This window comes from Candidatus Gracilibacteria bacterium (genome assembly GCA_041658685.1).
Classification (GTDB): domain Bacteria; phylum Patescibacteriota; class Gracilibacteria; order UBA1369; family UBA12473; genus JBAZZS01.
Window position 1 is genome coordinate 57672 of record JBAZZS010000001.1, and the last position, 115343, is coordinate 173014.

General features: G+C 45.9%; 89 protein-coding genes, 2 tRNA genes and 2 pseudogenes (2 of these 93 cut by a window edge). 47 read left to right on the top strand and 46 right to left on the bottom strand.

Features of this window, described 5'->3' with window-relative positions:
* A protein-coding gene (locus WC882_00190) for a type II secretion system protein (protein MFA5842089.1) crosses the window boundary here: on the top strand, positions 1-530 show its 3' portion. The gene continues 37 nt to the left of window position 1, outside the view; 530 of the gene's 567 nt are visible here — the last part of the coding sequence; its start codon lies beyond the left edge, outside the window; its stop codon occupies positions 528-530.
* On the opposite strand, the gene WC882_00195 is transcribed toward WC882_00190, so the two are convergent.
* From WC882_00195 to WC882_00210, 4 genes are all read right to left on the bottom strand, one after another.
* The gene (locus tag WC882_00195; protein ID MFA5842090.1) at positions 531-1745 is read right to left on the bottom strand and encodes a type II secretion system F family protein; all 1215 of its coding nucleotides are present in this window, start codon (positions 1743-1745) and stop codon (positions 531-533) included. It abuts the gene before it with no gap.
* A gap of 64 nt (positions 1746-1809) precedes the next feature.
* On the bottom strand, positions 1810-3216 hold the full coding sequence (locus tag WC882_00200; GenBank protein ID MFA5842091.1) for a GspE/PulE family protein: 1407 nt from the start codon (positions 3214-3216) through the stop codon (positions 1810-1812).
* Positions 3217-3218: 2 nt separating this feature from the next.
* On the bottom strand, positions 3219-3794 hold the full coding sequence (locus tag WC882_00205) for a hypothetical protein (GenBank protein MFA5842092.1): 576 nt from the start codon (positions 3792-3794) through the stop codon (positions 3219-3221).
* 9 nt (positions 3795-3803) lie between these two features.
* Positions 3804-5441: a hypothetical protein gene (locus tag WC882_00210; protein ID MFA5842093.1), complete on the bottom strand. Its 1638-nt coding sequence runs from the start codon at positions 5439-5441 to the stop codon at positions 3804-3806.
* 201 nt (positions 5442-5642) lie between these two features.
* Here WC882_00210 and WC882_00215 point away from each other — a divergent pair, with 201 nt between their 5' ends.
* Positions 5643-7184: an AAA family ATPase gene (locus WC882_00215; protein MFA5842094.1), complete on the top strand. Its 1542-nt coding sequence runs from the start codon at positions 5643-5645 to the stop codon at positions 7182-7184.
* 63 nt (positions 7185-7247) lie between these two features.
* Here WC882_00215 and rplL read toward each other — a convergent pair whose 3' ends face one another.
* Positions 7248-7643: a 50S ribosomal protein L7/L12 gene (gene rplL / locus WC882_00220; GenBank protein MFA5842095.1), complete on the bottom strand. Its 396-nt coding sequence runs from the start codon at positions 7641-7643 to the stop codon at positions 7248-7250.
* 88 nt (positions 7644-7731) lie between these two features.
* Positions 7732-8370 carry a 50S ribosomal protein L10 gene (rplJ, locus tag WC882_00225; protein MFA5842096.1) on the bottom strand — a complete coding sequence of 213 codons (639 nt, stop codon included), beginning with the start codon at positions 8368-8370 and terminating at the stop codon, positions 7732-7734.
* A 270-nt stretch (positions 8371-8640) separates the two neighbouring features.
* Here rplJ and WC882_00230 point away from each other — a divergent pair, with 270 nt between their 5' ends.
* Entirely contained in the window at positions 8641-9771 is a 1131-nt protein-coding gene (locus tag WC882_00230; GenBank protein MFA5842097.1) for a DUF4256 domain-containing protein, read from the top strand.
* A 3-nt stretch (positions 9772-9774) separates the two neighbouring features.
* On the opposite strand, the gene WC882_00235 is transcribed toward WC882_00230, so the two are convergent.
* A complete protein-coding gene (locus WC882_00235) occupies positions 9775-10392 on the bottom strand; it encodes a Fic family protein (GenBank protein MFA5842098.1) in 618 nt (205 codons plus the stop codon).
* A gap of 192 nt (positions 10393-10584) precedes the next feature.
* Here WC882_00235 and miaA point away from each other — a divergent pair, with 192 nt between their 5' ends.
* From miaA to recJ, 3 genes are read left to right on the top strand one after another with little or no spacing between them, the layout of a single operon-like run.
* Positions 10585-11529 (top strand): tRNA (adenosine(37)-N6)-dimethylallyltransferase MiaA, encoded by a 945-nt coding sequence (gene miaA / locus WC882_00240; GenBank protein MFA5842099.1) that lies wholly within the window; start codon positions 10585-10587, stop codon positions 11527-11529.
* A 2-nt stretch (positions 11530-11531) separates the two neighbouring features.
* The gene (locus tag WC882_00245) at positions 11532-12164 is read left to right on the top strand and encodes a MazG nucleotide pyrophosphohydrolase domain-containing protein (GenBank protein MFA5842100.1); all 633 of its coding nucleotides are present in this window, start codon (positions 11532-11534) and stop codon (positions 12162-12164) included.
* Positions 12152-13804 (top strand): single-stranded-DNA-specific exonuclease RecJ, encoded by a 1653-nt coding sequence (gene recJ, locus WC882_00250; protein ID MFA5842101.1) that lies wholly within the window; start codon positions 12152-12154, stop codon positions 13802-13804. The genes WC882_00245 and recJ overlap by 13 nt, the downstream gene beginning before the upstream one ends.
* 57 nt (positions 13805-13861) lie before the next feature.
* Here recJ and WC882_00255 read toward each other — a convergent pair whose 3' ends face one another.
* Positions 13862-14404, bottom strand: a complete 543-nt coding sequence (locus tag WC882_00255; protein MFA5842102.1) for an S-layer homology domain-containing protein — start codon at positions 14402-14404, stop codon at positions 13862-13864.
* 387 nt (positions 14405-14791) lie between these two features.
* Between WC882_00255 and WC882_00260 the strand changes: the two genes are divergently transcribed.
* Positions 14792-16075: a bifunctional oligoribonuclease/PAP phosphatase NrnA gene (locus WC882_00260; protein MFA5842103.1), complete on the top strand. Its 1284-nt coding sequence runs from the start codon at positions 14792-14794 to the stop codon at positions 16073-16075.
* Here WC882_00260 and WC882_00265 read toward each other — a convergent pair.
* From WC882_00265 to WC882_00305, 9 genes are all read right to left on the bottom strand, one after another.
* Positions 16072-17781: a hypothetical protein gene (locus tag WC882_00265; GenBank protein MFA5842104.1), complete on the bottom strand. Its 1710-nt coding sequence runs from the start codon at positions 17779-17781 to the stop codon at positions 16072-16074. The genes WC882_00260 and WC882_00265 overlap by 4 nt on opposite strands.
* A gap of 115 nt (positions 17782-17896) precedes the next feature.
* Complete coding sequence (locus WC882_00270; GenBank protein ID MFA5842105.1) at positions 17897-18658, bottom strand: YebC/PmpR family DNA-binding transcriptional regulator; 762 nt, start codon at positions 18656-18658, stop codon at positions 17897-17899.
* A 4-nt stretch (positions 18659-18662) separates the two neighbouring features.
* Entirely contained in the window at positions 18663-19799 is a 1137-nt protein-coding gene (locus WC882_00275) for an NADP-dependent malic enzyme (protein MFA5842106.1), read from the bottom strand.
* 36 nt (positions 19800-19835) lie between these two features.
* A complete protein-coding gene (locus WC882_00280) occupies positions 19836-20030 on the bottom strand; it encodes a hypothetical protein (GenBank protein ID MFA5842107.1) in 195 nt (64 codons plus the stop codon).
* Between the two features lie 23 nt (positions 20031-20053).
* A complete protein-coding gene (locus WC882_00285) occupies positions 20054-21436 on the bottom strand; it encodes an S-layer homology domain-containing protein (GenBank protein ID MFA5842108.1) in 1383 nt (460 codons plus the stop codon).
* On the bottom strand, positions 21415-23868 hold the full coding sequence (gene lgt / locus WC882_00290; protein MFA5842109.1) for a prolipoprotein diacylglyceryl transferase: 2454 nt from the start codon (positions 23866-23868) through the stop codon (positions 21415-21417). Before lgt ends, WC882_00285 begins: the two co-directional genes overlap by 22 nt.
* A 5-nt stretch (positions 23869-23873) precedes the next feature.
* Positions 23874-25199, bottom strand: coding sequence for a histidine--tRNA ligase (hisS, locus tag WC882_00295; GenBank protein ID MFA5842110.1), 1326 nt, complete (start codon positions 25197-25199; stop codon positions 23874-23876).
* 145 nt (positions 25200-25344) lie between these two features.
* A complete protein-coding gene (gene tsaD, locus WC882_00300; GenBank protein MFA5842111.1) occupies positions 25345-26358 on the bottom strand; it encodes a tRNA (adenosine(37)-N6)-threonylcarbamoyltransferase complex transferase subunit TsaD in 1014 nt (337 codons plus the stop codon).
* A gap of 119 nt (positions 26359-26477) precedes the next feature.
* Positions 26478-26675: a hypothetical protein gene (locus WC882_00305; GenBank protein MFA5842112.1), complete on the bottom strand. Its 198-nt coding sequence runs from the start codon at positions 26673-26675 to the stop codon at positions 26478-26480.
* A 210-nt stretch (positions 26676-26885) separates the two neighbouring features.
* Here WC882_00305 and WC882_00310 point away from each other — a divergent pair, with 210 nt between their 5' ends.
* The 5 genes from WC882_00310 (at position 26886) to WC882_00330 (ending at position 33418) form a co-directional block, all read left to right on the top strand.
* Entirely contained in the window at positions 26886-28217 is a 1332-nt protein-coding gene (locus tag WC882_00310; protein ID MFA5842113.1) for a CCA tRNA nucleotidyltransferase, read from the top strand.
* 53 nt (positions 28218-28270) lie between these two features.
* Positions 28271-29215 (top strand): L-lactate dehydrogenase, encoded by a 945-nt coding sequence (locus WC882_00315; GenBank protein ID MFA5842114.1) that lies wholly within the window; start codon positions 28271-28273, stop codon positions 29213-29215.
* A 158-nt stretch (positions 29216-29373) separates the two neighbouring features.
* On the top strand, positions 29374-29994 hold the full coding sequence (locus WC882_00320; protein ID MFA5842115.1) for a M48 family metallopeptidase: 621 nt from the start codon (positions 29374-29376) through the stop codon (positions 29992-29994).
* A 22-nt stretch (positions 29995-30016) separates the two neighbouring features.
* On the top strand, positions 30017-31684 hold the full coding sequence (locus WC882_00325) for a hypothetical protein (GenBank protein MFA5842116.1): 1668 nt from the start codon (positions 30017-30019) through the stop codon (positions 31682-31684).
* A gap of 102 nt (positions 31685-31786) precedes the next feature.
* Entirely contained in the window at positions 31787-33418 is a 1632-nt protein-coding gene (locus WC882_00330) for a hypothetical protein (GenBank protein MFA5842117.1), read from the top strand.
* Here WC882_00330 and WC882_00335 read toward each other — a convergent pair.
* The 3 genes from WC882_00335 to rlmD all read right to left on the bottom strand — a co-directional run bounded on the left by WC882_00335 (position 33401) and on the right by rlmD (position 38414).
* Positions 33401-35311 carry a polysaccharide pyruvyl transferase family protein gene (locus WC882_00335; protein ID MFA5842118.1) on the bottom strand — a complete coding sequence of 637 codons (1911 nt, stop codon included), beginning with the start codon at positions 35309-35311 and terminating at the stop codon, positions 33401-33403. The two genes, WC882_00330 and WC882_00335, sit on opposite strands and share 18 nt — an antisense overlap.
* Positions 35312-35323: 12 nt before the next feature.
* Positions 35324-36514: a polymer-forming cytoskeletal protein gene (locus tag WC882_00340; protein MFA5842119.1), complete on the bottom strand. Its 1191-nt coding sequence runs from the start codon at positions 36512-36514 to the stop codon at positions 35324-35326.
* A gap of 82 nt (positions 36515-36596) precedes the next feature.
* Positions 36597-38414 (bottom strand): 23S rRNA (uracil(1939)-C(5))-methyltransferase RlmD, encoded by a 1818-nt coding sequence (gene rlmD, locus WC882_00345; protein MFA5842120.1) that lies wholly within the window; start codon positions 38412-38414, stop codon positions 36597-36599.
* Between the two features lie 16 nt (positions 38415-38430).
* Here rlmD and WC882_00350 point away from each other — a divergent pair, with 16 nt between their 5' ends.
* The 4 genes and pseudogenes from WC882_00350 (at position 38431) to WC882_00365 (ending at position 41924) form a co-directional block, all read left to right on the top strand.
* Entirely contained in the window at positions 38431-38928 is a 498-nt protein-coding gene (locus WC882_00350) for a 23S rRNA (pseudouridine(1915)-N(3))-methyltransferase RlmH (GenBank protein MFA5842121.1), read from the top strand.
* The gene (locus WC882_00355) at positions 38901-40130 is read left to right on the top strand and encodes a CapA family protein (GenBank protein ID MFA5842122.1); all 1230 of its coding nucleotides are present in this window, start codon (positions 38901-38903) and stop codon (positions 40128-40130) included. Before WC882_00350 ends, WC882_00355 begins: the two co-directional genes overlap by 28 nt.
* Complete coding sequence (locus WC882_00360; GenBank protein MFA5842123.1) at positions 40063-41685, top strand: hypothetical protein; 1623 nt, start codon at positions 40063-40065, stop codon at positions 41683-41685. The genes WC882_00355 and WC882_00360 overlap by 68 nt, the downstream gene beginning before the upstream one ends.
* Before the next feature lie 41 nt (positions 41686-41726).
* A pseudogene (locus tag WC882_00365) lies at positions 41727-41924 on the top strand (hypothetical protein).
* On the opposite strand, the gene WC882_00370 reads toward WC882_00365, so the two are convergent.
* The gene (locus WC882_00370; protein ID MFA5842124.1) at positions 41921-42277 is read right to left on the bottom strand and encodes a hypothetical protein; all 357 of its coding nucleotides are present in this window, start codon (positions 42275-42277) and stop codon (positions 41921-41923) included. The pseudogene WC882_00365 and the gene WC882_00370 overlap by 4 nt on opposite strands.
* A gap of 126 nt (positions 42278-42403) precedes the next feature.
* On the opposite strand from WC882_00370, the gene WC882_00375 reads away from it, so the two are divergent.
* Positions 42404-43804 carry an MBL fold metallo-hydrolase gene (locus WC882_00375; GenBank protein ID MFA5842125.1) on the top strand — a complete coding sequence of 467 codons (1401 nt, stop codon included), beginning with the start codon at positions 42404-42406 and terminating at the stop codon, positions 43802-43804.
* Between the two features lie 1148 nt (positions 43805-44952).
* Here WC882_00375 and WC882_00380 read toward each other — a convergent pair.
* The 3 genes from WC882_00380 to WC882_00390 form a co-directional block, all read right to left on the bottom strand.
* On the bottom strand, positions 44953-45735 hold the full coding sequence (locus WC882_00380; GenBank protein MFA5842126.1) for an LOG family protein: 783 nt from the start codon (positions 45733-45735) through the stop codon (positions 44953-44955).
* Positions 45736-45836: 101 nt separating this feature from the next.
* Positions 45837-46781 (bottom strand): lipocalin family protein, encoded by a 945-nt coding sequence (locus tag WC882_00385; protein ID MFA5842127.1) that lies wholly within the window; start codon positions 46779-46781, stop codon positions 45837-45839.
* The gene (locus WC882_00390; protein ID MFA5842128.1) at positions 46765-48387 is read right to left on the bottom strand and encodes a glucose-6-phosphate isomerase; all 1623 of its coding nucleotides are present in this window, start codon (positions 48385-48387) and stop codon (positions 46765-46767) included. The genes WC882_00385 and WC882_00390 overlap by 17 nt, the downstream gene beginning before the upstream one ends.
* A gap of 111 nt (positions 48388-48498) precedes the next feature.
* On the opposite strand from WC882_00390, the gene WC882_00395 reads away from it, so the two are divergent.
* Both WC882_00395 and WC882_00400 read left to right on the top strand, forming a co-directional pair.
* Positions 48499-49620: a TGS domain-containing protein gene (locus WC882_00395; protein ID MFA5842129.1), complete on the top strand. Its 1122-nt coding sequence runs from the start codon at positions 48499-48501 to the stop codon at positions 49618-49620.
* Complete coding sequence (locus WC882_00400) at positions 49580-50908, top strand: PAS domain-containing protein (GenBank protein ID MFA5842130.1); 1329 nt, start codon at positions 49580-49582, stop codon at positions 50906-50908. Before WC882_00395 ends, WC882_00400 begins: the two co-directional genes overlap by 41 nt.
* 2086 nt (positions 50909-52994) lie before the next feature.
* Here WC882_00400 and WC882_00405 read toward each other — a convergent pair.
* The gene (locus tag WC882_00405) at positions 52995-53618 is read right to left on the bottom strand and encodes a prolyl-tRNA synthetase associated domain-containing protein (protein ID MFA5842131.1); all 624 of its coding nucleotides are present in this window, start codon (positions 53616-53618) and stop codon (positions 52995-52997) included.
* Positions 53619-53628: 10 nt separating this feature from the next.
* Positions 53629-54654: a hypothetical protein gene (locus WC882_00410; protein ID MFA5842132.1), complete on the bottom strand. Its 1026-nt coding sequence runs from the start codon at positions 54652-54654 to the stop codon at positions 53629-53631.
* Between the two features lie 127 nt (positions 54655-54781).
* Here WC882_00410 and argH point away from each other — a divergent pair, with 127 nt between their 5' ends.
* Complete coding sequence (gene argH, locus WC882_00415) at positions 54782-56113, top strand: argininosuccinate lyase (protein MFA5842133.1); 1332 nt, start codon at positions 54782-54784, stop codon at positions 56111-56113.
* A 78-nt stretch (positions 56114-56191) separates the two neighbouring features.
* Entirely contained in the window at positions 56192-57166 is a 975-nt protein-coding gene (locus tag WC882_00420) for an amidohydrolase family protein (protein MFA5842134.1), read from the top strand.
* Between the two features lie 48 nt (positions 57167-57214).
* Here WC882_00420 and WC882_00425 read toward each other — a convergent pair whose 3' ends face one another.
* Positions 57215-57547 (bottom strand): hypothetical protein, encoded by a 333-nt coding sequence (locus WC882_00425; GenBank protein ID MFA5842135.1) that lies wholly within the window; start codon positions 57545-57547, stop codon positions 57215-57217.
* Positions 57548-57726: 179 nt separating this feature from the next.
* Here WC882_00425 and WC882_00430 point away from each other — a divergent pair, with 179 nt between their 5' ends.
* From WC882_00430 to WC882_00440, 3 genes are all read left to right on the top strand, one after another.
* On the top strand, positions 57727-61512 hold the full coding sequence (locus tag WC882_00430; GenBank protein ID MFA5842136.1) for a hypothetical protein: 3786 nt from the start codon (positions 57727-57729) through the stop codon (positions 61510-61512).
* Positions 61513-61842: 330 nt separating this feature from the next.
* Positions 61843-62307: a hypothetical protein gene (locus WC882_00435; protein ID MFA5842137.1), complete on the top strand. Its 465-nt coding sequence runs from the start codon at positions 61843-61845 to the stop codon at positions 62305-62307.
* Positions 62308-62601: 294 nt separating this feature from the next.
* Complete coding sequence (locus WC882_00440) at positions 62602-63810, top strand: hypothetical protein (protein ID MFA5842138.1); 1209 nt, start codon at positions 62602-62604, stop codon at positions 63808-63810.
* Between the two features lie 136 nt (positions 63811-63946).
* On the opposite strand, the gene WC882_00445 is transcribed toward WC882_00440, so the two are convergent.
* Positions 63947-64021 (bottom strand) — tRNA-Gly (locus WC882_00445).
* 58 nt (positions 64022-64079) lie between these two features.
* Positions 64080-64661 carry a hypothetical protein gene (locus WC882_00450; protein MFA5842139.1) on the bottom strand — a complete coding sequence of 194 codons (582 nt, stop codon included), beginning with the start codon at positions 64659-64661 and terminating at the stop codon, positions 64080-64082.
* A 104-nt stretch (positions 64662-64765) separates the two neighbouring features.
* On the opposite strand from WC882_00450, the gene WC882_00455 reads away from it, so the two are divergent.
* From WC882_00455 to WC882_00475, 5 genes are all read left to right on the top strand, one after another.
* Positions 64766-65605, top strand: a complete 840-nt coding sequence (locus WC882_00455) for a thymidylate synthase (protein MFA5842140.1) — start codon at positions 64766-64768, stop codon at positions 65603-65605.
* Positions 65578-66108 (top strand): dihydrofolate reductase, encoded by a 531-nt coding sequence (locus tag WC882_00460; GenBank protein MFA5842141.1) that lies wholly within the window; start codon positions 65578-65580, stop codon positions 66106-66108. The genes WC882_00455 and WC882_00460 overlap by 28 nt, the downstream gene beginning before the upstream one ends.
* Positions 66109-66169: 61 nt before the next feature.
* On the top strand, positions 66170-68413 hold the full coding sequence (locus WC882_00465; protein MFA5842142.1) for an LCP family protein: 2244 nt from the start codon (positions 66170-66172) through the stop codon (positions 68411-68413).
* Between the two features lie 284 nt (positions 68414-68697).
* Positions 68698-68973, top strand: a complete 276-nt coding sequence (locus WC882_00470) for a type II toxin-antitoxin system RelE/ParE family toxin (GenBank protein MFA5842143.1) — start codon at positions 68698-68700, stop codon at positions 68971-68973.
* Between the two features lie 3 nt (positions 68974-68976).
* Complete coding sequence (locus WC882_00475) at positions 68977-69777, top strand: ribonuclease H (GenBank protein ID MFA5842144.1); 801 nt, start codon at positions 68977-68979, stop codon at positions 69775-69777.
* Here WC882_00475 and trxA read toward each other — a convergent pair.
* Positions 69769-70089, bottom strand: a complete 321-nt coding sequence (trxA, locus tag WC882_00480; GenBank protein MFA5842145.1) for a thioredoxin — start codon at positions 70087-70089, stop codon at positions 69769-69771. The two genes, WC882_00475 and trxA, sit on opposite strands and share 9 nt — an antisense overlap.
* A 276-nt stretch (positions 70090-70365) precedes the next feature.
* On the opposite strand from trxA, the gene WC882_00485 reads away from it, so the two are divergent.
* Positions 70366-73764, top strand: coding sequence for an N-acetylmuramoyl-L-alanine amidase (locus tag WC882_00485; GenBank protein ID MFA5842146.1), 3399 nt, complete (start codon positions 70366-70368; stop codon positions 73762-73764).
* Between the two features lie 148 nt (positions 73765-73912).
* On the top strand, positions 73913-74626 hold the full coding sequence (tsaB, locus tag WC882_00490) for a tRNA (adenosine(37)-N6)-threonylcarbamoyltransferase complex dimerization subunit type 1 TsaB (GenBank protein ID MFA5842147.1): 714 nt from the start codon (positions 73913-73915) through the stop codon (positions 74624-74626).
* An 18-nt stretch (positions 74627-74644) separates the two neighbouring features.
* Here tsaB and WC882_00495 read toward each other — a convergent pair whose 3' ends face one another.
* Complete coding sequence (locus WC882_00495) at positions 74645-74938, bottom strand: hypothetical protein (GenBank protein ID MFA5842148.1); 294 nt, start codon at positions 74936-74938, stop codon at positions 74645-74647.
* 1039 nt (positions 74939-75977) lie between these two features.
* Here WC882_00495 and WC882_00500 point away from each other — a divergent pair.
* From WC882_00500 to rsmI, 3 genes are all read left to right on the top strand, one after another.
* Positions 75978-76481: a hypothetical protein gene (locus WC882_00500; protein ID MFA5842149.1), complete on the top strand. Its 504-nt coding sequence runs from the start codon at positions 75978-75980 to the stop codon at positions 76479-76481.
* Positions 76482-76841: 360 nt separating this feature from the next.
* Positions 76842-77867 (top strand): hypothetical protein, encoded by a 1026-nt coding sequence (locus WC882_00505; protein ID MFA5842150.1) that lies wholly within the window; start codon positions 76842-76844, stop codon positions 77865-77867.
* A gap of 133 nt (positions 77868-78000) precedes the next feature.
* On the top strand, positions 78001-78660 hold the full coding sequence (gene rsmI / locus WC882_00510; protein ID MFA5842151.1) for a 16S rRNA (cytidine(1402)-2'-O)-methyltransferase: 660 nt from the start codon (positions 78001-78003) through the stop codon (positions 78658-78660).
* A 4-nt stretch (positions 78661-78664) separates the two neighbouring features.
* On the opposite strand, the gene leuS is transcribed toward rsmI, so the two are convergent.
* Positions 78665-81160: a leucine--tRNA ligase gene (gene leuS / locus WC882_00515; protein MFA5842152.1), complete on the bottom strand. Its 2496-nt coding sequence runs from the start codon at positions 81158-81160 to the stop codon at positions 78665-78667.
* A 162-nt stretch (positions 81161-81322) separates the two neighbouring features.
* Between leuS and WC882_00520 the strand changes: the two genes are divergently transcribed.
* On the top strand, positions 81323-83620 hold the full coding sequence (locus tag WC882_00520) for a hypothetical protein (protein MFA5842153.1): 2298 nt from the start codon (positions 81323-81325) through the stop codon (positions 83618-83620).
* Here WC882_00520 and WC882_00525 read toward each other — a convergent pair.
* Positions 83617-84363 (bottom strand): hypothetical protein, encoded by a 747-nt coding sequence (locus tag WC882_00525; GenBank protein MFA5842154.1) that lies wholly within the window; start codon positions 84361-84363, stop codon positions 83617-83619. The genes WC882_00520 and WC882_00525 overlap by 4 nt on opposite strands.
* A gap of 130 nt (positions 84364-84493) precedes the next feature.
* On the bottom strand, positions 84494-84685 hold the full coding sequence (locus tag WC882_00530) for a hypothetical protein (protein MFA5842155.1): 192 nt from the start codon (positions 84683-84685) through the stop codon (positions 84494-84496).
* A gap of 159 nt (positions 84686-84844) precedes the next feature.
* On the opposite strand from WC882_00530, the gene WC882_00535 reads away from it, so the two are divergent.
* The gene (locus tag WC882_00535) at positions 84845-85276 is read left to right on the top strand and encodes a cyclic nucleotide-binding domain-containing protein (protein MFA5842156.1); all 432 of its coding nucleotides are present in this window, start codon (positions 84845-84847) and stop codon (positions 85274-85276) included.
* A gap of 50 nt (positions 85277-85326) precedes the next feature.
* On the opposite strand, the gene WC882_00540 is transcribed toward WC882_00535, so the two are convergent.
* The gene (locus WC882_00540) at positions 85327-86289 is read right to left on the bottom strand and encodes a hypothetical protein (GenBank protein MFA5842157.1); all 963 of its coding nucleotides are present in this window, start codon (positions 86287-86289) and stop codon (positions 85327-85329) included.
* Between the two features lie 180 nt (positions 86290-86469).
* Here WC882_00540 and rpsO point away from each other — a divergent pair.
* The 3 genes and pseudogenes from rpsO (at position 86470) to WC882_00555 (ending at position 89844) form a co-directional block, all read left to right on the top strand.
* Positions 86470-86727, top strand: a pseudogene (rpsO, locus tag WC882_00545) (30S ribosomal protein S15).
* Positions 86728-87004: 277 nt separating this feature from the next.
* Positions 87005-89224, top strand: a complete 2220-nt coding sequence (locus WC882_00550; GenBank protein ID MFA5842158.1) for a polyribonucleotide nucleotidyltransferase — start codon at positions 87005-87007, stop codon at positions 89222-89224.
* Positions 89225-89430: 206 nt separating this feature from the next.
* Positions 89431-89844 (top strand): hypothetical protein, encoded by a 414-nt coding sequence (locus tag WC882_00555; GenBank protein MFA5842159.1) that lies wholly within the window; start codon positions 89431-89433, stop codon positions 89842-89844.
* 129 nt (positions 89845-89973) lie between these two features.
* Here WC882_00555 and WC882_00560 read toward each other — a convergent pair whose 3' ends face one another.
* Positions 89974-92748, bottom strand: coding sequence for an AAA domain-containing protein (locus WC882_00560; GenBank protein ID MFA5842160.1), 2775 nt, complete (start codon positions 92746-92748; stop codon positions 89974-89976).
* 831 nt (positions 92749-93579) lie between these two features.
* On the opposite strand from WC882_00560, the gene WC882_00565 reads away from it, so the two are divergent.
* Positions 93580-94755 (top strand): ATP-binding protein, encoded by a 1176-nt coding sequence (locus WC882_00565; protein ID MFA5842161.1) that lies wholly within the window; start codon positions 93580-93582, stop codon positions 94753-94755.
* Here WC882_00565 and WC882_00570 read toward each other — a convergent pair.
* Positions 94662-96383, bottom strand: a complete 1722-nt coding sequence (locus tag WC882_00570) for a hypothetical protein (GenBank protein MFA5842162.1) — start codon at positions 96381-96383, stop codon at positions 94662-94664. The genes WC882_00565 and WC882_00570 overlap by 94 nt on opposite strands.
* Positions 96384-96719: 336 nt before the next feature.
* On the opposite strand from WC882_00570, the gene WC882_00575 reads away from it, so the two are divergent.
* Entirely contained in the window at positions 96720-97481 is a 762-nt protein-coding gene (locus WC882_00575) for a helix-turn-helix domain-containing protein (protein ID MFA5842163.1), read from the top strand.
* 7 nt (positions 97482-97488) lie between these two features.
* Here WC882_00575 and WC882_00580 read toward each other — a convergent pair whose 3' ends face one another.
* The 3 genes from WC882_00580 to WC882_00590 all read right to left on the bottom strand — a co-directional run bounded on the left by WC882_00580 (position 97489) and on the right by WC882_00590 (position 99180).
* Positions 97489-97740: a hypothetical protein gene (locus tag WC882_00580; protein MFA5842164.1), complete on the bottom strand. Its 252-nt coding sequence runs from the start codon at positions 97738-97740 to the stop codon at positions 97489-97491.
* 101 nt (positions 97741-97841) lie between these two features.
* Positions 97842-98546 carry a hypothetical protein gene (locus WC882_00585; GenBank protein MFA5842165.1) on the bottom strand — a complete coding sequence of 235 codons (705 nt, stop codon included), beginning with the start codon at positions 98544-98546 and terminating at the stop codon, positions 97842-97844.
* A 10-nt stretch (positions 98547-98556) separates the two neighbouring features.
* Positions 98557-99180: a hypothetical protein gene (locus tag WC882_00590; protein MFA5842166.1), complete on the bottom strand. Its 624-nt coding sequence runs from the start codon at positions 99178-99180 to the stop codon at positions 98557-98559.
* Between the two features lie 229 nt (positions 99181-99409).
* Here WC882_00590 and WC882_00595 point away from each other — a divergent pair, with 229 nt between their 5' ends.
* A complete protein-coding gene (locus WC882_00595; GenBank protein ID MFA5842167.1) occupies positions 99410-100630 on the top strand; it encodes a hypothetical protein in 1221 nt (406 codons plus the stop codon).
* 216 nt (positions 100631-100846) lie between these two features.
* Here the strand turns inward: WC882_00595 and WC882_00600 are convergent.
* A tRNA-Gly gene (locus WC882_00600) sits at positions 100847-100921 on the bottom strand.
* Between the two features lie 68 nt (positions 100922-100989).
* Here WC882_00600 and WC882_00605 point away from each other — a divergent pair.
* Together WC882_00605 and WC882_00610 are read left to right on the top strand one after the other, a co-directional pair.
* A complete protein-coding gene (locus tag WC882_00605) occupies positions 100990-102333 on the top strand; it encodes a M20/M25/M40 family metallo-hydrolase (protein MFA5842168.1) in 1344 nt (447 codons plus the stop codon).
* Positions 102334-102375: 42 nt separating this feature from the next.
* Positions 102376-104427 carry a hypothetical protein gene (locus tag WC882_00610; GenBank protein MFA5842169.1) on the top strand — a complete coding sequence of 684 codons (2052 nt, stop codon included), beginning with the start codon at positions 102376-102378 and terminating at the stop codon, positions 104425-104427.
* Between the two features lie 4 nt (positions 104428-104431).
* Here WC882_00610 and WC882_00615 read toward each other — a convergent pair whose 3' ends face one another.
* Entirely contained in the window at positions 104432-105475 is a 1044-nt protein-coding gene (locus tag WC882_00615) for a hypothetical protein (GenBank protein MFA5842170.1), read from the bottom strand.
* A gap of 157 nt (positions 105476-105632) precedes the next feature.
* On the opposite strand from WC882_00615, the gene WC882_00620 reads away from it, so the two are divergent.
* Positions 105633-107759 (top strand): hypothetical protein, encoded by a 2127-nt coding sequence (locus tag WC882_00620; protein ID MFA5842171.1) that lies wholly within the window; start codon positions 105633-105635, stop codon positions 107757-107759.
* 141 nt (positions 107760-107900) lie between these two features.
* Here the strand turns inward: WC882_00620 and WC882_00625 are convergent, their stop codons facing one another.
* The 3 genes from WC882_00625 to WC882_00635 are packed head-to-tail and all read right to left on the bottom strand — an operon-like array spanning position 107901 to position 111380.
* Positions 107901-109361, bottom strand: coding sequence for an aminoacetone oxidase family FAD-binding enzyme (locus WC882_00625; protein ID MFA5842172.1), 1461 nt, complete (start codon positions 109359-109361; stop codon positions 107901-107903).
* A gap of 15 nt (positions 109362-109376) precedes the next feature.
* Complete coding sequence (locus WC882_00630; GenBank protein ID MFA5842173.1) at positions 109377-110633, bottom strand: hypothetical protein; 1257 nt, start codon at positions 110631-110633, stop codon at positions 109377-109379.
* Positions 110634-110651: 18 nt separating this feature from the next.
* Positions 110652-111380: a DsbA family protein gene (locus WC882_00635; GenBank protein MFA5842174.1), complete on the bottom strand. Its 729-nt coding sequence runs from the start codon at positions 111378-111380 to the stop codon at positions 110652-110654.
* Between the two features lie 65 nt (positions 111381-111445).
* Between WC882_00635 and mutY the strand changes: the two genes are divergently transcribed.
* Complete coding sequence (gene mutY / locus WC882_00640; protein ID MFA5842175.1) at positions 111446-112603, top strand: A/G-specific adenine glycosylase; 1158 nt, start codon at positions 111446-111448, stop codon at positions 112601-112603.
* 161 nt (positions 112604-112764) lie between these two features.
* The gene (locus WC882_00645; protein MFA5842176.1) at positions 112765-115050 is read left to right on the top strand and encodes a helix-turn-helix domain-containing protein; all 2286 of its coding nucleotides are present in this window, start codon (positions 112765-112767) and stop codon (positions 115048-115050) included.
* 1 nt (position 115051) lies between these two features.
* Here WC882_00645 and WC882_00650 read toward each other — a convergent pair whose 3' ends face one another.
* A protein-coding gene (locus WC882_00650; protein MFA5842177.1) for a hypothetical protein crosses the window boundary here: on the bottom strand, positions 115052-115343 show its final stretch. 1367 nt of this gene lie beyond the right edge of the window; only the last 292 of its 1659 coding nucleotides appear in the window; the start codon falls outside the window, past its right edge — the gene reads right to left on this strand; its stop codon occupies positions 115052-115054.

The following is a 115343-nucleotide window of genomic DNA, read 5'->3' on the forward strand; positions in this document are numbered from 1 at the left end:
ATTTTGTTAAATTGAGATCTCAAACCGCCTTCACCCTGATTGAGTTGGTGATCGTGATTTTAATTTTAAGTATTTTTTTCGGCATCGGATATGGCAGTTTAACCCGGGCAAGAACGAATGCGGATTTTAAACAAGCCGTAAATGAGACTGTGGGAATTTTGCAAAATGCACGCAATAAAGCCATGACCAATCCGGAACTGATGACCGCCGGAGGAGAAGTGAGCACTGCGACGGCATTTTATGTTACCATCGACCCCGTCACCAATACCTTATCTTTATATGCGGATTTTGGCGGGGATACCGGAGAGCTTTTAGAGAGCGTGGTTTTAGATGGAGACTTAATTCTTACCATCGAGCCATCGGATATCACTCGAATTTCATACGAGCCCCCCATGGGAGAGTTGACGTTTGTTCTTTCCGGAGAAGGGGCTATTGACGGAGCGATTATCAATTTGAGCATGGCAAACGGTGCCTTCACCGAAAAAATCACCCTCAATCAATTCCGGGGCATGCCCGAGATTGTGGAATAACTATATGTTCCCCACCACATCCATCAAATTGAAGATCGGTTGCATGACCGCAAGAATGAGGCCTCCAACCACAACCCCCATAACCACCATCAACACCGGTTCAAGGAGTTTGGACATGTTGGCTGCCATTTGGTCCACTTCGGAATCATAATAATCCGCGATTTTATTTGTGACCGTGTGAAGTTCGGCGGTTTGTTCTCCCACCGCAATCATGGAAACCACCATTTCCGGAAAAAGAAACGTGCTATCCGTGAGATTTTCCGCTAAAGGAATCCCGCGGGAAACATCTTCGGCCGCAAGATAAAGGCGTCGGCGATAAACCTCATTTCCAATCGCATCCGCATCGATTTCAAGACTTTTTACAATCGGTATTCCACTGGAAAGCAAGCTTGCCAACGTGCGAGTGAATCGAGCCAGCGCCACCTCGCGATTGAGGCGACCCAACACCGGTAAACGAAGCAAAAATGCATGCCACCAATATTTGCCGCTGTCCGTGCGCTTCCAAATATAAAAGAGACCTACGGCAACAAATGCACTCGTGATTAATCCGTAATAATGATTTTCCACAAAGGTGCTCATCGTAATTAAAATTCGGGTGGAAGTCGGGAGCACGGCATTGGCTTGAGTGAAAAGTTCCATGAGCTTGGGCACCACTTTTCCCAAAATAATGAAAACCGAACCCGTCATGATACAAAGGATCACCACGGGATAAATCATGGCGCCTTTTATTTTTGAAGTTAAGGACGCGCTTTTTTCCACTTGAATTGAGATTTGTTTTAAAATGTCGTTGAGTCTTCCCGTGGCTTCTCCTGCGCGAACCATCCCCACCTGAGCATCGGTGAAAATCCCATGAAAATCCTCAAGCGCCGAAGACAGGGTTTTCCCGCCTTCGACTTTGCTCGCCAAAATGGAAAGGATTCGACGAAATCGAATGTTTTTCATCTGTTCCGAAAGTACATACAAGGAGCGCACCAACGGAACTCCGGCCCCCAACATAATGGCCAGCAATTGAAAAAAGGTCACTTTATCTTTGACATTGATGGCGGAAAGGCCTTCCACTTTTTCATTGATACGATGATAGAGCTCAAGCACCTTCCATTGGGACGGTTTTTTTTGTTTCGCATTTTCCGAGGCTTCGATCTTTTCCTCATCAATGGTGAGGATGCTGATCGGTTCAGCCGGAGCGTTATCGAGGGTGTTTTTTTGGGGTTCCATAGAGATGAAAATAGGAATTCGGGGAAGGGGAGAAGATGGGGAGACACTTCGCTACGCTGCGTGTCTATTCCATGGGGCGGGCCACGCGATAGACTTCACTCAAAGTGGTTTCGCCGTGCAGGGCTTTTAAAATCCCGCTTTGTTCCAAGGTGGTCATGCCGTTTTTAATGGCTGCGGTTTCAATTTCAAGAGAGTTCGCCCCTTTCAACAAAAGCAAACGAATCTCATTGTTCATTTCAAGCACTTCGTAGAGACCCAATCGGCCATGATAGCCGATGTGATCGCATTGGTCGCAACCCACGGCTTCGTAAAAAGTGGGTTTGGCCAAGAGGGCGGGGTCTATTTTTTCTTGCGGAGAAAGGCGATCGAGCGCTTTTTTCACCAGCAAAGCCGTGACGTCATCAATGGTCGCGGGTTTTCGGCAATGTTCACACAGTTTTCTCACCAAACGTTGAGCAATGATGATATTGATCGTGGCGGTCATGAGAAAAGGAGGCACTCCCATATTAAGGATACGGGTCAATGTCTCAACTGCATTGTTGGTATGAATGGTGGAAAGCACCAAATGTCCGGTGAGCGAAGATTCGATGGCCACATCAATGGTTTCGCGGTCGCGGATTTCTCCGACCATCATGATGTCCGGGTCCTGGCGAAGTGCGGCGCGAAGTCCGCGCGCGAAATTGTACTCGATGTCCGGATGCATTTGGCTTTGATTCAAACCATCCATTTGGATTTCAACCGGGTCTTCAAACGTGAGGATGTTGACATTGATTTTGTTGAGAATTTGCAACGAGGAATACAACGTGGTCGTTTTTCCGGAACCGGTCGGCCCGGTGGTGAGGATGATCCCGTTGGGGAGTTCGAGGCTTTTTTTAAGCGCTTCAAGTCCTCTTCCAACAAGTCCTAATTTTTCGAGAGGCGGAATTTCTCGCGTTCGTTCTTGGATACGCATCACCACTTTTTCTCCATTGACGGTCGGGAGGGTGGAAACACGAAGGTCCAATTCCTCGCCTTGAGGTGTGGTCACTTGCGCACGTCCGTCTTGAGGGATGCGTTGTTCGTCGATTTTAAGATTCGACATAATCTTAATACGAGAAACCACGGCCGGATGAATATTGGTCGGGTATTCGACAATTTGTCGGAGCACTCCATCGATGCGTAAACGAATGCGCACCGTGTTGCGTTCGGGTTCAATATGAATATCACTGGATCGAAGTCCCACGGCATACGTCATGGCTCCGGTCACCAATTGAGGAATATTCCCGGCAATGATGGCGTTGTGTAATTTTTCGAGTTCCGCGGCGTCCAAGGCTTGGGTTTGAGCGGTGATGGCTTTTGTGGGAGCTCCGGTGGTTGTCGGTGTGGGTGCGGTTCCATTGTTCAAATTCGGGAAAAGCGACACCCCTCCGGCAGAAGCAGGAGCGATTCCGTTTGAAACGGGCGCGGGATTGACGGCAAGCGTCGCGGTCATAATTAAAGATTTTGGAGATAAGCGTAAAGGGAAAGTTGAACACGAAGCGTATCGGTTTCTTCTTCCATTTGAAGCGAAAGAGCATTGATGGACATGAGTTGAACGCCGGTATCAAGGGATCCGGAGGATTCAATGTAATTCAAAAATTTATAAAAATTTTTCTCCGAACATTCGACCGACATGGTGACCGGGAGCACTTGGTAACCGTCTTTGGTTGTCATTTCACCATACGTGAGTTGACTCACAAAAAACGGATTGCTGCTGTAGTGATTTTTAGTGGCAAACGCATCAAACGCACGAGTTAAATCCGTGAGATCTTCTTTGCTCGGGAAAACCGTCTCAATTTTTTCCAATTTAACATTTTCGTTGTCCATGAACGTTTTTTTAGCGTCTTGGTAGACTTGAGTCACGGACTGAGATTCTTGTTCCAAAAGCGCAAGCGCTTGGTCGGTTTGGGTGATATCGGTTTTGGCTTGAGACAGTTGGCCGTAACCGTTAAAGCCATACCATCCCGTGACTCCGAAAAGGATCAGAGCCAAAACGGTTGAAAAAACATGAGATTTTGGAGTGGGTGTCATAGAAAAGGATTAAGAATGACGGGGGACACGAGCTTGAGGCGCTTCTTCGCCGAAAAATCGGTTTATGAGCCCGTCCCAAGCCTTGAGGAAATTGGCGGATAATCCTGAAAGGAAAGAAGTTTCTTCTGCGGCAGGTTTTTCTGCTGAAGGGGTGGCCCCGGAATCAATTTCAGCGTCTGGAGTTAAAGTGTCGGTCGTGGGATCGATGCTCGGTTCCGCGGTTGCGTCCGTCGGAGCGGTGTCGGTCGTTGTATCAGTGACAGGTGTTTCAGTGGAGATGCGTTCCTCTTCTTCCGTAACCGTCACCAAATGAGCGGGATCGTCTCTGTCATCCGAGCCTTGTTGGAGTTCCACTTCGATGGAAAAGGAAGCGTTATATCCTTCGTCTTCTTCTCCGGATTTGGAAAAAGAACGGTTCGAGGCATTGGCGAAAAGAGGGGATTTTTCAAATTCATCCACCAAATCGGAAATCAGAGAGAAATTTTTGGTGTCATCGGTTAAAGTCGTTCCGCGAAGCGAAAGGGTTTGGTCTGCGGCATCGAATGAAATCCCGGAATAAGTGATGTTGCTTTCGAGTGCCGTAGCGTACAACGGATCCACTTCTTTGGTCACGGAAGTGACTTCGGTCAAAAGCTCGGTCCAATTCACACGCGCACTTTTGATGTTTAAAATGATCGCAAATTCATTGGTGCTCACTTGAGTCGCCATGGAAAAAAGAGATTGAATAACGTCGTCCGTGAGCTCGGTTTCAAGGTCAAGCGCTTTTAATTTTTGTTTGAGGTCTTTATTGGAAAAGAGGAGAGAAGCGCCCTCCAAATTGTCGAGTTCGATGGAAAGGGTTTCATCCGCGGCTCCGGTTGCAAACAGCGATTCTTCTTCATTGATGATGCGTTCTTGGAGGAGCGTGGAGTAGAGATCTTCAAGCCCCAGTAAGTCTCCGGCGGAAAGCGCGAGCGCTTTGGGATAAACAGGTTTTAAAAGATTGGTTTTAACGGTGGAAAGGGACGTTTGAATTTGTGTTTTTAGCGCAGCCAATTCCACGGCAAGTTCGGCTTTGGTGTTGGAAGAGGTGTACTCGGAGTTGTATTCCGAGGCTTTGTAGAGATATGTGTCCGCGGTTACGATGAAGTCGTCGAGTGAAAATTTGGCCACCAAAAGAGTGTAGAGATTGATGGTGGTTTGTTCTTCTTGAACCGAGGTGGTGAGATCGGCCAGTCGGGTCACGGGATTTTTTCCCAACACACCAAACAGATTAAATCCGGGAGTCAATTGGGAATAAAAGAAAACAAAGGTGAAAATACCGATCAATAAGGAAAGTTTTACTAAAAATCCACCCAGGTTAAAGCTTTTTCCCTCGAGAGGAATGCCCGCGGTATTGGTTTTGGGTTTGGGGCCCAGGATTTTTTCTTTGGAATCTTGCTTGGAAACCACGGCATTCACCATCTCGGATTCGCCCGCAGCGGTTTTGCTGGAAACGGATGGCTCCCCAAACAGATCCGGGAGGGTGGCGGAAGCCGAGGGATTCGATCCCGAGGATTCGATAGACACAGGGAGTTCGGGAGGCATGGCAGGGCTGAGCATTGTTTCAGTCGGGGAGGTTTGTTCTGCATTTGTTTTAAGATCCGGGAACAGAAGAGAAGTCGCCATACGGTGTGTGTTTATTTTTAAGTATTCAAATTATTATACCGGAAATGAGGGGGAATTGCAACCACTCACGAAGCGATAGCGAAGGGAGCTCCCCCTCCTGTATTGCTTTGGCGCCAACGAAGTGCGCTCCCGCGAATTTTCATATTTCCCTTCTCTCTTTTTTTAATTTTGAATTCGCGTAAAAAAAGCTAAACTCATTTTATGAAAATCGACCTGAATCCCGAGTTCCAACACGCCCTCGATCTCATGGAATCCGGGAAAAATGTTTTTGTGACGGGCCGGGCCGGGACCGGCAAGTCTACGCTTTTGAGTTATTTTCGCACACAAACCAAGCGAAAAACGATCGTGCTCGCTCCCACCGGCGTTGCCGCGATCAATGTCCAGGGCCAAACCATTCATTCTTTTTTTGGATTTAAGCCGGACATCACGCCCCATTCGGTGTTGAAAAAATTGAAAAAAAACAAGAAAAATATTTATAAAAAAATCGAAACCCTTGTCATTGATGAAATTTCCATGGTGCGCGCCGATCTTTTGGATTGTGTGGACCTTTTTTTACAATTGCACGGCCCGCGGAAAGGGCATCCGTTCGGCGGAGTGCAGATGATTTTTATCGGGGATTTATATCAACTTCCGCCCGTGGTTTCATCGCGAGAAAGATCGATTTTCACCACGCATTACGAAAGCCCGTATTTTTTCAGTGCCAAGGGATTTGCGGATTTTAAGCCCGAATTCATCGAACTCGAAAAAGTTTATCGTCAAAAAGACGACGAATTCATTCGCCTGCTCAACACGGTTCGCAATCGCACCGCGACATCGGAAGATCTTGGGAAATTCAACACGCGCCACGATCCGGATTTTCAAGCGCCGATCAAGGATTTCTACATTTACTTGACCAGCACCAACGCGTTGGCGGACACCATCAATCAAGAGCGATTGGCCCGGCTCCCGGGTAAATTGAGGACGGTTTACGGAGAAAAAGAAGGGGATTTTGGGCGGGAATATTTTCCCACGGCCGAGGCATTGCAATTCAAGGTTGGGGCGCAAATCATGATGCTCAACAATGAGGCCACCGGGCGGTGGGTTAATGGGACCATTGGGAAAATCACACGCATCAAAAAATCCGAGGACGACGAAGCCGTGATTGAGGCGGAGTTGCAAAACGGAAAAACCGTTGAAATCACGCCTCACACCTGGGAAATTTTTAATTTTTCATTGAATGGAGAGAATCAGCTGGATTCAAAAATTGTCGGAACTTTCACTCAATATCCGTTTCGGTTGGCGTTTGCAATTACGATTCACAAAGCGCAGGGAAAAACCTTTGAAAAAGTCATTGTGGACGTGGGTTCGGGAACGTTTGCGCACGGCCAAATGTATGTGGCCCTTTCCCGTTGCACGTCTTTGGAGGGACTGGTGCTTAAAAAAGCGATCAAACCCAATGACATTCAAATGGATTACCAAGTCGTGAAATTTTTAACCCGTTATCAATATTCGATCGCAAGCGAAAAATGCACGCCAAAAGATCGAATGACTCTCATTCAGCGCGCCATTCGCGACAAGAAAAACCTCAAGATGACGTACCTCAAAGCCAAAGACGAAAAATCAACGCGAACCGTGAAACCGCTGGCCGTGGGGGAGAGGGAATACAAAGGAATTTCATTCATCGGCATGGAGGCTTATTGTTTGTTGCGAAAAGGACATCGCGTTTTTAATGTGGATCGAATTTTGGAGATGGAGGTGGAATAAAACAAAAAGGCCGATAGAATTTCTATCAGCCTTTTTAAGAGTGTGAGAAATGCGGGGAAAGAACTATTTCAATTCAACCGTGGCTCCGGCAGCTTCCAATTTCTTTTTGATATCGTCGGCTTCGTCTTTCTTGACGTTTTCTTTCACCATTTTGGGGGCGGCATCCACGAGGTCTTTGGCTTCTTTCAAACCAAGGGCCGTGATTTCACGCACCACTTTGATGACAGCAATTTTTTGAGCACCGGCATCTTTTAATTCAACATTGAAAGAAGTCTTTTCTTCCGCAGCAGCGGCACCGGCTACAGGGGCGGCAGCCACAGCCACAGGGGCGGCGGCACTGACTCCGAATTTTTCTTCCATAGCCTTCACGAGGTTGGCGAGGTCGAGGACGGAGAGTTTTTCAACCATTTCAAGGACTTTTTCAGCATCCTTGCTAAGGGCGATAGATTCGTCTGACATAAGATAAGGGGTTAAAAGAATAAAGAGATAGAGAAATGCGGGGGATAGGACACTCACTTCGTTCGTGTCTGAATGAACCATTTAAAAACTAGGCAACAGCCGGAACAGCGGAGGGAGCCTCGGCAGGAACCTCGGCAACAGGGGCCGGTGTTTCTTCCGCAGCAGCCACAGGTTCAGCCGCTTTTTCAACAGGTGCCGGAGCGCTTGAAGCTTGTTGGTCAGCATAGGCTTTGACCACACGAGCGAATGCAGAAACCACACCATGAAGCGTGCCCACAAATCCGGTGACCGGAGAGAGAGCTGAGCCCATGAATTTGGCCAACAAAACTTCACGAGAAGGAATGCTGGAAAGTCGTTTCACCATGGAGGCATCGATGGTTTTTCCTTCCATCACACCGCCCATGATTTTGAGGGCTTCAATTTTCTTGGCGAACTCGTGCATTTTGCGAGCCGCGACAATTTCATCATCGTATCCAAACGCCGCAGCGATCGGACCGTCCATGATGGTGTCGGGGAGTTCGTATCCCGCGTCTTTGGCCGCGATTCGGAAGAGAGTCTTTTTGGCAACCTTGTATCCGACATTGGACTGACGGAGTCCTTTGCGAATATCTTGGATGGTCGCCACCGGAATCCCTCGATACTGGGCAAAAACAATCCCTTTTGCTCCTTGGAATTGCTTCTTGAGCCCTTCCAGGATGTCGGCTTTTTGAGCTTTGGTAACAGCCATGAGGAGAAGTTAAAGAATAAAAAATAAAAAAACTCGAGCGATGAAGACTCGAGGCTTAGCCCGCCAAAGGCGGGCGTTTCCTTCAAAAATTGAAGGAAAAGAGAGTGAGTTTGTAGCCTCGGTAGGTCTTAATCCAACCTGTTAAGGGTGAGATGCCTACGGTCTTCAGCGGGACGTATTCTAGCGGGAAAAAATAAAATGTCAAAGAAAAAGCTTGTGTAATTCAAGAAAAATGATATAATAAATAACGCAATTTACTTACCTTAAATTATGTCCCCATCAAGCCATGAAACCCCAGACCCTAAGGATTTAGTAGTCGTCCCTACGGCAGCCCCAATTTCCGTAGAGCCGCCCGATTCCTTAGAAATAAGATTCCAAACAGGGAGACAATTCCTAGGATGGATAAGAGCCGAAGTCGAACAAAGTAGAAATGATCCTATTCCTGTGGTTCTATATGGGCGCACAGAAGCGAGTTTATTCGAGCATCTGTCGCGAGAGATACGCTTGCTGCCTGACGGTGTAAGTGTTTTTAGCGCAAAAAGAGGGCCAGATTGGGAAGGAATAGAAAGTAGACTTAGGGAGACTAGTCCAATAGTAGGCGAGAGAGTAGAGCTTCTAGCTCAAACCATACTTGCCATGAGGGAAAGATCCTGAGCCCTCACATGCGGAGATGAGGGCGTTGCTGCTACGGAGCGACCGAGTTCTCCCAGCCCAGGGCAAGCATTGAAGGGGAGTTTCCTAGCGATAAATCACTTACCCCCAACTCCCGAGAATATAATAAATATCCTTAAATTTAATTTTCATGAAGACAAGAAGAGAACTCACTCAGATATTCATTGGCAAGAAGTAGAAGAGGCACTTTATGCCGTTGATGGCAAAGTATTATTGGACTTAGCCCAAATGGAAAGAACGGGACATTCTCCGGATGTTTTTATGCAAGATGATGATTTTTTTTACTTTGGAACATGCAGCAAGAGATGCCCAGGATTGAGTTTCTTTGAAATGAGGCCAGGATACAACGTGGGGCAAGAAGGACTTCTAATGGGATCCCTAGCATACAACGTAGAGACAGAAAACGCGTGGAACACAAGTGTAAAGGTTGTAAATGGGGACGAGCAGCCTGCTTGCGGGAATATTGTAGATATAGCAGGGATTATGGGAATGAGCATCATGACAATGGATCAATTTAGAAAATTGCTAAAAGCAGGGGTAGAGGTTGAAGGGCGCTGCTTTTTAGACCCACCGAGAAATCTCAACGTTGGGGGAAAACCAAAACAAATAGTAGATCAGTGGATTGTTCAGGATGGGGAAAAAAATAAAGTAACGCAATTTCTTGAATATCCCTGTAGAGATTGGGAATATTTTCGTGGCGTAATAAAAGTCCCAAAAGTTAAATCTTAATTTTTAAGATTTAAAACGAGTGATTTTCCTTTTCTTTAGCAGTTTCAAGAAAAGACTTTCCAAAGGTTGATATTCTTGAAGCATGCCTTTTCTGCAAGCCTCAATATAATCGGATTCAGACACTTCAGTGAAATTAAGAAGTTCATAGCCAACGCTAACGGCCATGAGATCTAAAAATAAACGAATCGTGCGGCCATTCCCTTCACGAAAAGGATGAATGACATTGAGCTCGGCATGAATAAACGCCAATTTTTTCGCCAAATCTTTTTTCGAGTCTTTCACTTTGGGTTTATGTTTCTTGAAATCCAACTCGAATTGTTTAAGGGCATTAGAAATTTGTTTTGCAGGGGCAAAAAAAGCATTATTTTTCGAAATATTCACATGACGTATTTTCCCGGCCCAAGGATAAAGAGTTCCCAAAAAATAGGCATGAATTTCGAAAAGTAATTCCAGGTTAAGTTTTAGCTTTCCCTGTTCTAAAAGTTTTAAAAAATAATCGTACGAATCTGTTAAAAGTACCGTCTCGGCATCTTCTAGCTCTTTCGGATTCGTTATCCCAAGTTTATTTTTTAAAATATCAGCCTCATCCCCACCGACATTATAACGAGAAACCACGCCCATATTTTTTTAATTTAGAGATGACTGTTTTATTGTTTCGCGCACGAGAAAAACTCAATCGTTCAAGTTTCGAAGATCCACTCACGGCCCTATGGATCGAACTTTTCCCTATCAAATTTTTAGATGTATTCATGGCCTAATTTTACCTGTTTAAGATAAAAATCACAAACAAAAAACTTGTGGTAGAATGCGCCCATGCCTTACATTGAACAAGTCCGTCGATTCCTTCTCGAAGTGGCCAAGAATAAAAAAAAGCCGCTCGTTGTGATTTTGGGCCCTACCGCTTCGGGCAAAACCGCGTTCAGTCTCAAACTCGCGCTTGAAATGGATGGCGAAATCATTTCTACGGATTCTCGTCAGATTTATCGAACCATGGATCTTGGTACGGACAAGATTTCACTTGCCATTCGCTCCAAAATACCTCATCACATGATCGACATTCGAGACCCGGATCAGCCGTACAGTCTTGCGGATTTTCAGTGGGATGCCATGCGCATCATCGAGGAGATTCATCATCGAAATAAAGTCCCGCTGTTGGTGGGAGGAACCGGCTTGTACATCAGTTCGATTGTGCAAAACTACGAGCTTCCTGAAGTCCCGCCAGACCCCAATCTTCGCAAAGAGCTCGAAAAAGAATTGGAAAAAAACGGGGGCCAAGCCTTGCATGACATGCTCGCGGAATTGGATCCTTTGTCTGCGAGTAAAATTCATCCGAACAATCACCGTTATTTGATCCGTGCCCTGGAAATCAATCTCGCCAGTAAACGCAGTGCCGGAGAGCAAAAGAAAAAACGCCCGTGTCCGTTTGAAGTGCTTCAAATCGGGATCGAATGGCCCAACGAAGTTTTGTTCGAGCGCATTGATCACCGCGTGGATGAACAAATTCAAACCGGATTGATTGAAGAAACGCACGGCTTATTGGATCGCTACGATCGACATTTGCCTTCCATGAGCGGGCTCGGGTATAAGCAAATCATTCAGTATTTGGAAGGTGAAATTTCGTTGGAAGACGCGGTCGCATTGATCAAAAAAGAAACCCGAGACTACGCCCGCCGCCAAAAAACTTGGTTCAAACGCGATTCCACCATTTATTGGGTCAGCGGCGAAGCATTGGCCAAAGAACTCACTAAAACAGGTTAAATATGGCAAAAAGTAAACAGGAGAAAAATGAGGGAAAGAAATTCGGGGGAGCTCACTCCGCTTCGCTCCGTGAGTTATTAAGCATTGCCAAAAAATTACGCAGCCCTACCGGTTGTCCGTGGGATCGCAAAAAGACGATCGAAAATTTATTGCCCGACTTATTGGGCGAAGTCAAAGAAGTTGAAGAGGCGATTCAAAAAGGCGATATGAAAAATTTGAGGGAAGAATTGGGGGACGTGTTGTTCAATATGGTTTTATTGTGCGTGATCGCGGAAGAAGAGGGCAAGTTCACGATGGACGAAGTGTTGAAAGAAATTGCGGAAAAAATTGTGAGCCGTCACACCTGGGTTTTTGGCAAGGACAAGGCCTCCACCCCGGAAGAAGCCTTGGCGTTGTGGGGGAAAAATAAGATCAAGGAAAGAAAATTACAAAAATGAATTAAGGCCGAGCAAGAAAATTCTTGGCCACCGCGGTTCGTTCGCTCCTGCGGCGAACGCCCGCTATGCCTCGCGCCAATCGTTTCGCTTCGCGAAAACCAAGCCGATTGGCGCTCCGGAATTGGCCAAAAATTTCCCTACTCGGCCTGATCTAGTTTAAATCTAAAATTTTCAATTCCTTCTCTATGTCTTTCTTAGGCAAAAAATGGCATCTCAAAAAAAACGACCTTCAAGGGTTTCTTTCCGAAAATCTCGACAACGAAACCGTGACGTTTCACGATCCTTTTTTAATGAAAGGCATGGCAATGGCCGTGAAACGCATTGAGCAAGCCATCGAGACCGGCGAGCGCATTTTAATTTTTGGGGATTATGACGTGGATGGTGTGAGCGGAACCGCGATTCTGGTGCATGTGTTGCGAGAGTTGGGTGCGCAAGTTTCCTACCGGCTTCCGGATCGCCAATCCGGTTACGGCCTCAATGCCGAATGGGTGAAAACTTTTCAGGCGCTGGATGTCTCTCTTCTCATCACCGTCGATTGTGGCATCTCAAGTCGTGTTGAAATCGAAGCCCTGGTTGACCAAGGCATAGACGTGATTGTCACGGATCATCACGCGATCCCGGCGCAAATTCCGGAAAAAGCGTTGGCCATTCTTCATCCTCAAATCGATGAGGGGCATTATCCGTTTCCGTATTTATCCGGGTCCGGTGTGGCATTCAAATTTGCGGTGGCATTGATTCGTACGTTAAAAGGAAAAAAAGAAGCGGAAATCGCGCAAGAAAAATTTGTGGATTTGGCGGCCTTGGGCACGGTGGCGGATTGCGTGCCATTGATGGGAGAAAATCGTTGGATTGTAAAACAAGGGCTTGTTCAAATGCAAAAAACCGCATGGGTCGGATTGAGAAAATTGTTGGAAAATGCGGGAGTCGACGCCAATCAAGCTAAAAGTTATGATGCGGATCTCATCGGATTTCGTATCGGGCCGCGCCTCAATGCCGCAGGTCGAATGGACACGCCGTATTTCGCGTTGCAACTTTTATTGAATGAAAACGATCGCGCCAGTGAATTTGTGCAAAAGCTCGAAGAAATGAATCGAGACCGCCAAGATCAACTTTTGGAAATCGAAAAGCAAGCCGAGCAAAAAATGAGCGAAAACGGAGAAGAAAAAGAGAAAATTCTTATCTTAGGCGACCCGGGCTGGCCTGCCGGAATCATTGGGCTGATCGCTGCACGTTTGGGCGAAAAACACCATCGTCCCACCATTATTTTGGAGCATCGCGGGGACGAGTGCGTGGCGTCGTGTCGGAGTCCCGAGTATTTTGATATCGGAAAAGCCTTGCAAAGCATGGGGCATCATTTCAAGACCTATGGAGGCCATGCCGGAGCCGCAGGATTCACGATTGCCAAGGATCGGTTGGAGGCTTTTACGGAGGATATGCGAGTCTATGCTGAAAAAACCATTCAAGAAGATTCGCTCGAATCCGTGTTGCCCATTGATTTTGAAGTCGGGGTGGGGGATGTGACGTTCGATTTGGTGGAGCAATTGTTAAAGCGCGCGCCGTTTGGCCAGGGTAATGAAAAACCGTTGTTCGTGGTGCGCGGAGTCACTCCGCATAATATGTCTCCGGTCGGCCGAGAGAAAAAACATCTCAAGTTTTATGTGCGTGCCCCGAAAAATTCTTTATCCGCCATTGCCTTTAAATTTGGAGAGCATTACCCAAAAATCAGCACTTTGCTCGACCAAAAATCTACCATTGACCTCGTGTTCGAGCTCGACCGCAGCATTTGGAATGGCGAGGAACGGTTGGAGTTAAAGGTAATAGATATCGCTGAAGCGTAAACAAAAAACCACCGAGGATGAGTCGGTGGCTTTTATTTTGACGATGGGAAATTAATCTTAGATGCGACTAAGCCAAAATTTAGCCTGCCACATTTTTAAAGCGTCGCTCGGATAAAAATTCGAAATACCACTCAACAAAACACCATAAGAAACGAGACTTTCAATATATTCATAATACCAAGTCCCCGGAGCCACATCCGTATAAGTCGGGGTAGCGGGGACACTGTAAGGGACAGAATAAGCCACATAAATCGCTTTAACGGCTTCAGCTTTATTCACTAAATCACTGGCACGAAATTCTCCATCCGAGATAAACCCTTTTTCGCAAGCGGTGACAGCATAAGGATAGTACCATTCCGCTCCGGTCATATCCGTGAACACGCAAGAAGTGGGAGTAGATCCATCCCAAATCGTATATCCGGCGTCCACAAGCACCATTTTGACGAGTTCGGCGCGGTTGACGTAATCACTCATTGTAGATGGGGGGTCCATCATAATGGGGCTTCCCATAACAGGATGCATCACAAACGCCTGAGCCGCGGGAGCAAGAACCATCACTCCCACCATGGCACTGAGCAAGAACGAGAGAAGCTTTCTCATAGAGAAAAGGGATAAAAAATAATAAAGGATATATTTATACAATATAAATTTATAAAAGTCAATAGCAATGTGACAATTGAGGCGATTTACTACGGACAATATTAAATAACAGAATCCCTACAAAGATATTACGAAAAGGTTTTAATTTATGTTGTAATTTTGCAGATAGGGGAGGCTTCCTAGGAAGCCTCATTCAGATCAAAAGTTGAATAACTGGATGATTTTTTAAAGAAAATCGTCAAGAGCTATTGCCAAAAATATAATTTACTAGTATAGTAATAGCTTTCATGTTTTCGAAAAGCGCCCAATCGGGCTTTCTCAACAAGAAAGGCGCTAGGATTGACTTGTTGTGAAAAATATTCTAAAATAACAGGATACCCAAAAATTATGAACTCACCCATCGAAGACCAAATCATTCACCAATTTCTCAAGAGCTCCAACGTGCTCTTGCTCCCGTCGTCCCCTGCGGACGGCGATTCGTTGGGCAGTGCGCTCGCCTTATATTTGGTGTTCCAGAAATTGGGGAAAAAGGCCACCGTCATCTCGGCCGAACCGGTTCCAAAAGATCTTCAGTTCCTTCCCATGATGGAAAAAATCAATGGCGAATTCAAGAGCGATAACGATTTTGTCATCACTGTGAACGCGGATGTAAAAGAGGTGCGCCACGAGATCACGCCCGGGAAAGTGAACATCATTTTAACGCAAGACCAAGAGAAAAAAATCACGCCCGACGATGTCTCCTTCAGCCAAGGACTCGATCAATACGACCTCGTCGTGGTCGTGGATACCGCGGATCTTCAGCAACTGGGGAAATTTTACGAAAAGCATCCGGATATTTTTTACAAACTCCCGGTTATCAACATCGATCATCATGCCAGCAATTTTGAATTCGGAACGCTCAATCATGTACAAATCACGGCTTCCGCGACCACGGAAATTATTTTTGCTTTGCTCAAAACCTTGGAGGAAAAGGTCAATCAACCGCTCATTGATGCGGATGTGGCGACCTTGCTTCTCGCCGGAATCATCACCGACACCGGCAGTTTCCAGCATTCCAACACCACGCCTCAGGCGTTTATCGCCACCGCGGAATTGTTGAAACGCGGCGCGCGCCAACAGGAAATCATCAAGCACGTGTATAAAACCAAGAGCCTTTCGACTCTGCGATTGTGGGGCCAAGTGTTGTCAAAAATTCAATTCGCCAAGGATTATCATTTTGTGTGGTCCACGGTTTCGTTGAAGGATATTGAGGAAACCGGGGCGGAAATGGAAGAGTGCGGCGGCATCATCGATGAGTTGCTCAACAACGCGCCGGGAGCGGAGATTGTGGCTTTATTAAAAGAAAAACAGCCCGGCCTATTATCCGCGAGTTTGCGTAGCACCACGGCAGCTGTAGACGCGAATGAAGTCGCGGCGTTGTTCGGCGGCGGAGGGCACAAACAAGCGGCCGGCTTCCGAATCAAAGGCAAACCGTTTGAGGTCGCGGCAAAAGAAGTACTGCTCGGAATTTTGGCGTATCAGGCCGCGAAACATGGCTTGCCCATGCCTCAGTTGCAAGGCGAAAAACGCATTGAAAACGACTCCAACCCTGGCAATAGCACCGGCATCAAAATCCTAAACAACGACACGCAAAAAGAAGGGGAAGGGTTTTATCGGTTTGAAAATAATTAATAAACCGTTTTTAAATAGCATCCCTCGCAGTACACAATTTCCGGGCGGTCCGGAGAAAAGGTGGTGCGGATTTGTTTATGGCAATGCGCACATTCGCGTGTCCAAAATTGTCGAGGATTGCGCTGATGAAAACGGTCGAGGTGCCGTTGGTCCGGTGAGCGACGGGGGAGCGGAATTTTTTGCTCACGGTAAAATTTTAATTCTTGCGGTGTGATTTTAAATCGTTTTTTCGTGACTTCACATTCGAGGGTCGCCTTGAGCGCGGTGTCCGGAATATCTTCGATATTATCAGGAATTTTTCCCGCCGGAATCGTGCCTGCCACAGTGGGTTGAGGCGGTTCGTAATCGTCCCATTTATAACCTTTGGCCAAGGCTTGATCGCGGGTTAGGGGATAGTACATGTGCGCCGTGGTCTTGTTGTAGCCAAACAGTGAAATCGCGATCGGAAAATACTCGCCCCATTCAGAGGCTTGCCCCGCATGCGGGGTTTTTTGCATGTGCTCCGCAATGCGAGCCGCTAAGCGATGGTATTCTTCGGGCGTGTATTGTTTGTTTAAAATGCAGTGCTGTTTGTGATGAACCCCCACGCATCCAAAACAATTTTTTGAATTTTCAATATACCAACAATAAAATAAATCCGTACAGCTGATCGTGCCTTCATTGGAGAACAAAACATGATACGCATTTCCGCCCGTGATGATGCATTCGTAGGATTGTTGAACATTGGTGCCGTACTGGTATAGGTCGTAAACATTCTTTGCCCCCAGCACGAGTTGGTAGCAAAATTTTCCATCTTCCACATCCTCGCAATCAAAACTGTATTGTGTGTTTTTACAATGGATCAAATAATCGCCGAATGAATTTTCGGTATTGTATCCGTGAAATTCCTTAAACGGGTGAGTGCGTTCAAGTTCTGTCAATCGTTTTTTACAAAATTGATACGTTTTGTACGAGCCGGTGTCGATGTGCGTCATGCGTTTTTCATAGTCTTCTTTTGAGAGCGGTTTGTTTTCAAAATAATATTCTTTGTTGCGCAGACCCACGCAGAGAAAACAATGTTTGCACCCCACACAATCACGCAAAAAGGACGACGAAGAGCACCCGATGCAATCCTGGCAGGCTTTGAGCCCGTAGCATTTATGCACATCCACGCAGTCGTAGCAGAGTTCGCAATGCAGGTTGTAAAATCCATCCACACAACTTGTGTTTTTCTTGAAGCCGTAGCCATAATAACAATCTTCACAAAAGTCCGCGTGAAAGATTAAATAACAGTTTTTGGAAGACCCGGCATAGTGCATGTACTCGCAATTTGTTGTAGTGCCGTCGATGCTCAAGGCTTGGGCCGGGGAGCGACGTTTCAATTCATACACTTGCTCGAAAAACGGACGAGAAAAATCAAAATCCTGCCCATACGTGCACGGATCCCATTGGTCGCTGTGCCAACATTCGCGGCAATAGATGGGTTGTTTTAGATGAGGAGGAAATTGGGTGAGCGTAAATTTGTGGCACAAACCGCATTCGCCGTGATACAGATGGCGTTCGTTGCACGATGCGAGCCGGCGTTGTTGTCTACAATCCGGGCAATGCGTGGGAGGCGGGACAAGGTATTTTTTGCCATTAAAAACAGGGGAAATTTGTTCGTAAAATTTAAGGTCATCGTCTGTGACTTCAAAAAGGGTTGAGCAGTTGATGCAAGGTTTTTCCATGGAACGATTTAAAGGCTTATGTCATGGTGAGGAGCCCCAACGGGGCGTCTCGAACCATACATTCAAGATAGAGTTTTGTTAGGGCACCCTTCGAGAGCCTCAGGGTGACAAATTTTTAATCTTCGTCTCCAAGCTTCGCCATCACCTCTTCTGCAATCTCAAAGTTGCTCGACACCTCGGACACGTCTTCATCTTCATCGAGCGCATCCATAAATTTGAGGAGTTTTGACGCCATTTCAAGATCATTGATCGGAACCGTGGTGGAAGGAATATTTTCGAGTTTTGCGCTTTCCACCGGAATTTTTTTGGATTCCAAGGATTTTTTAGTGCTTATCAATTGATCGTATGCCGTGGTCACCACCAGGGTTTCGCTTTCTTGCTTCATATCTTCTGCCCCGGAATCGATGACCGCCATTTCAACATCCTCCATTTTTAAGCCGGCCAAAGGAATGTGAATCACGCCTTTTTTTACAAACATCCAACCCACGCATCCGGCAGCGCCCATGTTCCCGCCGTATTTGGTGAAAATCTGACGCACATTGCCGAGGGTTCGATTTTTATTATCCGTGATGGTGTGCACCAAAAGCGCCACACCTCCCGGGCCATAGCCTTCGTACGTGACTTCGGAAATCGTCATACCGTCTTTGAGTTCGCCCGTGCCCTTTTTAATGGCGCGATCGATGTTGATATTGGGGACATTGTCGGCCTTAGCCAGATCAACAGCCACGCGAAGGCTCGGGTTCATTAAAAGATCGCCGCCGCCTTGTTGCGCCGCAAGTGCAATCATTTTGGCGTGTTGCGTGAAAATCTTGCCGCGCTTGGCATCGGTCACGCCCTTCTTCCGTTTGATGGTGCTCCATTTAGAGTGTCCTGACATGAGCCTATTTTATCGCTTTTGCCACGGCTTGAGCAAGGCCGGGTTCAGAAAGGCCGGGAATGATTTTATCGGGGGTGGGGTAGGGGACGAGGGCGGCAAGGATGTGCGCAGCAGAAAGCATCATTTTTTGGGTGATGTCTCGGGCGCGGCCATCGAGGGCGCCGCGGAAAATCCCGGGAAAAGCCAAGACATTGTTGATTTGATTCGGGAAGTCGCTGCGGCCTGTGGCCACGATGGCCGCGCCTCCCTTTTTCGCTTCTTTGGGTAGAATTTCGGGGGTGGGATTGGCCATGGCAAAAATAATCGAGTCCGGGGCCATGGTCGACACCATGTTCGCAGTTAAAATAGCGGGAGCGGAAACGCCAATAAAAATATCGGCATCTTGTAGCGAGTCTTTTAGTTTTCCTGAAATTCGTCTGGGATTGGTGCGCTTTGCAATATCTTTCTTAAAAGAATTCATATCGTCGCGTTTGGGGTGAAGGATGCCTTTGGAATCGCACACCACAATATCTCGAGCCCCTTCGGCAAGGAGAAGTTCGGTGATGGCAATTCCCGCGGCGCCGGCGCCGGAAATAACGATGCGTACAGCATTTAATTTTTTATGAACAACTTTCAGTGCATTAAGCAATCCGGCCAGCACCACAATCGCGGTCCCGTGTTGGTCATCGTGAAAAACGGGAATATCGAGCGCCTTTTTTAACCGTCGTTCCACCTCAAAACACGCCGGCGCCGCAATGTCTTCCAAATTGATTCCTCCAAATCCCGGTGCAATTCGAATCACAGTTTCCACAATTTCATCTACATTTTGCGTGTCTAAACAGATAGGAATCGCATCCACTCCACCGAAAGTTTTGAACAACAAGCATTTCCCTTCCATCACTGGCAACCCGGCCAATGCACCGATATTTCCCAATCCCAAAACCGCGCTTCCATCGGTGACGACAGCTACGGTATTGGATTTCATGGTGTAGCGATACGCAGCCTCTGGATTGTGCGCAATGGCACGGCACGGCTCCGCCACGCCCGGAGTATACGCCACACTCAAATCCGTTTTGGTTTTGAGTGGCACTTTTGAACATACCGCCAATTTTCCATGATGTCGTTCATGTAATTTTAATGATTTTTTAAAATAATCAACCATGGTGGGGTAGGTCTACTAATTTCAAATTTTCAACTCCTACTCTTGCGGCAATTCCACATCCGGCCCTTCCACCGAAGGCATCCCCGTGGGAGGCGTCACATTCGGTTCTGCAAAATTCACGTCTTCCGTCGTTGTTCCCTCAGAAGTTCCTTCTTCTGTCCCGTTATCTTTTTGGCATCCCATGGCCATTAAAAATCCAACAATCATGAACGTGGTTAATATTTTTTTCATAAATGAAAAAGATTAAAAAATAATTAAAAATTTGTTGTATTTCCCTCAGCTACATCCAAAATCACATCAAAGGACCGTTCGTATTTTAACGTGACATTGGCCCATGCGGAATAGTAATAATCGACCGGCCCGGTTCCCACGCCGATGGAGTCGGTTTCAATGAGTTCTCGATCTGAAAAAAGGTCAAGAATAATTTGTCCTTGCCCATCCACTTGAATCGCGGAACGGGCCTGTTCTACCGCCTCACTCGGTTCAATCGCGGTTTCTCCTGAATCGTTCGGCGTATACGTCAATCCGCCAAAAATCGCAGAGATAAAATCCCCCCATTGTTCATTCAAAGCCCCATTCCCATACGTGCTTTGAATCGTCAAAAATCCATCCGGCATTTCCACATAAAAATCTTTGAAAGTTTCATAATTCCCCGAGTATTCCACGCCCCATACGTCAAATCCCATCGTCTCGGTTGTGTTTGAATTTAAATTGGAGTACCCCGCCATTCCGTTCATGATTTGTGTAAAATAATTGTCCCCGGACAAGCCCTCTGTATTGGAATCGACTCGAATCACCACCCGTGCGGAATTGGGAGTGGTCCGATCAAAAGAAACTTGCCCATTCGCCTCGTCCTGTGCCCATAAAATCATTTCGCCATTTATGCCATCAATGATTTGCCACCCTGTTGGCACCGGAAAAGTAATGTCATACGCAGTATTCACGGTTGCGGGCCAATTTAAGCCCACCGGGAATTCCTCAAGGAAATTTTCCGTGATATACGACAACCGATAAATGATCTCAGCAAGATCTCCGCGCGTCATGGCTTTTCCCGGATAAATTTTCCCTTCGCCATCCGCCACTATCAAATATTTTGCTTTGGCCGATGCTACATAACCGGCATACCAATCCCCAAAAGGAACATCGACATAAGGATTTTCCGTAGGCGTTTCAGTGGTCAAGGCATTGGTTTGCATAATGATTTTCAGCGCTTCCGCCAAATTGACCGTCTGGTTCGGCTTGAAAGTTTGGTCGTCATAACCTTTTACAATTTCCATGTCTGTGGCTTTCACCACATATTTGGTGAACCAATCCGTGAGCGAAATATCGGAATAATAAGTTTCATCAAACCCAATCACCTCCGGTACTTCAATTCCACTTCCCAATAAAACGATTTTCAAGGCTTCGGCCCGGGTCACTTCTTGATCCGGTTTAAAAGTCCCATCCTCATATCCTTGAATCACACTGCGCCCTTCCAACCATAAAATTGCGGCATAATGTTCGCTGGTTTGCGGAACATCGGTAAAAGAAGCCAAGGCAGGGGACACTTTCATGAAAAGTCCTCCAAAAGTTCCACTTACCAACATTAAAAAGATTAAAAAAACATTAAAAATCTTTAAAAAAGATGAATTTTTCATGAACGTTTTCTTAAATAAAATTTTGGAAAAAGGAAAAAGAATCCTGCAATCAAAAACATGGCAATACTTAGATGTTGTGAAATTGTGAGCCCCCAAAATCGCGGGTCCGAAAGCCCGGGCAAATCATTCGCACGGAAGAAGTCGAGAAAAAAGCGGCTGAATCCTTCCCAAATAAAGAATAAAAAAGCCAATCGCCCCGGCGTCTGTATTTTTTTACGCAACGACCAAATCACAAAAAATAAAAATAACCCGTTTAAAGAAAGGTACAACGCGGGTTCATGGCGCAACCGATCGTCTCCCGGGACCACCGATCCCCAAAAGAAAGGATGTTGCATTACGGCACCAATGTGATCTCCAATAAGATAACATCCGATGCGCCCCACAAAAATTCCGATGGCAAGTCCGGGTGCAAACAAGTCCATGATTTTCCAGAACGATATTTTTTTCATCATCACAATCGTCCAAGTGGCCAAAAGCGCGGCAAACACCCCGCCCAAAAACACCATTCCTCCTTTCCAGACTTCAAGGATTTGGATCGGATCCCTGGCAAAATCCTCCCAAAACAAAGCTACAAAGAACAATCGTCCTCCCACCATAGAGCTCACCAACATCCAGAAAAAAAGATCAAGAATGAGTTCATGATTCACGTTTTTGCGATCCGCCTCTCGGAATGAAATCCACAGCGCCACCAACATGGCGACCGCAATCATCAAACCCCAGACCTGAATTGAAATCGGGCCAATCGGAATCTCTGTGATTTTGGTGAAGGGGAGGGGGAACATGCGAGAATTGTAGAACAAATCCGTTCAAATCACAAAAAATCAGTACACCGCCTTTAAATAACAGTTTTCACAAAAAATAATCTCCGGTCGCTCGGGAGAAAAAGAGCTCGTCATTTCGGCATGGCATTGGGCACAGGGTCGTTGCCACAGTTGGCGAGGATTGCGATTTTTTAGGCGATGAGAGTGTCGACAATTAGGACATGCCTGAGGCAACGGCAAATGGTGATGTTCATAAAATTTTAATTCTTGTGTAATGATTTTGTAATGTTTTTCACACGTACTGCACGTTTTAATATTTTTTTCATTTTCATCGGTTTTCGTTTCGTTTTTTACGAGATCCCTTTCTTGAGGAGACGGGAAATAATCTTGCGCCACAGTCTCATGATAAGCAAAAGGGCTCAGTGCCATCGGGAAAAACTGCCCCCACTCCTTGGCTTTTTGCATGGATTCAATGATTTTTGGAACAAGCGATTCATATTCTTTTTGAGTGTATTGCCGATTTAAAATGCAATATTTTTTGTGCCTCAACCCAATACAACCCAAGAGATGTTGTGAATAATCGCATTCATTGCAATAAAAAGAGTTATGCACACCCCAACACCGTGCACATCCGATGTTCCGGGATGAATCGATCGCCGTGTTGATGCATTCATAATTCAACTCGCTGTTCATGCCGCACGTGTCCACATCTCCATTGTCTTTGGAATCGCGCCACAGATTGTAGCCATAGCGGCAATCCCACGCCTCAGACGCACAAAAACAGTGATAACAATTTTTGGAATGAGAAAGATAGTCGCCAGTGCAATCCTCGGATGCATAAATTTCAGCGTATTTATGAATGTGCGTTTTTTCCCAATCGCTAAACATTTTTTGTGTTTTTTTGAGCCAAGTCGGTTCATTTTTTTTAAACGATTCAAGCATTTTAAAATAATCCTGCGATGAATATTGTTTATTGAAAATACAAAATTCTTTTTGCTTGAGATTGATGCAATAAAAACAGTTTTTGCATCCGATGCAATTTTTCAAAAACCACGAGTCGTAACAGGTCTGACAGTTTTGTAGAAAACAAGTGTTGTAACATTTTTGACAATGATCGCATTCGTAACAAAGTTCGCATTCGGTGCAATAAGAACAATCCGTGCAATTTTTGGATTTTTGAATCCAATACGAATAAAAACAATCTTCATTTGTACTGCTTTCCACCAGTAAATAGCCATTTTTATTGTCTTCGCAAATATGGGTGTATTCGGAGTGCGTACTGTTGCGGTTGAGAATTGCGGGGCGAGGCACGTTGTGTAAAAGTCCTTCGAATTGTTTAAAAAAAGAACGTGAAAAATCAAAAGAAAATCCATGCGCTAGCGGATCCCATCCATCGCTCCACCAACAACTTTGGCAGTAAATCGGAGCCTTTGCCATGGGGTGATACACGGAAATATTTTTTTTATGACACGCATCACACGTCCGTTCATAAAGATTTCTTTCATTGCGAAACGCCAAACGTCGTTGTTGTCGACAATCCGGGCATAAAACAGGCTCGGGAAGTGTAAATATCAGCCCCGCTATTTTGACGGAAAATTTTTCAAGAAAGTACACGTCCTCCTTGAGAACGGAAAAAGAGTTTTTACAGTGGGGGCATTTTTTTATAGCCATATCCTTTAATACACGAAATCACTCGGGGAATACGTGTCGAGGTTTTTTACGCCAAGGACCTTGATGACCTCCTCGACCACATTGGCAAACGGGACGGTTCGTTGTTGTCCCTTTGTCATGTCGCGAATGATGATCGTGCCATCATGCACCTCGGTGATGCCCAAAATAAGCGTGTACGGTACCTTGAATTTGTCCGCCAATTTGAGCTGAGCTTTCATACTGCCTTTGCCCAAAGCTCCCACGGTTTTAATGCCGTGGTCGCGCAAATCCCAGATCAAATTGAGACATTTTTTCTTGGATTCATCCCCGAGTTGCGCTACAAAAATTTGAAGGTCGTCTTTTTGCGGGACTTGGATTTGTTCGCGTTTCATATTCGAAATGATGCGTTCAATTCCGAAAGCTATGCCCACGGCCGGAGTCGGTTGTCCTCCCAAGAGTTCAACCAGTCCGTCGTAACGTCCTCCGCCTCCGATTGCATTTTGCGCGCCTTCGCTTGTGTCCCAAAATTCAAACACGGACTTGGTGTAATAATCGAGCCCGCGCACCAATTTGTCATTTTCTTTATATTTAAGCCCCATTTCCGTAAGGTATTCGAGGAATTTTTTATGAAAATCCGCACATTCCGCACAAAGATACGTTTTTAATTTCGGGGCCAATTCCGCTAAAATTTGGCAGTCTTCTTCTTTGCAATCAAGCAAGCGCAAGGGTTTTTTGCCCAAACGATGCACACACGTTTCGCACAACGAGCGTTCTTTTCCGATGTAATAATTTTGCAAATCCGTGATGTATTTTTCACGACACATCGGACACCCGATGCTGTTCACTTGAATGGTGAAAAGATGGGCAATCCCAAGATCTTCGATGATTTTATTGGAAAGTTGAACCACCTGGGCATCCAGCGCCGGGTCCGATTCTCCAATGATTTCAATTCCCAGTTGCCAAAATTGACGAAAACGTCCTTTTTGAGGACGATCGTAACGAAAATGCGGTTCAATATAATAAAGTTCCACCGGCTGAGGCCATTCCTTCATCCCGTTTTGAATGTAAGAACGCACCACACCGGCCGTGCCTTCGGGCTTGAGCGTGAGAGAACGATCTTTTTTATCCATGAACGTGTACATCTCTTTTTGCACCACATCCGTGTTGTCGCCAATGGCGCGTTGGAACACATCTGTAAACTCAAAAATCGGCGTGGAGATGCGACGAAAACCGCTTTGACGACAACGATGACGAATCACTTTTTTGACATAGGTGTAGTACAAATGTTCGTCCGGCAAAATGTCGAAAACTCCAATGGGAAGATGACATTTTTTATTTTTAGCGTCGTCCATAGCGGGAATTTATTAAAAATTAATGAAATAAAAAGAATACACGATACCCTTCACTATACTGAAATTTAAGTTGTACGCAAGTTGAAATTCAAACGTTTTAATACATTAAAACAGCGAGAAAGGATCTCTCGATTTCATTTGAATTTTAGAACCCAACCTCGGTAGAGGCTAGGACCGAATGCTCTGGCGCATATCGTTTCGGATCAAGTTGATCGCGGAAATACCCGGCTCCGGCGATCATGGCCGCATTGTCGGTGCAGTAAATGAGTTTTACGGGAAATCGAAGGGTTACATTCGGAAGTTTTTTAATCAATCGTTCATGAACGCGAGTACGAAGTCGGGTATTCGCGGAAACCCCTCCGGCAAGATGTACTTCGCGAGCGCCATATTTTTGCGCCGCAACAATTACTTTTGTACTCAAAATATCGCACACCGCTTCTTCAAATGATGCGGCAAGATCGGCTTTATTCAATGCAACTCCTTCTCGCTGCACCAAGCGCGAAACCGCCGATTTCAATCCGGAAAAGCTGAAGTCATACCCTTCCTTTAATAAGGCGCGAGGCAATGGATAGCAAGATTCATTACCCGTAGCGGCAAGGCGGGAAATTTCCGGGCCACCGGGATAAGGAAGATCGAGAAGTCTCGCCACTTTATCAAAGGCTTCACCCGCGGCATCATCAAGGGTGGATCCTAAGGAAACGATGTTTCCATGTCCTTTCATTAAAAAAAGCTCATTGTGCCCCCCGGAAATCGTGAGTCCCACAATCGGAAACTGAATTTCGTCCGCATTTCGATCTAAAAAATTGGCATAAATGTGGCCTTCGATATGATTGATGGGAACGAGTTTTTTCCCACCCAAACGGGCCAACGTGCTCGCCGTATTGGTTCCGGTCAGCAAGGATGCGATCAGCCCGGGCCGGGCCGTGACCGCAATGGCGTCGATTTGTTCAAACGAGATTTTTGCCTCTTCAAGCGCTTTTTCAATGACCGGTAAAATATGAACCGTGTGTTCGCGCGCCGCCACTTCCGGCACAACGCCCCCTGTTTGCCGATGCAGATCCACCTGCGATGCAATCACATTCGACAAAACAACGCATCCGTCTCGCACCACAGCGGCCGCGGTTTCATCACATGACGTTTCAATCCCAAGAAAAATCATAAAAAATCATAAAAATAACATCACAAAAATGCCATTTTAAAGAGATAAGTGCAAGAAATAAAAAAATCCGCAAAGCCTTGAATAAAGGATTTGCGGATTTCAATGACAATAAAAGTCAATTACTGAACCACTTCGTCCGTTGTGGGTTCTGTGGTTGGGACGGTGACATCGTCCGTGGTCGGTGCAACGACCTCATCCGTTACAGTTTCTTCGGTGGTGGTTTCGTCCGTGACGGTTTCATCCGTGTCCGGAGTTTCGCACCCGACAAACGCGAACATGAGCACACTGAGGCTCAAGAGGGCAAGAAGCTTTTTCATAGTGAAAAAAAATAAAAAATAACGAATTCCATTATACGCGGAATTGATCTGTCGTAATCTAAAAACTCTTGCAAAGAGACTGGATTTATAGCGCGGAAGATAAATTCTTTTTAACAAATTTTATTAAAAAATGGCTTATAAAAGCCGTGAGTAAGGCTTCTCGGAATGGTTTTATTCTGGTATAATAATAAGTGAAAAAATAAGCAAAAAATGGAAAAAACCTCCCTCAAAATTGTTAAAATTTTGCAAAAAGCAGGGTTCCAAGCGTATTGGGCCGGCGGTTGCGTGCGCGACATGTTGCTCGGCCAAGAAGCCAAAGATTACGACATCGTAACCAACGCCATTCCCGACGAAACAGAAAAACTCCTCAAGAAAACCATTCCAATCGGTCGAAAATTCGGGGTGCTTTTGGCCCTGGAAGGAGATCATCAATTTGAAGTTGCCACCTTCCGTTCCGAAGGCACGTACACGGATTGCCGCCGTCCGGATTGCGTGGCTTTTACGCATGCGGAAGAGGATGCCAAGCGCCGCGACTTCACCGTGAACGGGATTTTTTACGACCCCATTGCCAAAAAAATCTACGATTATGTGGGGGGACAAGCCGATTTGAAAGAACGACTTTTACGATTTATTGGAGATCCGCATCAGCGCATTCAAGAGGATCATTTGAGGATTTTGCGCGCCATTCGATTTAAAAATACGTTGAATTTTCAATACCATCCGGACACGTATCAAGCCTTATGCACGCATGCCAAACTTGCGGATGAAGTGGCCGGCGAGCGCATTCAGGATGAGTTGAATAAAATGATTGTGTCAGATCGTTTTAGCGACGCACTGGAGGACATGCTCGAGACCGGGGTGCTGAAAGAGACTTTGCCGGAAGCGTATGCCATGAAAGGCGTGCCTCAGCCCTACGAATATCACCACGAGGGCGATGTGTGGGAGCACACAAAGGAAGTGGTGGCCTCGTTGTCGAAATACGCGAGTTTGAATTTGCGGTGGGCTGCGTTTTTTCATGACATTGGCAAGCCCCCGACATTTAAGTTGGAGGAGCGAATCCGATTTGATCATCATTCGGAAGAAGGCGCGAAAATTGCAGAAATTATTTTGCGACGCCTTAAATTTCCACGAAAAGACATCGAGGAAATCGTGTGGCTCATCGAACATCACATGATGATTCAACAATTGCTCGAGATGCCGCTGGGCCGAAAACGTCATTGGTTTTTGAACCCGTGGTTCAAGGATTTATTGAGTTTGATGGAAGCGGACATTGGCGGAACGAGACCGGCAGGATACGAGCTCTACACTGCGTTGGCCGAAGAATACAACGAGACACTTAAACAAATTCCACACCCGCCCGAGCCGTTATTGGACGGCAATGACATTATGAAATTGCTGGATCTCCCCCCGGGAAAACAAGTGGGCGAAATCGCCAAACATATTCGCGAAAAACAGCTTGCGCATGAGCTGAATACCAAGGTTCAGGCCAAGGAATGGGTGAAAGAGAACTTCAGTTCATTAAATGTTCATGAAATTCATTAACGGGTCATTTTTTATTCATCATTTTTTAATTATCTTTTAATTTTCATCCTCCTATGCCTCCCTGCAAATTCAATCCTTTCAAGTTCAAAGTCTCCATTGTCGGTTGCGGTAATGTTGGCGCTTCGGCCGCGTACGCCATGATGCTCGACGGTACGCCCACGCACCTCACGCTCATCGATTTGTGCAAAGAACGAGCCGAAGGCTTGATGCTCGACATGGAGCATACCCTCGCTTTTGTGGATTACACAGAGCTCAAAGGCAGTAATAACATCGAGGATTGCAAGGATTCGAATGTGGTTTTTATCACCGCCGGCGTGCCTCAAAAACCGGGGCAATCTCGTCTCGAACTCATTGAAATCAATCGAAAAATTTTCAAAACTCTCATCCCAACAATCGTAAAAGCCGCACCTCAAGCCATTCTTGTGATTGTGAGCAATCCGGTAGATGTGCTGACTTACGAGGCGATCAAACTTGCAAAACTTCCAAAAGGGCGCGTGTTTGGAACCGGAACCATGCTCGACACCGCGCGTTTTCAATTTCACATTGGCGAAAAACTCAACATCAGTCCGCAGAGCGTGGAAGCCTACGTTCTCGGTGAGCACGGGGACAGTTCGTTCCCGGTGTACAGTTCCGCGCAAATCGGCGGAAAGCGCTTGCTCGATTTTCCCGGATTCGGCAAACGTGGCATGGAAGCGTGCTACAAAACCACCCGCGACGCAGCGTACAACATCATTCACGACATCGGCTACACCTGTTATTCGATTGGCGTGGTCATGCGCCAAATCATGAAGCACATTTTTGAAGATTCGCGCATCGTGGTCCCGCTTTCCCAAAAAGTCGACGGGTATTATGGAGTGAAAGACGTGTGTCTCAGCATCCCGTGTGTGTTGGGAGCTAACGGAATCGAGAGAACTATCGATATTCCGCTGGACCGGGCCGAGCAGAAAAAACTCAAACAATGCGCAGAGTTGTTGAAGGGGTATCAGAAGGGGAAATAATCCGACCCATATAAACAGGCAGGAGGGAAGAGTTTTTGTGAAAATTTTTAAGGAAGAAACGCCGAGAATCATGATCCGAGGCGTTTCGCTCCCATTTGAATAAAAACTCCTTCCCTTCTGTCTGTATTCATTTGAGAAAGAATTGCTATAATACCCTCATGAATTTTGACGATCCCCAGATCCCGCACACGATTCGTACCAGCACGCGCGCCAAGCGTTTAACCATTTCCGTGCGCCAAACCGGAGAAGTGGCGTTGATTATCCCTGTCGGGGGATCGATTCGAGCGGCGGAAAAATTTCTCAAAAAAAAGATGAAATGGGTGATGAAAAAATTGGATTTATTTCAAAAGATAAAAGTACGCCATCCCGAGTTGAAAACCCTAAAATCACAAGATAAAAAAGCCGACGTTGAAGCCACTCGCGCTTTGGTGGAAAATTTGATCAAAAAATACAACGAACAAGATCGCTTTCGTTACAATAAAGTTCGAATTAAAAAACATCGATCACGATGGGGGAGTTGCTCTTCCAAACGCAATTTAAATTTCAACGCAAAAATTGCACTTCTCCCGCCGCATTTGGCCGAGTACATCGTGGTGCATGAGCTTTGTCATTTGAAGGAAATGAATCATTCGCGTCGATTTTGGCAGAGGGTTGAGGAAAAATATCCTCAGTATAAAATGGCTAGGAAAGAGCTGAAGGGGTATAGCTCGTCATGACGCTTCGTAATGTCGCCCTTCGAGAGCCTCAGGGTGACATTCCTCATTTACACTCTCATTTAATCATTTTTAATCCTCATCCCCCATGCCATCTCTTTCCGCCCAATGCCAGCAGTGTCACACGCCCTTTGAAATCCATGAAAAAGACCGCGCTTTTTATGAAAAACTCGATTTGCCGAACCCTAAAATTTGCCCGGAGTGCCGCGCTCAACGTCGACTCGCGTATCGCAACGAGCGCACGCTTTACCAACGCGCTTGCGACCTCTGCCGCAAGCCCATGATTTCGACTTACTCCAAGACTTCGCCCTTTCCCGTGTATTGCCAGGAATGTTTTTGGAGCGACCATTGGAATGCGTTTGATTTTGGCCTCGAAATCGATGTCGAAAAGCCGTTTTTTCCGCAATTTCATGAATTGTTAATAAAAACGCCACGCCTCGCGATTGTGAACAAACAATCGGAAAATAGCGATTACTGTAATTATTCATTCGCGAATAAAAATTGTTACCTCACGTTTGGCAACCACTATGAAGAAGACTGTTTGTACGGCCATTATTCGACCAAAAATAAGAATTGCACCGACTACCTTTGGCTCTACAAATGCGAACTGTGCTACGAGTGTCTTTTTTCGAAAAACTGCTACCGCTCGGTTTACTTGGATCACTGCGAAGATTGCCAGGAATGTTGGTTTTCCGTGGATTTGAAAGGGTGTAAAAATTGCTTTTTATGCGCCAATTTGCGGCACAAAGAATATTACATTTTGAACAAGCCGTATTCTAAAGAGGAGTATTTAAAAACTATTGCCTCGTATCGATTGAGCGATTATAAATCCTTTAAAAAAGGCGTGGATTCGTATCGCGGCGATTTCCGAACCAAATTTCCGTTTCAAGCGTTGTATCAGGTCAATTGCGAACAGTGCGAAGGCAGCAATCACGAACAATCCAAAAATTTGCGTGCGTGTTTTGACTGCACCAAATGCGAAGATTGCGCGTACGGGTTTCAGATGGACGAAACCTACGATTCCATGGACATGAATTGCATGGGCTACGATCGAAGCGAAGTGTGTTATGAAACCGTGGGATGCAGCGGACTTTTCAACGGATTGGCCTGCGATTCGTGCTGGCACGACAGCGATTTGGCGTATTGCAATTTGTGCTTTTCATCGAAAAATTGTTTTGGATGCATTGCATTGCAACACGGAGAATATGCGATTTTGAACAAAAAATACGACAAAGAAAATTATGAACATTTAATGAAAAAGATTAAAATTGAGATGAAAAAAAGAGGGGAATGGGGTGAATTTTTCCCGGGAATGGTTTCGCCGTTTGCGTACAACGAGACGGTGGCGAGCGAGTATTATCCGTTGTCTAAAACTGAGGCGGAAAAGCAGGGCTTTCGTTGGTTTGAAAAAAACGAAGCCGAATTCAAAGGAGAAAAAATCCTCAAAGCCAGCAAATTACCGGATCGAATCGAAGAGGTGAAAGATACTATTTTAAAGGGAGCAATTGAATGTGAGATTACAAAAAAACCATTCCGAATTGTAAAACAAGAATTACAATTTTATCGTGAGAATAAATTGCCGTTACCGCGAAGACACCCGGATCAACGGCACAAAGACCGCATGCAATTGAGAAATCCGCGCCGATTGTGGTCTCGCACATGCGCCAAATGTGGCGCCTCAATCCAAACCACCTACGCCCCGGGGCGGCCCGAAATTGTGTATTGCGAGGGGTGCTATTTAAAGGAAGTGTATTAACCTTTGCCCTGCCTATGTCATTCCCGCGGATGCGGGAATCCAGATTTTCTCATTCTGGATCCCCGTGTGCACGGGGATGACAAATCTCAATAATTCTTGCTCATGGCTCCCATTCAAAAAAACTGCCGTGAATGTCAAACCCCCTTTGAAATCACAGATAGTGATTTGCAATTTTACGAACAAATTTCTCCGATTTTCAACAATAAGAAATACCCGATCCCTCCTCCCTCCCTCTGCCCGCCCTGTCGCCAACGCCGCCGCCTTGCGTTTCGCAATGAACGATCGTTGTACCAGAGAAAATGCGATCGCATTGGCAAGCCGATCATCTCTATGTATTCGCCGGAAAAACCGTATCCCGTGTACGACCGTGACGTGTGGTGGAGCGACGAATGGGACGGACTGAGTTACGGCCAGGCTTTCGATTTTTCAAAATCTTTTTTTGAACAATTTTACGATTTAATGAAAAAAGTGCCGCGTATCAACATGACGCTTTCTCATTGCGAAAACAGCGATTACGGCCCGTATTGCGTCTCTTCCAAAAATATTTATATGTGCAATTCGTGTGTGGATTCCGAAGATATTTTTTACTCATATCAGGCGAATCATTCGAGGGATTGTGTGGATTGCATGCTTTGTTACAACAGTGAACTTTGTTATGAGTGCGTGTATGGGGTCAATTTGTATCACAGCGCGTTTTCATTGGATTGTCGGGATTCGAGAGATTTATGGTTTTGCCGAGATTGCCAAGGGTGTGAACAATGCATTGGATGTGTAAATTTAGTGCAAAAAAAACATCATGTTTTCAACAAGCCTGTATCTGAATCCGAGTACAAAGAATGGCTCCAACGTTTAAAAACTCCCAAAGATCTTGCACAACTGAATGAACAATTCATTAACTTTTCATTAAAATTTCCTTGCCGTGCGCTTCACAACATTCAGGTGGAAAATTGTATAGGCGATCGATTGATCCGATCCAAGAACGCACGATATGCGTTTGACGCCGAGGATTTGGAGGATTGTGCGTACATTTACGTGTTGCCCATGGGCGCAAAAGATACGCACGACACGCATTATTCACCCAAAGCAGAATGTGTGTACGAAGCCATGTCTGCCACGCACGATTATCGCGCCGCATTCGTAAACCACGCGTGGGATGTGAAAGAATCCTGTTACGTGGACCATTGTTTTTATTCATCGCATTTATTCGGATGCATTGGATTAAAGAAAAATGAATATTGCATTTTGAACAAACAATACACAAAAGAAGAATACGAGATTTTAGTGCCCAAAATCATTGAACATATGAAGGGGACAGGAGAATGGGGGGAATATTTTCCAATGAAAACGTCGCCTTACGCCTACAATGAAACCATTGCTCAAGATGTTTTTCCAAGCACAAAGGAAAGAGCGACGCAGGAAGGGCTCACATGGAAAGAAAATGAAAAAAAAGAATACGCATCTCTAAAAAACAAAAAGGATATTTTCGCCTGCGAATTATGTGGGAAAAATTATCGACTCATTCCGCAAGAATTAAAATTTTATCATAATCATGAAATTCCGATTCCACGCCAATGCCCGGATTGTCGATACAAAAGACGCCTTGCTCAAAGAAGTGCGCATAAAATTTGGCCTCGCACCTGCGCCAAATGCAACGCTCCGATCCAAACCACCTATGCCCCGGGGCGGCCCGAGATTGTGGATTGCGAGGGGTGCTATTTAAAGGAAGTGTATTAGATTTTTCCATTTCTTCTCCAGTCCCTCAAAATCATTGGGCTCGATCACGAAATTGGCTTTTCCAACGGATTTGAAAAGGTTTTTCACTTTGGTTTCATACGCAAAACCGATGCACGGGATTTTGTACATAAAAGAAAGGATGTTGGCGTGCAGACGGAAATTTAAGGCCGCAGCGCCTGTTGCAAAAATGGATTCAAAATTACCAAAATCAACCGAAGTGATGGCGGGTTTATGTGAGGTCATGAGTCGCGCCACTTTTTCGGATAATGCTCGATCGTTGCCATTGTTTTCAAAAATTAAAAATGCGGTTTGAAGTTTTTGTTGCGCATGCACTTGATCCAAAAATGTCGCAAGTTTCTCGGAAAAATCAGGGTTTAAAAACGATCCATCGCGCAACGAAACCAACAGTTTTTTTGAGGATTTTTTGGGAGAACGTGTCGATTTTAATTCAATCGTAAACGCCGGATCCGGCGCAATTTCAATCGTTTTAGTCACGCCAATAGCTTTTAGGATTTCAGCAGACTCTGGATCTCGCACTTGAATTTTCCAAAACCGTGAAAAGAGTTGTCGAACCACCCATTTTGAGAAATTTTTATGAATAGGGCCAACGCCTTGGCCCAAACACACAATTTTTTTTCGCAATAAAATCGCAGGCAAAATTTGCAATCCGGAAATCCAAATCGTACGCGGCACCTCATCCGTAAACAACGTGCCCCCGCCAAAAACAACCTGGTCCGCGCGTCGATATTGTCTAAGCGTTTCCACCCATTCGAAGCGCAAAAAAGAACGCAGTCCTGTTGGGAAAACATAAAAACTTTTCACCCCGTGCACTCGTTCCGTTTCCGCAGGATCCGCAGATAAAACCACTTTTTCGCAAGGTCCTTCTTTTTCAAGTCCTTCCAGAATCCCTCGCAACACCAATTCATCCCCGAAATTTTTCGCTCCATAATTTCCTAAAATCAACACCGTATCTTTTTTGAGCTCTTTCCTGGGAGTGGCAATAAGAAAAACATATTCGCCCTTGAGAATTCCAATTTCACCCAAAAATCGATCCAGCCAAACCAACGCTTTGACCAAGGATTTATACCCTGAAATTTGAGGCCGAATGCGCGCAATAAAAAATCGAATGAACGTGAGCGGATATTCCTTCTTTTCAACATGAAAATGACGCTCAACCGTTTGTTCGAGATCCGCGCTTGCCACATCTTCAAACGGCGAGGTTTCGCCAATCTTTTGTCCTGAAACTTTTTTCCAAAAATAGGAGCATTTTTCTTTGAACGGTTCTTCGGTCGGCAAAATCATGTAAAAAAACAACGCCAACATTTTACTCATCATGCCGCGAAAACCACGAAATTCAATATGATCAAAAATCAAAAAAGCCCCCTCTTTTCGGAGCGCTTTTTTCATCTCCTCGCAAATCGCTTCCAAGCCGGCCATGTGATGGAGAGAATCCCACACCACCACAGCCCCGAATTTTTCCGCAGGAAATTTGGCATGATTCAAGTCCTTGATTTCAAACGTCATTTGCCCGGATTTCGGATTTCCCTTTTTCTGTTTTTTGGCTTGCTCTTGAGCAAAAGAAATATTTTCTTGCGCCACGTCATAGCCCTCGACATCAATCCCGTGTGACGCAATTTCACGTGACAGCCATCCGGTCCCGCACCCTAATTCCATCACCGGTCCGCCCGTCCTTACCGCGCGCTCAATGATCTCGTTTTTATACGGCCCGCGAATCAACCCTTCCAAAAACGAATCCTCCCACATCGACACAGGTTTCTGTGTGCGAAAATTTTTCCGTGAAGCAAAATCAAAGCCTTTTTTCTGCAAAACTTCAACTTCTTTGTCCCAAAAATCGCCTTCGCCTTTTATTTTTTTCGAATAATCATGATCCATAGCGAAATCTTATTACACCAATCGTTCTTTGACCAGCCTTTGGTGCGTTTCGCGTTGAGTCAAAATGAGGGCTCCAACACCGGCAAAAAAGAGCGCCAAGCGGAGCACCCAACCGAGATAGGGGATAAACATGAGCAATTTGATGAAAAGCAATCCTGCCGCGAGTTGAAAAAAGGATCGACTGCGCGGACGATGTTTGAGAAATCCGCGTTTCCATGGGTGTTTAAGTAACAGTTCACCCATAAAATAACCCGCAGCAATCCGGCCAAATTCAATCAACATAAAGAACAACGCCAATAAAATGAACGAAAAAGGAATGCCAATCACGGTTGCGGCCGACAATCCCATAATGACCACCATTAAGATGATTCCAAAGAATCCAACGCCGATGCTTTTGAATGCATTTTTCCCCAAGGTTTCATTCACTCGATCCCAATACCGAGGCATGAAGAGAAGCGCCAAAACGCCGATTAAAAGAAGTGAAAAATAGCTGGCCATGACCGCGGCAAACGACCCTTGATCCACTAAACGCAAAAGACTTTCTTTAAATTTATCCGAGCCGGCTTGAATTTCATTGTACGTAACTTCTCCCCCCACGGTTCCTCCGAATTCCGTGAGTTTTTGCGGCGCAGAATAGATCAAATTTCCGGAAATCGCTCCGGATTCAAGCAAAACCAATTCTTCGCTTGCGTGGACATCCACATTGCCGTTCACTTTTCCCCCAATCACCAAACGTCCCAGATAGCCGGTCAGACTTTTGTTCAGCGTTCCGTAAAAATTACCCACCCCGGTCAAAAACATGGCATCGCCTTGAATCGTTGAAGTCGCAGCCACATCCACGGTTCCGCTCACCACCACCAAATCGCCATCCACATTGCCATTCAACGTCAGCGTGCCGCCGGCCACGCGCACATCGTCTTTCACCGCACCATTCACGAGCACATTCCCTCCAAAAATCAGCACATCCCCGGAAACTGCGCCATTCACCGTAACATTGCCTCCGGCCACCCAGAGATCGCCCTCAATATCTTTTTGAATCGTGACAGTCTCGCCCCCCAAATAAACATCTTCTGTGACGTAGGTGTTGAACATCACTTTTTCCCCGCTTTGAAAAATAAAGGCCTGGGTTGAAACACTCATCAGAGGCAACATCGCTAAAAGAGCACCGGAAAAAAGGAGAGAAAGAGAGCGAAGAGGACGCATGGGAAGGGAGATTAAAAATTCATGAAATTGTCATATCGCAGGATGCGACGATCGAGAGAAAAAGTAAAGATCGAAAAATCTATTATTCGTTGCGCGAAAGCAACGCTACGTTTTCAATATGGTACGTTTGAGGGAACATATCCACGGGTTGGATTGCCTCGAGCGTATAGCCTTGCTCGCGGAAAATTTTAAGATCGCGCGCCAAGGTGGCGGGGTTGCAGGAAACATAAACGATTTTGCGAGCCTTGAGCTCAGCCACGAGAAGGGGGGTGTCGCCATCGAGTCCGCATCGGGGCGGATCCACAATCACGACATCGGGTTTTTCAAGCGTTACCCCGTCCACGGTCCCGTTCGGGCCCGCCAAACTTTTGAGACATTTCGATGTGTCTCCCACCATAAATTCAATATTGGAAATGTTATTTTGCAACGCGTTTTTTCGCGCGTTCAGGACAGCGGCTTTGACGAGTTCGATGCCATAGACTTTTTTGGCATGCGCTGCGGCGCACAGGCCAATGGTGCCGGTGCCGCAATACAGGTCATAAACAATTTCTTTTCCCGAAAGCCCGGCCAGCTCAATCGCTGCGCCGTACAATTTTTCCGCTTGATGCGTGTTGGTTTGGAAAAACGATTCCGGCGAAATTTCAAAGCGCAACCGCGTTTCTTCCTTTTTGCCACTCAGCGACGGCAACCGCAATTCTTCATAAATGGTTTTTTGTCCGCTTAAAACTTGCGATTCACGCCAGGTCGGAACTCCGCGACTTTGCATGATCGTGGTCCACAGCAAAGAGGTAATGTCATCCTTGAATGGCGCTTGCGCGAACAACGTTTTGAACGCTTCCAATTGAGGAAACGGTTGAACCGATGTCACCAAATTTACCATCAATTCTCCGGTGTTTTTTCCCTCGCGAAGCATCAAATAACGCAACAGCCCTTCCCCGGTTCTTTCATCAAAAACCTCAAGTTTTTCCGCGCGCACAAATTCGCGAACTTTTTTTACAATCGACACCATCCGTTCCGAGGCCAAATGGCATTCTTCCAAATCAAAAACTTCATGGCGTTGGCGGGGGAGATGGAATCCCAGTTGGATTAATTCTTGAGCAAAACGGGGAGGAGTGGGAGTTTGTTGACGCCGCATTTCAAGAAGGGTTCTGCGAGAATCATGATCCGAGCAGGTTCCTTCCTGCGGCGGAGGCAAATTCCCGCTCCCGCCTCCGTTTTGTTTTCGCGGATCCCAAAAACTCACCTCAATTTTATTGCGATAATGCCACGGATCCTCACATCCCAGAATCGACCGCATCACGCGATCAAGTTCTTTTACAGGAATGGCGCCCACATGCTCGAGCGTTTCTCGTACCATTTGTTCTTTGAATCGAAGCTGATCTTCCACTTTTAAATTTTGAAACGTACACCCGCCGCAAGTTTCAAAATGACGACATTTTGGCGCAATTCGCGCTGGCGACGGCGTGATCAATTTCACCATTTTCCCTTCCAAAAAACTTTTCTTAATTTTAGTTAAACTCACCTCCGCATGATCTCCGGGCACCCCGCCTTCCACAAACGTGACCAACCCTTCAGTCCGTTCCAATTCAATCGGGCTCAACCTGTTTTCACCCTCCAAAAGCGTAGCCGGGACATGACATTTCCCAACCCCCGCGCCTCCCAGGGCCAGTTTTTCCACATGCACCTCAATAATTTCTCCTTTCTTCAGTGACATGGTAGTATTGGTCCGCGAAAAAAAATAATTTGAACAGTGATGGGCGTATCCGATGGCGCCTCGCGGCTTACGTCCTCGCACTTTTCCTCGTCGTAGCGATGCTACGCCTTCGTTGAGTGCTCCGGGCGCGCACGCGATTCGATCATCGGCTACAACCCATTCTTTGTCCAGCTTATTTTTTTTCACGGACTTAATTTTTATCATGAAAATCACCCTTCTCCAAGTCGGCAAAACCAAAGAAAAAGCCTACATCGAGATTGAAAATGAGTTCAAAAAACGACTCACGCCTTTTTGCAGTCTCGAAACCGTGACGGTAAAAACGTCTGATTTTGAGGAGGAAAACAAGGCGCTTCAAGCCAAAATCCCGGAGCATTACACTGTGGTTTCGCTCGACCTCAAAGGCAAAGCCCTGTCTTCGGAAGAATTCGCCGCATGGATCAAAAAGCAACGCGACTTTGAAGGCGGGAAAATCGCATTCATGATCGGCGGCCCGCACGGATTGTCTCCTCAAACATTGAGTCGGGCGCACACGTCGATTTCTCTTTCGCGAATGACTTTTACTCATCAAATGGCACGCCTATTTGTGCTCGAGCAACTGTATCGCGCGTTCATGATTCTAGCCAATAAATCCTATCATTATTGAAAACCACTCAAGACCATTCTCATAAAAGATTGACCCTTCGCTTCGCTGTGGGCTTAATTGTCGGCTTGCTCCTCATTGTGGGCGCAGGTAGTGGCGTGTGGTGGATGAAAAATCACGACGTTGAATTTCAAGAAAATTTTCTCGCCTCCTTCACGGGTTCGGAAGGGAATCTTTCAAGAATCGGAGGCACAAAAGAATCCAACACCGTCACCCTCGTGGCTTTCGGCGATATGATGTTGGACCGTTATGTGTGGACTTTGATGCAAAGGAACGGGCTCGATTATCCATTTGTGTATTTTCCGGAATTGCTCGATTCCATGCTTACAGATCCGGAAACGCAAGAACGCCTGACTCAAGATTTCCTCTTCGCTAATCTCGAAGGTCCGATTTCGGATACGGATTATGTGAACCCCGGCACAGCCATGATTTTTAATTTTCGGCCCGAAGTGGTTGAGGTTTTACAAAAATACGGGTTCAACGTGCTCAACATCGCCAACAATCACTCCTACGACATGGGCGCCGACGCAGCCGGGCAAACCCGAACCTACTTGAGCGCAGGAGGCATTTCCTATTTTGGCGAAGCCAAAGGCATTACGGAAAATTCTATCTGGCGCACGGAAGCGAATGGCGTGACTCTGACCTTTATCGGGTTCAACGACACGCTTTCCGACCAGCTCGACCTCGACGCGGCCACGGCCTTGATTCAATCCGTAGAAGACACGTCGGATTTCACGATTGTCTCGATTCATTGGGGCGTGGAATATCGCATCACTCCGACCGCAGACCAAATCGAAACCGCGCACGCTTTCATCGACTCCGGCGCAGATGTGATTCTCGGCCATCACCCGCATGTGGTGGAAACCAGCGAGTGGTACAACGGCCCGGACGGCACGCCTCGGCCGATTTATTACTCACTCGGCAATTTTGTGTTCGATCAATATTTTCAACAAAACGTGCAGGAGGGGCTGGGGCTGACCATTACGTTAAAAAAAGCGCCAAACGAGCTTGAATCGAGTGGCACAAATTTTATCACGGTCCGCGAGACTCCGTTTGATATTCTGAAATCACAGGTGAAAAAGCGCTGATCCAATTTCGCATTTCGCGTTTGCATTGCCGCGTTTTTTATGGTATTATTATATGATGGTCGAAAAAAGACGACCCAAAACAAAAACCATTTAACCCAAAACAAAAATGGAAAAACTCATCCGCTTGTATCCGCTCAATGCCAGCCTATCCTGCCAACCGAGTCGGTTGGTTAATAAAGGTCCAGAAGCTCCTGTTGCCCCAGAAGGAGGGACTGACGCCGGCAAAAAGGCTCCAACTCAAAAACAACTCGAACGCGGATATAAAAGCGGACTTGATGCCCTAGGAAAGGTCGGAGACAAAAAGGACTCCACGCCAGAGCAAATGGCCGCAGCGCTTGAAAATGCATTAATAAGTTTAGATGATTTGTATTCCCAGGATGCACAAGGACGCGTGGAGGGAGGAAGCGCAAGATTGGCTCAGGTTTTAAAGCGAATGGATGTTGTCCCAAGTGGGAAAACGAAAAAAGAGTATGACCAAGTCATGACTGAATATGGGACTGGTTTTGTAAGTACGGAAGCGGAAAGAGCAGCGGCTGCGGAAATTCAGGCGGCGGATATTCAAAAAGAAATGGGAGATCAATGTAAAGAAGTAGAAGCAGCGAAAAACCAGGAAAGAATGGCTCTAAATCAAAAACAAGGAGAAAAAGTCAGCCAAGAACTTGAGACAGCAAAATCAAGAGTGAGTGTTTGTGACGGGATACAAGGTCAATCACAAATAAAATTCGAAAATGCCACGGGATCTCTGACGCAAAGAGCCAAAGTGTTGGGGATTGAAGGGAAAAGTGCGGAAGAACTCGCCTCTCTTACTGATAAAGAATTAATCAGTGCGGCGGAAAAAGTGGTTGCCAAAGATGATACCGTTTTAGACGCCGAAAGAGATATTGTGGTTCAACAGCACGTGGCTGAAATGAAAGCTCGAATCAGAGGATATGGAGAAGCTAAAACCGTTTTACAAACAGCTGAAAAAGAATTGGTGGATGCACGAGAAAATCAGAGAGGGTGGGAAGGTCGACAAAAAAGTGTAAAAGCCGAAGAAGATCGGGCCGAGGTAGAATTTGGGGCAGTCAACGCCTCCATCGATCGGGGGGAATACGTCCCGAAAGGCGAAACAGAATCCATTGCGGAGTTAGCCTATAAACAAGCTTTGGCAGATCCCATGGATTCTCAAGCGGAAAAAGAGTTAATGGCCGATTACGCAGAGAGGTCACGCGTGGTCATGACCGATTTATTGCGAGGCGTGATGGTTCGGAAAATACAGGGGAAGAAAAATGAATATGTGGCGTCCGTTGATTATTATCAGGGGTTAATAAATGATCGGACAGGAAAATTGCAAGAAGAAACAGCCGCTGCCAGTAAAAAAGCGACGGATTTTATTGCAAGTTACGGGTTGGATCCCACGGCGATAAATGCGGCGCTAAAAAATGGAGGTAGTGGTCTTGAAAGAACGATTGATGCTCAATTTAATAAATCGAATAACCCAAAAGTTATTAAACTGTTACAGAGTCATCCTGTCGGAGGAGAAGCGGCACGGGCTGTTCTCGGTAAATATACAGTTGATCTTGTCCCTAAATGGGAGAAAACAAAAGCCGCTGAAACAACCGATGCAAGGTTGGTTGATTTAATAGAAAGCCGAAACGCTAGACAGAATTTAGCGAGTCAAGCGGATGCGGTTATGGCTCAACTCAATGCCCCTATAAGTGGAGGAGCGAATGAAACTGAATCTGCTTAAAATAATAAAATTGTATAATTTGTATTTTTAAAATTTATCTTCTTATGACTTCCACCACTCTTACTTATCAGCAGGCGATTAAAATCTATACAGCCCATGCTCAAAAGCTCCAAAATAAGCTTTCCAACATGGAAGAGGAAATCAATAGATTTATTAAAGGAGCTCAAAAAATGATTGAAAAACAAGATCGTAGCCAAGACATGGCTGCCATGAAAAAGCTGGAAGCGGACTTAAATTAGCTTTTAAGGGGTTGAACACAAGGAGCGATATCTTCGGGTTGAACAAGACAAAGAGGATTAGGTTCCCCTACATCGGGGTAGCATAACTCAATATGATTTGCGCGAAAAATTTTCACGACAGCAGCCACATTGTCAGCGCATTTTCCATAAGCAATTTCTTTAGGGGGGCGAGGGGTTGAAGAAAGATCTATTTTGGTCTGTGAAGGGATGGATTCTATAATAGATGAAGTAGCCGGAACGGGTTGCTGAGGGAGATCCGGTGCCACGCATCCCGTCATGAATAATGCCATCCAAGGAGCAACTTTCGCGGCGAAAGAACTTGAATGATCGAAAGAATCAGGAGTAGATCTCATAATAAGAATTTTTAAAAGTTAAGCAGAAAACAATACAACCATTTTAGTTATTTGTCAATTATCACTCATTGGCAGGACGGCATTTTTATGGTAAAATAATAAAAGGCCTAATATTAATCCCTCCCCATGAAAATCACCTTTTACGGCGCAGCGCGAGAAGTCACCGGGTCCCGACATCTTTTGGAAGTGAATGGAAAACGTATCCTTCTCGATTGTGGCATTTTTCAAGGCCATCGTGCCGAGGCGGATGTCAAAAATCGCGAATTGCCTTTTGATCCGCCACGCGTCGATGCGGTCATTCTTTCTCATGCTCACATGGACCACGCCGGCGCATTGCCTCGCCTGGTTAAATTGGGCTTTAATAAAACGATTTATTCGACTTTTGCCACCAAAGATCTCTGCAATTTCATGCTCATGGACAGCGCTTACATTCAAGAGCGTGAAGCCGTGTACATGAACACCAAAAAGCACAAAAAAGGCACTCCCTTGGTCGAACCCGCGTACACCAGTGAAGACGCGGAAGAAACCCTCAAATATTTCGAAGGCGTGGCATACGAAAAGCCCAAACAGATTTTCCCGGGCATTGAATTCACCTTTTATAACTCTGGCCATATTCTCGGCTCCGCATTGATTCTCCTTAAAATCGACGATCAAGAAGACGGTAAGACAAAAACCCTCCTCTTCACCGGCGATCTTGGTCGCAAGAACCTGCCGATTCTCAAGGATCCGGTTCAGGTCCCGGCTGCGGATTTTATGATCAGCGAATGCACGTATGGGAATCGTGTTCACGAGGATTTGGTAGAGGTGGAGAGCAAATTGACGAACATTGTGATGTCCACGATTCAACGGGGCGGGAAACTCATCATTCCGGCCTTTTCTCTCGGTCGCACGCAAGAAATCGTGTACAGCTTGCACGATCTTTTTAAGAAAAATTTAATTCCGCACGATCTCCCCATTATGGTGGATAGCCCGCTTTCCGGCAATCTCACCGAGGTTTTCCGCGGCCACATCGAGGATTTCGACAAAGAGGCGCAAGCCGAATTTTTGAACAATCGTGAAAATCCATTCGGATTTGGCGCTCTCAAGTACACCACCAGCGTCGAGGAATCGAAGGCCATTGATGCGAGTCGCGTGCCCATGATCGTGATTTCCGCGGCCGGAATGTGCGAGTTCGGACGTGTGTTGCACCATTTGAAAAACAACATCGAAAATCCCAGCACAACGATCTTGATTGTCGGGTACATGGCAGATAACACGTTGGGTCGAAAAATCGTTGAAAAACAGCCCATGGTGAACATTTTTGGCGATTCTTACAACGTTCGCGCTCGGGTCGAGGTGATCGATGCCTTTTCCGGGCATGCGGATCGCAGCGATTTGTTGGACTATGCTATGGGAGTTAAAGGCATTCAAAAAATGTTTTTGGTCCACGGCGAAGAAAAGCAATACACGGCTTTTAGCCAAGCGCTTGCGGAAAATGGCATGAAAAATGTGGAAGTGCCCGAGTTTGGGCAGAGCTTTGTGCTGTAGCTTATGTCGTGGTGAGGAGCTTCGCAAAAAAGCGAAGCGTCTCGAACCATACCTCAAAGCTTTTTCATTGAAGTCATGGAAGAAATGCGGGGGAGCGCACTTCGCTAGCGCTACGTGAGTAGTGAGTATATACTCACCCATGAAATAACCCTCATTTTACACCACAGAAAATGTGAAATTTTTACATTTTCGCCTAGACTTTTTGGGGTGATTTTTTGTATGATTTAAGCGTCATTTTAATCTGTTATTTATGAATAATCCAATTACAAAAATTACCGATTATGAATTACTCAAACTCTGCGATAAATTTGGCAAGCAGGCGTTGTTGTGGCGGCGAAAATTTATGGGCCTTTTGCCGGAGGTGCATCGTCGAAAGTTATACAAAAAACGCGGGTGCGCGAGTATTTTTGAATTTGCGGCGAAATGGGCGGGAATTTCTGAAAAGCAGACAAAAATCGTGCTTCGTTTGGAAGAACGATTTGAAGATAAACCTGTTCTAAAAAATTTGCTTGTGGAGGGGAGTGTAAGTGTAAATAAATTGGCACGAGTGGTTTCCATCGCTACTGTGGAAAACGAAAGTGAGCTGGCGGACAAAATAAAAAGACTCCCGAGAGCGGCGTTGGAGACTTTTGTGAGAGACGAGCGTGAGGCAAAAAGTCTGCACGTGCAGAAGACACGTAGCGAGCCCGAAGGGCGAGCGGAGTGTAAACCCGAACGTAGTGAGGGTTTCCCTTGTATTTCTTTCTCCCTTTCTGCTGTTGTCATCACAGAACTTAACCGTCTTCATGTGCAAGGGCACGACGTGAATAAAATCATTTTGGAACTTTTAAAACAGAGAAATGAAAAAATCGAACAAGAGAAAGAGAAAATCGCAAAAAATGCACCAACGACGGTCTCCCGATACATCCCGGTTCGGGTGAAAGCCATTCTTAAAGAGGAATTTGGCCAAAAATGTTCTATCCCCAATTGTCCAAAACTTGTACGCAACATCCATCATTCTCAAAGGTTCGCGCTCGCGCATACCCATGATCCTCGTTATATGGCACCTCTTTGCAGAGAGCATCATCAATTGGCTCATATCGTGGACTTGAGATACGAAGAAAAATTAAAAATCGCCACGCCATGAAGCGAAGTGAAATGCGCTTTTTCTACTCCAGCCTTTCCCCCATCTTTTCCAACGCTTCTTCTTTTTTTGCGAGGTCTTTTTTGGACATTTTGCGGGCCGCACGACGCGCGTGCGCTCGGCGTTCCCCATGGGATTCGGCATCTTCGGTCAATAAATATTGATCCGCGTTCAAGCACGCATTTTCTCCGAGTTCCTCGAAAAGTTCATGCGCTTTTTTAATGATTTTAAAGGCTTCGCGATTGTTTTTTGCAATATAAATATTGCGAAGATCCGGAGGGCTCACATAATTTAGACGAAGCGGGTAGTCAATGACCCAGTTGAGCAACTTTTCCCACAATTCTCCGACCAAAATAATGGGGATCGGACAGATGTGTTTCACTTGAGTGAGCTGCCACGTGTAAAACAATTCGAGGCACGTTCCAATGCCTCCGGGCATGACCACCACCACATTGGAGAGGGCCATAAAATGATCGAGTCGAGCGGAAAATTTATTGAAGTGTTTGCGAATTTCAAGGTGACTGTTGCCTTTGCATTCCTTGGGAAGGCGAATGGTCAATCCGATCGAGTCCGCATGATGATGAGGATCTCCGGCTTCATGTCCGGCATTGGCCGCTTCCATGAGTCCGGGCCCGCCGCCGGTCACAATATCAAACCCGTGATCTCCCACATTTTTTGCCAGGTTAAAAACGTCTTTATAGAGTTTTCCTCCGGGCTTAATTCGTGCAGACCCAAAAATCGCCACACGAAAATGTTTGCGATAGATGTCTTTTAACGTGAGATTTTTAACTTTTTGTTTTCGGGACATGAGAGAGGGGAGAAAGAATAAAATATTATAGAAGTCACCTTATGTCAGCTTCGTGAGTGTCCTTCATGCTATTTTAACACAAAATAAGGTTAAAAGCAAACCTATAACCCCAGCTTTTTCCTCGACTTCTTCACAAACCGTCGTTGGGTTTCCATTAAAATGTCTTTCAAGAATTTGTAGTCGCTGTACATGGAGGGGTAGCCCACGAGTTCTAAAAATCCGACTCCTTTTGCGGGTTTTCCTCCCATGGTTCCTGTCACGTGAAGCCCTCCTTCCCAATAATTGATGGCGCCAAAATTCATTTCTTGATTTTTGACACACGGCTCAACCTTGAGGTCGACTTTCCGTGATGGAACCTCGATGCGCCACGCCAACGGATACTCGGTTTTGGTTTTGGGGCTCACCCAAGATTTACCCAATGCCGTGAGGCGCACATCATGCGTGTGCACGGTTCGCCCGCTCGGCAGTGAAAAACTCGCCAAATAATTTTTAACCCCTTTGTCCAAATATTCAAAACACACCATGTCCGTCCCATCCTCCAGCTGAACCGAAAACCACGTCCATTTGTCCTTGGAATACGCCACATCCGCCCACTGATGATCCATCCAAGAAATGCCGCTCACCGGAATGGTCTTATTTTTGATGCGAATCGTGCCCTCGGTTTCCAATCGCGTCAGGGAGTAATAATATGTTTTTTTGGTGTTCAAAATCAGGTACCCGTTGCCACCTTCGAGCAGCGGCGGTTTTTTAGACGTAAGTGTGAGGTCGAGAAGTTCGGTTTTAAGATGATACTGAAACGGTTTGGGCGACTCCATGATGTTGTTGAAGTAGGTGTTCAATGTGAAGGGGCTCGTGTAATTCACATAAAGCAGAGGCTTGGTCCAGCTGTCTTTGGAGGCCATGGAGACAAAATCGATCACCGGATAAAATTTTTGGTGCGCAATGTCGGAAACCAGCGAATGTGAAAAATAAATCGTCGGGAAAGGCATTTTGCTCAAAAAAGGGATTTTCACCTTTTTCGTGTCCGCTTTAAAAAGGCAGTCCATGTAGGAGTACGCATGGCCTTGTTTGTCTTGAAGATGCCCGTTCCAATACCACCACTCAATCGTGCTTTTGTGGGCGAGTTCGTCGCGAGGGAAAAGGATGGGGCGCATGGGGGAGGATTAAAAACGTGGAGTTAATATTTATGGTGAGGGGTGGGGGTTTCTGACGTCGCATTTTCAAGGAAGAAACGCCAGCGACTCATGATCCGAGGCGTTTCGCTCCCATGCGACGGAGGGAATCCCCGCCCCTCATCAATTGCTTCGACCTCTCCACCCCGGGTTGATCAAACGCATTGATCCCGTAAAATTCCGCCAAAAAGGCCGTGGCTCCTTCAAACAACATCAACAATCCGCCCAACGCAGCCTCGTCGAGACGGTTCAGCCGGATGGTGATATTCGGTCGGTCGCATTCAATGAGCGATTGCTCGGTCCCTTGTTTTTCAGTTTTTAAAAGCTGGTCAAAGGTGGCATTTTTAAGAAAAGAAACCGCGGGATGATCGGGGTAAGGATTGGGAATCGCGAGCGGTTCTCCGAAGTTTTCAATTTCAAAAAACACAATGAGTTTGTCGTTCGGGCCTTCGTGAAAAAGCTGGCTTTGCGCGTGTTGGTCCGTGGCTCCCACGGCGCGAAGGGGAGTGAGCCCCACATTCACGCGTTCGCCTTTTTCATTCAACGCCTTGCCAATGCTTTCCGCCAAAAGTTGAGTCACCCACTCGGTGAATCCGATAAGATGGCTGGAGTAAGGCATAAACACGTTGATCGTTTTTCCTTTTTGACCGAGTAAATATTGGAGGGTCGCGAGTTGGAAACAAAGATTTTTCTCAGCATCGAGATTTAAAAAAACATCGCGCATCATTTGTGCGCCGTGCAAAAGTTTTTGAATATCGAGCCCCATCAACGCGGCCGGCACCAACGATACCGGGGTCAAAACCGAAAAGCGTCCTCCCACATTTTTAGGCACTTCGAATGTTTGAATGTTTGGATTTTTAGCCGCAATTTCTCGGAGCAACCCTTTGTCAGCGTCCGTAATAAAAACAAAATGGGCGGCTTCATGGAGTCCTGCATCTTGCACGCGTTTTTGAAAATAAAAATACTGAGCCAAAGTTTCGATCGTATCTCCGGATTTGCTCACCACAATAAAAAGCGTTTTCTCAAGATTCAACGTGGCGTCGAGATCGCGGAGGAGTGAAGGGTCGATGTTGTCGGCAACCACGCACCACTCACGAAGCGATAGCGGAGTGAGCTCACCCTCCTGCATTTCTCCAGCGAAGCGAAGTGCGCTCCCCTGCATTCTCCTCCCTGCATTTTTTTCCCACGTTTCAAACAACGGCAAAAGCGCCTGTTGTAAACATTTCGTTCCCAACGCGGATCCGCCAATACCCAAGACAACGATTTTTTCATATCGTCCACTTGTTTTTTTTGCAAATACCTCAATCGAATCTGCGGTTTTTGTATCATCGAGCACCTCGTAAAAGCCTTGTCCGCGGCCTTTGATTTTTTTAAGGAATTCAGGCAAGGAAGCGGCCATTGCCTCCATTTCGTTTTTCGCAAGTCCATGAGCTTGTGAAATTTTTCCCAACGCCAAAGTGTCCAATGCAATAGAAATCATGATTGGAATTTATCAGAAAAGGAGGTTCCTAAACAAGGAAAGTATATCTTCTTTTTAAAAATTTATGTTAAAATTGGAATAACTATTTTCACCCCCACCTATGTGAATTTAATGGATTCAAAGGCTCGTCAATGGACGGACTTATTGAGCTTTGTGAGAGAAAAGCCAAAGAATCAAATTCTTTTATTTGATTGTTTTTTTGAGCATTTTGCCGCGCATCCCACTCTTTTTTATGAAATCGTTGTTTTATTTCGCCAAGAATTAACTCAAGAAAAAGACAATGAAAAGAGGCAACGCCTTTCCAGACAATATTTGAAAGTCCTTTCCCCGCTCCTGGAACGATTTGGATTTTTTGAGGAAAAAAGCTTGATTGATGACCTATGTTTTGAAATCACGGATCCCGCGGCTTATAAAAAAATCGATACTTTCTTGATCGCTTATAAGAAGGGAAAAGGGAAAATTCTAAATCAGGTTTTATCTGTATTGGAAGAACTTTTGAAAGAGGAGGGTTATACGTTTAAGATCAAGGCACGCTATAAAAGTTTTTTTAGCATTCATCAGAAATTACAAAAAAGAATGGTGGAAAGTGCGCTTCGGCTTAAGGATGTTTTTGGGTTTCGTATCATTTTAGATGATCCGAGCGATCGTATTTGTTTTGATGTGGCGGAATTGTTGCACGATCGTTTTTACCCGGTCCCGGATTTTTTTAAAGATTACATCTCCGTTCCCCGAACAAACGGCTATCAAAGCATCCATACCGGTCTTTTGGGGGTTGTCCCTCATTTGGATATCCCCATCGAAGTCCAGATTCGCACCAAACGCATGGATGAATATGCGGAAAAAGGATTTGCAGCGCATTGGATTTACGCAAAAGATAAAAGGGCGCAGTGGATTGCCAATCCCCAAAAAATACTCGAGTCTCTTCATGGAAATGCCTTTTCGGAAACGCCGGAGGAAAACGTGTATTTTTTTTCTTGTAAAGGCGATATATTTAAATTGGAAAAAGGAGCAACGATTTTAGATTTTGCTTATCATCTTCACACCGATTTGGGCGATCATGTGGTCTCCGCCTTAATCAATGGACAAGAAAGGCCGCTTCAAACGCCTTTAGCCGAAGGCGATCGGGTTCAACTTTTGGAATCCGAAGAGCGACAAGTGCATCGCTCATGGCTCACTTTTATCCACACTTCTTATGCCCGAAAAAAAATTCAAGAAAGTCTCAAACATCGCTAGTCTTGGGGTCTGCGCCACCGGCACGGGAACCATTTATCGCCGACTCGTCGAAAACATGAACGAAATCGTGTGGTTGGGAGACAGCGAGGAGCGCACCGTGTATGTGAATCCAAAATTCTGTAAATTATTAGGCTATACTCCACAGGAAGTCATCGGGAAAACCGCTTATGATTTTTGGGACAAAGAAAGTGTGGAGCGCGTTCGACACATCAATGAAACCGATCGTAGCGAAGGAAGAAGTTCCAGCTACGAAGGAGATTTGATTAAAAAAACAGGAGAAAAAATTCCCGTGCTTGTCAGTGGGACCCCTCTTCCGGACGGAGGAACCATTGCGATCATGACCGACCTTACAGAAATCAAGAAAAAAGAACAAAAAGAGCGCATTTTAATGGGCGCAATTCAATACGCCACGGATGCGATCATTGTGTTTGATGCGAGTGGAAAAATCATTTCATGGAACAAAGGTTCTAAAATTGTTTTTGGGTATAAACAGGAGGAAATGTTGGGGCAACCCTTGGATCGATTGTTTAAAAAAACAGATCTCGAAAATATAAAAAATTACGCCAAAACTTTGTACAACATTGAGCTGGAAGGGATTCACAAGAACAAGGCCCCTATGCGTCTTTCCGCCACGTTGACGCCTCTTTTTAGCCACGAGGAAGGAGAAGAGACGTTTTATCTTTTGATCGCCCGCGACATCACCAGCCAAGTGAAATTTGAGGAGGACTTAACCCTCAAATATCAAAAAATGAAAGAAGCGTACAAGAAAATAGGAGTTTTGCGTCGCCAGATGGATTACATCATGGACGGAATTTCTTTTTTTAATGAAAATCGGGATCCTCAGGCGATTGGGCACTTTTTTGTGAGCGCGGTCATGATGTTGACGCACGTGGATGCCTGCATTCTTCGCATGTACAACAAAAAAAAGGGAACCATGGATCTGTTGTCGTGTTTTGGGGTGGTGGAAGATTGGAGGGGGAAAGCTCAGGTTAAATACAAAGGGAGTTTGGCGGAAAAAGCTTTTTTAAAAGGTTCGCCACTCAAAGTGATTGATGTGGTCCAAGAAATAAAATTTCAATCCAAATATTTGGCTAAAAAGAATAATTTGTGCTCGTTGCTCATGGTCCCGTTGCAATTTAAGGGGAAATTTGTCGGGAGTCTTTCGTTGTATGTGGGCCCGGATAAAAAACAAGAAATTTTTGAAAATGACTTTATTGAAAAATATGCCGAAGTCATTGGTATGGTGATGGGCATGATGTTTGGATCGGAACGAGAGGGAAGAGAGTAAAAGGCCTTGCTAAATCTATGAAAATATTGTAGATTTTTTACCAAATTCATGTTTTTTTGAAGAATCGCAATTTATCCTTTTTTTTAATGGGCTTCGCTGCACCTCAATCAAACGTAAGCAATGAGATGGCTATGGGGACATTGGAGCCGGATGTTGATTTAGATGATGTAGATCTAAATCTCCCGTTTCCTTCCCGCTTCAGGAAGGAAATTGCCTTGGTGGTGGAAAAATTCAGAAAAGAAATAAGAAAAGAGGGAGTTTTTTTAAATATCATTAAAAAAGTGCCCGCCCAGCAAGTGTGCGGGTGGAGGGCAAGGGTTGTCACGCCTCTTAAAAAAGATCAAAAAACCAGGAGTCAAATTTTAGACAATCCCAATGAAATGTTCCTTGAAAAAATACCGAATATAGACCCATTCTTAAGTCGAAACGTCACACGTTTTCAGGACGATTTTCATCATCAAATTTTAGAAAAAATAGATGCTTTTATTAAACAGGCAGTGGTTGAAGATATTTTGATAGGGACGAAACCCGGGAATGAACGAAAAGAGGCGATTCAGGCTGTTTTAAACGAGTGTTTGGCCGATTCTTTCGAAATGTTTTGGGCGGTTTTGGAATCGTTATCTCGTCATCCTCCGGAGTTCAATCCAAAAGATCCGATTGATTACCTTGTCACCAACGAAGACATTGCATTGGCTTTTATTGATACGATTAGAGAGATTAAACAAACCGATCGTGATAAACACCAAGAATTAAGGGGGAAAATTAAGAGAAAATGCATGGAACGTGAATCGGAAAGGGTTCAAGTAAACAATTTCCGAGGAGCAACCGTGAATCTTTCTTTGAAATTCTTTGACACTTTCGCACGCAAATGTCCAAATCCAAACTGGAATATGGAGGTTTTTGATGAATTATTTGAGCATTTTGAAGCGTTTTGCGACACCATGTCTGATGAAGAACAAAACGGGTATCCCAGTGCAGGCGTTACCAGTGCTTGGAGCAGTATTCATAAAGTTTTAACAAGATTTTTCCCGGGATTAATCATTTGCACTTCTTCTGGAGAATATTTATCATTATTGGATGAATCGGAATTTTGCATGTTGGAAGCGAATTTCGAAAAAACAATGTATAAAGGGGAAGAAGTTTTAGATTTTACCCGTAGATGGGCCGAAAAAACTGAAATACAAAGGGCGGAAGCAAGTAAACCTAGCCCTTTAGGAAAACGACTCTCCTCTTGGATGGGGTGGACTGAATTAGAATCAACGTCGACTCCTCCACCGGTTGCTTTTTTAGCAACCGTGCGTCGAGATGGAACGCGTATCCCGGCAGATCAGGTTAAGAGAGAGATGCTCCAATTTTATCCCGACGCGATGCTTATGGGAGATGGAGCTCAAGATAAACTGGTCCATCCCGATTTGGATATCCTGATGACTAGTAAACCTTTTGGTGGAGGTCAAAAAGGCATGGTGTGGGTTCGGAAAAAAATCCAAGAACAATTAAGAAAAGCACTTCATAAAGAATTAAGGGTAAAAGGAACTATTTCTTTGGAGGATTTGTCAAGAGTAGTGGCGGTCTTATGGTGCAGACAACAAGAAAGGCACCTTGCTCACGGATTCACGGATTTACTCACCACGGAAACTTTATGGAATTTTTCCGGAGAAGGAACTTACATTGATACAGAATGTGCGAAAATCGATCAATTTTTTATAAATGATTCGCTCTTGGCTCAACATTTTAAAGTGGATTATTCATCAGATGATGAGTGTGAAGGGAATCCCAATCCTTGGAAATCGGCTCGCGTGTTGATGATTCGACAAAACCCGACTTCAAATCTTGATATCAATGCATTAAATGAAGAAATCACAGGTCGAGGGATGCAAGTGGATTGTTTTTGCCCCCCTGCATTAGAAGGAATAGATACAATAAAAGATGAATTCACCAAGTCCTTTAGCGTAGATCACGCTAAAAAATGTTTTGCGAAGTTATTGGAATTCCAGCAAGAAAATGGCAGGGAATTGTTGGGATCGATTGTTCATCCCGATGTCTTTAATATTCGAGGAGAAAGGACTCCACAAATCACTCAAGAACTTTACGTAAAACAACAGGAGTATTTTGAAAGAGCTACGTTGCAACAACGAGGCTTTCGTATTTCAATCATGATTGGTATGACGGATTGTGATATTCAAAAACTCCTGGGAGTTATAAAAGCTTCAGTGGAAGCCGTTACAGCTTTTTCCGGCACCTCCATCACCTGATATGCATGTCCCGTAGCTTTTAAAAGTCGCTCAATCCCGTCCACCGGAATCACCAATGTCGCGGTGTTCACTAACGGATGGCATTGCAAGGCTTGGCCCCAAATTCCTTGGTCAAAAATCACCTCCACCGCGTGTTCGGTATCGTTCACCAGCCCGAGAAGAGTAACCGAACCCGGCTCCACCCCAAGGTATTTTTGCAATCGCTCCGACGAGGCAAAGCCCAGTCCGGAAATTCCCAAAACCGTTTTTAATTCATTCAAATTCACGCGTTTGTCATACCCCACCACCACCAAAAGATGACGTTTTTTATCTTTACTGCGAAGGAATAGATTTTTCACCGGGACCCCGGGCATTTTAGGACACAAGCGTTCCGCCTCCTCGCAAGTGAAAACCGCAGGGTGGGCAAAAGATTCGTAGGAAATATCGTGTGTTTTTAGAAAAGCGTAAATGTCGATCATTAAAAATAAATTAAAAAAACATTAAAACATGCTCAAATAAATTTTTCCCGTGCGTCAGCGCATTGCACGCCGGGATTTTGAGATGCTGATGAAGAAAATTTACCCCCACACTATTATCGGTTACCGGCCCGGAAATCACATTCAGCGGCGCCCCGAGTTCTTGGCATATTTCTACTAATTTTAAGGCCCCGGCCGGATCATTCGCGCAGCCGATATGAGCTCCGATTTGAGATTGAATTTCCGGATCCTTCAACACGGTTTGCACCCCATATTCACCAAAAATCCCATCTCCAAATTCAATCACAATGACATCCGGTTTTCCTTGGGATAAATAATCAATCGCGCCTTTGGCAATCGCGGCCACAGTCCCATTTCCGCGTACCGTGGACGCATAGCCCGCATCCACAAAAGAAACCGTTTGTTTTGCTCCATTTTTTTTCATCAATTCAAGGTCTTTGATCGCGGCAACGCCAGCCAACTTTGCGGAAAAAACCTTCCATTTTTTGGCTGAAGCATATCGAATGATTTCGCACGCCACAGACGTTTTTCCCGTATTCATGCACGTGCCGCTCACCACAATCAACGGCACCCGAGATTCCAGTCGGGAATGCGGTTCAAAAAGTCGATGGGTTTTTAATGTCAGAGGAGAAGAATTCGGCCCAAGCACCTGTCCCAGCACCCGAACTTTCAGTGGCTTCCCAACTTCTTTTTCACTCGCATCCGTGCACAATCCGGCCACGCCTCCGATGTTCAAAATATGGATCACATCTCCGGCTTTAAGCGTTTTCGGAACTTCTCCAACAAACCCTTTAAGCGCGCGCCGATTGCCGAGCGCTACCACCACTACATCATCTTTGCGCAGTACCGACATTTTGCCGCTCGTGAGTTCGAGTCGATTGTAGATTTTTTTATTTTCCAACACTTTCACAACAAGAATCGCGCCTTGTTCAGGCCGAAGCGTTTTACTGATCTCAACCTCTCGGGGGAGCCGGGCATTTTTCGCCACAGACCCGATTTTATCCACATGGATTTTCATAAGACGTATTATAATGGAAAAAAATCTTTTTGTAATCCATCCACGAACCCATTACAATGATCGGCAAAGGCCATTTGGCCCAGAATGACAAGCTTCGGTAGGATCTTTTACCCTTAATTTTCCACCCATGCCCACCCCCATCAAGAAAAAAATATGGTTTAAAAACAAAGAAGTGTCGGTCAATCGTGTCGTGGAAGAATTCAATGCCGGCGAAGATATTGCTTACGATCAAGAAATGATCCCGGATGATGTGTGGTGCTCCCGCGGGTACGCGCGTTTGCTCAAAAAACACGGACTTCTCACCGCGCAAGAATTGAAAGAGTTGGAGCAAGGCTTGGATGAAATTTTAAAACTTTACGAAAAAGGGGAATTCGTCTTGAAATTGGAGGACGAAGATTGCCACACCAAGATTGAGGATTATTTGATCCAACGTTTCGGAGACACGGGAAAGAAAATTCACACCGGCCGTTCGCGCAACGATCAAGTGTTGGTCATGATGCGCTGGTTTTTAAAGCGAAAACTTAAATTCATTCGTGAAAAAAGTATGACTTTGGCACAAAAATTCGTGAAATTCGCGCGAAAGTACGAAATGGTGGCCATGCCCGGGTACACGCACATGCAAAAAGCCATGCCCACAACGGTGGGGACGTGGATGGCTGCGTTTGCGGAAAGTCTCATCGATGACATCAAGCTTCTCACCGCGATTCGCGACGATATTGTGGACCAAAATCCGCTCGGTTCCGGCGCCGGCTATGGTTCTCCGTTTGATTTTGATCGCGATTGGTTGTCCAAGGAGCTCGGGTTCAAAAAAACGCAAAACAATGTGATTTACTGCCACAATTCTCGAGGAAAAATCGAAGGCCTCGTGCTCGAATCCTGCGCACAAATCATGCTCACCCTCAATCGTCTCGCGTGCGATTTGTTGTTTTTCACCACCCAGGAATTTCAATTTTTTCACATGGACGACAGCATCGCCACCGGCTCCTCGATCATGCCGCAAAAAAAGAATCTCGATGTGGCTGAGCTCATCCGCGGCCGCACCGCGACCGTTCTCGCGTGCCGACAAGAAGTGGCCATGAATATTTTGAATAAAATTTCCGGGTACCATCGTGACGGGCAGGAGATCAAGCGCCCGTTGTTTTTGGGCCTCAAATACACGGAAATGTCACTCGATGCCATGGGCGTGGTGCTCGACAACATCGAACCGAATAAGGAAATTTTAATGAAATCCATGCTGGGTTGCCCGGGATTGTTTGCCGCGCACAAGGCGTTCGAAAAAGTGAAAGAGGGCATGACGTTCCGCGACGCGTACCGTGAAATCGGAAGCAACATCGACAAAATCAAAGTCACGGAAAAAGATGTGAATCGCTGGCTCAAAATGTCCACGCACCAAGGCGGCACCGGGAATTTGGGGTTGGATAGAGTCGAGAAAGAAATTAAAGAATGGATGAAGAAATAGCAGACACGCAGCGTAGCGAAGTGTCCTTTCCCCCGCATTTCATTTCGTCATTTTTTTCATCAATTAAACCCTAATCTTATGGCTAATCCCTGGGACCTCCTCTCTGTTTTGCGCACCAAAATCAAAGAAAAAGGCGGGCCCGTGTCATGCCACGCGCATTTTGACAAAGCGTATGTGGTCACCCCCGAGACTTTGACCATGACCCTCGAGCACATGGAGGTGAAATGGGATTTGTGGAAAAAAGTGAAAGCCGGGTACACGCACGAAAACCTTGTGGAGCGCATGAAATTGAGCGCTGAAAATATGATTAATCAGGGTTGCACGATCACTCGCACCAACATCGACGTGGATTCTACGGTCGGAATGAAGTGCATCGAAGCCGCACTCGAAGTCAAAGAAATGTACAAGGATCGCCTCAAGATTCAAATTTGCTCGCAGGTATTGGAAGGCGCGTTGACTCCCGAGGCGCAAGGATGGATTGAAAAAGCCGCGCCGTACGTGGATGTGTTGGGCGGTTTGCCGTCCCGCGAACGCCCGCGCCAAGCCGAGCACCTCGACTATATTTTTTCCATGGCTAAAAAATATAAAAAAACCGTGGACGTGCACATCGACCAAAACAACGACCCGGACGAACGCGACACCGAGTTGTTGGCCAAAAAAGTGATCGAACACGGATTGCAAGGTCGCGTGAACGCGGTGCATTGCTGTTCTCTGGCCGCGCAACCCGACGATTACATCCGCGAAGTCGCCAAGTTGATGAAACAAGCGGACATGAGCGTGATCATTTGCCCGCGCTCCATGATCGACGGCGTGCAAATGCGCGAAAAAATGGCCCCGGTCCACAACTCGATCGGCCCGGTTCCGCATTTTTTGGAAGCCGGACTCAATGTGGCCTTGGGCGTGGACAATGTGCACGATTATTTCTGCCCCTTCATTGATGGCGACGTGTTCACCGAGCTTCTTTTCCTCCTCGAAACCTGCCGTTATTACGACATCGAAGTCCTCACCGACATGGCCACCGTGAATGGGAGAAAGATTTTGGAGGGGATTTAAAATCCGACCGTTCATTCAATACAATCGGCGTCTTTTTACCGTAAATTTTTATAAATTCATTAAAATGGCACCGAGGAGACCAAAGCCAATTCCTATCATTTGAATGGGGGAGAGGGTTTCTTTAAAGAATAAGATTCCGATAATCACTCCGAATATCCCATAAAAAATAATAAATAAATTGGTGTAAATAGCCAGCTCGCCTTTAAAAATAAATATAAAGATGGCCGCAAAAATTTGAGCCAGATACAATCCACAAATTAAAATCATCCAAGGGTCTTTGATGATATCAAAAAAAGTATGGCCCGTACTGATTTTTTTTATCAACGCATCAGCAACGATGATGGTTACCGCTGAAAAAAACACTAAGAAAAGTTTAGTCACATTTATTTTTAAAAAAGTAAAAGTTTTTTAATAACCGGAGCGAGGCCAATCGACCTAAAAACAATAACAAAAACAACCGTTTTTTTCCATAGGGGAAAAGAAGACGGGAATGGACTCGGGTTCTAGGTTGTTTTTGAGCCCATTTTAAGGTATAATAAAAAGATTAATTTAGCCCCATTATGCCCGATTTACCTCCTCCAATACCAAATGACGCTGACACTAAAAAAACAGCCCCTCAGCCCAATGAAGGATCTGCAGCAATGGATCCCGATGAAGCATTGGGCCGAGAATTAATGGCAGAAATAGGAGAGAGGGACCCATGGGATTTTATTCTAAGCCATCTAAATGAAACGGCGGAGAGCCCGCTCAATGCGAATTCTTTTAGAGAACGTATCGAAAGGGTTGAATGGCCTTCTTATGTCCGAGCCCTAATTCCGGTGCTCGCTGATTTTTTAACCCATCAAGAAGGAGCCACCGGACTCACGGCCATTGCTTTGAAAGAAAGGATTGAGCATTCCCTGGGAGGAGAAGAGGCATGTGCGCCTGTTTTGGATGATTTGATGTCAAAAATAGAACTTTTTCATCATTTGCAGGGACAGACCGGACGAGAAATACGACGAGAATTAAATGGGGTTGAACCCTTTATCGGTTATGCGCTCCCGGGAATGATTGTGACGGAGTTTTTAGAAGAAAAAATACGTTTTGAGGATTTTATTCGTGGTATCGGATCGGGTCGTCGGATGATGGCAGCGGATATTGCAAAACCTCCATTATCAGAGGAGCTTAAAACATTAAGCCAATCGCCCGAAGCGCTTTATGAGCGAGTGTTACAAGAACATTTGGTCTGTCGAATGCAAGCGGCGCGAACTCAACAATGGGGCAATGGTGCGGTTGAAACTCTTCGGAAAAATCCGGGTCAATTTTTAGAAGGATGGTTGAGAATGGGAGCCGTTCCATCTAAAATCGGCACTGCATTACCTCGTTTTTTACGGGAAGGAAATTTAGTGGGTTTGCCGGAATACGATGTTTCGATAAGAGTTTTAAGTTCTTTGAACGCCAATGAACGGAAAAATTTATTGAGCGCCATTGATCGTACCAAAGATTGTGTTAGAGGGAAGGATATGGAAACTCAAAAAAAACGCCTCGATGAATTAAAGAAAAGTTTGCAAAAACTTGAAGAATCACCCGAGTCTGTTTTTCCTCGAGATTTGATGCAAGTCGCTTCTGCTCGAAAGATAAAAATTCCAAAACCAGGCGCCGTCAGTGCGCCGATGGACCGATGGATGAATTTGGTAGGGCCTTTGTTCCGCCAAGCTCCTAAAGAATTGGGCTGGGCGATGTTAGATACCTTGGGTCACATCCCGGAATTTCCTTACACAACGAGCGCTTTCAAAAAAGTTCCCTTTGAGAATTTGGTAAGATTTCATAACACCTCATTAAGGCCTGCCCAACAACAAGGAGAACCTCAAGAAACATTGTGCGGCACCGGCCCGATTTATCATGAGCAACGCGTTCTGCATGCCCGTTCTCAATTTCTAAAACATTTATTTTTGAGCGGCGCCGCAGAATCTATCAAAGATGCAAGTCGTCAGCAAGTGACCATTGATATCGAAGGATTGCGCATTGATTTACCCGGGACAGAGGCAGAGGAGGGATCGTTGCACGCCCACATCCCTTTTGCTTATGTTACAAATGAATTGTGGAATTATCTCGTTGAAAAGCAGTGGATCCCGGAAGAAGATGCCATTGAAATTCGATTGAGACAGGCCCAAGGGAATAATGATGTATTGGCTTTGGAACGATGGGATCATAAAAAAACTGTTGAATTTGCATTCGCGTGTGATACAGGACGTCGCAAAAGTTTTTCTTTTGAAAATGCCATAGGATATATGACACAACGTTGCATGGAAGATTCGGCTTGCCCCGGGTGGGATCACGCTGAAATTTGCGCATTATTAGCCTCGTCCCCTTCAAATTCACATGTCCCGCAAGCCATAGTTCATCAGGGGAAGCGTATCCCTCGATCTGTTTTAGATTATTTTTTATCCGAAGCAGAGGGGTTAGAAGGAACAGGAGGTCGCAGACATCGAATCGTTCAAGTTTTGGAAATCGCCGAAGCGGTGCAAAGTGCTATTTCGCAAGAAGTAACAATAGGCAAAGGGTTGGTGGGCCTGCCTTTACAAATTAAAGAAGGGATGGAGGCCCGTTCTTCTCATCGACTTTCAAGAACCGCAAAAGATAGTTACGAGGTTCGTCGTCGTATTTTGTTGGATCCGAAATTTTATGATGTGGCACAAATGGTTGGAGCGGTTTTAGCGCGAGGCGTGCCATCCAATTCTCCGGAGAGCCAATTTTTAGTTTTTCGGGGAGATTTTGGGAAATCCAGCGGAGGACTTCGTCACCATTTTTTAGAAGTGGTTGATGGAGGGAAAATTGTAAGAATTCTTCTCTCCCCGGATAAACATTTGAATCAGGAGGAACGGTTGACTTTTGAAACGCTGCCAAAACTTGAGAGAGGAGACTATGAGCGCTTGGAAGGATTTGTCATGACGTATGGGCATTTTCATCAACAATTAAAGTGGCTAAGTTGGGAGAGTATTTCATTTGATTATGACGTAAAGAAAGTAAATTTTCAGGAAATCGCTAAATTGATGCTCGATTTGAACGCTGTGATTTTAACGGAATTCCCGGGGGATTATTCGGAAGTGAATCAACTCTATAGGGAATTTTTACAAGCAAGCCCGACAGAGGCTGGCGCTATTGCCAAACGACACATCGCATGTTGTGAACGGTTGGATCGTCTTTATGCGGGGCGCTTGTTTTCCGCTCAAGATCCTAAGCAGGTCTTGGATAGTTTATCCGTCGATATTCAACGAGAGGAGGTTGTTTTCGACGAACATTTTATGGAACAATTCCCTCCGGAAGTGTTTAAAGAGTGGAGTTTTGATAAAGACTTGGCGAGGTGCGGGGAAAAGACTTGGGTGGTTCATGCCGGAGACCGAAGTATCCCTTTTGCCATGGAATCTAAAGCGATTCGCGCCTTGGATTTAATTTCGGGGCGACCGTTGATTTCTTTTGCAGGAGGGTGCAAAGGAACGGGATACGATGAGACGCAAGAAACTCCCAGTTTAAAAATGGCCCGCGCCATTGTAAGGGTCGCTCATAATTGTGGAGCCAATGTGGCCCCTCCGGGAACGCAGTCCGGGTTTGGCGCAGATATGTCCAAGGCTTTTCTTGAATATCAAAGAGAATTTAGTCATCTTCCTAAATCGCAAAGAGCCGAGTGTTTTGCGGTTTCCCCCGGAGGAGAGACTTATTATCCGGGGAATCCTTGGCTCAAGACGCATTCGGAAGAAAGTGAACTGGGCCAAAAAGTGTACGAGCCCTACGCCATGATTCCTTTTAAATCGATTTTGACTCCGTGCGCCGCAGGTTGGGATTGGCATGGCCCGGTGCGAAGAACCGCCCCTTATTTTGATCATGTGGAATACATGGAATTGATTTATCAACGTCTGGCAGAAGGCGCACCCCGAGTTCTTGTGGTGGGAAACGGGGGACTATTCACGATCGTTGAATCCATTGCAGCCATGAAAAATAATGTGCCGCTTATTTTAACGCGAGATACAGGCATGTTTACCGATTTTATGATCACGGTATTGGCTCATTTTAATCAATGGGAGTTGTTGAGCCAGCCCGAGCATCGGGATGAGTTGGATCGAGAGATGATAAATATTTTAAAGACGCAAGTCCCGGAGGAGTATAGAAGCGCGATCATTAAAAAAGGTTTTGGAGAAGCGGTCCCTCCTGATGAAACAACGACTCAAGGGGTGGATCAAAAGCTATATCGAGATTATTTTTATCAATTTTTACAATTGGCCAAAACGAGCAGAATTAGGGTTTCCGGTATTGATGATTTGGAAAAGAATTTAGAGGAAATGGTTGCCCCTCCGCAGCCGTCAGCCTAAATGAGTATTTCAAAAGAATTAACATCAGGAGTCAATCGCTATGAATTGACAATTTCGGCAAATTATATTAAGAATTACTGTCCTTTCCTATTTTGGGAAAGGTAATTATGCCTATTTGGCTCTTGTGTTAAAGCAAGCGGCCACACATTCTTTGTGACTTATAGGTATAAATGTTCTTTGAAAGATAGTGGACCGGCGGCTCGAGTCTATCAACATTGATAAATTGGGGCCGTCGGTCGAAAACTGAGAAATATTACCGACGGGTTGCCATTCTCCTGGGGGTTTTCCTTGGGAGGTCGATGGCAATGCCATGAGTAGAAGGACACGAAGATGAAACTGTTCCCCCTGTTCACCGCGCTGCTCAGCAGCCAGACCACCGCCGTCGAGGCCGCCAACAACTTCAGCCGCGCATACGAGGGCGGCAAGTACCACACGGTCGATTTCGGCGCTGATTCCGGAGATGTTCCCATCAACCTCGCCGGCCTCTACGCGACCATCAACGCCAGCATCGGCCTCGCCGCGATCCGCGAGGAGAGCGACGAGCCGTCTGAGGACACCGTCAAGGCCGTCCTCGAGGACATGGCCGAGCGCCGTCTCGAGGGAGTGGAGCTGACCACGGCCATGCTCTTCGCCAACGCGACCTGGGCCGCGGGTCAGTGGTTCCGCAAGCCGGTGCGCGTCGAGCGCATCCAGTGCTTCACGTTGCTCTCTCCCGCCGAGAAGGTCAAGGACGTCGACCAGCTCGCGGCCGGTGCCAAGTTCATCCTCGCCAAGCTCGAAGAAGAAGAAAGCTAGGCACCCCCCATTACCGGGGGTGCTACACGTGGTGATATCAGCTTCGCTGATCACTCCCATGTGTTTGTGTTGATGGGGCCTTCGGGTTCTGTCAACACTTGCGACGAGCAAAAGGCGTTGAAACGCGGTGCCCCCGCACGGGGTTGAGTAGTAAAAGTGGTGGGGTGGCCCGACCGGAAACGGTTGGGTCGCCCCTTGGTTGGTTTTTCTCGGTGACTATTCTTTCGGAGACACATCACGGCCGGGCGACATCATTGCGCCCGGCCAAATTCTTATTAATAATTTTCCTTATTTATGGCTCAACGATTGACACGAGATCCGGAGCATGCAGGCGTAGGCTACCCTATTCGGGCGGGAGCGGCTAGAGTTCTCCCGGATGTTCCATTCGATGCCGATAAACATAGATGGGAAATTGAATGTCAATTTGAAGGAGGTTATACATTGGAAACTTGTTTCCAAGCCGCAGAAGAATTGTTGGAGGCGGATTCCGGCCAAATGCTAAAAACCGCCGTGATAGGTGAACTCAATAAAGTTCAGGCAGTAGATTCCGGAGCATTTACACTGGGGGATTATTCTTTAACTCTTATACAATTTGGCGGCCAACAAGCGATTTTTAAGGTGGTTGTCCTTGTTACGATTGGCGATAAAACAAGGAAAGTGTCTTTAGTGGTGGGAGTATCTCGTCATCCCATTTTAAATGAAATGGTTAAGGTTGATCATGAATGGATTGCAAAATTCCGACAATTGGAAGCTGAATCAAAGGGGGTAAAAGACCCTCTTTCAAGAGAAGCAGATGAAACCGCAACTTTCCCAAGGCATTATGGCGCTCGGGAGACAAAAGCGGGTCCTTACGCTTGGGTGAGTGAATATTGCGAGGGTTATTTTGAAGCAAATTTATTTTATCGAGATTCCAGCTTTAATTTTTGTGGGGATAATATTGATAGATTTGTGAGGTTGAATGGTCTTAATCAGGGGAGAGAGGGGAAACAGTTAAAAATCGAAGATTCCGACGAAATTCGAAGTGAAGTTTTAAAACATCAAATTCGGACCGCATTGCTTGCTAAAATGGTGATGAAGGCCTCTTTTAGAAGTGGGGACTACATGTATCATCCCGCCCAAAAAAGATTAATGCTTCATTGTTACCGTAGGCCACCCGGGGTTGATTTGTGTGATCAATTGGAAGTTGAGGGCTGTGAAAGAAAATTACTTATTGCGGCGTTTCAATTGATTTTTTCAATCATAAGCACTGAAACGAATCTTTCACCTAATGGAGGAGAAGATACGCATAGAAATTATTTTATTTATTCTTTGCAGGATTTAATAAAAGCCATTGGGGATTTGCGTAAAGATGAAACATTTTTGAATCAACAAGAATGGGCCTTTGTTACAAATATATTTTCTCTGATGGCTCAAGGAATTCTTTCTGGTGCCCCTAGTGAAATTGCGGATCGAGCCTTGGCCACTCGCATGCGGATGGTTCAACTGACTTTGATGGATCATTAGTGCCTTTTTACGCAAAAACCGGTTCGATCCCATTCACGGGTCGCTGATTTTTTAACCTGTAAAATAGCCTAGAGCGGAGTTTCGCTGGCGCGAAACGAGTTTTTAAAATAGGGCACTGCGCTTCGCTGCGTGCCTGTGGAGCGGGTGAGGGGAATCGAACCCCTGTCAGCAGGTTGGAAACCTGCGGTAATAGCCATTATACGACACCCGCATAAGAAGAAGCCTCCGTATTTTAGGGAAGAATCGGACTAATTTCAAGAAAAAATCCATTAATGGGCCGCTGTCTCGGATTCAGTGGGCAAAGGAAGAGGAGTCTGGAGAGAAAAATAGCCTTCTTTTTGTTGATCTTCGAGCGCCGTAAAAACTTTTTGAACTGTGGTTCGAACATCAAAAATGATGGGATCTCCTTCAGGGAATTTCATGGTTAATTGTCGGTCGTTTTCATCGAGAGAAAGATAAGCGATTTGCGGTGTTCCTTCCTCTTTAAGTCGATAAGAAAAGGAAAAAGTGGAGTCGGGGGTATGGAGATTGCATTCTCCGTTGGTTCCTGGCTTGTTTTGGATGCAAAAAAGCGACGTTTGGCCTAAATTAAGCTTACGGGTAGAACTATCATTAAGCGCGGAGACAGCTTCGATTTTTTCATAAGGAGCCGCTTCAATAATGGTTAACATTCTTTCTGAAGCCTCTTGAAGTGAGCCATGGGCTATAGCATTAAGAAAATCTTCTTGATGGCCCCATTCTCGATAACTCAACAGGATTCCTCCACCGAGAAATACCCCTAATGCAATGGGTTTCCAAACTTTATCAGCAGTATCGGTTATCCAATCTCCTAAGTAGAATTTTTCAGCCATTAAAAAATATTACGCGAATACAGGGGGCAAACTTATACTAAAATAAAATCCTGTCAACATATTAACGCTTCCATAAGACCGCGCACAACCTTTATGATACAGCCATGGAACAATACCTCAGCCTCGTGCGTGAAGTTCTCGAAAACGGTGAAGAACGAAAAGATCGGACCGGAACCGGCACGATTTCGATTTTTGGAATTCAACGAAAATACGATTTGCGCAAAGGATTTCCGATGCTCACCACCAAAAAAGTCCTCTACGATGCCGTGTTGTATGAATTGTTGTGGTTCCTTCACGGCTCCACCAACGTGAACGATGACCTCAAACAGCACACTCCGATTTGGAATCCCTGGGCCGATGCCACCGGCGAGCTCGGGCCGATTTATGGCTATCAATGGCGAAAATGGGATAAATTCACGTGGGACGAAAAAACGAAAAAATATGAAAAATCGCACGTGGACCAAATCGAAGAGGCGATTCGCATGATCAAAAAAGATCCCACGTCCCGCCGTATCATTGTCAGCGCCTGGAATGTGGCCGATGTCCCGCGCATGGCTTTGCCGCCGTGTCATCTTCTTTTCCAATTTTATGTGGTGAACGGTCGATTGGATTGCCAATTGTATCAACGCAGTGCCGACATCGCGCTCGGCGTTCCGTTCAACATCGCGAGTTATGCCACGCTCATGCACATGATGGCGGGGGAGTGTCATTTGGTTCCCGGAATTTTTACCCACACCATCGGCGACGCGCACATTTATTTAAATCATGTGGAAGGCATGAAAGAACAACTCAAGCGCACACCCAAACCGCTTCCGACCTTAAAAATGAATAAAAAACCATTCCACGAATACAAATTTGAAGATTTCAAAATCGAAAATTACAACCCGGATCCTTTTATAAAATTTAAGATTGCGGTTTGAAAAAATCCTTCTCCATCATCGTAGCCATCGACAAAAACCTCGGGATTGGCAAAAACAACCAGCTCCCGTGGCATTTTTCAAAAGACCTCCAATACTTTGCGCGTATCACAAAAACCACACAAAATCCTCAGGCTAAAAACGCGGTGATTATGGGGCGCAACACCTGGGCCTCCATTCCCGAAAAATATCGCCCCTTTCCGGGCCGCCTCAATATAGTGCTCACGCGAGATCGCGATTTTAAAGTCCCGGAAGGAGTGGTCGTGGCGTCTTCGTTGGATGACGCGCTTGTCAAAGCCAAAAACCTCAAAGCGGAAAATTGTTTTGTGGTGGGCGGAGCCAGCGTGTACCGCATGGCCATCGAGCATCCCGCCTGCAACCATCTCTACATCACGGAAATTTTAAGTACTTTTGATTGCGACACCTCTTTTCCGTCGATCTCGCTTGATCGTTTTAAACGCATAAAAGAGTCCGAAATTTACGAAGAAAAAGGGTCACAGTTCCGGTTTGTGGAATACGAACGATTGTAGCTTTCCTCTTTAATTTTCGAATGCGTTTTGATAACGTATTGGCATTGAACCGGTTGGTTTTATGAAAAAAAATCCTCTCAAACGTTTAAAATTGTTGGAAAAAGTAACGGCAAAAATGCCGTATTTTGTGTTAGCGCTCACGATTTTGGCAGTGGTGCAGTTTCTGGGAAATGCGGGGATGGCGTTCACGCTCAACCGTCTGGATTCCAACAACGCCACGCTCATTGATGAAATGGGGCGGATTCAAACTTCACTCACTACGCTCGGAGACGGATTGAATGAAACAAGGCAAGTATTGGGACTTCCGGCCAAGGAATACGTGACCAGCTTTTTGACGAGTGAAGATGTCGGCGAGGATACGGAAGATACGGAGACGGTTGAAGCCGCAGATCCGACCGTCGAGATTTTTAATGTGATTGAAAAGCTCGGGGAAGAGGAAGCGACACAAGCTTTATATGAAAAAACAAAAACCGATCTTGAGGCCTACTTCAACGCCACGGAAAATATTGCATATTTTGAAAGCAAAGGCCTTTACCTTCGCAATGGCGTGAGCACGCACCTTGCCGACGCGGAGGGGCGCGTGATCTTTACCATTGGAATCCTGGAAAATGGCGACATCGCGGTGACGAGTTATAAAGGAACGTTGCTCGAATGGAGCACGGAAGACGGGAAAGGGGACTTTGAAACTTTTAAACAGGAATTTAAAACTTTATTGGACAACGTAGAGGATACAAAAGCTTGGGTCGACGCTATCGATACCTCGCGTGAAGTCATTTACACCGAGCTCACAACCAACACGGAAATCCAAGCAATTTTGACGGAAAAAGGACTCACCATCGGGAGTGAACAAGAAACCACGTATCATTTTGTGCATCAAATTTTACGAAAAGATGGAGTCGCACTTGTGGAGATCGTTTTAGATAAAGAAACCGGAATGATTTGGGCGGCTGAAAAGGGAGACCCTGCTTTTGGGCAAGACGTTTCTTTTGATGAATTGAATTCGGATAAACTCGAACCGTTCACCATGGTAGAAGATCAAAGTATTTTTGCTCCCAATATTCTTCCCTTACTCACCGCACTCGATGCTCGAACCGAATTCGATAAATCCATTGAAGACACAAAAGCCGCGATCGAGAGTCTGCGCAACGACGAAGGCTTTAACGCGTTGCTTCAAAAATACGGATTTACCTTCACTTTTGACCCCACGGAAACCGAAAAAACGATCGAATACACTATCCTGGAGGGGCCGGAGATCTTTAGAATCCTTTACATCGACAAGACCACAGGAGAACTCAAACTAAAAGAGCCGGGACAGGAAACCGGCTCTCTTTTAAAAGACGTGTTGATTGCGGAGAGTGTGGAATTCACATTGCCCACAGCCGAGGCCTTGGCCAATCTGCCCGGAGCCACGGACACAGCCATTAATATTTTAGTCATGGGAAAACACGGCTCCAATGTGGACACCATGATTTTTACGCACATCGATCCTACACAACAGACCGTGACCATGGTCAGCATCCCGCGCGACCTTTACTACAACAATCGCAAAATCAACAGCGTGTACGCCACGTACGGCATGGGCGAGCTCTTGCGCGAGATTTCCGACATCACCGGTTACTCGGTGAGTCAGTATATTTTGGTGGACATGTATGTGTTTATTGATTTGGTGGATTTGGTCGGGGGAGTGGACGTGACGCTCGCCGAGGACCTCATCGACCCCACGTATCATGTGTATGAAAATGGGGTGGAAAGCACGCTTTATTATGCGGCCGGGGACTACCATTTCACAGGGGTTCAGGCGCTGAGAATTGCGCGTTCGCGACACTCGACTTCGGATTATTCTCGCGCCGAACGACAGCAACTTATTCTTTCCGCGCTTAAGGACAAGGCGGAGACGTTGGGCTTGGGCGATGCCACGACTTTTGCGAAACTCATCAAAACTTGCCTCGATGAAACCGAGACCAATTTGGGAGTCTCCGATGTGTTGAGTTATTTTTTCCGATTCAAAGATTTCACGATTAAAAAAGGAAATGTTTTGAGCACCGCCAATGTGTTGGCCAGCGTACAAGTGCCGGTGAATTTTGTGACCTCGTTAAGAACGGATTCCTGTGGGGAAAGTGGAGTGCCTGCCACCGTTGTCGCTCCCTCCCCAATATCCCCTGACGGCACAGCCCAACCGGAGGCCGGCACAGCAACAGACGCAACCACCCCCTGCACCATCCAATATGCGGTCTACACACTTTCTCCTCGTGACGGGAATTGGGACTACATCAAATGGTATTTTAGGGATACGCTGGAGAAGTAAAAAGACTTGACGAAGGTGATACACCTTTGGTACACTTTGGATGTCTCTATCCTTAATTTAAGAACAATGCCTACCCAAAAGAAAAGATTAAATCTCTGCCTTCCCGACGAAATGGAATCCATTTTAGTTAGGCTTGCCAAGCGAGACGATCTTCCTCAGGCAACAAAAGCGGTTCAATTGATTCAAATCGCCATTGAAATCGAAGAAGACGACATATGGAATCAATTGGCGGAACAACGAGATACCCGGGCTACCAAATTTGTTTCCCATAAAAAAGCTTGGAAATGATTTTTAAAATTCAATATGCCGAAGCCGTGGTTCGAGAGGATATCCCGAAATTGAGCAAAATGATGAAAGTCCGTATACGGGAAGCCATTGAAGAAAAATTAACCACCCATCCCGAGCAATTTGGAAAACCATTGAGACGATCTCTTCGAGGATATCGAAAGTTAAGAGTGGGAGATTATCGGGTGATTTTTCGTATTGAAGGGTTTTATGTGAAAATTTTTAGAATTCAACATCGTTCCGTAGTTTATATGTCTCAAGTTTTCACTTTTTAATTTATGATCACTATCCACACCGACGGCAGTTGTCTCGGAAATCCCGGCCCAGGCGGGTGGGCGGCCATTATTAAAATTGGGGCAAAAAAAGTGGAAATCAAAGGTGGCGAATCCGAGTCCACCAACAATCGCATGGAAATCAAAGCCATGGTCGAGGCCTTGCGTTGGGTTAAAAAAAATCATTCGAAACCGTGGCCTTCAATCGAGCTGTTTTCGGATTCAACCTTGCTTGTTAAAACTCTAAACGAAGGCTGGAAGCGAAAAACCAACCAAGATTTGTGGGCTCAATTGGATGAAGCGCGTGAGGGCTTAAAAGTGAAAATTGAGTGGGTAAAAGGCCATGCCAACAACCCCATGAATGAGCGATGCGATGTGCTGGCAGTGAGCGAAGCGGGGAAAATCGCGAGAGCAAAAAAGCCTCCCCGGGGCGGCGAGTACAGATCAACATCATCCATTGTTGCCAAATCCGCGTCTTCAACCAACAGCCCAAGCTCCTCCGATCACTACCTTTGCCAACGATGCAAACGCACTTCCTCCGGCCTTCTTGGCTACTTAAAAGAATCCGGACTCATCCGCGTGGATTGCCCCTCGTGCAAAAGTTACATCAAATTCGCGGCCCCCACTCCGGCCAATCTCGTTCGTGCCAAAAAACGCATTCTCCTCACCTCAAAAGAAATTGAATCCTTTCAACTTCAACGTAAAAAAGAAGGCACGCCACTCACGGATCGTGATCTCAAAACTCTCAAAGGCATGACAAAACAAGAAGCCGAGCAATCATTCGAAAGCGCGCAAAAATTATTTTAAAAGTTCATTTAGCATTTCGCGCAAATTGGCTTCGGATTGAAACCCGACTTTTTGAGTCACGGGTTGGCCGTTTTTGAAGACAATCATGGTGGGGATGCTCATGATGCGGAATTGAGAAGCGGTTTTATTGGCTTGATCCACGTCCATTTTGCCAATTTTAACTTTGCCTTCAAACTCGGTGGCGAGTTTTTCCACAATCGGACCTTGCATTTGGCACGGACCGCACCAGGTTGCCCAAAAATCCACTAAAACAGGGAGTTGAGATTTTAAAACTTCCTGATCGAAGTTACTGTCGTTAAAAACATGAGCCATAAGTTTGGGGTTAGGAATTTTTATTAAAGGTCTATTTTAAAATACCCTATTTTTTTTATCACGAAAACCCTAAAGAACCATAGGATGAGCTCCCGTCAATTTAAATTATAAAACCACACGAGATGAGATGGTAAAAAGATGTCAAATCCGGTATAATAAATAGATTTAAAAGTTGTTATAAAGGTTGTGCCTGAAGGTATGGTTCGGCAAGCTCACCATGACACAAGCAATGTCACCCTGAGCCTGTCGAACGGGTGACCTATTAAATTTCTCCCCATGAATTCCCTCAAACCCAAACTCGCACTCTTCACCTTATTGATGTTGCTCGTCCCTGTTGTAGAAGGATGGGGAAGCTTTTCTTTGCCTTCCCTTCCCGTGGTCCCTGAATTTGAGAACGGGGGAGTGCGCGCCGGAACTCTGTATGGGGAAACGAATCTCAATGCCGACATTTTACCCACCGCCTCACTCGATGGCGTTGCGCCCGCTTATGAAAAAACAACCACGTTTTTGTCTCCGATTTTGACCGCAGATTTTCCGTTTGATGCCGTGGAAGTGGATTGGGACGAATTTAACCCTCAAAATACTGCGATCACCATTGAATTGCGCTTTCAAAAAGAATCCGGCACATGGACTTTGTGGCAACCGCTCTCTTCAGACGAAATCGATTATGGAACCCTGAATGCAGAAAAAATAACTCCGGCCACGATTTTATTAACAATTGAACGATCCAAAGCGCTTCAATATCGAGTGACATTAAGGAGTGATGGGTCCACGGCCCCGCAAGTTCAAAACATTCAGTTTCATTATATTGATGCCACTTCAACGGTTTCAAAAAATCCGAATCCTGAAACTTCCACTCAATCTGCAACCTCATCCGCCACTCCCTCGGCCCCGCGTTTAACTTTTGCCAACGACACTCTCGACATCATCACTCGAGAAGAATGGGGCGCGGACGAATCCTGGCGTCTCAGTAGTTTTTATGGAGAAGCAGACCCCGAAACCCCGGTGACCGAAGAAGATATCGGTACGGAAGCCACGTCCACGGAAACCGATCGCAACGGAGATGAGCCCACCATCGAAGAGCTTTATCCCGAAGATTTTGCGATTTCAAAAACCGTGACCAAAGGGGGCGATGGCAGCACCTTGTATTGGCCTCTCGAATATTCAAAAAACGTGAAAAAAATAGTGATTCATCATACCGCAGGCAGTCTCACCGATGATCCCGAAGCCACGATTCGAGCCATTTATTATTATCATGCCGTGCGCCGCGGATGGGGCGACATCGGGTACAATTACATCATTGCGAACGGAAAAATTTATGAAGGACGTTACGGTGGAGACGGTGTGGTTGGAGGTCATGCGCGAGGCTATAACACCGGGACGATCGGGATTTCCGTGATCGGTAATTATGAAAACGATGAAATTTCCTACCAGGACCTTGAGGCCTTGAGTCGCTTGATTGAGGCTAAAGCCGATGTTTACAACATCGATGTGGACGGGTATTCGAAGTTCCACGGAAAAGTGATTGCCAATGTGTTGGGGCATCGCGATGTGGCGAGCACTTTGTGTCCGGGAGCGAATTTATATGCCGTCATTCCGGTTTTGAGAGAAGTGATGGCCGCGGACATGGACAACACGGAAACGGGGTTGATCGACACCACTTCCTCCAGCCCTTACGCCTTTGCCAATAGTAATGATTACGATCCTTTTGCATTGGAGCCGGAACAGGAAACCACCCTGACCTTGCAAGTGAAAAATATTGGCACCGAGACATGGACGAGCAATACGTATTTGATCGCGAATCAAAACCCGAGCGCCGAAGCCTTGGTACGCCTTAAAAAAGAAAAGACCGGTTCGCTCAGCATTGCCACGATTCAAGAAAAAAGTGTGGCCCCGGGAGAAATCGCTACATTTAAAATTCAGGCGCAGGCTTTGATGAATGGCGGATTTCAAAATTTTAAACTCACTCCGATTTTTAACGGAAAAACCAAGACCGGCCATTATTTGAATTTGCCCGTGTATGTCGAGACACCGATTTTATCGTACGATGGGGCGAAAGTAACGCTTTCAAAAACGCGCGTAAAAACCGGGGAAATTTTTACCGGCACCGTGACGATCAAAAATACGGGAAATGTGAATTGGACGCGTGAAGGAAGTTATCCGATGGTTTTGGCCACGGATTCAAATGAGAGTCGAAAGAGTTCTTTTTTGAGCGGCGCAAATAAAACTCAATTCGCAACTTTGGTGGAAGACGTTGTCGAACCCGGGAAAACCGGAACATTCAAGCTTTCACTCAAAGCGCCCTTCACCGGAGGCACCTACACGGAAACCCTAGTCCCTGTCATGGAAGGCGTGGGGGGACTTAAAGGCAATGCCATCAGCTTTAACGTTGCGGTGTACAGCTCGGGCACACAGGCCACGGTCAAGGCCATGAGCGAGGATACGATTTTTACGCCCGGAGAAACCAAAGAAATTTGGATCACACTCGAAAACAGCGGAGCCCAGACATGGACTTCGGCCCAGTTCAGTGTTGGTAAAATTCATCATTCTTCCATCGGTGTGACCAAGCCCGCGTTGAAAAAAAATACCGTGGCTCCCGGCTCAACCGGGGACATCACGTTCTCGATCACCGCTCCCACCAAACCCGGCACTTATTTTGTTTATTTGGTCCCGCGCCTCAATAAGCAAAATCTCATGAGTAAAAATATCAAATTCCAATTCACGGTCGTGGCCTCCGGAGGGGATGTGGCTTTGGACTCGCAAGATATTCGCGTTAAATTGAGTTTTGATCCCGCCGAAGACGGCAATCCCGTGATCACAGCCAACGGCCCGTTTGAGGTTTATGTGGGTGGAAAATCATTTCTCGAACTCGAGTCCGGCGATGAAGTGGAGGTGCGTTATTCGGAGGGAAATTATCAGATGGTGAGCAATGCGCAAACATGGGTGGATGACGATTATCCGCAATTTATAGCGAAAAATTCAACCACTATTTTGAAAATTGAAAATTACGAAAATCATCCATCATGGAACGCGAGTCTCAATGACAATCAATTCCGAGATACGTTGGAAATTCGATACGACAGCGACGAATCAAAGTTGATCGCGATCAACGAACTCTCCATGAAATATTATCTGCGCGGCGTGGGGGAAAGCACGGAAAGTGAGCCCGTGGAAAAACAAAAAGCCATGGCGGTGATCGCCCGAACCTATGCGCAATATTACATTGAAAAAGATCAGAAATTCCCCGGCAAACCGTATCAAGCCAACGACGATCCGGATGTGTTTCAAAAATACCTCGGCTACGGGTATGAAATCCGCGCTCCGCATTGGGTGGAGGCTGTGACCAACACGCAAGGCCGGGTCGTGACGTACAATGGGATTCTCGTAAAAACGCCTTATTTCAGTAGCACGGACGGAACTGCGACCAAGAGCGCCCAAGAGGTGTGGGGTTGGACCGACACGCCGTATTTGGTGAGCGTTCCGGACCCGTTATGCACCACGTCAACGAGTTTCAGCGGGCACGGGGTGGGTTTGAGCGGATGCGGCGCCACTGCCGCCGCCAATGCAGGCAAAACGTATGTGGAAATTTTAAAATACTACTACACCGGGGTGGAAGTTGGGACGTACGCGAGTGGGAATTGATTTTTTCCTTTCCCCCGTATTTTCCTTCCATAACCGTGTCGTAGCTTTTTTGAGTATCGAAATGGCTTAAATAAGCCATAAATAGACGTAAAATCCGTGCACGTGCAGACTTTTTATGCAGCAGCTTTTTTGACATTTTCTTAATTTTTGATTATGGGTTGGACATTAGTAATTTTCCCCCATGCTTCTCCTCTGCCTCAACACCGCGTCCAAACAAAGCGCCATCGCCTTGATCGAAAACAACCGCGTTCTTGCCGAAAACGAATGGGTTTCTGCGGCCAACGAATCGGAAAAAGTTTTGCCCGGCTTGGAGCAAGTGTTGGCGGATTCCGGAAAAACTTGGGACGACCTCACGCACATGGTGGTGGTCGAGGGCCCGGGCGGGTACACGAGTTTGCGCGTGGGCATCACCATCGCGAACGCCATCGCGTGGGTGAAAAAAATCCCGATGTTTAATGTGAATGTATTTGAGGTTTGGGAAAATCGCTTGTCAAAAAAAGCGCAAAAACAACCGCATGCCATCGCCATTGCCGCAGGGAGGGATCAGTGGTTGGTCAAAGGAAAAATTATGACTCTTGAAGAATTAAAAACCCTAGGGATGCCTTGCTATGGCGAAGTCCCGGACGACATTTCAGGGAACGCTAACGCTGTTGAAATGGCGAGTTTTGGAGAAGCCCTGGTTCAGATTGATTTTCAAAATCGCAGCACGGTAAAAAGTGTGCAACCCGTGTACACAAGGCCACCGCTGATCACCGGAAAATGACTTTATTGTTGATTCATTAAAGTCCTAACCCTGGTTATTAATAATCTTTTAAAAACCAATGGTAATTTATCGAATTTTTTTGCCGCTTCTTTTCTGGAATCAATTTCAAGAACGTTGGGGGAGAGCAGATAGTCATCCGTAAGAGGGTATTTAGTCAAAAGAGCATAAATATGATTTAAATCATCCATCGGAAAGTTTCATAGCTATAATGGCCTGTACTAAATCAGAAGGGAAATCATCGCAATCACTTGAATCTTCATTTGTTGATTTGGAAACAGATTCAGCCTCATCTAGAGATACATCCCCCTGAGAGTTCCCTTCTGGTGTATCCCCATCGAAGGATGGGATTGCAGAGAGAGTATCGTCTGGCGGAGGAGTTTTTTCCCCCTCGCAACAACTTTCAATTTCAAGAAGATAAATAATGGCTTCTGAGCGATTAGACATATTTTTTTGATTAAATTATAGAAAATTAATTTTACTTAAAAATATTTTTCAGTCATCCATTTTGGCTTGACGATGCGGGTTTCTGTTGGAGTTTAGTTTTTTATTCTTGGCCTCCTCTCTCATGAAGGGCGGTTAAAAGAAGTAGAAGGTTTCGGGTATGTCGAGAAGCCAGTACGCTAGGGAGTCTATTCGAAGAACCGTCGATGGGAGATTCCGGAGGGCGAACGCGGCCCACGGCCGTTGATTCTCTTTCTAACATTAGTTGGAAAGCACCTCCTGAAACAATAGCGGGGGAAGGGATATCCGTCATGCTTATTAAAGAGCTCGATTGAAGAGGCAGATTATGTCGTTCCCATGGATTTCCTAGACCAGGATAAACACCGCTGGTCCGAGAGGGTTCGTCCCATCCTGTTTCTTCTAATGCCACCATTTTCAATCTTTTAAGATTAAGACATCATGATTTTAGTATAAAATATACAATTAAGTCAAACAAGTCTTGACAAATATTTTATTTCGAGTAATATAGCTTCCTTACATTCACTCCGGTTTACTCCGCTCGGTTGGAAGTAAGGGATGAAGCTCTGGGAGGGGGTTTCGTCTCTTGCTTTCAGCCGAGCAGACCCTACGCACGAAGCGTAGCGAAGTGCGCTTCCCCGCATTCTTTTTTTATTAACCTTATCCTGAATGTATGGTTCGAGACGTCCCTTCGGGACTCCTCACCATGACACAGATATTTTTTCTCTACCCGCCCCCACCGCGGGTTTTTAAAAAAGACAAAATCACTGCGCGATCTTGTCTGGTTCATTTTTTGTTTAGAAAAAGGTAATGACTCCTTTGTTAAATTAAGGGCGCCCTTTCCGGTGTGCGCGGATTTTCGAACTTTCATCGGTTCGGCGAATCTTCGTCTCTGCAAGGGTTGCTCATTGAAAGTCTGCACAACCGGGCTTCACACAAAAAAAGGAGAAAAAAGCCCATGACTCACCTTCGCAACTTCTTGACCTCGGCCTGTGCGCTCGGAGCGACCTTCGCAACGGGCTGCATGGACTACGGCATCGACGCTCTCATGGAAGAGCAGGGCCTCACTCAATTCCAAGACTGCACCACCTTCGTGGGGGACAAGGACTACGGCTACTCCAACGAGGTGTTCGACGCCACGTTCGTGTACGGGAACTGTGCTCCGGACGAGTACCGGGCCTACCTGCTCATCGACCATGACTTCGAACTCATGGACGTGACGCAAACCACGGTCGAGTACACCACCCAAAACTACGACACCGTGGTCCTGGACGCCGTTCGATTCAGCTTCGACTTCTGGTACAACCCTGTGGACATCGAGGTCTCGGTGGTTCCGTTCAGCGGGAATACGGTGCTCGGCATTCACGAGTTCCGGATCCTGTGCATGGACGACGACGACTCGTGGTGTCCCGTGGAATACATTCGGAGCGCCACGGCCGAGGATTTGGAGTGAACTTTGAGCGGGCGGGGAGGTCGAGGTCTTACAAGATTTCGACTTCCCTGCGCTGAAAATTCAGCACTGGAGTAAATGGCAGCATTTTTCTCAAGCTCACTTCGTCCCGCGATACGGGACTTCGTGAGTGGTTGTGCAGACTTTCTTGGTGGAAAAGAGAAAAATGTCTCCAAAAATGTTGTCAAAACCGCTTATAAAATCGCTCGCAAAATTGTGTTTAAAATCGGGCTCAAAATCATAGCTAAAATTGCCCGAATTTGAGTACCAAAAACAATCTCATTCGCGGCTTCCTTCGCTTCATGCGTGGTGCCGGAAAGGTGAATATATACTCACCCACCAGTTTTGTCACGCCAAAATGATGATTTTGATCTGGGGAAGCGAGGATCTTCGTGATACATTTTTAGTACTGAAAAGCGAAATTTAATCCTCTTTTTTATGACTGAATTTATTCTCGAAAAATGTTCACAAAAATTTAATATTTCTTGCGTGAGAGACGCATCGAAAACGATCGAAAAAGCTCACGCGGAGATCTCGCCGACTCACAATAGTTTGACCCCTGCCGATTTTTTTACAACCGTCACAAAATTCTCTCCCTCCACTTCCTTTTCAGAGGATTCTCTTCATAAAAATTTTGTTGAATACGGCCGCAACGCCAAAGAGTGGCTTCGCAAATGTGCGCTTATCCTCCCCGAAATCGACCGTCAACAAATCTGGAAGAAGAAAGGCTTTTCGAGCATTTTTGAATATGCGGGGAAGCTGGCGGGGATGAGTAAATCGTCGGTTGAAGATGCGCTTCGAATCATGAAAAAAGTTGAAGACAAACCCGCGCTTCGTAAAGTGATCGAGGAGAAGGGGATTCAGAGCGTGAAACCGGTGATTGCCATCGCAACTTCCGAGACCGCTGATTTTTGGGCGGAAAAGGCGCGAATCATGAGCAAAAACACGCTTGAAACTTATGTTCACGAGTACAGGTTAGAGCGGCTTCCTAGGACGCCGGCCGTATCTGAAAAACAAATCACTATGCCCCTCTCTCCCGACGTGGCCGCTGAGCTCGAAAAACTCAAAGGCAAAGGCGATTGGAACACCCTTATGCGCGAACTTTTACAACTCCGAAAAGAAAAACTCGAGGCTGAAAAACCACAATCGGTTGAGACTCCCTCGCGCCACATCCCTGTAAAAGTTAAAAATTTTGCAGTTGCGAAAACGCGTGGCCAATGCGCTTATCCTGGCTGTAAAAAATCTTATAAAATACTTCACCATACTCAACGTTTTGCGCTCGATCAGGTGCATGACCCCGATCATCTCGTGCCGTTGTGCGAGGCACATGAGCACCTTGCGCATCACGGCCTCATCGCAAATGAAGACCTCGCGCCTGAGGAATGGGGGATTTTGCTGGAGCCGGAATGGTGGGACCTCAAACAAGTGGTGGATGAGAGGGTGCAGGAGCATAGGGGAAAATAAAAAATCATAGATCACTTGCGCAATAAGAAGGAAAGGAAAATTTTTGTAGACCAGACACACAATGAAATGGAGTGTCCGACTCCCATTTTGTTTGTTCATTGAACATTGGGGATGATTTGGTTATTGTAGGGCCATGCTTTACATCGTCTCCACCCCCATCGGTAATCTCGAGGACATCACGTTGCGCGCCCTGCGAACGTTGAAAGAAGTCGACCTCATCGCTGCGGAAGACACGCGCCACACCGGGATTCTTTTGCATCATTTTGAAATTTCAAAACAGCTCGTTAGTTTCCATTCTTACAGTGACGAATCCAAACTCAATAAAATCATAGAAGTCCTGCGCCAAGGCAAAAACGTGGCTCTCGTCTCCGATGCCGGAACTCCCGGTATTTCAGACCCAGGCTACTTGCTCATTCGCCGTGCCATTGAAGAAAAAATTCCCATCACCGCCATCCCGGGCGCCAGCGCACTTTTACCCGCACTCGTCACTTCGGGTTTGCCCATCGACAAATTCGTGTACCTTGGTTTTCTTCCTCTAAAAAAAGGCCGAAAAACATTACTCGAAAGTTTTAAGCAAGAAGAACGCACCCTCGTTTTTTACGAATCTCCGCACCGTCTTCACAAAACGCTCTCGGATCTTCAGATCGCGGGTCTCGGCGATTTTCAACTCGTGCTCGCTCGCGAGCTCACCAAAATTTACGAAACCGTTTATCGCGGCACGGTCTCGAGTCTCGCCCAATCCTTTGCCAATCAAAAACTGAAAGGGGAGATGGTGATGATGCTGCACCAATAAAAATTTATCTCACCACAAAATTCACCAGTCTCCCGGGCACAAAAATTTCTTTCACGATCGTCTTGCCTTCGAGATTTCGCTTCACGCTTTCGTCGGCTTGAGCGGCTTTAAACGCGTCTTCTTTAGAAATGTCTTTTGGGACTTGGAGCACACAACGGACCTTTCCATTCACTTGGATCACCAAGTCCATGGTGGAGGAAACCGTCAACGACGCGTCGTAGGTCGGGAATTTTTGATCAAAAACACTGGCCCATTTTTTGCTTGTCGTCGCCACCCCTTGAAGTTGCGTCCACAATTCTTCGGCAAGATGCGGCGCAAGAGGAGCCATCATTTTTACCACGATTTCTTTGCTTTTTTGATCGAGGCCTTCGTGTCCGGCTTCATTGAGAAATTCCATGACTCCGGAAATCGCGGTGTTGAAATGAAAAATTTCAATGTCCTCGGTCACGCGCTTTAATGTCAAATGCAATTGTCGCAACAGCGCCGGAGAAATCACGGGCACCGAATCCGCCGTCACCATGGCCCATATTTTTTGCACAAAACGGGAGAGGCCGGTGATGCCCTTGTCGCTCCAATCTCCGCCTTGAGTGAAAGGCCCCATAAACATCAAGTACATGCGAAAAACATCGCTTCCGTATTTTTCGACAAACGAATCCGGACTCACCACATTGCCTTTGGATTTGGACATTTTGGCGCCATCTTTGGTCACCATGCCTTGGTGCACCAATCGTGTGAACGGCTCCTTAAATGGCACGAATCCCGCATCGTGTAAAACTTGATTGACAAATCGCGCGTAGAGCAAATGCATGCACGCGTGTTCGGGCCCGCCAATGTACATGTCCACCGGTCCCCATTTTTTGAGAATCGCAGGATCGAACGGTTTGTTTTTCATCGTGGCGCACGGGTAGCGTAAATAATACCAACTCGAACACACAAACGTGTCCATGGTTTCGGCTTCGCGGGTGGCAGGGCCTTTGCATTGGGGACAGCGCGTTTTCATGAAACGATCGCTCGTGGCCAAGGGTGGTTTGCCTTTGGGGACGTAGTTTTTAATGCGCGGCAACACCACGGGCAAATCTTTTTCCGGCACCGCCACTTCGCCGCATTTTTCACAATTTACAATTGGAATCGGCGCGCCCCAGTAGCGTTGGCGAGAGATGAGCCAGTCGCGCAGGCGATAGGTTTTTACACGTTTCCCGTAGCCTTTTTCCTCCATATAATCCATGATTTTTTCCGTGGCCGCATGAATGTCCATGCCATCCAAAAATCCGCTGTTCACCATCGTGCCTTCTTCTTCCTGCACTTGTTCAGGCTTGGTGATGGGGGAGGTGTCTCCGTCCTTGCCTTTCACCACGCGAATCACGTCGATGCCCATGGCTTGCGCAAATTCAAAGTCGCGCAAATCATGCCCCGGAACTCCAACCACATGCCCGGTTCCCACACTGGTCAGCACAAAATCGCCCAAATAAATCGGCATTTTTCGCCTCGTCAAATCATTGATCGCATACAATCCGGTAAACGCTCCGGTCTTTTTTCGGCCTTCGGACATGCGTTCAAGCTCGGTTTTTTTGCTCGTGGCTTTGATGTACGCCATCACGTCTTTTTTATTCGGGAAAAGATCGATGTTTTTTGTCGCGAATTCGCTGTCCGGCGCCACCACCAAGAACGTGGCCCCAAAATTAGTGTCCGGCCGTGTGGTGAAAACCGCGATCGTCTGATCCGTGTCCGCCACTTTATACGTGATGTTGATCCCGGTTTTTTTGCCAATCCAATGTTGTTGCATGGCAATCGTTTTTTCCGGCCAATCCAACCCGGAATAGTCGAGAAGTTTTTCCACATAATCCGTAATTTTCCAAAACCATTGCGCGAGATTTTTTTGCACCACTTCACTCTTGCAGCGTTCGCAAATCCCATCTTGAACCTGCTCGTTGGCGAGCACGGTGTTGCATCCCGGGCACCAATTCACCGGTGCCTTTTTTTTGTACGCCAAGCCGCGTTTGTACATTTGTAAAAAAATCCACTGCGTCCAGCGATAATAATCCGGAGAGCTCGTATTCACGGTTTGGGACCAGTCGTACATGGTGCCCATTTCTTTGAGTTGGCGAATCATGGTGATCACATTTTTTGCCGTACTCGTGTCCGGGGCAATGCCGGTTTTGATCGCAAAATTTTCCGCCGGCAATCCGAACGCATCAAACCCCATGGGCTCGAACACGTTGCATCCGTGCATGCGCATGTAGCGCCCCCAGGAGTCCGCAGGCGCGAAGTTGTACCAGTGCCCGATGTGAAGTTTGTCTCCGGACGGGTACGGGAACATCACCAAATTGTAGTATTTTTTGCGCGTGTCGTTTTTGAGATCCGTGTCATTGATTTTTTTCTTTTCCCAGAGGGCTTGCCATTTTTTTTCTACGGTTCGCGCTTCATAAAATGCGGGACGCGCAGGAGAGGTGGCGTTTGATTTTTTAGGGGGTTTGGCGTGTTTCGCAGTTTTGGGAGTCATTTTGGGAGAAATTTTAAGATTAAAACAGGCGTTATTATACCCCAGTTCCAGAGTGAAGCGAAATGACTTTTCCCCATTGACACAAATAACCTTATCCCGTACATTTTCCCTCCTGTAAAAAAGAATATGAGAACATCTGAAACACCTTTTATAACTGGGGATATGGGGATCGTTGAAATTTCTGGGCGGCCTCATAATGATAAAAGCATTGGGAGACCTTCGCTTATGGCAACGTTGCAAGTGCGCTTGGGTGAATTAGATAGGCAGAGGGCACAAGATTTTTTAGCTAAAAACGAACCCCCTGAATTGGTTGGACGCGATGGATTGATTCGATTGGGAGTGGATCTCGTAGGGGAAGGAGCAATGGATTTAGAAGCAGGGGTCTTATCTACAAGGGCTCGAATTTTAGGATTGGGGTCACGGGGACCTCAAATTTTGGATGCGTTGAAACGAAAGGTGGAAGTGGAACAGAGAAGAAAAAGAAGGGGATCGATCCAAGTGGGAAGGGCGCTTATGGCTCAGCCGGAAACTCATCTTGATAGATCTCAGGTGGAAGAGGCAATTCAAACGGGAGGGGTTTTGCTCACTGAAAAAACAACGATTGCAAAAGATGGAACGTTGGAAATTCCATTGGAAGATTTATATTATGTATTGAATCCGAGAGCGTTAACGGATGAACGAATTCAAAGAATATTAGATTTGGGAAAACAGGCGATTTCATCGGATTTGCAGGTCATTTCTGAACGTAAAAATTTCCCTAAAACATTAAAGCCTAGAGAATTTGCCGTGGGTGCTGTTCGTATTGCCCTTGGTCCTTATCTCGCGGTGATCGAATCCGCAGATAATCATCAAGGTGCTTTTCAGTTGGCGACTCGTGTTTTGGATGGGATCCGAACCACAGGGATTGATGTTCCTCGGGAGGTTGCACTTTTTAATCGAACCAATTCTTCGTTAGAAACCAGGGGGCTTAAAATTCGAGTTAAACTTTACCCTGCCGATGAATCCACTAAAGAAACATCTGGAAAAGTGATGAACTCAAGGACATTAAGGGACGGGGTTCATTTTATGGACATTTTGACAGGGGAAGAAGGAGAACTGTTCTCTCTTATGGAGAGAATTTCTTTTTTCTATGATTCTAAAAAATCGCAATCTATTCTTATTGGAAGAGCGGGATGTGGAGAAGTCGCTTGGACTCAGCAATCGAGTTTTCAAGAGGGGAATATGGTTACTACAGCCAAAGAATTGGCCTCAACCCCAAAACCTCAAGGGATTAAACGAGGGCAAGGAGTCCCGCACGTGATTCAACCTTGGGTGGATCGATTAAAATGGGTGGGAAGAGATCAGCATGAGCGCGTGATGATGATTTCCGGGGGACTCCCAGATACGGAGACCCTTGAAAAATTATGGAATGAGGGCGTGGGAGTTTTTGTGTTTAGAGATTTAAGAATTCCTGAAGGTGCTTTTGATCCGCAAGGGGAGCCTTCTGGTAAACCGGATATTTATTTTGATTCCGCGTTGTGGACTCATCTTAAAAAACTTGAGGAGCGAGGAGCTCGATTTTTTATGACTTATCCCGAAATGCCGGATCATTTTTCAAAAGAAGAGGGAGCTACAATCCCTGCACATGTCCGTATTTTTCATCGGGGATTGTGGGTTCAGCCGGAAGAAGTGGAGGCGTTGGAAAAGGTGGACACCGTGATTGCGATGTACGGGTCTAATGTGGAAGAACTTGATGAAACTTTGAGGCCACAAGTGGATCAATTCATGAAAAACATGAAAGAACTTTTTGGGGAAAACTTGGCGGTGACTCATGGAAAAGGCCCGGGGTTGATGGCGATTGCAGATAAGGTCGCGGAGTTGTTGGGAATTCCCAGAATAGGCATCGGGATTCAAGTCGAAAATCGAGGGCAACTTCCCAATTATCGTCCTCAAGCCATGGTGGATTTTCTTCCTGGATATCGCTTGGTTCGCCAACAGGCCATGGATGATTTGGCTACGTTTAGAGTTTTTAATGTGGGCGGAGTGGGAACTTTGGAGGAAATCGGGATCACACTTTGTTCGCAAAAATTGGCCAATCATTTGATTACTCCTCTTATTTTTGTTGATCCTAAAGGAGTGGGCGGGTCTAAGGGAGAACATGCGTGGGTTTGGATTCAAAAACAAATAGAAGCCTTAGATGCCACTCCTAAAGAAAAAGAGGGATGGAATATTCCGAAAGATTTAAAACAAATGCAATTGGTGGCCGCACATACATCTCGTTATTGTCATTTTGTTAGTTCTTATGATGAAGCGGAGAAAATCATTCGTGAATTCAAGGAAAATCCAATGGCTTATTATAAAAAACAAAACATTCCTATCCCCTTTGCTCTTCAAGGGGTTGAAGGAGCAAAGAAAACAAGCCAAATCACAAAATTCCCGACTCCTTCTTGGTTTAAAGAAGAAGCGCTTTTAGCAGCCTAAGATATAATTTTTCCCAGCAATCCCTCCATCTCCTTCATCACATCCTTTCTCCATCGCACGGTCTCGTGTCCCCACAGGCCGTATTCAAAAAAGCGCGGAGAAAAGAGTCGAAACGCAAAAGGCTTTCCTTGGATTTTTCCATCGGTTTGCGGTAGGGGCGGTTTTCCGGACAGCGGATCACTCGCCACGCGAAACATCAAAACCCCATGCGTGGCCGCCACAAATTCCTCAATGGTTTTTTGCGAAAGCGAATCGCGAATCAGCCCATACCCCACATGGGAATACGCCGGCGCCAGCGAAATCACGTAAATCTTTTTTGAACGCGGGATTTTATTTTTTCGGTGAAGATCAAGAATAGCGTCAATCCCGATTCGGTTGCCATGGCTGTGCAGAATGAGAAAAACCGTGTCGCCGGTCTTGAGGCAGGCCTCCAGTTTTGTGGTTGCGCCCTTGAGAATCGCAGTGCGAAATTTAGAACTCCATAAATAAGCATAATAATAAATCGGCACACACAGCAGGGGCAAAAATCGCGTCCAATTTCCCAGCGGATGTCGCACTTCACGCGGCCAAATATACGATTGAAAAAATACCGAGATCGGGCCTTTTTTCTCAGTCACAACCTTACTGATTACGCCAAGGCTCGGTTTGTAGTTATGATACAACGTCGAATCCAACGGAAAAACCCCGTTGGGCAGACCCGGGATGGAAAGCACGGAAATCGGAAAAGGGGAGGAGGAAGTCATGCCAAAACCATAACAGGGAGGAGAAAAAGGGGCAAATTTCCAAAAAAAAGTTCGGGGATTCCGTTGGCCCCGAGCGCCGCTTTTTAAAATTTGTAAATTTTAATATAAAACAACCTTGTCCGTTGTATTTTTACGGAGTGAGGTTGATCACTTCGGAGCTGTGATGCAAGCTGTCGGTTGAAAGCATGGTCGTTGGATCTTCGTTGATCCCAAAAATCAGCATTCCCACCGCCAAACTGATCAGGAAAATCGAAAGCGCAATAATAAGAACCCTCGTGTACTCGCGAACCTCTCGAAAACAAAAATGAAGCGGTGAAGACATTGATTTTTGTGTTATTTAAGACGAAAACTCAACTTCGTCTGCTAGAATAATAAAACATTTTTACCACAAAGTCAACAAGTATTCCCCGTTTTTAAGCTTTTTCGCCCTTTTTTTTACAAAAAACGCTTATAATAAAGCCACTTTTAGCCCCTTTCTCTTATGAACGACCTTTCCATTTTGCCCATTTTGAGGAATATTCCTCTTTTTGCCGAGCTGGATGAAACCATCCACGCCGAGATCATCAAACACATCACCATGCAATATTTTCCGGCCAATTATTCCTTGTTTAAGGAAGGGGATCCCGGAACGCGTCTTTACATTCTCAAGTCCGGCTCGGTAAAGATTTTTCCCGAAAAAGATTCGGATCACCCCATCGCCACCTTGCGCGCCAATGATTTTTTTGGGGAAATGGCCTTGTTCCGCGATAAACCCCGCAGCGCCTCAGCGGTCACGGTTGAGGATTGCGAGATTTTCCTTCTTGAAAAGGCGGATTTTTACGAACTCGTACTCAAAAACCCGGTCATGGCCGCCAAACTGAGTGAAGAATTCCTCCGCCGAATTGAAGAAAACCAAAAAAGGAAGAATCAATAAGACACAAGCGTAGCGAGTGTCTCTTTCCCCCGCATTTTGTTTTTTCATCATTAAGCGCTTTCTCTTGCGCTCTTCGCCGCATCTCTCGCACTGGCCTCTTCATTGGTCGTGAGTTGCAAAAATGTAAACACCCACACGCTGTTGGAAAACACTTCCAAAATCGCTCCCAAATACGCGGCAAAATACATTCCGATCAATCCGATGATCACCCCCACCACAAATCCGACTTCAGCCAATGCAAACGTAGCCAACAAACCGGTGGATAAGATGATGATCGAGGGGATCAAGAGCACCAACACAATATTAAAAACAATACGAATGGTGATGAGCAACATCAAAATGAACATCAAAATGGTCTGTTGCCAGTGCCGAATCACTAATTTGGAGCTGGCGCCCATGGATTGCATGACTTTCGCGCCGTCAATGATAATAAAGTAATCCGCATAGGCGAACAGTAACAAAAGCAGTAATCCGATCAAAAACATCAGAATATACGGGATGCAAAGGATTTCGAACGCCCCGGTGCCCAGATTTCGCACCACAAACGAAATCTCGGTCAGCACACTGAACATACTGAAGGTTTTGATGAGTAAATGGTATTCAAACAACGGAAGAAAATGTAAAAATCCGTAAGAAACTCCGTCCACGGTTTTTACCTCTTGGCCGTTGCGTTTGCGCGCAATGAGTTGCACCAACGCAGCCTTGGAAAAGATCGGAAGGATTAAATAAAGGATAAGAACAATGGCGGTGACAATAATGAGGAGAATGCCCAGAGAAGAATGTTTGGAGAAAAAATCCGCAATAAAAATCACGGCTTCGTGAGCAAATGATTCTCCGTGATATTCCCTGAAAATCGAGGATTTCCAAAATGACATGATTTGATAGCCCATGTACCCGATGCCCACCACCAGCCCGATGAGCTCCGGGACGAACGCGTACCACCACATGATGGGTTTATTTTGCTGAGTCAGCTGCCACGCGTCGCGAATAATGGCTTTGTAATTCATTTCCATATGCCGGGATTATAAGGAAAGCGGATTGAATTTACAACTCATCGGAGTTGAATGTGTCATGGGGAGCTTATCGAACCATAGGGTTTATAAGTGGACTTTTTAAAAACATATTTGCCAAAAAAACATTTGTTCTGTAAAATACCCGTTGCGAACAAAATTTAATCTTTTATCCTTACCCCCATGAAGCGCTCCGAGAAAAAGAAAGTCATCAAAAAACATGCGACCCACGGAACCGACACAGGCTCTCCGCAGGTGCAAGTCGCCATTTTAACCGCTCGTATCAATCAACTCACCGAGCATTTGAAAGATCACAAAAAAGACGCCAGTTCTCGTCGCGGACTTTTGGGAATGGTGGGGAAACGCCGCAAATTACTCAATTATTTAAAGACACGAGATCCGGAAGAATTCGAAAAGCTCGCGGATCAATTGAAACTCCGAACCGGTACGGCCGCAGCAACAGAAGGCGCTGCGGAAGCCGCGTCCAAGGCTTCAAAAGTCAAATCCGAAAAAGCAAAGGCAAAAGCCAAAACCAAGGCCAAAGCCAAGAAAAAATAGTTTTTTATCTTGTCCCTTCCCTATCGTGAATTTTTTTGGAAACAAGTCACAGGTAATCTTTCAATGGCAAAGCCATTTTGCGCTGAAAGATCGCTTGAAACTTGGATCTGAAAAAAGGCGCGAAAGGGAAGATTTTTTTATTTCCCTTTAACCCTTTTTTATGGCAACTGTTCAATCGGTTTCCACCGAACTCTTCGGTCGTACATTGACGATCGAGACCGGTTTTTTGGCGATCCAGGCTCATGGATCGGTCACGGTTCGCTTGGGCGACACCGTGGTTTTGGCTACGGCCACCATGGCCCTCGAACCCCGACCTTATGGCGGGTATTTTCCACTCACCGTGGATTTTGAAGAAAAATATTATGCCGCCGGAAAAATCAAAGGCAGCCGTTTCGTAAAACGCGAAGGCCGCCCGTCCGATAACGCGGTGTTGGTTTCACGCATGATCGACCGCCCGATCCGTCCTCTTTTCCCAAAAAAGATGACCAATGACGTGCAGTTGATTGTGTCGACTTTGTCAGCCGACCTCGTGGTGCCTCCGGATACGATTGGTATTACCGCTGCTTCTGCGGCCTTGATGTTGTCCGGAATCCCGTTTGCCGGACCTGTGGCCGGTGTTCGCATCGGATACGCGGCTGTTGAACCCAATGGCCCGGAACAACTCATCGTCAACCCCACGTACGAACAAATCAATACCGGAAAACTCAATCTCGTGGTCGCCGGAACCAAAGACGCGGTCACCATGGTGGAAGCCGCTTCTAAAGAGGTTTCCGAAGACATTTTGTTGCAAGCCCTTGAGTTGGCGCACAAAGAAATTGTGAAAATGTGCGAACTTCAGCTCGAATTGGTTGGGAAAGTGACGGTGGAGAAAAAAGAACCCAATTTCCTCGAAACCAACGAAGCCGCGGTTCAAGCCGTGGATGCGTTTGTGAATAAAGAAATGCTCGACACCATTGGCGGAAAGACCAAGCATGATGTGAAAGAAAAAATTCATGCGATTGAAGAACAACTTTTTGAAAAATACGCGGCGCAAATCGAGGCCGAGGAATTTACAAAAGGCGATCTCAAAGAAATTTTGAATGAACGCATGGAAAAGAATATGCGTTCCAATATTTTGGAAAAGGAATATCGCTTGGATGGACGCGCGATCAGCGAAATTCGTCCGATTTCCATTTCACTCGATGTGTTGCCCAGACCGCACGGGTCTGCGTTGTTCCAACGAGGAGAAACCCAATCCCTCACCATCACGACTTTGGGGGCTCCGGGTGCTGCGCAAATCATCGACACCATGGATGAAGACATCACCAAACGTTACATTCACCATTACAACTTCCCGCCGTTCTCGGTGGGGGAGACCAAGCCCTTGCGTGGGCCTTCTCGCCGCGACATTGGGCATGGCGATTTGTCCGAACGCTCGCTCGACCCCATGATTCCGGAAAAAGAAGCGTTTCCGTATACCATTATGTGTGTGTCTGAAATCACAAGTTGCAATGGATCCAGTTCCATGGCTTCGGTCTGCGGATCCACGCTGTCTTTGATGGCAGCTGGGGTTCCGCTCATCCGCCCTGTGGCCGGAGTGGCCATGGGATTGGTGGTGAAAGACAAGACCAATGCCAGCGCCGGATACAAGATTCTCACGGACATTCAAGGTATGGAGGATTTTGCCGGGGATATGGATTTCAAAGTCACGGGAACGAGCGAAGGAATCAATGCTTTGCAGATGGATATTAAGGTGAAAGGCCTTTCCATCGAGATCATGAGAGAAGCTTTGGGCCGCGCCAAAGAAGCACGGTTGTTCATTTTGGCTGAAATGGCAAAAGCCATTTCGACCCCGAGAACTCAATTGTCTCAATACGCGCCGTTGATCACCACGATTCAAATTGAACCTGAACAAATTCGCACAGTCATTGGAAAGGGTGGCGAAACGATCCAAAAGATCACGGAACAATGCGGAGTGGAAATCGACATTGAACAAACCGGATTGGTCATGGTCACGGCTCCGGATCAGGCCAGTGGCGAAAAAGCCGTGAAATGGATTCACGACCTCACCTACATCCCCAAAGCCGGGGAAGAATTTGACGGCACCGTGATGCGTTTGATGGACTTTGGAGCGTTTGTGGAATTCATGCCCGGCAAAGAAGGGTTGGTCCATATTTCCGAATTGGCTTGGAGTCGCGTGAATAAAGTTGAAGACGTGGTCAAATTGGGAGACAAACTCAAAGTGAAACTCATGGAAGTCGATTCCATGGGCCGTTACAACTTGTCGCACCGAGCCACATTGCCACCTCCCCCTGGAGGAGTGCCGCCTCCGCCAGCCGGTGGATACGGTGGGCCGAGGCCGGGAGGACGACCGCCGATGAGAGGCGGGCCGCGCCGTTAAATTGTCATGGTGAGCACGCACGGAGCGAAGCGGAGTGCGCTCCCCGCATCCCGTATTTTCTTCCCGTAACGCGGGGCGTCTCGAACCATGAATAGAAAAGTATTATCAAAAAGCCCCTGACCATGTTGGGGGCTTTTTTTGGGTTTGACAAACCCTCTTCGCTCATAGAGAATTAGCCTACTTTTGGCTTATTAAAGCAATAAACTATGAATAGAGCATTGGTGATGATAACTGCGGCGGCCGCAGGATATGTGCGACCGGATATGTCAAAAATCGAATCGTTTGTAGATCCAATAGGTGGTGAATATAAAAGTCATGGGATCCCCCCAGAGGTCGAAGCCGCTAAAGAAAATTTAGAAACACGATTGAGGGGATTAGGCGTTGTTTTTGGGTCAGATGCGGCTCAAATGACTGCGCTTAATTCTACGATGCCTGAGCCAATGCCAGAACCGGAAGACCCGTTGCCTGAACCAGGGAAGGAGGCGGTTGTCCCGGGCCCGAATAGAGCAATTGAGATTTTATTGGAGGAGGTCGATGAGCAACACACTGCTGGAGAGCTTTCAGAAGAAGTAGTAAAAAAAACAAAAAAGTGGGAAAATAAGGAATCAGCCCCCTCGTAATTGCAATTGGCCTATCCCGATGACTGATTTATCCATGCAGCATTCTCTACAGCCCAAACCCGGGAAATCCCTACGATCTTCAACCTCAGGCTTAAGACGTGCTCAGCCAAGAGGAAGTGGGTGATTTTTTTAATTTCACCATTTAAAATCATCAGGACTAAACTGATTGTATATTGCATATAGAGCCTCCTCTTGCTGCTCTTTAGCGTTTCGCATAAGCTCTTCATTGCTGGAATCTTTGCTAAACTGATCGTATATTGCATATAGAGCCTCCTCTTGTCGCTCTCTAGCTTTTCTTAGAAGCTCTTCATTGCTGGGAGCATCCTCGAATGTTTTGTTAGAGGCAGACACTACTCGTTGTTTTTTTCTTTCTCGTCTTTCTTGTCGCTCGGGACGGTTTGCACGCCAACGTTTTCGTTTGTCTTGGCGTGCATGTCGGGCTACGGGATCAAGGCCTCTTTTTGGTTCTAAAATAATTTTCCCTTTTTGTTGGACCAATCCTTTTAATTTTCCAAAGAATTCTTTTGAAGTCGCATCCGTATTTTCGTCCACAACAGTCCTCGAATCTCCAACCACGTACAACTCATTGGCCGCTCGTCCGATGGCGACTCCCAGACGGCGTTTTTCTTCCAAGAATCCGATCGAGCCTTCGGCATTACTGCGAGTTAAAGAAACATAAACAATCGGGGATTCACTTCCTTGATAAGCATCAACGGTGCCGATGCGGGGTAACAGTTTTTTCAATAATTTTTCATATTGAGGTCCTCCCAATTTTCGTGACAATCGGTCTCGAATCAACTCCGCTTGACTTGCGTACATGGCGATGACCGCAATATTTTCCGGTTTTTCTCCCTTACGGACTCGTTCTAAAATTTGAGTGACAATGATGTCCGCTTCAAGTCCGTTTTTCTTGGAAGTGCCGGTGGTTCGTTCTCCGGCATGGCGTTCTTTCCCAAGCTCTTGCACCAAGTCTTTGGTGTCGATCCATCGAACAATACCTTGATGCCCAATTTTAGGATCTTCCCTTCCCGGGATCAGTTTGCCATCATAAATCAATTCGCTTAAAACATGAACGATATTGGGGAGAGAACGACGGTTGTATTTAAGGAAAACATAAGGCAATTCTTCTTTAGGATTTTTGCTCCCCAAAATCATTTGAGCAAAAGGGCCTTGTTCAGACATATCCACAGCCGTGGCTGCGGCTTGGAGTGTTGCGCGAATTTTTGCTCTTAAATCACGACAACATTGAATTAATTCATCGGTGGAAAAGGATTCACAGCTCGTTCCCGTAAGACTCTCTCGGATCTCCTCTACGCATTTCCGAATTTCACGTTCCGCAACTTCGTCCGATGAATAGATTGAAGATAAAAATGCGGGAGGAGCATTCTCGATTTCAAGGTTTGAGAGTTTCCATGGCGGTAAAGGGTGATTTTCGTACGATCGTTTGTCCACTTTCACGTCCGCATCCGCCCATATTTTCAGGAGTATTTCTTTTTCAAGTTGTTCCCGTTTTGCGGGCGATACCGGAATATTCCCCAGTTGAAAATAATCTCCAACCATTATCAATTGTTGTTCGGGGAATTGTAAAGCCAGCATTAACTCTTCCCATTTCAAACGGGTGGCTTCATCAATGACCACTACATCAAAACTCATGTCAGCCAATAAAGAGTCATTGATCAATGTTCCGAAGGTGGCTAAAACCACACCCCCTTGTTCCAAATTTGCTTTGAGTTTTTCCCCGCAGTCAGTCAGCTTTTCTTCATATTTCAAAAGAATAGCTTTTCGGAATTCTTCTTTAAAAGCTTGCATATCCTCTCCATTCCATCCTTTTTCTTTTGCTTTTTTTCGAGCTTCTTCATCTGACATTTCATTGATGCGAGTAAGCACCGCATGAGGAAAGTTGATCCCTCGTCGAATACGACTGGGACATAATTTAGGATCAACATCTTGAGCACTATTGCCCGCACGGTGCACTTTAATTTCTCTTTTTTGCAATCCTCGGCCGAGAACGTCTACGCCTTTGTTTGATTCCGAAAGGACCAAAACGCGTCGACCTTGCCTGACATGCTCTGCAATGATTTCGCAAGAAGTGCTGGTTTTCCCGGTCCCCGGACCGCCGTGTAAGAATAAAACCGGATGAGCCAAGATTCCTCCCTCTTTTGTTAATAAGGCTTTTCCATACGCTTCATTTTGGGTCGCATCCAGGCCCTCTTTGGTTTGCAATTCTTCCTTCGCCTCTATCTTGGGAAAATCTCCTTGGATAAAACTTCGTGCAGGGAGGAGCGGTTGTTCTTCTACCTTGCCCATTGCGGTCCAATATCGTGCAGGTTCTTTTTTCCCGGGGATTGTTAGGGTTAAGGATTCGCCTTCATCGAGAGCGGTATAGATTTTGCCGCGAGTGGTTAGAGAAACATGAACGATAGGACCTTGGGGCTGATCTGTTTGGGTCTCATCCGTGGGAGAGGGTGTTACCTTTTGGACTTCTCCTGAGGCGAAAGAAACCAGACGCTTGGGGCGGGGAGGCCGATGATTGGGGTGAGGTTTGTATAGCGTAGAATAAAGTGAGTGATAGGGATTTTCTTCCCGTTCCTTCCTTCTATCTTCTGCTCTTTTATCTTTTTGAGGAGCGCTGTGACTGGTGATTTTTACACGAGTCCCCGGGGATAGGGCAATCGCTGTTTGAATGGAATCTGCGTCTTCGGATGGAGTCACGCTTAAAAAACGTCCTTTTCTTGAGACGCTTTGGGCCTGAATTTTTTTAGGGTGTCCTTTACATCTGACTTCATCGATGAGTGCTGTACGGGCCGCTTGTTGCATTAAAAACACAGCACTTGCCCAATCCTCTACAAAAGAGTTGTTTTCCGGGACGGGGGAGACATCGTTTGTTTGTATATCAGGTGTCATTGGATGAGGGAACTGGTGCAAAAAGGGGAGGGGCTGAAGCTCGGACAGGAAGTGTTGATTGCAAGGTCGGGTCTTAATCCGCCTGCATCCAAACGATTTCCCCGTCTTTGTTGTGAGTTCAGCCCCAAGCAGAAATGGTTTATGCCACTCACCTTATCTGCCGGAAGGTGGGGCATGTTGAGGTTGGCGCGTAGATTGCGTTGTTGAGCCCTACCCCCCACTCATCTACGAGAGATTAACTTATCTGTGCCAGAGATAAGTTGGGGGGTCATTGGGCCGGGTTTGATCCGGGCCAAAGACAACTTGCGCTCCTACTTTTTTTTGTATTTTTTTTGGATTGCCACTCATCCCGAGGGACAGGTGGCCCGCCTACAAGATTCACACTCAAGTCAGCCGAAGCTGAGAATAAGAGGAATCCTCCCAAATCCGGATTTCTCCGGAAGGGCCCCTCGCGAACGAGGGTGGGCGGCATGCTGGAACACCGTGAACCAGCATGGTGTTTTTTATAGACGCTTTTTATTCTTAAGTCAACCTACTTTTGGCTTAATGGAGAGGTTTTCTGCCTATGGATTCAATAACGTTTCGCGTTTTAGTCGAAAATTAAAAGATTTTAAGTGCAAATTTAACTAACTTTTTATAAAAAAATCAGTTTTCCGGATTGAAAAATGGGAATTTTTTAACAAATAAATTTGAAATTCATGCGAATTTAGCCAGTCATAATGTCCACTTTCACTTTGTGGAACCATCGGACAAGTCATGCAAATTCAAAATCCAATTTTGAATTTGCATGGGCTATGGTGTATACTTGAAAGTGATTTAATCCCTTTTCTTATGATCTCACGCCATATCGCTCCTTTTATTCGAAAAGCGGCATCCCAGTTTCCAGTCCTGTCCGTCACCGGTCCGAGGCAATCGGGGAAAACCACGTTGGTGAAAAAACTTTTCCCTCATCTTGAATATGTCTTACTCGAAGAGCCGGAAGAACGTGAAATGGCACTTACGGATCCCAAAGGTTTCTTGAATCGATTTAAAAAAGGCGCCATTTTGGATGAAGTGCAACGCGTTCCGGAATTGTTTTCGAGTTTGATGGGAGTGGTTGATGAAAATCAGAATAAATTTTTTGTTTTGACGGGTTCTCAGCATTTTTTGCTCATGAATAAGATCAGTCAAAGTCTCGCCGGACGCGTCGGAGTGATTCATCTTATGCCATTCGGGATGGATGAACTTAAAAAAGCGAAACGCCTTCCCTCGTCGCTCGAGGAAACGCTTTTTACGGGTTTTTATCCCCGAATTTATGATAAAAAATTAGATCCTCAGCTTTGGTTGAAAAGTTATTATCAAACTTATCTTGAACGCGACGTGCGGACCTTAACCAATGTGGGAGATTTGAATACGTTTCAACGTTTTGTTCGGTTGTGCGCGGCCCGTTCCGGCCAACTCCTCAATTTGGTTTCCTTGGCCACCGATGCAGGGATTTCTCAACCCACGGCCAAACATTGGCTTTCCATGCTTGAGACCAGTTTTTTGGTGACGTTACTCAAGCCCCATTATCGAAATTTCAATAAACGCCTTATCAAATCCCCGAAACTTTATTTTCTCGACACCGGACTTTTGTGCTATTTGCTCGGGATTCGCGACCCGGAAATGTTAAAAATTCATTCCAGTCGCGGGGCCATTTTTGAAACCCTGATCGTATCTGAATTTTATAAGTATTTTATCCATCAAGGCATGGAACCGCCTTTGTTTTTTTGGAGGGACCACAGCGGCCATGAAGTGGATTTATTGATCGATTTTAATAATGAAACGATTCCGGTTGAAATAAAGTCGGGCGAAACGTTAAGTTCCGATTCTTTTAAGGGGATTCGGTATTGGTTTGATTTGAATAAAAATTCGAAGCCAAAAGGCGCGTTGATTTATGCGGGAGAGAAACGATATTTGAACCAGGGGATTGAAATCATGCCGTGGAATCGCATGGAAAATTTATTTCATCTTATTTCTTCCAAATAGCACTCCCTGCACGCCCAATTTGCGCCACTTTCGGGAGAAGAACTGGTCCACGTTGCTTTTTGGCATCGCGGGCACGCTCGTTGCCACAGCGCGCGCGGAACGCGTTGGGCGATGCGGTCGAGATAGCGTTGGTCCGGATGTCGGTGTGGCAAGGGTAAGCCGTTTTTTCGGTAAAAATTCAATTCGCCTTTGACCACACCAAACCATCGTCCCGTGGATTCACACGCAATCGCCACGCACGTAGCGCCAGCGAAGTGCGCTCCCCCTTTCCCGCATTTCGCTACCACGGGCACCGGCGGAGTGTACGAAGACCATCTCCATCCCTTACCCTCAACTTCGGTTTGGGTTAGCGGAAAATACTCCTGCACGCGTGACTGATTGTACGCAAAAGGCGAGAACGTCATGGGAAAAAATTCGCCCCACTCAATCCGGCCATCCGGCAGCCGCGTCTTTTTCATGTGCTCAATGATTTTCGGAACCAAGGCCTCGTACGCTTCCTTGGTGTATTTTTTATTCAAAATGCAATATTCCTGCCGCACCAATCCCACGCACCCAAAAACATTCCGGCAATTTTGCGTGCAATCGCAATATGTGGCAAACGAGTTGTCGTACGTGAAGTGGCAAAATCGGCAAAAATACCCGTTGCTGATCGCGTGACATTGGTACATGAGTTCAGCCCAACCCACGTGATACAAATCCATCGAATCTTTGACATCAATGGCGTCAAAAACATAACGGCAGTCCTCGGTTTTGATGGAATCGAACCCGTAATACGTATTTTTGGCTTCAAATAAAAGATCTCCGATGGAATTTTCAGTATTCACGGTATAGGTCGCGGGGCGCAGCGCAATGTGATTTTTGACGTCGATGTATTCTTGTCGAAAAGCGCGAAGCGCATCTGCTGTGAGCGGTAATAAATTTTTCATTTTTTGTTCATAATTTTCTTTCGTGAATTGTTGATTTCGAATGCAATAACGCTTGTTTCGTAAATTCCAACACATAAAACAGTCGTGCGCATTCACGCAATCGTAGCAAAACCACAGGTTCGAACATTGCCGAATGAAATCGCAGAAAAACGTTTGTTGGCTGTTCCATGCGTAGTAGGTTTCGTAACAGCCTTCGTCGTGCGATACTAGATAGGAACAGTCGATCGCGTCGCGAGAATCCACGATCCAATCCGAGTAATAACAGCCCTCGCTTCCAAAAATGCACCCCGACAAATAGCAATTTTTGTTTTTGCCCGCGTGATTGGTGTACGCGGAATTTTCGCTTTGTTTGTTCACGAGTGCGGCACGCGGCACCGCCAATTGCAGTTCACGAAATTGCTCGAAAAACGGACGGGTGAAGTCAAAATCGCGGCCATATTCCAGCGCATCCCATTGGTCGGACCACCATATCGGAGTGTCGTAAATTTCGAAGGGAGAATCCGGCGGGTACATGGAAATAATGTCCTTGCCGGAAAAGTCGCATTTGCGCTTGTACATCCGGCGTTCGTTGCGCCACGCCAGGCGTTGTTGTTGGCGGCAGCGCGGGCACAACGTCGGCTCCGGGACCTGGAGTTTTTGTAAAAAAATGTGGTCGTCTGCGGTGATGGGGAAAGGGGAGTGGCAGTGAAAGCACTGGGGCATGAGATGGGGGTTAGCTGTTAGAAGTTAGGGGAAGAGAGAAGAAAGTGAAGGGGAGGAGTGGGTGTTTCTGAGGTCGCATTTTTAAGGAAGAGGACACGAGGATCATGTATCCGAGTGTCCGACTCCTATGCGACCGAGGGAATACCCGCTCCTTCTCGCTGACAAAGAACTTTTTCCGTAAGGTCATGGTTCGAGACGCCCGCCTTTGGCGGGCTCCTCACCATGACAAGTCTAATGGTCTTCCTTGCTGTCTTACTCGTCAAACACATAAAACAAATTATTTTACAAAAACAGATCAATTATGTTAAAATTTATATGTCGTTTAACTCAGTCAACATGAATACTCACTTGCTCGAAAAACTCGGCATGACCCCCAAGGAAGTGCGCCTTTATTTAAAACTTCTCGAACTCGGCTCGAGCCCCGCGCACCCGCTGGCCCAACGTCTGGATGAAAATCGCACCACCACCTACAGCCTGCTTCAAAGCATGCAGGAAAAAGGATTCATCACGTATCTGGTCAAAAAGAACGTGAAATATTTCAGTGCTATGAATCCGAGTGTGCTCATCAATCATTTTTTCAATGACGCGCAATATTTAAAAAAACTGCTTCCCGAGCTTCTCGCTCTCACGTCCGCGCTCCCGAAAAAACCAAAGATTTCTTTTTACGAAGGCGTAGAAGGCATCAAGCAAATCGGAGAAATTTTGCTCGAGGTCCCGGGTTCGACCCGCTATAGTTTCATGGGCGCCAGTGCTAGCAATGGGACCATGCATCCCGAAGTGAAGCGTTATTATGAGGAGGATTTTGTGAATCGGCGCATCGCGTTGGGCATTCACTACAAGGGGATTGTGACCGGAAAATTGCCCATGGCCACGCGTTACGCGCACACGGACAAGGCGCATTTGCGCGAGCTTCGATACCTCGATCCTAAGAAATTTCCCATCACGATTCACATCGACATTTTTCCAAATAACAAAGTCGCGCTGTATTCCTACAGCAAGAACGACCAAATGGGCGTGATCATCGAACACGAAGCGTTTTACACCACCATGCGCACGGTTTTCGAGTTGGCGTGGGCCGGGGCAAAGCGACTAAAATAATAGGAATTTAGGCTCTCAGTTTCCCCAAAACCAAAACCGCAGAAAGAGCGGAAACCAGATTTAAAATCGCAATGGGATAGTATCCGGTCATATAGTTTCCTCCAACCAAGAGAAGAACGCCTACGGTATAAATAAGAATGAACCACGGGTTCATGGCTTTATTTTTTTTGCTCATGCTGAAAAATTGGATGACCCATCCTAAAATCAAGACGCCCAACCCGGCGTAAATTAAATTCATTCCGGTAAAAATACTTTCCATAGGGAGGGAAATTAAAAAAATATTAACTCTATTCTAGGGAGGAACTAAAAATTACTCAAAACAAAAGTGCAAAAAATAAGGATTTGAATGCAATGCTTTAATTATTGTTGAGATCACTCTCTGTACGCCTCCTCATATGGGGCAAGGCATCGTTCGGTCATCACATCACCCACATAACTCGCAACATCATTATAAGAAGTTTCATTGTTGTGGCCTATCCCGTCAACATGTACGAATTCATGGGCCAATAGATTTGCTCCAATGCAAAACCATAAACCCTGAGAGTATTCCGGCGGCAAGTCCCCATAAATCGTTTCGATGGGTTCGGGATTGTTGTAGGCCCAAATGGCTGCGTCCAAGTCGGCTTTGACAAATAAAATGGGTTGTCCCATGGCGCCTTCAATCACTTGTTCCCGAGTGGCCCGGTTTTGGGCAACGTCAGAATAGGAGAAGGTTTGTACGCAGGCACTTGAATGGGGACTATCACAATTGTCCACAGTGAAAGCATCCGTTTCCAAGTTGAATTGATTTAGAATTTCCGGCAGTGCGGAAAGATGAGTTTGAACCGCCTCGAGATTGAGTCTCGTTGTATCCGGTTGGGGTTCCATGCTTTGAACCGGAATATCTAGATTCCTCCATTCCGTTGTTTGAAATCCGTCTTGCATCCATCCCTCCACTTGATTTCTTGTCTCATCTAGAACTTCACTTAAAAAAGACCGTTCTTCTCGTGTAAGCGGCTCACCGGGTTGAGGAGCACAACCGGTTGCTAATGTTAAACCTAATAATGCTGTAGTTAGGCGGGTCATAAATATATAATTATTGGGATGAGGGGTGGAGTTGAACCGATTCGGATCGCCATAAATCGATTTGCAATTGCTTTAGTAATTGCACGTATTTTTCAATGTTGACGCCTTGCTCTTCAGCATATAAAAATATTTCCAATGTGTTCGCTATAACCAGTTCCGCGGCTCCGCTTAAAGAAACAGGCAAGAAATCTTCTCTTTGTTCTCCCAATTTTATTTTGGGACAATTCGCATGAGCATAATCGAGGGCTAGTTTAAGAGCTATAACGGCAAGCTCTTCCGCAGTAATTGTATTTACGGCAGCGATTTTATCTGGGTCAATATTTTGCTCATAGAGCCTTTGGATCTCTGCCTCGGCCTCTTGTGCCTGTATAGAAATGTTCATCTCGTTGGCTAAAAGTCCGTTATTGGCATGCCTGGTATCCGCTGAAGTTAATGGATTTTCGAGTAAGCCTTTCCTACAATTTATAAAAACCAGCAAGAAAGAAGTCAGTATTTGAGAGAAAGGAGTTTTAGGAGGGAGAGGTATTCCGAAAGGCTCTAAAGCTTTTCGACAGCCATTCTCATAAGGGATTTCTTGTGGGTCGTGAACCTTAAATTCCGAGAATAAAAGTGTTGGATTTTCTGGGAGAGGCATAAAGCTATTATAATGGTTTTATTAAGCAAGTATATTTATATAACAAAAATAGAACTTAGTCAATAGGGGGGGGGCCTTTTGAGCGAAACCCGGGTGCTGGAGTTGCTTGTGGAATGAGGTGCGGAAGGGGGTGGGGGTGATGCAAAGCTATTGAATCATTGCGAAAGATTGCCTTCTTGTTTGACATATTATTGTTTTTTCGTTATAAAGAACCCTTTTAAAAAATCATATGGAAAATTTGACGGAAGACGTATTAGATCCTCGCATCCAATATGTCATAGAGCATGATTTGAGTGATGGTCAGCATCATGTAATGAGAGCTATTTTACGTGTATTAGGATCTTCTCCAGGGACTATTTTTTCAATAGAGGAGATTTCTCGAATTTCTGGGCTTACTTTGCCTGCTTCCCATATGACTCATATCGCATCAGATTTAATAAAACTTTCTTATCATTTTAAAGATTATTATGGGTTTTATATCCAATTGGGAACTTATCGTGCCTCTTCAGGTTGTAGTGCAAATACGTACTGCCTAAATTTAACTCCAGATTGGGTCCTAAAACCAAGGGAAAGGCGACTTCATCAAGTTCGTCCCGGGGACCCTCTTGTACCTTTGACTGCAAAAATGCGTGGTTCTATGCAAAGGGCTCTCGATACAGAATTGAATTTACGGGGGCTTCCAAGGGTTCGAACTGTGGAAGCGCCTTTTTTAGGTATGGATCAATTATTGCAAAATGGGACATGGGTTTTGAGACCTGAAACACGAGAGTTTGAAATAGGGGAGCGATTATTGGATGCCTCGAAACAAGGATGTGCTCTAAAATTAGATTCTCTTTTTTCTGAACTGGATATTCCCCAGGAGAAGATGGGGGATATAATGGAGAGGCTAGAAAAACTCACTTTACAGAAGGCTTTAGAGCTTGGATTTTTAACTCAACGTGTTGCACAACTAAGAGCTTATTTTGCTATGGTTTTTCTTGATCCCTTAGAAAGAGGAAGGGCACTGGACAAAAAATATTTAGGAGATTCATTTAGGCCTGATTTTTTGAGTCCTTTAATTCCTTTTGATGCTCGTAAATTTAAAGGCAGATTTTATTCTAGAAAAGGAGGGATAAAAGAAGGAGTTCCCGATCGCTTACGTGAAATTTTTTTTCTTTGTATCTCTGCAATGGATAGAAAAAAACCGTTGACTTTAAAAGAAGCGGGAAAAGTACTAGGTGTTTCCGGTAAATGTGTTGAAAATTGGGTTAGACGATCTGAAGAATCCAATTGCCGAGAGATTATTGGAGGATATTTGCGTATGCGTGCCGATGATCGAATTGAGCCTGTTCTTTTAGATTTTAAATGGATGAGAAGAGATATGGAGGAAGACGAAAGACTGAAAAGAAAAATGAATTCCCCAATATCAGAAGAATGGACGGATGAGCCCGAAATCGATGAAGTATTTTAAAAATGGCTTAAATAAGCCATAAAAAGGGGATGGAGCGGGTAACGGGAGTATGACTCGCTTCGCTCGTCATAACCCCATCGTTCACTCGGAAATGCCGTTCGATAAATCGCCCGTTATTTCACTCGTTCGCTCGGGGCGCGAACCCTGCGGGTTGCGCTCCCGTTGACCCAATCAAAAAATCCGCCGCCACCGCTTCGCGGGGCGCCTGATTTTTGATGGAGCGGGTAACGGGAGTCGAACCCGTATCTCAACCTTGGCAAGGTTATATAATAGCCGCTATACGATACCCGCGCGGACTGGGGAGACTATAGCGAAAAATTTTAAATCATGCAAAAAAATCGATCTGCTATACTGTCTTCATGCACACTCTCATCGCTTCGGAATTTGATTTCTATCTGATTTTCTTGCGCACATTGGCAGGGATGCCCTCTGTTTTTGAGCACCCTCAAGACATTGAAAAAGCCATCACATACTGCAAAAGCGTTTTTGAGAAAAATTTGCCCTCGGATTATCGCATCTATTTTGACGCTCAGCATAATTTGATCGCGTGCCCCAAGTTCATCGACCCGGATTACAATATCGTTTATCTCAGTGCGCATGTGGACACCGTGGACGCCAAACTTGAGGAGTGGGACGCGCCGTTTGCGCCTTTTAAACCTTATGAGGATGAAAAAGAATTGGTGGCGCGAGGTGTTTCGGATTGCAAAGCCGGAGTCGCGCACCAGCTTTTTTTGAGTCATCTCATTCATGAAGGAAAATTTCAGCCGCGAAATTTGATCTTCACGATTACGTTTAAAGAAGAAGGCGTGGGCGCAAAAACCGCCACGCAAATCGGGAAAGAATTGGGGAAAACGCTTCCTATGGCCGGGCCCGGGAAGTCGACGTATCTCATCGTTCTTGAAAATAATGTTACGGTTGGTGATCCGCCTACGTTGGGCGTGTACACCGGGGAGCGCAGCACCTACGTGATTGCGTTGCGCGGAACGATCGCGGAATTGCAGGCGCATTTGCGCCGGTTGACGCGCTGGAATCCGGTCACGATGTCGCCGCAAGGCGAGGAATTCGCGCAAGAAGAAAAAACATTAAAGTGGGAAATTACCAACCAGCAAGGCGGGCATGTGTGTTCGGTTGAACGCGATGTGAATGCGTTGACGCAAAAAATATTCGAAGCAGACCCGAACGCGCGGATCAAGGCCGGAGACGAAAAAGCGTTTTCCATGGTCCCGACTGAAATTCATGTGGCACAAGCGAAAAAACCGATGATTCATCGTATGATTTTGAACAATCGCACGTTTGATTCATTGGCGGAAATCCACAAGCAATTGGAAGGGATCGATTACACTGAGGTGAAGGAATTCGCGCTGTCCGAAGGCTATGATTTGAGTGAAAAAATCGCTAAAAATAAGATTTGGGAAGTGATGAAGGAATGTGAAAATAATCCGAAATTAAAAATCGAATATACGTTTAATATTGGCGGTTCGGATGCCAAAACCATTTCAAGCAGTATGACGGATCCCAAATGGCGTGAGCATTTTTATCCGCTGGTCATGGGCCCGGGCACGCGCTCGCAGCGTCACTCCACGCCCCCGCGCCTCACGCATGGGAAAAACGAGACGTTTGACAAGGAAAGCGGGAAACAAGCTGTGGTTTTTATCACGCAGGTGCTGGAGAGGTTGGGGGCGGTTAAAATCGATTTGCTATAATACCGCAGTGTTTATCGTTATTTATTTTTAATTGATTTTTTTATGCCTTTCAAAAAAATTTTCCTCATGATTGGAATTGTTGTTTTTGGCGCGGGGGTTGCGTTGGGTGTGCATTGGTTTTTGCCTAAAAATTCCGAAACGGAGGAGGACGAAATTACGATGGATGATCCGGAAGATTTGGAGGGTGACTTAGAGGATTCCTCCCAAATCCCAACGATTTACATCACGATTGCCAGTCATGAACAGGGGCCGGAGAGTACTAGGTCCACTGATTATGTGAATGATGAAGAGGCGTTTTGGACGCAACGTGAGGGGATTGTGAATTTCGCCAACATGATTTATGAGGAAGGGGCTAAATATAATTTTCAAAGTGAATTCAATTTTCTTCAAGCGTTGGTTAAGTATGACAAAGGGACGGAATCCACGAAGGGAAAAAATCTTCTCCGTTATCTTATGGAAGACCTTGGGTTTGAAGTGGATACCAGTTTTCATAGCGAAGATTGTAATCAAGCGGATGGCGCGTATCTTTTTGAGCAACTCGGTGTTCCGCCTTCACATACCGTGGGGGGCCTTATCGCGTCTCCAGCCGAGGATTCCAAGATTGAATATTATCGAAACGAGCTTCATGGGCTTCAGTATGATGCCACGTGGAAAGCGGAAATTTTGTGGGGGGCGGCTATCTTGTATCATAAAGGCAACGAAGAGGAATTGTGGGCTTCCGGGATTTGGAGGCCTCAAGACAATGAGAATTTTCTCGTGAATGATGAAAACGCACCGTTGCCCTATGTAGGCTTGTATATGCATGGATGGGAGGGATTGGATGAGCTGATGGCAAAACAACAAGCCGGAGAATTGGAGCCCGGGAAAATTTACACGATCACGATTTTTGCCACGCAAGATTCTTTGAAAAATCCGGAGACCACCGAACGATTTCGTTCAAAATTGTTAGCTCTTTCCGAGTACCGGGAAAGAGGGGAACTCCAATTTGTAGGGATTAAAGAAGTGGTGGATATTTGGGAAACCCAATTCAACAGCGAACCGAATATTTATCGATATACGGAGGCCCAGGTTGAGGACACGACAAGCGAAACATCGCCGGATTCAACAGAGGCCGGTTCGATTAAAATTGTGTTTGCTTCCAATCTTGAGGAAGGGGAGTCTTGTCATCGGGATGGCGCCACGGGTTGCGACCTTTATTTGGCGGAATATGATATTGAAAATCATGACGTAAAAAGTGTGGAACGTCTTACTTTTGAAACCGAGGGCCCGGAATGGTTTTCAGATATTGATTCGCAGGGCGAGTTCATTGTTTATGAAGCGATTACGCAAGATTCGATGGAGCGAAATATCAACACAATTGATTGGATGAATTTGGAAAGCGGCGCGAAAGGGGTTTTAGTGGAAAGCGCTCGATTCCCGGATATTAGCGCGGATGATGCGTATTTGGTGTATGGGAATTCGGTGCTCAATAATGTGATGATGGCGGACTTGGTTCAAGAAGAGGAAGAATGGGGGATTGCGAATTCGAAAATGATTACCGATGCGAAGATTTCAGAAGATCCGTCTTTGTCTCCGGATAATAAAAGTGTGATTTATCATTTTCGAACCACGAGTGGGTCTGCTCAGACCAAGGTGTTGGATCGGGCCACAGGAGAAATGTTTGATTTTACCGAGGCCATCGGGTGCGGGCATGCCACATTTAATCTTGATGGGAGTACGGCGGTGTGTGTGATGCCTAAGGGAACCGCTATCCATGCGCGTGATTATGCGAATGGGGAGTGGGGCGAATTGTATGACCTTACACCCGCTTATACGGTGGATGATTTTGTGGAAGTGGATGCGCGTTATGAAGGTTGCAAGGATGTGGTGTTGAGTTATCCCGCATTTTGCGGAAGCAATGATTATTTATTGATGGGGGCCCAATGTCTTACAGCTCCTGATTCGGAAGGGCGATCGGAGACCACATTTTCTGAATTATTTCTATTGGAATTCGGTTCCACAGCCAAAGGCGTTGAGCTTATTCCGTTGCACACTCAAATTGAAGAGTTTTTAGGGGTGGAAGGCAAAGACAGCGTGACCGCGGCGTGCCGATAGGGATTTATGCAGCTGAGAGAAGTTGGCACACCTCTATTTTTACTCTGCCTTCGAATTTGGCAGCGGCGGCTTCAAGCTCGGATTTCATTCCTGCGTAAACGTCATTTTTCCCATCAATCACCACGACCCAAACAAATTGGGTGTCCGGGGCAGTCCCGATCTTATCGCCAAATCCATGACCGCCGGTGGCAATTTCACTAACGAGGCCCATTTCAAAAACAGCTTGGGCCGGGTCCAAATCTCCTCGCACCACAAATCCTCGGGGCAATAAGGATTGAAGCTCTTCCTTATTAGGGCTCAATCGGCCTCCGATTAAATCCAAGTAAGCAGTGCGAGCGACATGAAAATGGGGACGGTCTAATTCTTCGATGTGTTCGGAATAAGTGAGGGCGGGTTCTCCACGAGCGGTTCTTTTTGCTGTGACTCTTTCGGCTACCGCCATTGAAAATTGTTGGGCAAAAGTGTCGACGGAATTTCCATAACTTGCTCGAACTTTTTCTGAAAGTTGTTTAAAAACCGCATCCGCGGCCCCGCATCCCGTATGGCTGGAGATGGTGGTGATTCGAAGATCCAAGAGCAATACGTTGGAGGCGGCCTCAATTCCGGCTTCAACCGCTTCCTCATCTGTTAAGCCTTTGTTAAAACCTTGAGTGATGACATAGCCGAGTCCGGATCCGGCCATCCCGGTTCCGTCGGCAACACCTTCGTCCACACAACTGCAACAGGTGTCGGCGTCTAGGAGATTTTTTCTGCCATCAAGCGAGGTGGCAATGGCGTTGAGTGCGGCTGAGAAACCACCGGCTTCTTCAATGTCGTGAAGGAGAGTACCTTGGGCTGACCATATTGAGTCAGGGGTGGGATGATGATCATCCGGTTCGGAGAGGTTTTTCCTGTCATCATCAAGGGCTTTTTTTACAATGGCCATGGCGCCATAGTAAGGTTTCGGCGCGGTAAGATCGGGTTCGGGAATTGATCGAGTAAAAGCCAAAGTGATACCTCCCGGAACCTCCGGGAAAACGGGAGAGCGTGGATCGGATTCAAGACTCATGGCAAAAATTTAAAAAGTATGTAAAATACAAAGGAAAAATTCCCGATAAGAATATTTTAAATATAAAATAATGCGAGTGGAATGGGTTGACAGAAATAAGGTTTTGTATAAAATAATATTCTCATCGCTGGCTACGTCCTAAATTTAATAAGTATTTATGCCTGAAAAACCTCAAGAGATAGAAAACGTAGAAGGAATAGAACCCGTCGATCCTATCCGATACTTGGCAGCACGAGAAAAATTAAGACGTCGGTTACTCTCGCTCATGGAAGAAACGAATACACAAGTTCGTGGAACCACCCTATCCAATAGAAGGCTCTATGGAATCGGGGGAGAAAAGCCTGCGCCTATGGGAAGGACCAATTGCACCTCTTTTGTTCCTGTAGTGGATGTGGGTGGAGATCCAATGATGATCCGCGCAGATACCATGGTCATGGATGTTTCTTTGGATCAACAAGAATTGGATCCTATAAGAAAAAGTTCCAAACAATTAGGATTGCCGGTATTCATTGTCGCCGAACATGAACGGGGCACTTGCGGAAAAGCGCCTTACGATGACCCGGATTCCAGTGATTTTTTTGTTGTCAGTACTTTTATCGTGGACGGAGATCGAGTTTATGTGAATTCTAAGTCAATCAATGAAAAAACAATTTTAGACCTGAATGATTCCAATATCGTTTGGCAAAATTTTGAAGATCCTGAATTTAGAGCTCGTTTTAAACAAGCAAAACCAGCCTATGAATTGATAGGGGAATTGGGCGAAGTTGTTGTGACAAAGGAAGATTTATTTGATTCCGATCTCAGATTAATGATGCGCAAAGTAAGAAGAGCACGAGAAAAGACACAGGCAGAAGCAGTCCCCGAGAAATTAAAAGCAACGGCACCGACAGAGGTTCCAATGCCTTTTATCCCAGAGGAACACTCCGCCGGTGTTTCTGAGGATTCTTCGTGGAGAACCGATGACGAAGGAAGAGAACGTGCTTCCCGTATGTTAGCAAGAACTTTTTGGGCAAAACGAGCTCAAGTCCCGGGATTGATTAAAACATTAGAAGAACAAGGAGATTGGGAAGCCTTTTTTGAATCAGAAGAAATCACTATCCCTCCACCTGTTGTTAAAGCTCCGGAACCTGTTAAACCTGTTCCGCATTTGAAAGATCCCGCTCCGGCGGTGGTGCCCCCATCTCCTCCATCGAAACAAAAGTCTATAGAATGGAATTGGGATCTTTTTATGATAGGGGCTGCTTATCAAATTGGACCTCATTTGGAACAAAGTGAGGTAAGATTGGATCAGGAAATAGCCGTGGCAGAGGCATTAAAATCAGGTCATTCTGTTTTGCTCCGAGGACATGAGCGGGTTGGTAAATCAACTTTTTGTTCATCGCTTCGTGAAAAAAAACTTGCCACTGAAACAACATTACATATTGATCTTTGCGGAGAAAGAAGAGAAATGAATCAACTTGGCGATAGGGAGGTGGCGCAATACATCGCTTCTCGAACCGCAGGTAGCCTCAGTTCAGTTGTAGAAGAGATGGGGGGAAGCGGAAAGCCCCCTTTTGAATATTTAAACAATTGGCTTGCGGCGCGAGGAGAAATCATGACCTTAAGTTTTGATGAAGTATTCTCTTTTAGAAAAAACAGGGAAAATTATCTGGAGTGCTGGGAATATTTGGCCGGATTGAAACATTTGAGTAATGTTCGTTTGATGTTGGTTTTGCATGCCTATCAAGGGCATGAGGAGGATTTTAGTGAAATTTTTCAAGGGTTCAATACTTTTTGGGTTCACCCCCTTTCGTTGGCTGAAACACGACATCTTGTAGAAAGACCATTTTACGGGAAAGGCGTCACGATGACAGAAGATGCCATTCAAGAGATCCATGAATTCTCCGGAGGACGGCCAATGGAAATTCATATTTTGTGTAAAGCCTTATTTATGGATGCATCGACCGCCAATCGCCAAAATTTAATTTTTACAAAAAGAGATGTGTTGGAAGTGGAAGCAGAGGCAAGAAAGAATGTTGAGGGAAAATTTGAAGGTTCTATGGACACGGGACACGGGACACGGGACACGGGACACGGGACACTTTGATGTCGTAAAAGGATATTACGAAAATGTATATCGATTCCGATTGGACGATGCTCAAAGACAACTTTTAGGAAATTTATTGCGTCGTGGAGAAATTTCAAGAAGAGAAATGGATGAGGCAACGCTTGCATTGCTGATAAATATGGGATTGGGTGAAGAAGATGAGAAAGGGATGATCAGAATCCGCGGGGAATGGTTTAAAGCTAGAACTGCAGCACTTCAATAATTTTTATCTTTTTAATTCGAGAGAAGAATGCCCCCCATGTGATTTGGAAAATTCAAACAAGCGATGGACTTATCCTGAGTATCCACCGGTGGTTGAATTTTTTTCTCCGATCGTTTTTACTTTGCCGAGGGATCCTGTTTGTAAAGATTCTCTCCGCTGATTTTTCCCGTAGCCCACGCGGCTTGCAAGTTGAAGCCCCCGGTTTCAGCGTCGACATCGAGAAGTTCGCCGGCCAAGAAAAGGCCCGGGCATTTTTGGGACGCCATGGTTTTAGAATCCACTTCGTCGAGAGCCACGCCGCCTGCGGTCACGATTTCTTCACCGGATTTTCGGCCGATGGCTTGGCACGGCGTTCGTTTCAACATTTCCACCAAACGCAGGATTTCTTTTTTGCTCACCTGGTCGTTGCGTTTGTCTCCGGAAATGCCGAGAACCCATAACAGCACCTCTTTAAACGTGCGCAACCCGAATAGACGAAGCGTATTTTTGAGGGTTTGATGAGGGTGTTCGGCGAGTGCGGACTTGAGGCGAGAGGAAAGTTGTTCAAAGTTTTCATCCGGGAAAAAGTCGATGCAGAGGGAGGCCGGATTTTGGGCGGAAAAATCCTCGTATGCGGCTTGGGACGAGAGCGCAAACACGGCAGGTCCGCTCACGCCTTCGTGGGTGAAGAGGAAGGGGCCCACGCACGAAGCGCCAGCGGAGTGCGCTCCCCCGCATCCCTTTTCCGCGCAGCGAAGTGCGCTTGAAAAACTCTGCCCGGGCAGAGTTTTTGCCTCATTTTTTGGCTTATTTAAGCCATTTTGATTTTTGGGCGTGAGGGTGGCTGAGGCGAATGCGGCGACCGAATCGGCAGGCGAAGAAAGAGTTGGCTCGGAATTGTTTTGCGAGTTTGTGGTAAGCGTGAGGCGTGCTTTTGGAAAAGCCAATCCCGCAAGATCTCTCACCCAGGGCTCTTCCAAACACAACGCTTGCAGGCCCGGAGCCAAGGGCGTGATCGTGTGTCCAAGCGAGGCCGAGAGCGTATACCCATCGATTGTCGGATTTCCTCCGGGCTGAACTTTTCCTCCAGTGGTGAGCAATACGCGGTCCACCAAAATGGGCAGATTTTTTTCGAATTCAATGGAAAATCCTTTTTTCGTTTTCTCGATTTTTTTCACTGAATGGCCGAGCAATACGCGCACCGTTTCCGGATGCGCTTCAAAAATTTTCTCAAAAACTCCCACCACATCATGGGCGGAATCGGATTCCGGCAACACACGAAATCGTTCTTCGGTTTTGAGTGGCAATCCGTGCGATTCAAACCATTCGTATGCCTTTTGCGGTGAAAATTCGTGCATGGCAAAGCGGAGAAATCGGCTCCCGCGCGGGTAATGCGCGAGCACATCACGAGGGTCGGCGATGGCGGTGGTGAGGTTGCATCTCCCTCCACCGGTGAGTCGTATTTTTTGGCCCAACGCTACGTTTTTATCAATGAGGAGCACATGCGTGTCCGGATTTTTTTCGCAAATCGTAGCCGCGGCCATGAGCCCTGCGGCGCCGCCTCCGATGATGGCGAGAGTAAGAGGTTTGGAGTTCATCTTTTTTTAAGGTTTTTAAAACTGTCTCAAAATTTTCCGCACACTTTCTTCCGCCTCTTCATTGCCGGCTAAGTGCGCGAGTTCAACGAGTTTTTGGTAGGTGCTGCGGTACGCCCGCGCCTCGCTCAAAGTCTTGGCATGAGGGATGCGCGAGGCCAGAACATTGTATTGTCCCTGATAACACGCTTTCACCATGCGATCATCGCCGGCTTGTTTAAAAAACGGCAGCGCTTCGTTGTAAGATTTTTTTTGATAATAATAAACGCCTTCGCGGTAGGGGAGACTGTGCTCCAACTCGGCATCGCCGCAATAGCGTGCGAAATAACGCGCTTTTTTGAAATCATTTTGATTCATATAATAAATCGTGGCGTTGCGGTAGGCGTTTTGTAAAAGGGCGGGTTCATTGATCTTTTCAAGATAAAAAATGGCAGATTCGTAGCGGTGTTGATTGAGCAAGGAGACTCCCAGATTTTGATAGGAAATTTTTAAATTGCGATCCACCACGTCACGCAAACTCGAGATGAGATACGCGAGTTCTGCACGTTTAACCACGGTGCGTTCATCGATTTTTTTGGTTTTGGCTTCTTCGTCATTCACATCGAGAAGATTGGTGGAAAGAAGCTCGGTGATGGGCAAAAGATAGTCGAATTTTTCATATTTTTGAAACGTGGCATTCGTGGCCTCAATATCAACCCCTTGAAAATGCAGGCACACGTGTCGGGGCAAGAGTTTGATTTGAAGATCCGAAATCGGAAATTTGAGCGAATAAAGATACGCGTAAAGCGTGACGATTTGGTTGCAGTCGCCAATGAGCGGTTCTTGCGTGGGATTTTTGAGAAGTTTACCGAAATTGCTGGCCTCTTCGTAATGATACAAAAAGCCCGGACGGAGATAGGCCATGATGCACGCGAGATGGAGAATTTTTTCCGGAATATGGCCGGGAAAAAGAATCCCCAATTTTTCAAATTGAGATTGTAGACGAACGAGGTCGGGAGGATTTTTTTCGCAAAAGCGAAAAAAATCCCGTTTCATCTCCTCCACATTTTTATACATTTTGCGTCGTACCCGTTTTTTTAAATACACATAATTTTTATATTTTTTTTCCATCCATAAATTGAGACTCACCAGGTCTTCTTGCATCAATTCTCCCAGCTTTCGCTCTGTCGCCTGTCTCCCGTCCGACGCTCGAATGTGTTTAAAAAACCGATCCGCTTTTCGTTCAAACGAATTCGCATAAGAAGAAAAAAACGAAAAAAGACGAAAAAGAAACATGGACCAAAAAGTAAAAAATTAATTCGTCAGCGCCGCATCAATGGCAGCGGAAAGATTCGCATACGGTTGAGCTCCCACCAAGGTTTTTCCATTCACGATAAACGTGGGGGTGTACAAAACTCCGGCATTTACCCCACCTTGCAATTGGTCCTCAATCCCGGCGGCGTATCGATTCGCCTCAAGACACGTATTGAACGACGTCGCATCCAACCCCAAATCCACGGCATATTTTTGAATCGATTCGGGCGGGATGGAAACCGTTTTTTCCGCTCCGGGATCCAGTTCGTTCTGTCCCTCAACAATAAGATCCATCATGTCCCAGTACGCCCCTTGTTCGCGCGCACATTCCGTGGCCATCGCAGCATTCAGCGCATCGGGATGGATTTGCGAAAGGGGAAAATGTCGATACACAAAATAAACTTTCCCGGTATCGATGTAATCGGCTTTCAAGAGATCAAACGTTTCATTGTAAGCTCTTCGGCAAAAAAAACATTGTAAGTCGCTGTATTCCAGCACAGTCACCGGCGCCGCAGGGTTTCCCAACCCTTCCTCATCCGTAATATCAAGAGTGATAAGGTCGATGTACTCAGGAGTCACGGGCTTTTCAGCGGGCGTAACGGTCACGGTTTTCGTCGGGGTATCCGAAGAAGAAAGAATGGAAGCAAACGGGATTTGGCTCACGCCATACCCAATCATTACTCCCAATAAAATAAACGTGGCGATTTTCCAAGAATTTTTGCACTCCATAATTTTATGATTTTATTGATAGTGATCCCATCATAGGATAATTTCACGTTAGAGTAAAAAAAATCATGAAAAAAATTTCAACCAACGATATCCGCTTTTTACAGCGCGCCTTGCTGCGCTGGTTCACTTTGAATCAACGTGACTTACCGTGGCGTCACACCTACGCGCCTTATGATGTGTGGATTTCAGAGATCATGCTTCAACAAACGCAAGTCAAAACCGTACTTCCTTATTTTGAGCGCTGGATAAAAACGTTTCCCACGATTCAATCCGTGGCCTCGGCTCAAGAGGAGAAAATTTTAAAACTCTGGGAAGGACTTGGCTACTATTCTCGCGCCCGTAATCTCCAAAAAGCCGCTCAAAAAATTGTAAAAAATCACCACGGGAAATTTCCTGAAAATTACGAAGACATTCTCGCGCTTCCCGGCATTGGCCGTTACACCGCCGGAGCCATTGCCAGCATTGCCTACAATCAACCCCAACCGATTTTAGACGGCAACATGATCCGCGTCATCGCGCGTTTATTGGCGGAGAAGAGAAACACGCGAAAACCGCAACTCCAAGCGCAATTTTGGGCCATTGCAAAATCGTGGATCCCGGCAAAAGATGCCCGTAATTTCAACCAAGCCATGATGGAATTGGGGGCCCTTGTGTGCACGCCCAAGAGTCCGGATTGTAAAAATTGTCCGCTGAAAAAACAATGTCACGCTTATGCGTTAGACCTCGCTGAATCCCTTCCGAATCGCGGAAAATCTCAAAAAAAAGTAGAGATCAAAGTCGTTGCCGCCATTCTTGTTAAAAAAACCATTCGCGCTTCGTCATTAATTTTTATCCAAAAACGCCCTCAACAAGGCTTAATGGGAGGTTTATGGGAATTTCCGGGCGGCAAAGTAAAACCTAAAGAATCCCTCAAGGACGCCCTTTGTCGTGAAATCCGCGAAGAGCTCGGCATCGAAATTTCAAACCTGCGTCCTTTTCTCAACATCAAGCACTCTTACACCAAATACAACGTCGATTTTCACACTTTTTTAGTCGACTGCACGGGGGAAAAAATAAAACAAAAAGAAGAGATCGATCACGCCTGGGTTCCGATTGAAAAGCTCTCCAAGCTTCCTTTCCCGGCCGCAAACGTAAAAGTGATTAAAGCGTTGGTCAAAGGTAAAATCGAAACAATTAGCCACAGAGTCAATTCCATTTGTTGTAAAAATTTTCGACAGAAATAAGTGACAAAATAAAAAATAAAAAAATATTCAGATTTAAAAAGGATTTTTCCATTAGTTGTTATTTTTGACAGCATTTTTTAGCCCTTAAAAAGGTCCTTGCGTTACATGCCGTCATTTGTTTAACGTGAACGCGTTGATTCCAATCCTTAACCCTTTTATCCATGGTAAAACTCTCCGCCGATCAATTGAAGATTTCAAAAGAGACGAGCCAAGAAAAGTCTCAAAAGCGCGATTTTCCGTTCCTTTCCGTGGGACAAGAACATTTATTGAATTTGAGTTATTTTGAATTGGAACAAAAAAATTTCGAAGTGAGAGCTTTAAGATTGGAAGGAAAAACCAGCGAAGACGTTCGTGAAGAATTTATGAGTTATCTTGAGAAAGAAAAAGGGATCAAAGCGGTGACCGTATTTTTCAGCGATCTTGAAGGACGATTCCACGCGTTGGATTACAATAAAAAATTCTTACTCAATGCGGAAGACAATCTCACATTTGACGGATCCTCCATCCACGGTTTTACCATTCAAAAAGAATCCGATCTTCGTCTAACCATAGATTGGACCACGTTTCGTTGGGCGCCGGCCGATCTTTTTGGCCCGGGAAAAGTGTTGGTATTTGCCAATGTGATGGACAAAGACGGGACTCGCTATGAAGGGGATTTTAGAGGGAAACTGGATACCTATTGTTCCAAGCTTCGCACCGAACAGGGGATCACGGTGAATGTGGCCACGGAAGTCGAAGGATTTTTATTCAAAGGACTGAAAGCGGAACAAACGTATGAAGAGCAAACGCGCTTTGAATTGGCCACCATGAGCGGTTATTTCAATTCTTTGCCGCAGGAAAATTTACATTTATTCATCGATAAATTGGCGGAAGTGCAACGCGTGCTCGCGTTTGACAATGAAAAGGATCATCCCGAAGTTGCGCCTTCCCAGTTTGAATTGAATTTTCGTTATGCCCCGGCCTTGGATGCCGCGGATGAGGTTCAGCTTTACAAATTATTAGCGCGCCAAGTCGCCAATTCCATGGGGTGCACCGCCAGTTTCCTTCCAAAACCCGTGGCCGGAGTCAACGGGAGTGGCATGCACACCAATATTTCATTGTCTCAAAACGGAAAAAATATTTTTTACGATGCCAAGGGTAAAGAAAAACTTTCCGAAACCGCACATCGCTTCATCACCGGGATTTTGTATTATGCGAACGATCTTTGTTTGGTGATTGCTCCGAGCGTGAATGCGTATCGTCGTTTGGACCCGCATTATGAAGCTCCGAATGAAATCAAAGTTTCTCCCACGGATCGCGGATCTATGATTCGTATCCCGATCGGCAATGAAAAAAGCGCCCGTATCGAGGTTCGAACCGTGGCTCCGGACGTAAATCCTTATCTCACGGTTTACGCCTTACTCAAGGCCGGCATGGCCGCGGTTCATGCCACGCCAAAAGAACTAAAGACCATGGAAGCCGAAGTTTACGAAGGAGACGTGAAAAAACTCCCCGGGGAAATTTACACCGCAATGGCCAATTTTATGGGAAGCGATTTCATGAAAGAAATGATGGGAAGCACGAATCATTCCAAATATCTCTCATTAAAGGAAGCCGTGGCGGATCGCAGTCCCAGACAACTCGGAAGGCACATCAAAAGCGGAGAAATTTTGTATCACCATGAAGTCACGAATCAATACTTGTGGAAACAGTTTTGATCTATGAATTTTAAAGAAATTTTCATCGCTCTCGGGCTCAACGAAAAAGAAGCCAAAGTGTATTTGGCCACACTCGAATTGGGCCCGTCTGCAACCTCGGACATCGCGCTTCGCGCCAAATTGAATCGGGTCACCACGTACACCATCCTCGAAAAGTTGGTGCAAAAAGGTTTTATTCACACCCTCCTGCAAGAAAAAGTGCGTTGTTTTTCCGCGGTGGACCCGGATACGTTGAGAGATTTATATCGCGAACGATACAATAATTTAAAACAGGCGCTTCCGGATTTGCGCCGACTCCACGGCAAAACCATGCACCCGCGGGTTCGTTATTACGAGGGGCTCGAGGGGATCAAACGTATTTACGCAGACACACTCACTTCAAAAACCGAAATTTTAAATTATGCAGACTCAAAAGGAATTCGTCAGTTTTGGCCCAATTACGACGAAGAATATGTGAAAGAACGTGTTCGTAAAAAAATTTATTTACGCGGCATTGCGCCGGACGATGAGTACGGGTGCGCAGTGGCGGCTGAAAACAAGAAAAAGCATCGTGAAATCCGCCTCGTTCCTCGAAATCAGATTGAATTCGCCAATGAAATCAACATTTACGACGATAAAGTTTCCATCATTTCCTTCAGCAAAGACGAACTCATCGGCATGATCATTGAGAGCAAAGAAATCGCCAACACCCAACGCGCCATTTTTAAGATGGCGTGGGCGTTTGCAAAAGCCCGTTCTTCAAAATCTTAAGTTAATCCACTTCCTTCAAATAGCACGCCTCGCAAAACACAATTTCCGGACGTTTGGGGTCATAACTACTGGCTGTGGGTTGTCCGCATTTTTGGCACGGACGCGTCCATTGTTGGCGCGGGTTGCGCAACTCCATGCGATCCAAATAGCGTTGGTGCGGCGCGCGGTGCGGGAGGGGAATGCCGTGTTTTTGATAAAACTTTAATTCTTGCGAAATGATTTTGTAATTCGCTCCGCTTTTTTCGCAGGTGAAAATATCTTTTTCCACCGAAGCATTCACATCCCGAATGGAA